This is a genomic window from Candidatus Allofournierella excrementavium, assembly GCF_048526665.1.
GTDB lineage: Bacteria > Bacillota > Clostridia > Oscillospirales > Ruminococcaceae > Allofournierella_A > Allofournierella_A excrementavium.
The window spans coordinates 1-111633 of the sequence record NZ_DBGFPE010000026.1; the positions used below are offsets into that span (position 1 = coordinate 1).

At 65.8% G+C, this 111633-nt stretch carries 103 protein-coding genes and 3 tRNA genes (1 of these 106 only partly in view); 55 read left to right on the forward strand and 51 right to left on the reverse strand.

Annotated features, from left to right (window positions below):
- Window positions 1-951 precede the first annotated feature (951 nt).
- From ACMI1Q_RS06955 to ACMI1Q_RS07005, 11 genes are all read right to left on the reverse strand, one after another.
- A complete protein-coding gene (locus tag ACMI1Q_RS06955; RefSeq protein ID WP_419503247.1) occupies window positions 952-1686 on the reverse strand; it encodes a biotin--[acetyl-CoA-carboxylase] ligase in 735 nt (244 codons plus the stop codon).
- Window positions 1679-2167 carry a YfcE family phosphodiesterase gene (locus ACMI1Q_RS06960; RefSeq protein ID WP_177521503.1) on the reverse strand — a complete coding sequence of 163 codons (489 nt, stop codon included), beginning with the start codon at window positions 2165-2167 and terminating at the stop codon, window positions 1679-1681. Before ACMI1Q_RS06960 ends, ACMI1Q_RS06955 begins: the two co-directional genes overlap by 8 nt.
- Window positions 2164-3012 (reverse strand): 16S rRNA (cytidine(1402)-2'-O)-methyltransferase, encoded by an 849-nt coding sequence (gene rsmI, locus ACMI1Q_RS06965; protein WP_419503248.1) that lies wholly within the window; start codon window positions 3010-3012, stop codon window positions 2164-2166. The genes ACMI1Q_RS06960 and rsmI overlap by 4 nt, the downstream gene beginning before the upstream one ends.
- A 5-nt stretch (window positions 3013-3017) precedes the next feature.
- The gene (locus ACMI1Q_RS06970; protein ID WP_419503249.1) at window positions 3018-3722 is read right to left on the reverse strand and encodes a tRNA1(Val) (adenine(37)-N6)-methyltransferase; all 705 of its coding nucleotides are present in this window, start codon (window positions 3720-3722) and stop codon (window positions 3018-3020) included.
- A 106-nt stretch (window positions 3723-3828) separates the two neighbouring features.
- On the reverse strand, window positions 3829-3999 hold the full coding sequence (locus ACMI1Q_RS06975; protein ID WP_177521505.1) for a DUF362 domain-containing protein: 171 nt from the start codon (window positions 3997-3999) through the stop codon (window positions 3829-3831).
- Window positions 4000-4151: 152 nt separating this feature from the next.
- Window positions 4152-5000 carry a PSP1 domain-containing protein gene (locus ACMI1Q_RS06980; RefSeq protein WP_418442382.1) on the reverse strand — a complete coding sequence of 283 codons (849 nt, stop codon included), beginning with the start codon at window positions 4998-5000 and terminating at the stop codon, window positions 4152-4154.
- Between the two features lie 185 nt (window positions 5001-5185).
- A complete protein-coding gene (locus ACMI1Q_RS06985) occupies window positions 5186-6094 on the reverse strand; it encodes a hypothetical protein (RefSeq protein WP_419503250.1) in 909 nt (302 codons plus the stop codon).
- Window positions 6094-6417: a cyclic-di-AMP receptor gene (locus ACMI1Q_RS06990; RefSeq protein ID WP_177522833.1), complete on the reverse strand. Its 324-nt coding sequence runs from the start codon at window positions 6415-6417 to the stop codon at window positions 6094-6096. Before ACMI1Q_RS06990 ends, ACMI1Q_RS06985 begins: the two co-directional genes overlap by 1 nt.
- 136 nt (window positions 6418-6553) lie before the next feature.
- On the reverse strand, window positions 6554-7219 hold the full coding sequence (locus ACMI1Q_RS06995) for a Rhomboid family protein (RefSeq protein WP_419503251.1): 666 nt from the start codon (window positions 7217-7219) through the stop codon (window positions 6554-6556).
- A gap of 286 nt (window positions 7220-7505) precedes the next feature.
- The gene (locus ACMI1Q_RS07000) at window positions 7506-8387 is read right to left on the reverse strand and encodes a YitT family protein (RefSeq protein ID WP_417025329.1); all 882 of its coding nucleotides are present in this window, start codon (window positions 8385-8387) and stop codon (window positions 7506-7508) included.
- Window positions 8388-8500: 113 nt separating this feature from the next.
- Window positions 8501-9511: a YeiH family protein gene (locus ACMI1Q_RS07005; protein WP_330058571.1), complete on the reverse strand. Its 1011-nt coding sequence runs from the start codon at window positions 9509-9511 to the stop codon at window positions 8501-8503.
- A 149-nt stretch (window positions 9512-9660) separates the two neighbouring features.
- Between ACMI1Q_RS07005 and ACMI1Q_RS07010 the strand changes: the two genes are divergently transcribed.
- The 3 genes from ACMI1Q_RS07010 (at window position 9661) to ACMI1Q_RS07020 (ending at window position 11655) form a co-directional block, all read left to right on the forward strand.
- Window positions 9661-10545 (forward strand): LysR family transcriptional regulator, encoded by an 885-nt coding sequence (locus ACMI1Q_RS07010; RefSeq protein ID WP_419503252.1) that lies wholly within the window; start codon window positions 9661-9663, stop codon window positions 10543-10545.
- Window positions 10546-10686: 141 nt separating this feature from the next.
- A complete protein-coding gene (locus tag ACMI1Q_RS07015) occupies window positions 10687-10932 on the forward strand; it encodes a helix-turn-helix transcriptional regulator (protein WP_419503253.1) in 246 nt (81 codons plus the stop codon).
- A 144-nt stretch (window positions 10933-11076) separates the two neighbouring features.
- Complete coding sequence (locus ACMI1Q_RS07020; protein WP_330058574.1) at window positions 11077-11655, forward strand: hypothetical protein; 579 nt, start codon at window positions 11077-11079, stop codon at window positions 11653-11655.
- Between the two features lie 153 nt (window positions 11656-11808).
- Here the strand turns inward: ACMI1Q_RS07020 and nifJ are convergent, their stop codons facing one another.
- Complete coding sequence (gene nifJ, locus ACMI1Q_RS07025) at window positions 11809-15351, reverse strand: pyruvate:ferredoxin (flavodoxin) oxidoreductase (protein WP_419503254.1); 3543 nt, start codon at window positions 15349-15351, stop codon at window positions 11809-11811.
- Window positions 15352-15692: 341 nt separating this feature from the next.
- Here nifJ and ACMI1Q_RS07030 point away from each other — a divergent pair, with 341 nt between their 5' ends.
- From ACMI1Q_RS07030 to ACMI1Q_RS07045, 4 genes are all read left to right on the forward strand, one after another.
- Window positions 15693-16691: a hemolysin family protein gene (locus tag ACMI1Q_RS07030; RefSeq protein WP_419503255.1), complete on the forward strand. Its 999-nt coding sequence runs from the start codon at window positions 15693-15695 to the stop codon at window positions 16689-16691.
- On the forward strand, window positions 16688-17239 hold the full coding sequence (locus ACMI1Q_RS07035) for an NUDIX hydrolase (RefSeq protein WP_419503256.1): 552 nt from the start codon (window positions 16688-16690) through the stop codon (window positions 17237-17239). Before ACMI1Q_RS07030 ends, ACMI1Q_RS07035 begins: the two co-directional genes overlap by 4 nt.
- A gap of 208 nt (window positions 17240-17447) precedes the next feature.
- Window positions 17448-17975, forward strand: coding sequence for a hypothetical protein (locus ACMI1Q_RS07040; RefSeq protein ID WP_330059047.1), 528 nt, complete (start codon window positions 17448-17450; stop codon window positions 17973-17975).
- A gap of 3 nt (window positions 17976-17978) precedes the next feature.
- Window positions 17979-18452 (forward strand): YbjN domain-containing protein, encoded by a 474-nt coding sequence (locus ACMI1Q_RS07045; RefSeq protein ID WP_330059046.1) that lies wholly within the window; start codon window positions 17979-17981, stop codon window positions 18450-18452.
- A 79-nt stretch (window positions 18453-18531) separates the two neighbouring features.
- On the opposite strand, the gene ACMI1Q_RS07050 is transcribed toward ACMI1Q_RS07045, so the two are convergent.
- The 7 genes from ACMI1Q_RS07050 to ACMI1Q_RS07080 form a co-directional block, all read right to left on the reverse strand.
- Entirely contained in the window at window positions 18532-19776 is a 1245-nt protein-coding gene (locus ACMI1Q_RS07050) for a hypothetical protein (RefSeq protein WP_419503257.1), read from the reverse strand.
- Between the two features lie 13 nt (window positions 19777-19789).
- Window positions 19790-20986, reverse strand: a complete 1197-nt coding sequence (locus tag ACMI1Q_RS07055) for a hypothetical protein (protein WP_419503258.1) — start codon at window positions 20984-20986, stop codon at window positions 19790-19792.
- A 133-nt stretch (window positions 20987-21119) separates the two neighbouring features.
- Window positions 21120-22781 (reverse strand): DUF4173 domain-containing protein, encoded by a 1662-nt coding sequence (locus ACMI1Q_RS07060; protein WP_419503259.1) that lies wholly within the window; start codon window positions 22779-22781, stop codon window positions 21120-21122.
- 50 nt (window positions 22782-22831) lie between these two features.
- Complete coding sequence (locus ACMI1Q_RS07065) at window positions 22832-23224, reverse strand: DUF5301 domain-containing protein (protein ID WP_419503260.1); 393 nt, start codon at window positions 23222-23224, stop codon at window positions 22832-22834.
- A 58-nt stretch (window positions 23225-23282) separates the two neighbouring features.
- Entirely contained in the window at window positions 23283-23783 is a 501-nt protein-coding gene (locus ACMI1Q_RS07070; protein WP_419503261.1) for a hypothetical protein, read from the reverse strand.
- A complete protein-coding gene (locus ACMI1Q_RS07075; RefSeq protein WP_330058012.1) occupies window positions 23780-24013 on the reverse strand; it encodes a helix-turn-helix domain-containing protein in 234 nt (77 codons plus the stop codon). Before ACMI1Q_RS07075 ends, ACMI1Q_RS07070 begins: the two co-directional genes overlap by 4 nt.
- A 13-nt stretch (window positions 24014-24026) precedes the next feature.
- Window positions 24027-24821, reverse strand: a complete 795-nt coding sequence (locus tag ACMI1Q_RS07080) for a DUF2975 domain-containing protein (protein ID WP_330058010.1) — start codon at window positions 24819-24821, stop codon at window positions 24027-24029.
- Between the two features lie 782 nt (window positions 24822-25603).
- Between ACMI1Q_RS07080 and mnmE the strand changes: the two genes are divergently transcribed.
- The 4 genes from mnmE to ACMI1Q_RS07100 all read left to right on the forward strand — a co-directional run bounded on the left by mnmE (window position 25604) and on the right by ACMI1Q_RS07100 (window position 30664).
- Window positions 25604-26971, forward strand: a complete 1368-nt coding sequence (gene mnmE / locus ACMI1Q_RS07085) for a tRNA uridine-5-carboxymethylaminomethyl(34) synthesis GTPase MnmE (RefSeq protein ID WP_419503262.1) — start codon at window positions 25604-25606, stop codon at window positions 26969-26971.
- Window positions 26972-26998: 27 nt separating this feature from the next.
- Window positions 26999-28918, forward strand: a complete 1920-nt coding sequence (mnmG, locus tag ACMI1Q_RS07090) for a tRNA uridine-5-carboxymethylaminomethyl(34) synthesis enzyme MnmG (RefSeq protein ID WP_419503263.1) — start codon at window positions 26999-27001, stop codon at window positions 28916-28918.
- Window positions 28915-29622 carry a 16S rRNA (guanine(527)-N(7))-methyltransferase RsmG gene (gene rsmG, locus ACMI1Q_RS07095; RefSeq protein WP_394980408.1) on the forward strand — a complete coding sequence of 236 codons (708 nt, stop codon included), beginning with the start codon at window positions 28915-28917 and terminating at the stop codon, window positions 29620-29622. Before mnmG ends, rsmG begins: the two co-directional genes overlap by 4 nt.
- A gap of 202 nt (window positions 29623-29824) precedes the next feature.
- On the forward strand, window positions 29825-30664 hold the full coding sequence (locus tag ACMI1Q_RS07100; protein WP_419503264.1) for a ParB/RepB/Spo0J family partition protein: 840 nt from the start codon (window positions 29825-29827) through the stop codon (window positions 30662-30664).
- Window positions 30665-31003: 339 nt separating this feature from the next.
- Here ACMI1Q_RS07100 and ACMI1Q_RS07105 read toward each other — a convergent pair whose 3' ends face one another.
- A complete protein-coding gene (locus ACMI1Q_RS07105; RefSeq protein ID WP_419503265.1) occupies window positions 31004-31429 on the reverse strand; it encodes a hypothetical protein in 426 nt (141 codons plus the stop codon).
- Window positions 31430-32255: 826 nt separating this feature from the next.
- Between ACMI1Q_RS07105 and ACMI1Q_RS07110 the strand changes: the two genes are divergently transcribed.
- From ACMI1Q_RS07110 to ACMI1Q_RS07140, 7 genes are all read left to right on the forward strand, one after another.
- Entirely contained in the window at window positions 32256-33017 is a 762-nt protein-coding gene (locus tag ACMI1Q_RS07110; RefSeq protein WP_177521172.1) for a ParA family protein, read from the forward strand.
- Window positions 33018-33032: 15 nt separating this feature from the next.
- A complete protein-coding gene (locus ACMI1Q_RS07115) occupies window positions 33033-33902 on the forward strand; it encodes a ParB/RepB/Spo0J family partition protein (protein WP_419067075.1) in 870 nt (289 codons plus the stop codon).
- A 15-nt stretch (window positions 33903-33917) separates the two neighbouring features.
- Window positions 33918-35225 (forward strand): serine--tRNA ligase, encoded by a 1308-nt coding sequence (serS, locus tag ACMI1Q_RS07120; RefSeq protein ID WP_419503266.1) that lies wholly within the window; start codon window positions 33918-33920, stop codon window positions 35223-35225.
- A gap of 131 nt (window positions 35226-35356) precedes the next feature.
- Window positions 35357-35433, forward strand: a tRNA-Met gene (locus tag ACMI1Q_RS07125).
- An 89-nt stretch (window positions 35434-35522) separates the two neighbouring features.
- A tRNA-Glu gene (locus ACMI1Q_RS07130) sits at window positions 35523-35597 on the forward strand.
- A gap of 525 nt (window positions 35598-36122) precedes the next feature.
- A complete protein-coding gene (gene abc-f, locus ACMI1Q_RS07135) occupies window positions 36123-37745 on the forward strand; it encodes a ribosomal protection-like ABC-F family protein (protein ID WP_419503267.1) in 1623 nt (540 codons plus the stop codon).
- Window positions 37746-37872: 127 nt separating this feature from the next.
- A complete protein-coding gene (locus ACMI1Q_RS07140; RefSeq protein ID WP_419503268.1) occupies window positions 37873-38514 on the forward strand; it encodes a helix-turn-helix domain-containing protein in 642 nt (213 codons plus the stop codon).
- Window positions 38515-38736: 222 nt separating this feature from the next.
- Here ACMI1Q_RS07140 and ACMI1Q_RS07145 read toward each other — a convergent pair whose 3' ends face one another.
- The 7 genes from ACMI1Q_RS07145 to ACMI1Q_RS07175 form a co-directional block, all read right to left on the reverse strand.
- The gene (locus tag ACMI1Q_RS07145; protein WP_419503269.1) at window positions 38737-39171 is read right to left on the reverse strand and encodes a hypothetical protein; all 435 of its coding nucleotides are present in this window, start codon (window positions 39169-39171) and stop codon (window positions 38737-38739) included.
- A gap of 184 nt (window positions 39172-39355) precedes the next feature.
- Window positions 39356-39733, reverse strand: coding sequence for a hypothetical protein (locus tag ACMI1Q_RS07150; RefSeq protein WP_419067590.1), 378 nt, complete (start codon window positions 39731-39733; stop codon window positions 39356-39358).
- 162 nt (window positions 39734-39895) lie between these two features.
- Window positions 39896-40450, reverse strand: coding sequence for a DNA-3-methyladenine glycosylase I (locus tag ACMI1Q_RS07155; RefSeq protein WP_419503270.1), 555 nt, complete (start codon window positions 40448-40450; stop codon window positions 39896-39898).
- 69 nt (window positions 40451-40519) lie between these two features.
- Window positions 40520-41020 carry a methylated-DNA--[protein]-cysteine S-methyltransferase gene (locus ACMI1Q_RS07160; RefSeq protein WP_419503271.1) on the reverse strand — a complete coding sequence of 167 codons (501 nt, stop codon included), beginning with the start codon at window positions 41018-41020 and terminating at the stop codon, window positions 40520-40522.
- Window positions 41017-41730 carry an HAD family hydrolase gene (locus ACMI1Q_RS07165; RefSeq protein ID WP_419503272.1) on the reverse strand — a complete coding sequence of 238 codons (714 nt, stop codon included), beginning with the start codon at window positions 41728-41730 and terminating at the stop codon, window positions 41017-41019. The genes ACMI1Q_RS07160 and ACMI1Q_RS07165 overlap by 4 nt, the downstream gene beginning before the upstream one ends.
- A gap of 21 nt (window positions 41731-41751) precedes the next feature.
- A complete protein-coding gene (locus tag ACMI1Q_RS07170) occupies window positions 41752-43152 on the reverse strand; it encodes a PH domain-containing protein (protein WP_419503273.1) in 1401 nt (466 codons plus the stop codon).
- A 1-nt stretch (window position 43153) separates the two neighbouring features.
- Window positions 43154-43561: a hypothetical protein gene (locus tag ACMI1Q_RS07175; protein ID WP_419503274.1), complete on the reverse strand. Its 408-nt coding sequence runs from the start codon at window positions 43559-43561 to the stop codon at window positions 43154-43156.
- Between the two features lie 307 nt (window positions 43562-43868).
- Between ACMI1Q_RS07175 and ACMI1Q_RS07180 the strand changes: the two genes are divergently transcribed.
- Window positions 43869-44690 carry an undecaprenyl-diphosphate phosphatase gene (locus tag ACMI1Q_RS07180; RefSeq protein ID WP_417025800.1) on the forward strand — a complete coding sequence of 274 codons (822 nt, stop codon included), beginning with the start codon at window positions 43869-43871 and terminating at the stop codon, window positions 44688-44690.
- Window positions 44691-44717: 27 nt separating this feature from the next.
- Window positions 44718-45842 (forward strand): DUF362 domain-containing protein, encoded by a 1125-nt coding sequence (locus tag ACMI1Q_RS07185; RefSeq protein ID WP_419503275.1) that lies wholly within the window; start codon window positions 44718-44720, stop codon window positions 45840-45842.
- Between the two features lie 75 nt (window positions 45843-45917).
- Here the strand turns inward: ACMI1Q_RS07185 and ACMI1Q_RS07190 are convergent, their stop codons facing one another.
- A complete protein-coding gene (locus ACMI1Q_RS07190; RefSeq protein WP_419503276.1) occupies window positions 45918-46511 on the reverse strand; it encodes a hypothetical protein in 594 nt (197 codons plus the stop codon).
- A 292-nt stretch (window positions 46512-46803) separates the two neighbouring features.
- On the opposite strand from ACMI1Q_RS07190, the gene ACMI1Q_RS07195 reads away from it, so the two are divergent.
- The 7 genes from ACMI1Q_RS07195 (at window position 46804) to ACMI1Q_RS07225 (ending at window position 54827) form a co-directional block, all read left to right on the forward strand.
- On the forward strand, window positions 46804-48096 hold the full coding sequence (locus tag ACMI1Q_RS07195; protein WP_419503277.1) for a M18 family aminopeptidase: 1293 nt from the start codon (window positions 46804-46806) through the stop codon (window positions 48094-48096).
- Complete coding sequence (gluQRS, locus tag ACMI1Q_RS07200; RefSeq protein WP_419503278.1) at window positions 48096-49043, forward strand: tRNA glutamyl-Q(34) synthetase GluQRS; 948 nt, start codon at window positions 48096-48098, stop codon at window positions 49041-49043. The genes ACMI1Q_RS07195 and gluQRS overlap by 1 nt, the downstream gene beginning before the upstream one ends.
- Window positions 49044-49057: 14 nt before the next feature.
- Complete coding sequence (locus ACMI1Q_RS07205) at window positions 49058-50392, forward strand: metallophosphoesterase (RefSeq protein WP_419503279.1); 1335 nt, start codon at window positions 49058-49060, stop codon at window positions 50390-50392.
- Between the two features lie 206 nt (window positions 50393-50598).
- The gene (locus tag ACMI1Q_RS07210) at window positions 50599-51399 is read left to right on the forward strand and encodes an ABC transporter permease subunit (RefSeq protein WP_177522270.1); all 801 of its coding nucleotides are present in this window, start codon (window positions 50599-50601) and stop codon (window positions 51397-51399) included.
- Window positions 51375-52166 carry an ABC transporter ATP-binding protein gene (locus ACMI1Q_RS07215; RefSeq protein ID WP_417025794.1) on the forward strand — a complete coding sequence of 264 codons (792 nt, stop codon included), beginning with the start codon at window positions 51375-51377 and terminating at the stop codon, window positions 52164-52166. Before ACMI1Q_RS07210 ends, ACMI1Q_RS07215 begins: the two co-directional genes overlap by 25 nt.
- A gap of 313 nt (window positions 52167-52479) precedes the next feature.
- Window positions 52480-53559 carry an ABC transporter substrate-binding protein gene (locus ACMI1Q_RS07220; RefSeq protein WP_394979889.1) on the forward strand — a complete coding sequence of 360 codons (1080 nt, stop codon included), beginning with the start codon at window positions 52480-52482 and terminating at the stop codon, window positions 53557-53559.
- A complete protein-coding gene (locus ACMI1Q_RS07225; RefSeq protein ID WP_419503280.1) occupies window positions 53559-54827 on the forward strand; it encodes an AGE family epimerase/isomerase in 1269 nt (422 codons plus the stop codon). The genes ACMI1Q_RS07220 and ACMI1Q_RS07225 overlap by 1 nt, the downstream gene beginning before the upstream one ends.
- Window positions 54828-54833: 6 nt before the next feature.
- Here the strand turns inward: ACMI1Q_RS07225 and ACMI1Q_RS07230 are convergent, their stop codons facing one another.
- Window positions 54834-55868, reverse strand: a complete 1035-nt coding sequence (locus tag ACMI1Q_RS07230) for a LacI family DNA-binding transcriptional regulator (RefSeq protein WP_419503281.1) — start codon at window positions 55866-55868, stop codon at window positions 54834-54836.
- Between the two features lie 335 nt (window positions 55869-56203).
- On the opposite strand from ACMI1Q_RS07230, the gene ACMI1Q_RS07235 reads away from it, so the two are divergent.
- The 13 genes from ACMI1Q_RS07235 (at window position 56204) to ACMI1Q_RS07295 (ending at window position 70631) form a co-directional block, all read left to right on the forward strand.
- On the forward strand, window positions 56204-57277 hold the full coding sequence (locus tag ACMI1Q_RS07235) for an ABC transporter substrate-binding protein (protein WP_419503282.1): 1074 nt from the start codon (window positions 56204-56206) through the stop codon (window positions 57275-57277).
- Window positions 57278-57422: 145 nt separating this feature from the next.
- Complete coding sequence (locus ACMI1Q_RS07240) at window positions 57423-58955, forward strand: sensor histidine kinase (RefSeq protein WP_419503283.1); 1533 nt, start codon at window positions 57423-57425, stop codon at window positions 58953-58955.
- Window positions 58952-59617: a response regulator gene (locus ACMI1Q_RS07245; RefSeq protein ID WP_419503284.1), complete on the forward strand. Its 666-nt coding sequence runs from the start codon at window positions 58952-58954 to the stop codon at window positions 59615-59617. Before ACMI1Q_RS07240 ends, ACMI1Q_RS07245 begins: the two co-directional genes overlap by 4 nt.
- A gap of 50 nt (window positions 59618-59667) precedes the next feature.
- Window positions 59668-60486 (forward strand): glucosamine-6-phosphate isomerase, encoded by an 819-nt coding sequence (locus ACMI1Q_RS07250; RefSeq protein ID WP_419503285.1) that lies wholly within the window; start codon window positions 59668-59670, stop codon window positions 60484-60486.
- A 27-nt stretch (window positions 60487-60513) separates the two neighbouring features.
- Window positions 60514-61668 carry an N-acetylglucosamine-6-phosphate deacetylase gene (gene nagA, locus ACMI1Q_RS07255; protein WP_419503286.1) on the forward strand — a complete coding sequence of 385 codons (1155 nt, stop codon included), beginning with the start codon at window positions 60514-60516 and terminating at the stop codon, window positions 61666-61668.
- Window positions 61665-62396, forward strand: a complete 732-nt coding sequence (locus tag ACMI1Q_RS07260; RefSeq protein WP_177522263.1) for a sulfite exporter TauE/SafE family protein — start codon at window positions 61665-61667, stop codon at window positions 62394-62396. Before nagA ends, ACMI1Q_RS07260 begins: the two co-directional genes overlap by 4 nt.
- 169 nt (window positions 62397-62565) lie before the next feature.
- A complete protein-coding gene (locus ACMI1Q_RS07265) occupies window positions 62566-63846 on the forward strand; it encodes a glucose-6-phosphate isomerase (RefSeq protein WP_419503287.1) in 1281 nt (426 codons plus the stop codon).
- Window positions 63843-64913, forward strand: coding sequence for a type I phosphomannose isomerase catalytic subunit (locus tag ACMI1Q_RS07270; RefSeq protein ID WP_419503288.1), 1071 nt, complete (start codon window positions 63843-63845; stop codon window positions 64911-64913). The genes ACMI1Q_RS07265 and ACMI1Q_RS07270 overlap by 4 nt, the downstream gene beginning before the upstream one ends.
- A 93-nt stretch (window positions 64914-65006) precedes the next feature.
- Window positions 65007-66161, forward strand: coding sequence for a class II fructose-bisphosphate aldolase (locus tag ACMI1Q_RS07275; protein WP_419067543.1), 1155 nt, complete (start codon window positions 65007-65009; stop codon window positions 66159-66161).
- Window positions 66162-66194: 33 nt separating this feature from the next.
- Window positions 66195-67031, forward strand: a complete 837-nt coding sequence (locus ACMI1Q_RS07280; RefSeq protein ID WP_419503289.1) for a triose-phosphate isomerase family protein — start codon at window positions 66195-66197, stop codon at window positions 67029-67031.
- Window positions 67032-67054: 23 nt separating this feature from the next.
- A complete protein-coding gene (locus ACMI1Q_RS07285; protein WP_419503290.1) occupies window positions 67055-68539 on the forward strand; it encodes a lactate racemase domain-containing protein in 1485 nt (494 codons plus the stop codon).
- A gap of 84 nt (window positions 68540-68623) precedes the next feature.
- Window positions 68624-69412 carry a sulfite exporter TauE/SafE family protein gene (locus ACMI1Q_RS07290; protein WP_394979874.1) on the forward strand — a complete coding sequence of 263 codons (789 nt, stop codon included), beginning with the start codon at window positions 68624-68626 and terminating at the stop codon, window positions 69410-69412.
- A 778-nt stretch (window positions 69413-70190) separates the two neighbouring features.
- The gene (locus ACMI1Q_RS07295) at window positions 70191-70631 is read left to right on the forward strand and encodes a PaaI family thioesterase (RefSeq protein WP_330058142.1); all 441 of its coding nucleotides are present in this window, start codon (window positions 70191-70193) and stop codon (window positions 70629-70631) included.
- A gap of 86 nt (window positions 70632-70717) precedes the next feature.
- Here ACMI1Q_RS07295 and ACMI1Q_RS07300 read toward each other — a convergent pair whose 3' ends face one another.
- From ACMI1Q_RS07300 to ACMI1Q_RS07315, 4 genes are read right to left on the reverse strand one after another with little or no spacing between them, the layout of a single operon-like run.
- On the reverse strand, window positions 70718-71059 hold the full coding sequence (locus ACMI1Q_RS07300; RefSeq protein ID WP_419503291.1) for a phenylpyruvate tautomerase MIF-related protein: 342 nt from the start codon (window positions 71057-71059) through the stop codon (window positions 70718-70720).
- Window positions 71060-71074: 15 nt separating this feature from the next.
- Window positions 71075-71992, reverse strand: coding sequence for an alpha/beta hydrolase (locus ACMI1Q_RS07305; RefSeq protein WP_419503292.1), 918 nt, complete (start codon window positions 71990-71992; stop codon window positions 71075-71077).
- Window positions 71979-72701, reverse strand: coding sequence for a hypothetical protein (locus ACMI1Q_RS07310; protein WP_419503293.1), 723 nt, complete (start codon window positions 72699-72701; stop codon window positions 71979-71981). The genes ACMI1Q_RS07305 and ACMI1Q_RS07310 overlap by 14 nt, the downstream gene beginning before the upstream one ends.
- Window positions 72698-74233 carry a DUF1538 domain-containing protein gene (locus tag ACMI1Q_RS07315; protein ID WP_419503294.1) on the reverse strand — a complete coding sequence of 512 codons (1536 nt, stop codon included), beginning with the start codon at window positions 74231-74233 and terminating at the stop codon, window positions 72698-72700. Before ACMI1Q_RS07315 ends, ACMI1Q_RS07310 begins: the two co-directional genes overlap by 4 nt.
- Before the next feature lie 307 nt (window positions 74234-74540).
- Between ACMI1Q_RS07315 and ACMI1Q_RS07320 the strand changes: the two genes are divergently transcribed.
- The 10 genes from ACMI1Q_RS07320 (at window position 74541) to ACMI1Q_RS07365 (ending at window position 87538) form a co-directional block, all read left to right on the forward strand.
- On the forward strand, window positions 74541-75680 hold the full coding sequence (locus ACMI1Q_RS07320; RefSeq protein ID WP_419503295.1) for a galactose ABC transporter substrate-binding protein: 1140 nt from the start codon (window positions 74541-74543) through the stop codon (window positions 75678-75680).
- 126 nt (window positions 75681-75806) lie between these two features.
- Window positions 75807-77306 (forward strand): sugar ABC transporter ATP-binding protein, encoded by a 1500-nt coding sequence (locus ACMI1Q_RS07325; protein WP_419503296.1) that lies wholly within the window; start codon window positions 75807-75809, stop codon window positions 77304-77306.
- Window positions 77307-77324: 18 nt separating this feature from the next.
- Window positions 77325-78389, forward strand: a complete 1065-nt coding sequence (locus tag ACMI1Q_RS07330) for an ABC transporter permease subunit (protein WP_177522653.1) — start codon at window positions 77325-77327, stop codon at window positions 78387-78389.
- A gap of 102 nt (window positions 78390-78491) precedes the next feature.
- Entirely contained in the window at window positions 78492-80096 is a 1605-nt protein-coding gene (locus ACMI1Q_RS07335) for a response regulator (RefSeq protein WP_419503297.1), read from the forward strand.
- A gap of 34 nt (window positions 80097-80130) precedes the next feature.
- On the forward strand, window positions 80131-81948 hold the full coding sequence (locus ACMI1Q_RS07340) for a histidine kinase (protein WP_419503298.1): 1818 nt from the start codon (window positions 80131-80133) through the stop codon (window positions 81946-81948).
- On the forward strand, window positions 81945-82865 hold the full coding sequence (locus ACMI1Q_RS07345) for a substrate-binding domain-containing protein (RefSeq protein WP_419503299.1): 921 nt from the start codon (window positions 81945-81947) through the stop codon (window positions 82863-82865). Before ACMI1Q_RS07340 ends, ACMI1Q_RS07345 begins: the two co-directional genes overlap by 4 nt.
- Complete coding sequence (locus ACMI1Q_RS07350) at window positions 82822-83868, forward strand: galactose ABC transporter substrate-binding protein (RefSeq protein ID WP_419503300.1); 1047 nt, start codon at window positions 82822-82824, stop codon at window positions 83866-83868. The genes ACMI1Q_RS07345 and ACMI1Q_RS07350 overlap by 44 nt, the downstream gene beginning before the upstream one ends.
- A gap of 156 nt (window positions 83869-84024) precedes the next feature.
- A complete protein-coding gene (locus ACMI1Q_RS07355) occupies window positions 84025-85356 on the forward strand; it encodes a TrkH family potassium uptake protein (protein ID WP_419503301.1) in 1332 nt (443 codons plus the stop codon).
- 15 nt (window positions 85357-85371) lie between these two features.
- Window positions 85372-86019, forward strand: a complete 648-nt coding sequence (locus tag ACMI1Q_RS07360) for a potassium channel family protein (RefSeq protein WP_419503302.1) — start codon at window positions 85372-85374, stop codon at window positions 86017-86019.
- Window positions 86020-86155: 136 nt separating this feature from the next.
- Window positions 86156-87538, forward strand: a complete 1383-nt coding sequence (locus ACMI1Q_RS07365; protein WP_419503303.1) for an alanine/glycine:cation symporter family protein — start codon at window positions 86156-86158, stop codon at window positions 87536-87538.
- 46 nt (window positions 87539-87584) lie between these two features.
- On the opposite strand, the gene ACMI1Q_RS07370 is transcribed toward ACMI1Q_RS07365, so the two are convergent.
- The 5 genes from ACMI1Q_RS07370 to ACMI1Q_RS07390 all read right to left on the reverse strand — a co-directional run bounded on the left by ACMI1Q_RS07370 (window position 87585) and on the right by ACMI1Q_RS07390 (window position 94126).
- Window positions 87585-89330: a glycoside hydrolase family 2 protein gene (locus tag ACMI1Q_RS07370; RefSeq protein ID WP_419503304.1), complete on the reverse strand. Its 1746-nt coding sequence runs from the start codon at window positions 89328-89330 to the stop codon at window positions 87585-87587.
- Window positions 89331-89342: 12 nt separating this feature from the next.
- The gene (locus tag ACMI1Q_RS07375) at window positions 89343-90332 is read right to left on the reverse strand and encodes a linear amide C-N hydrolase (RefSeq protein ID WP_419503305.1); all 990 of its coding nucleotides are present in this window, start codon (window positions 90330-90332) and stop codon (window positions 89343-89345) included.
- A 208-nt stretch (window positions 90333-90540) separates the two neighbouring features.
- Window positions 90541-91869, reverse strand: a complete 1329-nt coding sequence (locus tag ACMI1Q_RS07380; RefSeq protein WP_419503306.1) for a GntP family permease — start codon at window positions 91867-91869, stop codon at window positions 90541-90543.
- A gap of 24 nt (window positions 91870-91893) precedes the next feature.
- Complete coding sequence (locus ACMI1Q_RS07385; RefSeq protein ID WP_394979857.1) at window positions 91894-93108, reverse strand: MFS transporter; 1215 nt, start codon at window positions 93106-93108, stop codon at window positions 91894-91896.
- Window positions 93109-93133: 25 nt separating this feature from the next.
- Window positions 93134-94126 (reverse strand): aldo/keto reductase, encoded by a 993-nt coding sequence (locus tag ACMI1Q_RS07390; RefSeq protein WP_394979856.1) that lies wholly within the window; start codon window positions 94124-94126, stop codon window positions 93134-93136.
- 333 nt (window positions 94127-94459) lie between these two features.
- On the opposite strand from ACMI1Q_RS07390, the gene ACMI1Q_RS07395 reads away from it, so the two are divergent.
- Window positions 94460-95449, forward strand: coding sequence for a LacI family DNA-binding transcriptional regulator (locus ACMI1Q_RS07395; protein WP_394979855.1), 990 nt, complete (start codon window positions 94460-94462; stop codon window positions 95447-95449).
- A 53-nt stretch (window positions 95450-95502) separates the two neighbouring features.
- On the opposite strand, the gene ACMI1Q_RS07400 is transcribed toward ACMI1Q_RS07395, so the two are convergent.
- The 9 genes from ACMI1Q_RS07400 to ACMI1Q_RS07440 form a co-directional block, all read right to left on the reverse strand.
- Window positions 95503-96612 (reverse strand): endonuclease/exonuclease/phosphatase family protein, encoded by a 1110-nt coding sequence (locus ACMI1Q_RS07400; protein WP_419503307.1) that lies wholly within the window; start codon window positions 96610-96612, stop codon window positions 95503-95505.
- 385 nt (window positions 96613-96997) lie between these two features.
- Window positions 96998-97723: a histidine phosphatase family protein gene (locus ACMI1Q_RS07405; protein ID WP_419503308.1), complete on the reverse strand. Its 726-nt coding sequence runs from the start codon at window positions 97721-97723 to the stop codon at window positions 96998-97000.
- A gap of 13 nt (window positions 97724-97736) precedes the next feature.
- Window positions 97737-98156 carry a GtrA family protein gene (locus ACMI1Q_RS07410; RefSeq protein ID WP_417026324.1) on the reverse strand — a complete coding sequence of 140 codons (420 nt, stop codon included), beginning with the start codon at window positions 98154-98156 and terminating at the stop codon, window positions 97737-97739.
- Window positions 98157-98255: 99 nt separating this feature from the next.
- Window positions 98256-98642 carry a nuclear transport factor 2 family protein gene (locus ACMI1Q_RS07415; protein ID WP_419503309.1) on the reverse strand — a complete coding sequence of 129 codons (387 nt, stop codon included), beginning with the start codon at window positions 98640-98642 and terminating at the stop codon, window positions 98256-98258.
- 69 nt (window positions 98643-98711) lie between these two features.
- Window positions 98712-100073 carry an MATE family efflux transporter gene (locus ACMI1Q_RS07420; protein WP_419503310.1) on the reverse strand — a complete coding sequence of 454 codons (1362 nt, stop codon included), beginning with the start codon at window positions 100071-100073 and terminating at the stop codon, window positions 98712-98714.
- Between the two features lie 454 nt (window positions 100074-100527).
- A tRNA-Arg gene (locus ACMI1Q_RS07425) sits at window positions 100528-100604 on the reverse strand.
- Window positions 100605-100761: 157 nt separating this feature from the next.
- Window positions 100762-102840 (reverse strand): leucine-rich repeat domain-containing protein, encoded by a 2079-nt coding sequence (locus ACMI1Q_RS07430; protein ID WP_419503311.1) that lies wholly within the window; start codon window positions 102838-102840, stop codon window positions 100762-100764.
- Between the two features lie 39 nt (window positions 102841-102879).
- Complete coding sequence (locus ACMI1Q_RS07435; RefSeq protein WP_419503312.1) at window positions 102880-103752, reverse strand: putative ABC transporter permease; 873 nt, start codon at window positions 103750-103752, stop codon at window positions 102880-102882.
- A gap of 42 nt (window positions 103753-103794) precedes the next feature.
- On the reverse strand, window positions 103795-104355 hold the full coding sequence (locus ACMI1Q_RS07440; protein ID WP_330058406.1) for a DUF308 domain-containing protein: 561 nt from the start codon (window positions 104353-104355) through the stop codon (window positions 103795-103797).
- 190 nt (window positions 104356-104545) lie between these two features.
- Between ACMI1Q_RS07440 and ACMI1Q_RS07445 the strand changes: the two genes are divergently transcribed.
- Complete coding sequence (locus ACMI1Q_RS07445; RefSeq protein ID WP_419503313.1) at window positions 104546-105256, forward strand: Crp/Fnr family transcriptional regulator; 711 nt, start codon at window positions 104546-104548, stop codon at window positions 105254-105256.
- A 44-nt stretch (window positions 105257-105300) separates the two neighbouring features.
- On the opposite strand, the gene ACMI1Q_RS07450 is transcribed toward ACMI1Q_RS07445, so the two are convergent.
- Together ACMI1Q_RS07450 and ACMI1Q_RS07455 are read right to left on the reverse strand one after the other, a co-directional pair.
- Window positions 105301-105888 (reverse strand): HdeD family acid-resistance protein, encoded by a 588-nt coding sequence (locus tag ACMI1Q_RS07450; protein ID WP_419503314.1) that lies wholly within the window; start codon window positions 105886-105888, stop codon window positions 105301-105303.
- Window positions 105889-105907: 19 nt separating this feature from the next.
- Window positions 105908-107683, reverse strand: coding sequence for an oleate hydratase (locus tag ACMI1Q_RS07455; protein ID WP_419503315.1), 1776 nt, complete (start codon window positions 107681-107683; stop codon window positions 105908-105910).
- Window positions 107684-107968: 285 nt separating this feature from the next.
- On the opposite strand from ACMI1Q_RS07455, the gene ACMI1Q_RS07460 reads away from it, so the two are divergent.
- A complete protein-coding gene (locus ACMI1Q_RS07460; RefSeq protein ID WP_419503316.1) occupies window positions 107969-108346 on the forward strand; it encodes a PH domain-containing protein in 378 nt (125 codons plus the stop codon).
- Between the two features lie 66 nt (window positions 108347-108412).
- Here the strand turns inward: ACMI1Q_RS07460 and ACMI1Q_RS07465 are convergent, their stop codons facing one another.
- Complete coding sequence (locus ACMI1Q_RS07465) at window positions 108413-109390, reverse strand: alpha/beta hydrolase (RefSeq protein ID WP_419503317.1); 978 nt, start codon at window positions 109388-109390, stop codon at window positions 108413-108415.
- 143 nt (window positions 109391-109533) lie between these two features.
- Between ACMI1Q_RS07465 and ACMI1Q_RS07470 the strand changes: the two genes are divergently transcribed.
- Together ACMI1Q_RS07470 and ACMI1Q_RS07475 are read left to right on the forward strand one after the other, a co-directional pair.
- On the forward strand, window positions 109534-110811 hold the full coding sequence (locus ACMI1Q_RS07470) for a hypothetical protein (RefSeq protein ID WP_419503318.1): 1278 nt from the start codon (window positions 109534-109536) through the stop codon (window positions 110809-110811).
- A 6-nt stretch (window positions 110812-110817) separates the two neighbouring features.
- The gene (locus ACMI1Q_RS07475; RefSeq protein WP_419503319.1) at window positions 110818-111522 is read left to right on the forward strand and encodes a DUF6320 domain-containing protein; all 705 of its coding nucleotides are present in this window, start codon (window positions 110818-110820) and stop codon (window positions 111520-111522) included.
- A gap of 82 nt (window positions 111523-111604) precedes the next feature.
- Here ACMI1Q_RS07475 and ACMI1Q_RS07480 read toward each other — a convergent pair whose 3' ends face one another.
- Window positions 111605-111633: the 3' portion of a glycosyltransferase family 2 protein gene (locus ACMI1Q_RS07480; RefSeq protein WP_419503320.1), read on the reverse strand. It continues 1135 nt past the right edge of the window; the window shows 29 of its 1164 coding nt (coding positions 1136-1164); the start codon falls outside the window, past its right edge — the gene reads right to left on this strand; its stop codon occupies window positions 111605-111607.

Sequence of the window (111633 nt, forward strand, 5' to 3'; positions counted from 1 at the left end):
GGCCGGGCGGAGCACTTCAATCAAAGCCGCCCTTTCCTTTATTCGGGCGGCGCTGGGATATGGGCAGCTTTGCGCTGGGTGGCCGCGTCCCTGTCCGCCGCCGCACGCGGCGTTTCGGATACGCTGCACTCGCACTGTGCAGCGTGTTCGCTCCGAGGCGCACTACGCGGCGGCAGTGCCGCGTCTGGCTCGGCCGACATCGGGCGGCGGGCCGGGCAAAGCGGGGAAGAGCGCCGCCCTGTCCCGCCGGGCTGAGGCGAAGCCCGGTCCTCCCCACGCAGTGCGCATCAGAACGGACACTTTTCTTTGTCCTGAAAAGTGTCCGGGATGCCGCGTGCGGTGGGGATGGGCCGGGCGAAGCATTTTATTCAAAGCTGCCCTTTTCTTTGCCCGGGCGGCGCTGTGGCCCGGGCAGTTTGGGCGCGGGGTGGCCGCGTCGCCGTCCGCCGCCGCACGCGGCGTTTCGGACACGCTGCACTCGCACCGTGCAGCGTGTTCGCTCCGAGGCGCACTACGCGGCGGCAGTGCCGCGTCTGGCTCGGCCGGCATCGGGCGGCGGGCCGGGCAAAGCGGGCAAGAGCGCCGCCCTTCCCCGCCGGGCTGAGGCGAAGCCCGGTCCTCCCCACGTAGTGCGCATCAGAACGGACACTTTTCTTTGTCCTGAAAAGTGTCCGGGATGCCGCGTGCGGTGGGGATGGGCCGGGCGGAGCGTTTTTCTCAAAGCCGCCCTTTCCTTTATTCGGGCGCCGCCGTGGCAAAAAAAGTGCCTCCCCGTGTTTGCGGACCACGGGGAGGCGGTTAAGGGGTATCGCTTTGGTGTGAGGAGGAATCATGTACAGAACAACGGTTGCGGCTCCGTGTTCTGTGATTTTAGTATACCCATAACTTAAGGAAGAATTTTGAAGGCTCTGTTAACTTTTTGTGAATCCTCGATTTTGACTTTTTTCGCGCTCACACCCGGCCGTAGATGCCTTTCACGCTCACTTCGCCGCTGAGCACATGCCGCAGGCCGCCCTCGGCGGCCACCACAAGGCGGCCCTGCTCGTCCACCGTCTCGGCCACGCCCTCGCCGCCCTCGAACCAGACCTGACGGCCCAGGTTCACGCAGCGGGGCAGGTAGTCCGCCCGCAGGGGGGAAAAGCCTTCGCGGTAAAAAGCCTTCAGGTCCGCGTCCTGGATAAAATGGCGGCTGAGGCTTTCCGCCAGCCGCCGGGGCGCGTCGGGAGGCAGCGCGCGGCCCAGATGCCCCGCCACGCTCACCCCGTGGGGCAGGCCGGCGGCGGCGAAGAACTCTGCCGTCTGGGAAAGGTTCACCCCGATGCCGCTGACGAACGCGCCGCCAAAGCCCTCGCAGAGGATGCCCACCGCCTTTTTGCCGCCCAGCAGCAGGTCGTTGGGCCACTTGAGGGCGCATTCCACCCCGAAGCACTCCTCCAGCGCCCGGGCCGCCGCCAGCCCCGAGGCCAGCGACAGGCAGGCCGGGTCGGCCAGCGGCTCCTTGAAGAGGATGGTGTAGTACAGCGCCTCGCCCGGCGCGTTCTGCCACACATGGTCCCGCCGGCCCCGGCCCGCGGTCTGGCAGGTGGTCCACACCGCGTCAAAATGGCCCATCCCGGAGAGATGGGCCTTGCAGTAAAGATTGGTGCTGTCCGCCTGGAGCAGCGCTGTCATCTTCGGCTCACTCATAGTCCGGCATCTCCAGATGCTCGAACACCGGGGCCTTGCCCTCCTCCACCGTGATGCGGCCGTAGGTGGGCCGCCCGCTGCGGGGGATGGCCGCGCTGCCCGGGTTGAACAGGGTCACCTTGTCCAGCTGGACCAGGTCCGGGCAGTGGGTGTGGCCGAAGAGGGCCACGTCCGCGCCCCGGCAGATGGCATTGCGGGCCAGGTCGTCGTAGGAGTATTTCACGTTGTACTGGTGGCCGTGGACGTAGTAGAACAGCACGCCCTCGAAGGCCACAAGGCCCTCGCCCGGCTCCAGCGCGCCGAAATCGCAGTTGCCGTGCACCGGGTACACCGGCATGGGCAGGGCGTCCTGCACCTTTTCCAGGTCTTTGCAGCCGTCGCCCAGAAAGATCAGGGCGTCCGCTTTGGGGTTCTTGGCCGCCACACGGGTGAAGGCGCTGGCCGAGCCGTGGGTGTCGGAAAGTACAAGGATGGTCTTCATTCGTTTTCCTCCTGCCGCGTCAGCAGCCGGTAGATCTGGCTTTTGCTGAACGGGGTGTTCTGGGCCGCCTGCTTTGCCGCGGCGCTGGCGCTCATGCCGCCCTCCATCAGCTCCCGGGCCTTTTGGGCCGCCTCGTCCAGCGTGGGGGGCGCGGGCCGGGTCTCGGCGGGGGACGCGCCGGCCATCACCAGCACGTACTCGCCCCGGGGATTATTGGTCTCGTAATACTCCACCGCTTCGCCCAGGGTGGTCTTGACCACCTCTTCGTGGAGCTTGGTCAGCTCCCGGGCCAGGGTGATGCTGCGCTCCGGGCCAAAGGCTTCTTGCAGGTGGCCCAGGGTCATGCGCAGCTTGTGGGGCGCTTCGTAGAAGATGACGGTGCGCTCCTCGCCTTTCAGCTGCTCCAGCCGCTCGCGGCGCTGGCGCAGATTGGTGGGCAGAAAGCCCTCGAACACAAAGCGCCCGGTGGGCTGGCCGCTCACCGCCAGCGCGGTGACGCAGGCGCTGGCCGCCGGCACCGGCACCACCTTGATGCCCTCGGCCAGCGCGTCGGTGACGATGACCTCGCCGGGGTCGGAGATGGCGGGCATGCCCGCATCGGAGCACAGGGCGCAGTTTTCGCCCGCCTGGATGCGGTCCAGGATGTAGCGGCCCCGCTCCTTGAGGTTGTGCTCGTAATAGCTCACCAGCGGCTTTTTCAGCCCCAGGTGGTTCAGCAGTTTCAGGGTGACCCGGGTGTCCTCGGCGGCGATGAAGTCCACGCTGCCGAAGGTAGCGGCGGCCCGGGGGGTCATGTCCTCCAGGTTGCCGATGGGGGTCGCCACGATATAGAGTGTGCCGGCCATGGGCCTCACATCCCTTCCCGATAGATTTTTTGAAGCTGGGCCGAGGGGCGGCCGCCCTCGTCCTCCATGAACACGTCCGGCTCAAAGCGCAGGCCGGGGCGGCGGTTCTTTTGGGCCTCCACCAGCACCAGCCAGGGCGCGTCGCCCGCTTTCTGCTTTGCAAACGCCGCGCGTTTTGGCTCCAGGCCCGCCGCCGACAGCACCGCGCACACCCGGGCGAACTGGTCCGCCCGGTGGCAGAGGGCGAAGCGCCCGCCGTCCCGCAGAAGGGCCGCCGCCGCGGCGGCCACCTGCTCCAGGGTGCCGCCGCCCTCGTGGCGGGCGGCGGCACGGGCGGACTTGGGGCTGACGAAGCCCCCGGTGAAATAAGGGGGATTGGCCGCCACCAGATGGGCAAGGCCGTCGCCCCGCAATTCGTTCAGGTCGGCGCAGACCGGCGTGATGTGGCCCAGGGCCGCGTCTTCGGCCAGGGCCTGTTCCAGCAGGGAAGTGCCCTCCGGGTCCACCTCCACGGCGCGGCAGGGGCCGCGGTGGCCCAGGTCGTGCCAGCGCAGGGCCACGATGCCGCAGCCGCTGCACAGGTCCACCGCCGTTTCCGCCCGCCGGGGGCGGGCAAAGCCGGAGAGGAGCATCGCGTCGGTGCCGAAGCGGTGGGCCCGGCTGATGCAGACCTTTGTGCCGTGGGCCAGAGTTTCCACCGAGACTTCCACGCGCTTCGCCTCCCTTCGCGTATTTTTATACCATGACACGCAACCAAAAAAGCGGCGGGTACAAGGCCCGCCGCTCTTTTTTGTGCTTTGCCGGCGAAAAGGCTGATCAGCCCTCTTCGATGGCGCCAACGGGGCAAGCGCCGGCGCAGGTGCCGCAATCGATGCAGGCGTCCGCGTTGATCTCGTACTTGCCGTCGCCCTGGCTGATGGCGCCGACGGGGCACTCGCCCTCACAGGTGCCGCAGGAAACACAGGAATCGGTGATCTTGTAGGCCATGGTCATTCTCTCCTTTTTCTCCGCGCCATAGATGCCCGGGCAACGGGGCGGCCTGCGCGGCGAGCCGCATGCCCGGAGCAAAGGGGGCACGCCCCCTTTATGCAATTATTGTAGCATAAAATCAAAAAAGAACAAGGGGAAATCCTGAAAAATCAGGGCTGGTCCGGGTCGGGGGCCTTGGGAGCCCGCTTGCCGCCCCGCAGGTAGACGCACTCGCTGCGCTTGTAGTATTTGGGGGCCAGCGCCTCGCTGGCGAAGCGCACCTTCAGCATGCCGCTGACGGGGTTGGCCTCGATGACCACGCCCTCGCCGTCCGGCGTGCGCACCACGCTGCCGTTCATGGGGGTGATGCTGTTCAGATACTCATAGGCCTTGTGCTCGTAGGAAAGGCAGCACATCAGCCGCCCGCAGGCCCCGGAAATTTTGGCCGGGTTCAACGACAGGCCCTGCTCCTTGGCCATCTTGATGGACACCGGCTGGAAGTCCTTCAAAAAGCGGCTGCAGCAGAAGGGCTGGCCGCAGATGCCAAGGCCGCCCTTCATCTTGCTCTCGTCCCGCACGCCGATCTGGCGCAGCTCGATGCGGGTGTGCAGAGCGCCGGCCAGGTCCTTCACCAGCTCCCGGAAGTCCACCCGGCCGTCGGCGGTGAAGTAGAAAAGAATTTTGGAGCGGTCCAGGTTGTACTCCGCCTCCACCAGCTTCATCTCCAGCTTGTGGGCGGCGATGCGCTCGTTGCACAGCTCGAAGGCGGCCTTCTCGTCCGCCCGGTTCTTTTCCATCCGGCGCACGTCCACCGAGTCGGCCATCCGCTGGATGGGCTTGAGCTCCCGGCTCACCTGGCTGTCCGGCACGTCCCGGGGGCCGGCCACCACCTCGCCGCACTCGGTGCCGCGGGCGGTCTCCACCACAACGTAGTCCCCCTCCTTGACGTCAAAGCCGGTGGGGTCGAAATAATAGGCCTTTCCGCTGGCCTTGAAGCGCACTGAAATGACTTTTTTCATAAGGTCAACTCTCTTTGCCCGGCCGCCGGGCGTGGGTGTCAGGTCCCTTGCCCGCGGCTGGTTTTGGGCAAGAGCGAAAGAGGGAAGAAGAAGTTGGGGGACAGCTCGTCCGCCCGAAAGAAAAACACAAGCCGCGCCGGGAAAGGCCCGGGCGGAAAAAACGCACAGAAAGGCGGGGCCGGCGTTCAGCCGGCCGCATCGCAGAGTTTCGCCGCCAGCAGGGTGAACAGCAGCTTCTGGTTGAGGCTGCGGTCCATGCCGCGGCGGGCCTCGCCGCAGCCTTCGGCGCAGCGGGCGGCGGCGGACAGGGGCAGGCCCAGGCCCTCGGCCCCTTCCAGCACGGCGGCGGCCACGCAGGCCAGGTCCTCCAGCAGGCGGACGGCGGCGGGGCGGTCCTTTTCCACGGCGGCCAGCAGCCGCATGGTCTCGTAGCGGTCGGCTTTGCCCACGGCCTTCGCCAGCTCCAGGGCAGCGTCCAGGCTGCGGCGGGCGGCGGGGTCGGTGGCGGCGGCCTTTGCGGGGCCGATGCGCCCGGCGTAGACCCGGGCCAGCAGCGCCGCGTCGGGGCAGCCGGGGCAGGTTTCTTTGAGATAGGCCTCGCACTGGGCCGTGGTCACCGGGCACAGAAGGAACAGGCCGCAGCGGCTGCGGATGGTGGCCAGCACGGCGGCGGCGCTGGGCGCGGTGAGGATGAACAGCACCCCGGCAGGGGGCTCTTCCAGCACTTTCAGCAGGGCGTTGGCGGCGGAGGGGTTCATGTGGTGCGCGCCGTAGAAGATGACCACCCGCCCCGCGGCGGAGAGGGCCGTCTCATAGACGAGGCTGCGCACCTGGCGGGCCTGGCCCACCAGGATCTCGCCCCGCTGGCCCTGGCCCCGCACCTCGATGCACTCGCTGCTGCGCCCGGCCAGCACCGCCTCGGCGGCGTCGCCCCCTTCGGGGAAGAGGAAATCGGCCGCGAGGCACCGGGCGGCAAAGCCCGCGCCGCAGCCCTCCTCGGCGCACAAAAGCACACTATTGGAAAGCCGCCCTGCCTGCAGGGCGGCCTGAACGCTGTCTTTAAAGGCTTCGTTGCCCCGGATGCGGCCGAGCATCACAGCTTTTCGAAGCGCTCCACGTTGGTGACGAAGATGGTGGCGCCGCCCACGGTGACCTGCAGCGGATAAGCGGTGGCCACGCCGATGCCGTAGCTGGCGGTGCTGGGCACGACCTCGGTGCGCTGCTTGCAGTGCTGGGCGATGATCTGGATGCAGGGATCCACCTTCTCATCGTCGGTGCCGATCATCAGGGTCATGTTGCCGGCCATCAGAAAGCCGCCGGTGGTGGACAGACGGGTGACGGAGAAGCCCTCCTGGATGAGGTGGTTGCAGACCTGTTTCGCGTCCTCTTTGTTGACGATGGCAGTGATGAGTTTCATGGACTATACCCCCTTTTGGCCCCGCCACGGGGGGCGGCGCCTGTTTTTGTGCTTTCATTATACCACACTCCGCCGCGGATTTCCACAAAAAACGGCGCGCCCAAAGCGGGCGCGCCCCTTGCAAGGTGTTCTTGTCTCAGCGGCCCCGCCACTGGTTCTCCCACTCGCGGCGGCGACGGCGGGTCTCGGCGTCATTCTTCAGCCGGCGGAAGATGTCCGGCCCGAAGAAAATAAGGAAGTTCACAAGCCCCAGCACGGTGGCCAGCGCCTGGGTGAACTGGAAGGTGATGAGCAGAAACGCCACCTGCAGCACATAGAGGCCGCCGGCGATCCAGCCCAGCCACTTCACCTTCACCGGCAGCACGAAGAAGAGCATCAGCTGCATGTCGGGGAAGAGCCAGGCGAAGGCGAAGAAGAGGGAATAGAACAGCGCCTCGCTGCTGCCCCAGCCGGTGAGCAGGCAGGCCACCCAGGCCCCCGCCATGCCCAGCAGGAAGTAAACGTCGAAGGTGAAGGCTCCCCAGGCCCGCTCCAGCGAAGTGCCGATCCAGTAGACGAGGTAGACCTCCAGGGCGAAGAACAGCGGGTTCATGGTGAGGGACGGGCTGAACACGAAGCTCACCAGCCGCCACAGCTGCAGGTGCATAAGACCCGACCGGGTGAGCTGCAGCAGATAATACACATTGCTGTTCACCAGCATGATGACCAGCCAGGCGGCGATCTGCCCGCCGGCCACCACCAGCATCAGGTTCTTCGGCGCTTTGCGGCCGTAGCGGTATTGCATTTTTGCAAGCCAGTTCATGGCGTGTGTCCTCCTTTGGGGCGGCCGGGGGCCGCGTGTTGTTTTTTTGTTGTGTGAGGCTGCGGGGGCACTTTCACCCGCATTTTTGGCATTTTGGGGCTTTCCATTCAACAAAAAGTTAATGGACCTTGAATTTTCCGCCCTGAATGTTGAAAACTAATGGGTTGAGCAGGGGTTCTTAACACTTTCAACAGAGTTTTCAACATTTCTGTGGAAAGTCGGGGTTTATACACATTGTAAACGGAATGGGCCCTGTTTGCAAGAAAAATGGAGAATTGATGTGGTTTTAGCCGGTCTTTTCGCCCACTTCCGGGGCGCGGAAGCCCTCGCCGAACACCTCGCTGGCCTCGCAGATCATCACCAGCGCCCGGGGGTCCACCCGGTGGGCCGCCGTGCGCACCTTGAACACCTCGTTGTTGGAGCAGGCGCACATCACCATCCGCCGGGGCAGGCCGGAATAGCTGCCAGTCACGTCCACCAGGGTGCTGCCCCGCTCCACCGCCGCGTCGATGGCCCGGCTCACCGCCTGGCCCTCGTTGGTGATGACCAGCACCAGCTTGCCGCTGCCCGCGCCGTAGATGATTTTGTCCATCACGATGGTGAGGGCGAAGGCGCTGACCATGCCGTAGAGCGCGGCGTCGATGTCGCCGAAGGCGGGGATGCCCAGCAGGATGACCGACGCGTCGATGGCAAGGCTGAGGTTGCCGAAGCTGATGTGGGGGGCCTTGCGCTTGGCGGCGTGGATGAGGAAGTCCGACCCGCCGGTGGAGGAGCCTCTCATATAAATAAGGGAGAGCCCCGCGCCCATCAGCACGCCGCTGAAGCCCGCTGCCAGCAGGCGGCTGCCCTCGTAGACGGGGAAGAGGGGAAGCACGAAGTCGATGATGACGGTGCTGATGACCATGGTGCGCAGGCTTTTGAGGAAAAAGCCGCGGCCCAGCGTGCGCCAGGTGAGCAGCACCAGGGGCACGTTCAGCGCCAGGGTGACCATGCCCACCGGCAGGCCCCACAGATAGTTGATGATGAGGGCCATGCCCGACAGGCCCCCGGTGGCAAAGCCGCCCTTGAGGGCGAAGGTGTAGACCCCCACCCCCATGAGAAAGCTGCCCGCCAGGTCAAAGGCCAGGTCGGTGGCGTGTTCCTTCCAGCGGGACGTTCTGCGCTTCATGGTCAATGGGGACCCCTCCTTTTTTGCGGGATACAGTCCCATTATATCCTATGCCGGGGCAAATGAAAAGCGGCGCTCCCGGCAAGGGGAGCGCCGCGCACTTTATAAAGAACTCACAGGAGGAACAGCCGGATGAGGCCCAGGGCGAACAGCACCTGGCACACGCCCACCGACAGGCCGTAGCCCAAAGCCCGGGGGCCCTCCTTGACCAGGTCCCGGAACTTGACCCGCATGCCGATGGCCGCCAGGGCGATGATCTCGAACTGGCCGCTGACGAACTTGGCCGCCGCGCTCACCGGCGCGGGCACCACGCCCAGGGTGTTCAGCACCGCCATGATGAAGAAGCCGATGATGAACCAGGGCACACCGGCCTTGACGCCGCCCGCCGCCTTGCCGCCGGCGAAGAGGCTGCCCTCCTCCTCGGGGTTGAGGCGGGAGAAGGCCAGCGCCACGAACACGATGAACACGATGCGGATGATTTTGAAGATGGTGGCGTCGGGCACGAACTCGGGGCCCACCAGGCCGGCGGAGGCGATGACCTGGCCGATGGACTGCATCACGCCGCCGATCATGGCGGTGGTGGGCAGCATGGCGTGGTTATAGACAAGGCCGGTGATGACCGGCAGCAGCACCATCAGCACGGTGCCGGTGACGTTGACGATGGTGATGGAGATGCCCTTGTCCTTGCTGTCGGCCCCCACCACAGGGGAGACGGTGGCGATGGCGCTGGAGCCGCACACCGCGTTGCCCGCGCCCATCAGAAGGCAGAACCGCCGCCCGAAGCCGAAGCGCCGGCCGATGAGGTAGGCGGCGGTGATGGTGAGGGCCATCTGGCAGACGATGAAGCCCACGCCGGAAAGGCCCACGGCCACGATGTCGCTGAGCACCAGCGTCGCGCCGGTGAGGACGATGGAGTATTCCAGCAGGCTGCGCTCGGAGAACTTGGTGCCCGCGTCCATGCCGGGCTTGTTCAAAAAGGTGTTGCCGCACACCATGCCGATGCCGATGGCGAACAGCGCCGCACCCACCGAAGGCACGAACTTGGCGATGCCCTGGGCGATGAGCCCGATGACGAGACAGGCCAAAAAGCCCGGCGCTTTTTTCAAAACTTGTTCCTTCACCATTGCGTTTTTCCCCGTTCCTCTTGATTTTTTGCCCCCTTGCGGGGCTGGCACGCCTTGATTATACGACCCCTTTCGTATAAAATCAATTTAGAGATAGCCATTAACTTATCAACAATTCTTATAGTTTTCCACAAAAGGAGGAAGGGCCCGTGGTGGACCCGAAACTGACCACATTTCTCACGCTGGTGGAGGAAAAAACGACGGTGCGCTGCGCCGAGGCGCTGCACCTGAGCCAGCCGGCGGTGACCCAGCACATCCGGGCGCTGGAAGCGGAGTACGGGGTGAAGCTGTTCGCCAAGGAGGGCCGGCGGCTGACCCTCACCGAGGCGGGGGCGCGGTTTTACCGGCTGGCGCGGCGGCTGCCGGCGATGGAGGCCCAGCTGCGGGCGGCGCTGACCGAGGGGCAGGCCGCGCCGCTGCACTTCGGGGTGACCCGCAGCATCGGGGAGGGACTGATGCCCCGGCTGGCCCCGGCGCTGCTGGACGCGCTGCCCGCGCGCCGGCTGGAGATGCGGCTGCAGAACACCCGCACCCTTTTGGAAGAGCTGGACAAGGGAGAGATAGAGTTCGCCCTCATCGAGGGCAACGCCAGCCACCGGCGCTACTGCTGCCGGCCTTTTTACACCGCCCGCTTTTCGGCGCTGGGGGCGGCGGAGGGCCGCTGGGCGGGGTGCAAAACGCTGGCGGCGCTGTGCTCCGCGCCGCTGCTGGTGCGGGAGACAGGCAGCGGCAGCCGGGAGATACTGGAGAGCGCCCTGGCGGCCCGGGGCCTTGCGGCGGAGGACTTTGCCGCCTGCCACGTGTTCGAGAGCGTGCCGGTGCTGCTGGAGCTGGCGGCGGCGGACCGGGGGGTGACCTTTGCCTACGAGGTGGCCGCCGCGCCCCTTCTGGAGAGCGGGCGGCTGGCCCGGCTGGCGCAGGAGGATTTTTCCATCACCCGGCCCTTCACCTTCGTCACCCTGCCGGACAGCCCCCTCGCGCGCCAGGAGCAGTATCTCTTCGAGCACATCCGGGATCTGTGCGCCCGGCTGTGAGCGGGGCCGGGCCGGCGGGCGGCGAAAAAAAGGCCGGAGCGCGGACATTCTCACAAAACGCAACCTATCGTTGCGCGCCGGTTGATAGACAAGCGCGGAGCGTATCTCCTATAATCAAATCAGAAAAGCGAGGTGGACGGAATGACCATCGGCGAAACCATCCGGCGGCTGCGGAAGGAAAAGGGCCTTACCCAGGACGCCCTCGCAGACGCTCTGGAGATCAGCCGGCAGGCGGTGGCCAAGTGGGAGAGCGGGAAGAGTGCCCCCGCCACCGAAAACCTTTTGAAGCTGGCCGCTCTGCTTGAGGTGCCCCTGGAGGAACTGGCCGGCCCCAAGGAGCAGCCTTCATGCGCCTTGGAGGAATACGCCCGCATGCAGCTGGAATAGGAGCGAAAGAAGCAGGCGGCAAAGGCCGCCCTGCGCACAGAACTCCAGAGGGCCGCAGCCATCGCCGCCGGGTATCTGGCGGTCTATCTGGCCTGCCTGACGGCCTTTTATCTGGCGGGGGCAAAAAGCTGCATCTGGGGCTGGATGCAGTCCTGCCACATCCTGGCGGTGACCTGCCTGGTCCACCTGGCCTTCCGCCTGCTGGGCCGAAGGCGCGCCGGCGGGGCGCTGCTGGCCGGGACGCTGGCCGCCATCCCCCTGGCCAACGCCGCCGGGCTGGCGGTGATGGAGCGCACGCTCACCGGCCGCAACTACGGCTGGGTGTTCTATCTGGCGGTGCTGTTCGCCTTCTGCGGCCTGGGCTGCCTGTGGGAGCTTCGGGCCGCAAAGGGAAGGGCCGCCGCCCCTTCCCGCCGCCGCAGGGCGACGGGCATGGCCCTTGCGGCGGCCCTGTCTCTTCTCTTTCTCGCCTGCGTTTTTCTGGCGGTGCGGCAGGTGCGCTACGGTCTTGGCGCGGAAACCGGCTATCGGAACGGGTACGCCGCCGGTGAGGCGGACGCCGGCGCGGGAAAGCCCCGGGCCCCCGGCCTTGCCGCCGACCGATTCCCGGCGGACTATGCCTTCGGTTCCTCCGCCTACAAGGGCTACGCGGTCTACTGGTCATCGGGTTACAACGACGGCTACGACGCCCGGGCCGCCTCCCCGGAGTCCGCCGGCGGGTGAGCCCGGCGGCGGGCCATTTTAAGGACGCGGCGGGGGGACATGCCGGCCTGCCCGCCGCGGAAAGCCGGCGCCCCGCCCTTTTCTTCCCGGCACGCAAAAAAGGACCCCCGCGTTTCGCGGGGGTCCTTTTGTTATGCCGTTCGGGCGTTTCGATCACTCGTAGAGCTTGACCAGCTTCTCGAGGTACTCGTAGCGCTCCTTCGCCTTCTTGTCGGCCAGGTCGAACAGCGCCTCGGCGCGCTCGGGGAAGGCCAGCTTCAGGCGGCTGTAACGGGTCTCGCCGGAGATGAACTCCTTGTAGTCCGCGGTGGCGGGCTTGGAGTCCAGGCTGAAGGGATTGGCGCCCTCGGCCTTCTTGCGAGGATCGAAGCGGAACATGTTCCAGTAGCCGGCAGCCACGGCCTTCTTCATCTCGGCCTGGCAGTTGGTCATGCCGCCCTTCACACCGTGCATCTCGCAGGGAGCGTAGCCGATGATGAGGGAGGGACCATGGTAGCTCTCGGCCTCGGTGATGGCCTTCATGGTCTGGTTCATGTCAGCGCCCATGGCGATCTGGGCAACGTAGACGTAGCCGTAGCTCATGGCGATCTCGCTCAGGCTCTTCTTGCCGATGGCCTTGCCGGCGGCGGCGAACTGCGCCACCTGACCGATCTGGCTGGCCTTGGAAGCCTGTCCGCCGGTGTTGGAGTAGACCTCGGTATCGAACACGAAGACGTTCACGTCCTCGCCGGAAGCCAGAACATGGTCCAGGCCGCCGAAGCCGATGTCGTAGGCCCAGCCGTCGCCGCCGAAGATCCAGATGCTCTTCTTGGAGAGGTAGTTCTTCTTGGGCAGGATCTCTTTGCTGTACTTGCAGTCGGGATCGGCCTCCAGCTCAGCGATCAGCTTCTCGGTGGCGGGGGTGTTGGCCTTGCCGTCGTCGTAGGTGGCAAAGTACTCCTCGATGGCCGCCTTCTTGCTCTCGCTGGTGGTCACCTCGGCCAGCTCATGCAGCTTCGCAGCCAGCGACTCGCGGATGACCTTCTGGCCCAGATACATGCCCAGGCCGTGCTCGGCGTTGTCCTCAAACAGGCTGTTCGCCCAGGCGGGACCATGGCCGCTCACCTTGCTGGTGGTGTAGGGGGAGGTAGCGGCGGGGCCGCCCCAGATGGAAGAGCAGCCGGTGGCGTTGGAGATGTACATCCGCTCGCCGAACAGCTGGGTGACCAGGCGGGCATAGGCGGTCTCGGCGCAGCCGGCGCAGCTGCCGGAGAACTCCAGCAGGGGCTGGTTGAACTGGCTGCCCTTCACGCTGGTCTCGGGCATCATGCCGTCCTTCTTGCGGATGTTCTCGACGCAGTAGTCGAAGACCTCCTGCTGGGCGGCCTGGCTCTCCTGCGGCACCATCTTCAGGGTGCCCTTGGCGGCGGTGGGGCAGACGTTCACGCAGACGCCGCAGCCCATGCAGTCCAGGGGAGAGACGGTCATGGCAAAGACGTAGTTCTCGCAGCCCTTGCCGTTCATGGCCTTGCTCTTGAGGGCGGCGGGGGCCTTGGCGGCCTCGTCGGCGGTCAGGGCGAAGGGACGGATGGTGGCATGGGGGCAGACGAAGGCGCACTGATTGCACTGGATGCAGGTGTCGGGGTTCCACTCGGGAACATTCACCGCAACGCCGCGCTTCTCATAGGCGGAAGCGCCCTGCTCGAACTGGCCGTCCACATACTTTTCAAAGGCGGAAACAGGCAGGCTGTCGCCGTCCATGCGGGCAACGGGCTCCATGATGCTGCGCACCATGTCCACGGTGGCGGCGTTGCCGTGCAGAGCCTCGGGGGCCTTGTCGTCGGCGGCGTTGGCCCAGTCGGCGGGCACTTCCACCTTGTGGTAGGCGTCGAAGCCGGCGTCGATGGCCTTCCAGTTCATCTCAACGATGGCCTGGCCCTTCTTGGCGAAGGTCTTCTCGGCGGCCTGCTTCATGTACTTGATGGCGTCCTCCCGGGGCAGCACGCCGGCCAGGGCGAAGAACGCGGACTGGAGGATGGTGTTGGTGCGCTTGCCCAGGCCGATCTCGACCGCCTTGTCGATGGCGTTGATGGTGTACAGCTGGATGTTGTTCTGGGCGATGTAGCGCTTGGACTCGGCGGGCATATGGTGCGCCAGCTCTTCGTCAGACCACTGGCAGTTGATCATGAACACGCCGCCGGGCTTGACGTCCTGCACCATCTTGAAGCCCTTCACAACGTAGCTGGGGTTGTGGCAGGCCACGAAGTCGGCCTTGTTGATGTAGTAGGGGGCGCGGATGGGCTTGTCGCCGAAGCGCAGGTGGCTGATGGTCACGCCGCCGGTCTTCTTGGAGTCGTACTGGAAGTAGGCCTGGATGTATTTGTCGGTGTGGTCGCCGATGATCTTGGTGCTGTTCTTGTTGGCGCCCACGGTGCCGTCGCCGCCCAGGCCCCAGAACTTGCACTCCACGGTGCCCTCGGCAGCGGTGTTGGGGGCGGGCTTCTCCTCCAGGGACAGGCCGGTCACGTCGTCCACGATGCCGATGGTGAAGCGGGCCTTGGGCTCGGCCTTGGCCAGCTCCTCATACACGGCGAACACGCTGGAGGGCGGGGTGTCCTTGCTGCCCAGGCCGTAACGGCCGCCGATGACCTCGGCGTCGCGGCCGGCCTCGCGCAGGGCGGTGACCACGTCCAGGAACAGGGGCTCGCCCAGGCTGCCGGGCTCCTTGGTGCGGTCCAGCACGGCGATCTTCTTGGCGGTGGCGGGGATGGCCGCCAGCAGCTTCTCGCTCACGAAGGGGCGGTACAGCCGCACCTTCACCAGGCCCACCTTCTCGCCGTGGGCGTTGAGGTAGTCGATGACTTCCTCGGCCACGTCGCAGATGGAGCCCATGGCAACGATCACGCGGTCGGCGTCCGCCGCGCCGTAGTAGTTGAACAGCTGGTAGTCGGTGCCCAGCTTCTCATTGACCTTGGCCATGTACTTCTCGACCACGGCGGGCAGGGCCTCATAGTACTTGTTGCAGGCCTCGCGGTGCTGGAAGAAGATGTCGCCGTTCTCGTGGCTGCCGCGCATGGAGGGGTTCTCGGGGTTCAGGGAGTGGTCGCGGAACTTCTGGATGGCGTCCCAGTTGACCATCTCGGCCAGATCGGCGTAGTCCCACTTCTCGATCTTCTGGATCTCGTGGCTGGTGCGGAAGCCGTCGAAGAAGTTGATGAAGGGAACGCGGCCCTCGATGGAGGCCAGGTGGGCAACAGCGGCCAGGTCCATGACTTCCTGAGGATTGGTCTCAGCCAGCATGGCGAAACCGGTCTGGCGGCAGGCGTAAACGTCGCTGTGGTCGCCGAAGATGTTCAGCGCGTGGCTGGCCACGGTGCGGGCAGACACGTGGAACACGCTGGGCAGCAGCTCGCCGGCGATCTTGTACATGTTGGGGATCATCAGCAGCAGGCCCTGGCTGGCGGTGAAGGTGGTGGTCATGGCGCCGGCGGCCAGGCTGCCGTGCACAGCGCCCGCGGCGCCAGCCTCAGACTGCATCTCCATGACCTTGACCTGGGTGCCGAAGATGTTCTTCTGGCCGGCGGCGGACCACTGGTCGACATAGTCGGCCATGGGGCTCGACGGGGTGATGGGGTAGATGGCCGCAACTTCGGTGAACGCATAGGCTACATGCGCTGCCGCGGTGTTGCCATCCATGGACTGTTTCGCTCTAGGCATTTTTCTTCCTCCATAGCATGTGATTTAACGTTTCCTGCCATTGCTGGCAGGCCCGCGTTATCCTGCCCGCGCGCACGAAAAACCGGCAGCGCCGGTCCTCCGCGCATGCGGACAGCTTCTGCTGTGTATTATTCTATCAAAACAAATGTGTAAAGTAAACCATTTTCCAGGCGCTTTTTGCCCCCTGGATGCAAAAAAAGCGGCGCGAGGCGGCCCTTTTGGCGCAAAACCGCCCGCTTTTGGCCCTTTGGCGGTTTGACAAGGGTGGGCTTTGCCGCTATGATGTAGTATATATATGCATTTCAGCCCGGGCAGCCCCCGGGCAGAATGGGGAGGGACCCATGGATACGACTTTCATCGCGGCGGCAGCGCCGGCGGGCGCCGGCGTGTTCGCCGCGGGGGCGGCGGCGCTGGTGCTGGCGCTGCTGGCGGGCCTTGCCGCCGGCTGGGCCGCCGCAAAGCGGGGGGTGCAGCTGCCCGGGGCCTTGAGCCGCCTTCTGGACAAGGCGGGCCTTGGCAACGAGGAACAGGTGACCGAAGAGGACCTGTATGAGATGGTGGACGACGCCGACCAGCAGGACCTCATCGACGAGAACCAGAAGGAGATGATCACCAACATCTTCGATCTGGGCGAGGTGACCGCCGGCGACATCATGACCCACCGCATGGACATGGTGGCGGCGGAGGAGAACGCCGGCTGCCGCTCGGTCATCAAGGCGGCGGTGGAAAGCGGCAACAGCCGCCTGCCCATCTACCGCAAGACCACCGACGAGATCGTGGGCGTTCTGTATGTGAAGGACCTTTTGCGCCTGTTCGACGAGCCGGCGGCGCTGGAGGGCCCGGTGGGCCGCTTTGCCCGGCCGGTGATGTTCGTGCCCGAGAGCCGCCCGGCGGGCCAGCTGCTGCTGGACTTCCGCCGCGAGCGCACCATGATCGCCATCGTGGTGGACGAATACGGCGGCACGGCGGGCCTTGTGAGCATGGAGGACATCCTGGAAGAGATCGTCGGCGACATCCAGGACGAATACGACGACGAGGAGGCCGAGCTGGTGGCCCAGGGCGACGGCTACGCCGTGGACGGGGCCATCGACCTGGCGGACGTGTTCGAGGCCTTCGGCATGGAGTGCCCGGAGCCGAACGAGGACGAGGAGTTCGACACCCCCGGCGGCCTCATCATCGACAAGCTGGGCCGCATCCCCGAGGAAGGGGAGAAGGCGGCGGTGGAATGGTGCGGCCTGCGCTTTGAGGTGCTCAAGGCGGGCGAGCGGCGCATCCAGCGGGTGCTGTGCACCCGGCTGCCCGAGGCGGCCGCGCCCGGAAAGGAAAAGGAGAAAGCATGAGCCACAGCGAAACACAGCTGGAAAGCCGCACCGTGTTCGAGGGGCGGGTCATCACCGTGACCTTCGACAAGGTGCGCCTGGAGAACGGGGCCGAGGGCACCCGCGAGGTGGTGCACCACCACGGCGGCGCCTGCATCGCGGCGCTGACCGACCGGGACGAGATCTATCTGGTGCGCCAGTACCGCTACGCCCTGGGGCAGGAGCTCTGGGAGCTGCCCGCCGGCAAGCTGGAAAAGGGGGAGGACCCCTTCGAGGCGGCCAAGCGGGAGCTGGCGGAGGAGTGCGGCCTTGTGGCCGAGCACTACACCGACCTGGGGGAATTCTACCCCACGGTGGGCTACTGCTCGGAAATCATCTACACCTGGATGGCCACGGGCCTTTCCCCCTGCGCCATGCATCTGGACGAGGACGAGTTTCTCACCCCGGAAAAGCTGCCCTTTGCCGAGGCGGTGGCCATGGTGCTGGACGGCCGCATCAAGGACGGCAAGACCGTGGCGGCCATCCTCAAGATCGACGCGCTGCGCCGCCGGAAAGCGGCGGAGCAGTGAGCTCGGCTCAAAAACAAAACGACCCGCCGGAGGAAACTCCCCGGCGGGTTTTTTCATGCGCTTTCTGCGTCGGGAAAAACCCGGCGTTTTTTTCTGCCCTTTGCGCCCCGGTCCAAAAAAATTTTTCCGCCCTTGTCCCGGCGGGGCCGGTTTGGCCGAAGCATTTATATAAGAATACCGGCCTTTTGCGGGCCAGGGAGGGACAACGATGTTTTTTTCAAAAAAGGGACCGTCGCAGCCCGCGGCGGCAAGACCCACATCCTCCGGCGGGGCGGACCGGCGGCGCACCTACCACACGGTGGTGAACTACCTGCGCGGCAAGGATTACAAGTTCGATGAAAACGCCGACGAGTTCCACATCTTCTTCCCCACCGGGCTGGACACCGGCCACTACACCCTGCTGTGGAAGATCGAGGAGCGGTATGTCACGCTGGTCGCCATGAGCCCCTTCTCCATCACCGGCTGCTCGGTGGACGACGTGACCCTGCTGTGCGCGCTGGCCAACGCCAACCTGGTCAATGGCTCCTTCTACCCCACCACCGACGGCGAGCACATCATGGTGGAGGTGACCCAGCGGGTGTACTCCGACCGGGAGTTCGGCGAGAAGACCGCCGCCTATCTGCTGGGGGTCATGGGCGGCAACCTGGACAGCCGCTACATGAAGTCGATGGAATCCATCTGCAAGGGCTACACCACCCTGGCGGACGAACTGGAAAAACTGAGCGGGGAGGATTGACCAATGTCTCTTGCATACGACGCTTCCGGCGTGCTGGACCTGTGCGAGCGGGTGTTCAGAAACGACCTGGAGCTGGACTGTGAACGCAGCAACGAACGGAACACCGTGCGGGCGAAGGTGAGCATCGGCGGCACCCGCTACACCATCGTTTGTTCCGCCATGGAAAAGGCCCAGGTGCTGCACCTGTGGGCTTTTCTGCCCTTCGACGTGGAGAGCGAGGAGAAGGCCATGCAGATGGCCAACGCCTGCAAAGAGCTGAACAGCATCATGGTCACCGGCAAATACACCTACAACCTGGAAAAGGACGTGGCCCTGGAGCTGGCCCACTGCTACCGGGACGGCATGAGCGATGAGACCGCCCGCCACCTCATCATCGGCATCTTCTGCGCCTCGCTGAAGGCCGACGGCCAGCGGATCATCGACCTCTACAACGACAAGCTCTCCTTCGCCCGGTTCAAGGAACTCATCCGAAGCTGATTTTTTTGGAACCTCAAAAGCGCCCGCCGAAGTGTTCGGCGAGCGCTTTTTTATACAATTTGTATTTTATTAAAAATCATTACATGATCGCCTGTCCCTGCATGTACCACACGCCCATTTTCCAAAGGAAAAAAGCGCTCACCGCCGCCAGCAGCCAGCGGGCAGGGCGGGGCAGGGAGGCCCCGATGAGGTAGAGAGGCAGGCAGCCGAAGACATAGCGCCCGCCGCTGATGAGCCAGCCGGCGAGGTAGCTCATGCCCAGGTACCCGCCGCCCCAGATGAGCCAGTGGGTGGGGCATTTTTTCCAAAGGCCGAAAAACAGCAGGGCCATGGCGGCGAAATAGAGCGCCAGCTGGGCGTGGTAGATAAAGGGGGCGAGGCCGGGGTAGTCCAGCGCCATCTGCCAGTGCTGGGCCAGATTTTCGCCGATCCACCGGGTGGTCTGGTACCAGGGGGGCGAGGCCAGAAACTCAAAGAAGGCGAAGGGGCTGCCGAAGAGCCGCCAGTTGAGGGCAAGATACCCGCCCCAGCCCAGAAGGGGCAGGGCCAGCGCCAGAGAGGCGGGGCCCTGCTTTTTTTCTCTGCGGGCCCGCAGCCAGAGGTACAAAAGGGGCAAAAGCAGCACCAGGCCCTGGTTACGGCAGAGGACGGCCAGCGCCCCAAAAACGCCGGCGGCGAGCCAGTTCTTCCGGCGGGCAAAGAGCATGCAAAGCAGGCTCAGCAGCAAAAACAAACTCTCGGTATAAACGCCCAGGGCGAAAAAGCCAAAGGGGTAAAGGGCCATCAGGGCAACGGCGAAGGCCGCCTGCTCCCTTGGCAGGTCCTGCCCCGCCAGGGCCAGCATGGCCGCCCCCGCGCCGCTCCAGCACAGCCAGCTCACCGCCAGGGCCGCCGCCTCCCAACTGACCGAAAAGGGGGCGAGCAGGGCGTGCATCAGCCGCACCGCCAGGGGGTAAAGGGGATAAAAGACGATGTACTTCGCCGCGTCCCCCTCCGCCGCGTAGCCCTCGCGGGCCAAAAGCAGGTAGTGGGGGCTGTCGCCGGCGGTGGTGAACCGCTCAAAGAAATGCTGCCAGAAGGCGGCAAGGCCCCCCGTCTGGCCCAGGTCCCGCCAGCAGAGGAAGGCAAACAAAAACTGCGCCGCCAGAACGCCGAAGGCCGCCAGCGCCAGCGCGCCGGGGCCGGGGGCCCAGCGGGGGGCGAGGGGCCGGGCGGGGGCGGCGGGCCAGAGGACCAGCCCCAGGCGCTTTGCGCACCGCAGTGCCAGCAGCGCCACGAACAGCACCATCAGCGCGCCGCCCGAATGACCGATGAACGCACCCATAGGCTTCCTCCTTTCAGTGGCTCAGCATGTGGATCGCGCCGTAAAAATTGAAGAGCGCGCCCGCCCCGGCCAGCCACAGCGCTCCCGTGCCCAGCGGGCGGCGGGGCCGGGTCAGATACCACCAGAGGGCGAGGGGGATGAGGTCCACGGTGTAGCGGGCCCCGAACTGCCAGCCGCCCATGGTGCGGTGCAGGCACAGCGCCGCCAGGGTGATGAGGGCCAGCGCGGGGGCCAGCAGGTCCCGGGGCGCAAGGCGCTTTTTGGCCGCGGCGCGGACGATGTCGACGGCCCACAAAAGAAAGATGGGGCTGGCGACAAAAAGGCAGAAGCCGTTGAAGGTGGGAAAGGAGAGCTCCAGCGAGGAGGTGAGGGTGACGGGACGCAGCACGTTCCACAGGTTTTGCCAGAAGTTTTCCAGCGTGAACTGGCCGCCGTCCCGCACGAACTCCGGCAGGTAAGAGTGGCCGAACTCGAAGGGATTGCCGAAGCGGATGAAGTTGTACCACCCCAGGGCCAGCGCCACGGCGGCGGGGGGCGCGGTGAAGGCGGCGAGGCGGCCCCAGCGGCGCTCTTTCGCCGCGCCCAGGGCGGCCCCCAGCCAGAGCACAACGGCAAACAGGGCGGTGAAGGGGCGGCAGCCCACCGCCAGCGCCAGCAGGAAGAAGGCGGGGGCGTACTGCTTTTTCAGCCAGAAGAACAGGCCCCAGACGGTGAAGGCGAAGTTGAGCACCTGGGCCTGGAACCACACGCCGCCGCTGCACGCCAGCCAGAAAAAGTTGGCGGACAAGGTGGCGAAGAGGGCCCAGAAGGCGCAGGCCCGGGGGGCGTGGCCCGTCTGCCAGAAGCAGAGGTAGACCCCGGCCAGGGCGGCCAGGGCCCACAGCGCCTGCCACAGGTTGCCCAAAGAGAGGCCCAGCGCGGCGGGCAGCAGCGCCAGCACCGAGGGCACCGGCGGGAAGGAGAGGTAATAACGGCCCTCAAACACGGCCAGCTCCAGCCAGGGGCAGCTTTCGCCGCCCTCGATGTATGCCCGGCCCTCCAGCCAGTTTTGGGCCTGCAAAAGGTAGCTGTCGTAGACGTTGGGAGAAAGAAGGGTGCCCCCCGCCAGCGAGTGGTAGAGCACCAGCGCCAGGGCCAGCAGGGAAAGGGCCGCCGCCAGGGCCTGGGCGTGGGGGCGGTCAAAGGCGCGGGGCGAGAGGGCAGGGGACACGGGCGGGGCCTCCTTTCGGTGTTTTTTGTTGTGCCATGAAGCCGCCGCGCAAAAGGCGCGGGGCCGTTTTTCGGTTATTATACCACAAAAGCCGCCCCGGCAGAATGCGGGGCGGCGGGTTTTTACATTTTGGTCAATCCCATGCGGAACTCTTTTCCGGCATATACAGCAGCCAGTCGCCGACGTCCTCTCTCTCCACCACGCCGGCGGCGGCCAGCTGCCGGTTGGCGGCCCGCAGCCAGACGTCCGGCTGGGAGAGGCACAAAGCCAAAAACATGGCGCAGAACACCGCGGCGGCGGCGCGCACCACCGCAAAGGGGCGGAAGATGCTGACCAGCGCCAGCACCGTGAGCACCGCCAGCACCAGGATGAACCAGCCGGAGACGATGCGGTTGGGGGTGAAGCCGAAGCGGCGGATGTAAAGGAACATCTTGGACGCGCCCACCGCGGCGAACAGAAGGTTCGAAAGGCAGAGGGCGGCGGCCAGCCCTTTCAGCACCGGGCTTTGGCGCAGGGGGGTGCGGCTGGTCTTGGCGGCGGCGGTGAGCACCGAGAAGTTGAGCACCACCACGGCGCACAGCTCAAAGAAGCCCCGGCGGGCGTATTCGGCGGCGGTGAAGCCATCGGGCAGATGCCCAAAGAAGCCGCCGGTGAGGTAGTTCAGCTGGATGGAGAAGAACAGGACATAGAGCGCCAGCAGCAGCGCAAGGCAGAGGGCCAGCGCGCCGCCGGGGGCAAGGCGCAGTTTTTCCGCCTCGGCCCGCAGGGACGCGCCCCGGGCGGGGTCGGGGGCTTTTTTCAGCGCGCCCGCCGCCAGCCCGAAGAGGTAGGCCCCCACCGGCAGGCCCACCGCGAAATACATGAGCTCGGTGAACACCGCCTCGGGCAGAGTGAACCAGCGGAAAAAGTTTTCCAGCGCCGCGCCGAAGGCGTCGTCCGCGCTGGAGAGCAGCCCCGCGGCCAGCGCCAGCACCGGCGCCGCCACGCACAGGGTGACCACCCCGGCCCAGACGCTGCCCTTTTTGCGCCCGGCAAGGCCGCGCAGCCAGTCGATCAGCGCCCGCCCCAGCACCCGGATGCGCAGAAAGAAGTTGCCGAAGGGCACCGTGACCAGCGCCCGCAGCCCGTCCAGGGGCAGAAAGGGGCCGGTGCGGCCCTCGGTGAGGGACCCGGTGCGGGCCAGCACCCAGTAAGCGGCGGCCAGATGCAGGGCGAGGAACTCCCAGGTCTGCACTGCGTCGTAGTAGTAAAGGGCGGAAATTTTGAAGATGTAGTCCGCCGCCAGCAGGCCCCACAGCGCCAGCCACAGCCGGCTCTCTTTGGAGGCGGGGCGGGCCGCGGCCCGGCACATGCCCTCCACCCCGGCAAAGAACAAAAGGCAGAACAGGGCCATAAAGACCGCTCTGTATTCAAAGCCGAACAGCAGGCCCCGGGCGTAGGTCCAGCCCCAGGCCCAGCTGACCAGGGCCGCGGGGACCATCCATTTGGGCAGCGGTGGGCGGGAGGCGGCGGGGGAGACGGGCGGCGTTCCGGGCGCGGGGGCCGCCGGTGTTTCTTTTTGGGCGGGCGCGGACTGCGGGCCGCAGGCAGAGCCGGGCGCGGGGGCCGCCGCTGCCCCGGCCGGGAAGGGGGCGCTTGCCGCCGGTTTCGGCATGGGGGCGCTGCCCGTCTGCGGGCCGTAGGCCGGGGGCGTTTTTTCGCCGGTCACAGCCGGCGCGGCAGGCTCCATGGCCTGATTTTTGGGTGCAGGAAAGACAGGTGGGCAGGCGCTGCCCTCCTTTTTGCGGGGTTCCATCATCAAACCCTCCTTTGATTCATTTGTTCAATGGGGCCGGGCGGCCCCGCTCATTCACTCAGGTCGGTGACCATCACCCACAGGAGCTGGTCGGTCTCATACACTCCCTCGTAGGGGCGCTCGATGTACCATTTGTCCTTTTCGGGGTAGACGAACAGGGTCTGCTCGCTGCCGTCCTCCAGCACAAAGTGCACTGCGGCCATGTCCTCTTTGTCCGGCACGTCCTGCACGGTGGCCTTGCGGGTGGGCTGGGCGGCGGCCAGGTCCTCCAGCAGCATCCCGATCCAGCCGGGGCCGGCGCGGACAACGCTCTCGCCGCCGTATTCCAGCCGCACTTCAGTCACGTCGTCGGCGTCGGGCAGGGTGAGGGGCCCGGCCTTGAGGGCACAGGCGGAGAAGAGCAGCATCGCCGCCAGAAGAATGGTCCAAAGGGTGCGTTTCATAGGGGTCTCCTTTTTTAATCACAAAGTTGACGGCGGTGCGGCCGGGATGGGCCGCTTTTCAGGTGTCCAGCTCGCAGCAATAGAGGACGCGGGCCTCGGCGTCGTAAACGCCCACGGTGAAGTTGAAGGAGCCGCGGCTGAGGATGTCGCCCTGCTGGTCGCTGTGGCGGTCGATGAGGCGGTAACAGCCCTTCTCCACCGGCGGCACCAGAGGCTGGCCGTCGCTGTCGGTGAGGCAGGGGCCGATGCTGACGGTCCCGTCCTCCACGCCCCAGACCAGGGCCTGCACCGTTTCGTCCGCGGGCAGACTGTTCCAGTCCGGGTCGGCGGCCAGCTGCTGTTCCAGCTGGTCGTCCTCAAAGGTGAGGGCGATGCAGCTGACCCCGTCGCCCAAAAAGCCGCCGTGGCTGTCGTAGGAAGAGATATGGGTCACGGCGGGCAGTTTTTCCAGACCCAGGGCCTTGGCCACGGTCTTTTCCTCGCTGGCCGCGCCGCAGCCGGTGAGGCACGCCGCCGCCAAAGCCAGCGCCAGCGCCGCCGAAAGAAGCCGCTTTTTCATTGGCCGTCCTCCTTTTCGTCCTCCTCGCCGGGCACATACTCCAGCAGGTCGGCGGGCTGGCAGTCCAGCGCGCGGCACAACGCCGCCAGGGTGGAAAAGCGCACCGCCTTGGCCTTGTTGTTTTTCAGGATGGAGAGGTTGGCCGGGGTGATGCCCACCTTTTCGGCAAGCTCGCCCGCGCCGATCTTGCGGCGGGCCATGACCACGTCCAGATTGATGATGATGGGCATTGCTCCGCCCCCTTCAAATGGTCAGGTCCAGCTCGGCCTTCATGCCGATGGCCCGCTGGAACACGTTTTTGATGATGCGAACGATGAGGCCCATGAAGGCCGCGGCGGCGGCCACCATCACCATGGGCAGGTAGAACACCGCGCCGCCAAGGCACAGCAGCGCCACCGCCATGCAGCACCAGCTGGCCGCCCTCAGATGGTGGACATTGTCGGCCACGAACACCTGTTCGGCCTCGATGTTGGCCAAAAGGCGGTAGAGGTTCCACAGCAGCACATAGGCCGCGGCGCTGGCAACGTAGAGGGTGACGAGGCCCCACACCAGATGGGCGGTGTCGTTGATGCCCACATAACGGCTGGTGCGGATGAACCAGTTCACCAGCCACCAGCCGGCAACGTCGCACACGGCCACCGCGCCGGTGAACAGCAGCACCGCCAGCCGGGAGAGGGAAAGGCTGTTTTTTTCGCTCCACATGGGGGATTTCTCCTTTTTTGACGAGTTTCGTTTGCCCCAGACGAGGGCCGCGGCGGCGGCCGCCGCCAGCGACACCGGCCAGAGGGCGAGGCCGTAGACGGCGGCGATGCCGTGGTTCCGGTAGACCGGGTGGTAGCCGTAGACCCCCGCCCAGACAAGGTCGGTGAACACCTCCGCCGCCAAAAAGGCCAGCAGGATATTTCTGGCCCCGGCCTTTCTGCGCAGGGGCGGCACGCCCAGCATCAGGGCGAAATACAGCGCCGCCAGGGCCAGCCAGAAGACCAGCCACAATTGAGCGCCCCGCAGCTGGCTGAGAGAGAGGATGGCAGTGAGCATATCCGCTCCACCTTTCTTGCGGCGGGCCGAAGGCCGCCGTTTTTCGCTGCCGAAGGCGGCGGCCACAAAAAAGGCCCGCTCCGCCCCGGCTGTTTGCGGCGCGGCCCAAAGGCCGCCCCCGCTCTTTGAGGCCAGTATAGCATGGGCATTATCGAATTTCAAGTGTTTTTTATCGTTTTTCGATAAATTTTTGTTCCGCGCCGATAAGAGCACAAGATATTGCGGCGCCGGGGGACGGGGGGCACAAGGGGGGAGGGACAAGGGAGGGGGGAGGGGGAGGCGCGGCAAGGCAGGGCGGTGCTCTTTCCCGTTTTGACTTGCTCGCCGCCCAAAGCGGGCCGAGGCGGAGCCCGGTCCTCCCCACGTAGTGCGCATCAGAACGGACACTTTTCTTTGTCCTGAAAAGTGTCCGGGATGCCGCGTGCGGTGGGGATGGACCGGGCGGAGCACTTCAATCAAAGCTGTCCTTATCCTTTTTCCGGGCGGCGCTGTGGTGCGGGCAGTTTTGCGCGGGGTGGCCGCGTCCCTGTCCGCCGCCGCACGCGGCGTTTCGGACACGCTGCACTCGCGCCGTGCAGCGTGTTCGCTCCGAGGCGCACTACGCGGCGGCAGTGCCGCGACTGGCTCGGCCTGCATCGGGCGGAAAGCCGGGCAAAACAGGGGAGCGCGCCGCCCTGTTTCTGCTTTGCCCGCGCCGCCGCCCCCTTGCCCCCTCGGCGGCGCTGTGCTAAAATAAATCGGATATACCCAAAAATGCGGCTTTGCAGAAGGAGGCGTTTTTCATGGCCGAGACCATCGTGGCGCTGGCCACTCCCCCGGGGGAGGGCGGCATCGCCGTGGTGCGCCTGTCCGGCGAGGAGGCGCTGGCGGTGGCGGCAAAGGTGTTTTTTCCACACAACGCCGCCAAAAAAGTGGAAAACGCGAAGGGCTACACCGCTCTCTACGGCAACTTCATGGCCGACGGCCGCCAGCTGGACGACGGGGTGGCCTTGTTCTTCCGTGCGCCCCACAGCTACACCGGCGAGGACGTGGCGGAACTGAGCTGCCACGGCGGGCCGGTGGTGGCCCAGAGCCTCATCGACGCCTGCATCGCGGCGGGGGCCCGCCCCGCGGGGCCGGGGGAGTACACCCGGCGCGCCTTTTTGAACGGGCGCATCGACCTGACCCAGGCGGAGGCAGTGATGAGCCTCATCGGCGCGGCGGGGCGGCAGGGTGCGGCTCTGGCTCGCACGGCGCTGGACGGCGCGCTGGCAAAGCGCATCGACGGATTCAAACAGCAGCTGGTGGCCCTGGCGGGGCACATCGCCGCCTGGGTGGATTTCCCTGAGGAGGACGTGCCCGCCCTGGAGCCGGAGGCCCTTTCCGCAACTTTGGGCGAGGTGAAGGCCGGCCTTTCCGACCTCATCAAAAATTTCGGCGCGGGCGCTGTTCTGCGCCAGGGCGTGGACGCGGCCATCGTGGGCAGCCCCAACGTGGGCAAGAGCACTCTGCTCAACCTTCTGGCGGGTTTCGACCGGGCCATCGTCACCCCCATCGCCGGCACCACCCGGGACGTGGTAGAGCAGGCGGTGATGCTGGGCGGCGTGCGCGTCACCCTGCGGGACACCGCCGGCCTGCGGGACACCGGCGACGTGGTGGAGGCGGAGGGCATCCGCCGCAGCCGCCGCGCCATGGAGGAGGCGGGCCTCATCCTGGCCGTGTTCGACGGCTCGGCCCCCCTCACCGAGGAGGACAAACAGCTGGCGGCGGACTGCGCCGGGCGGCCGGCCATCGCCATCGTGAACAAGAGCGACCTGCCTCAGCAGTTCGACCCGGCGGCCATTGCGGCCAGCTTTGCGGAGGTGGTCACCCTGGCCGCGGGCCGGGGCGAGGGCGCCCAGGCTTTGGGCGAAGCGGTGCGCCGAGTGCTGGGGGTGGCGAATCTCGACCCCAGCGCCCCCTGCCTTGTGAGTCAGCGGCAGTACGCCGCCGCCTGCGAGGGCCGCGCCGCGCTGGAAGAGGCGGAGAACGCCCTGGCCGGCGGCTTCGGGCTGGACGCGGTGAGCGTCTGCGTGGACGACGCCCTCTCCGCCCTCTGCCGCCTCACCGGCGAGGACGCCTCCGAAGCGGTGGTGGAGGAAGTGTTCTCCACCTTCTGCGTAGGAAAATAACATTGTTATTCGAAAGGGGGGCCACTGATGGCTTCCGACACAAAAGGTCTCGTCCATCTGGGCGATTTTGACGTTATCGTGGTGGGCGCGGGCCACGCGGGCATCGAGGCCGCGGCGGCGGCCGCCCGGCTGGGTGTCTCCGCCGCCCTGTTCACCCTGGGGCTGGACGGCATCGGCAACATGCCCTGCAACCCCAGCATCGGCGGCACCGCCAAGGGCCACTTGGTGAGGGAGATAGACGCCCTGGGCGGCGTGATGGCCCTGGCCGCCGACGCAACCACCCTGCAAAGCCGGATGCTCAACCGGGGCAAGGGCCCTGCGGTGCACTCCCTGCGGGCGCAGATCGACCGGCAGGCCTACCACCGCTTCACAAAGGAATATCTGGAGCACATCTCCAGCCTTTCCATCAAGCAGGCCGAGGTGGTGGACATTCTTATTGAAAACGGCCGGGTGAAGGGCGTATGCACCCGCCTCCACGGCTTCTACGGGGCCAAGGCGGTGGTGCTCTGCACCGGCACCAATCTCGCCGGCAAGATTTTCGTGGGCGACGCTTCGGTGCCCAGCGGCCCCGACGGCCAGCACGCCGCCACCCTCCTGGCCGAGAGCCTGCGGGCGGCGGGCCTGCCCATGCGCCGCTTCAAGACCGGCACCCCCGCCCGGGTGCACCGCCGCAGCATCGACTTTTCGGTGCTGGAGCGCCAGCCGGGGGAGGAGCCCCCCGAGCCCTTCAGCTTTCTCACCCCGCCCGGCGGCGTGAAGAATCAGGTGGACTGCTTCATCGCCTGGACCAACCCCGAGACCCACAACGTCATCCGGGCCAACCTCCACCGCTCGCCCCTCTACGGCGGGGCCATCGAGGGCATCGGCCCCCGCTACTGCCCCAGCATCGAGGACAAGGTGGTGCGCTTTGCCGACAAGGACCGCCACCAGATCTTCGTGGAGCCCTGCGGCCCGGACACGGAGGAGATGTACCTCCAGGGTATGAGCAGCAGCCTGCCCGAGGACGTGCAGATCGCCATGTACCGCACCATCCGGGGCTTTGAGCATCTTGAAATCATGCGCCCGGCCTACGCCATCGAGTACGACTGCATCGACCCCCAGGCCCTGCGCCACACCCTGGAAAGCCGGGCGGTGGCGGGGCTGTACGGCGCGGGCCAGTTCAACGGCACCAGCGGCTACGAGGAGGCGGCGGCCCAAGGGCTGCTGGCGGGCGCGAACGCCGCTCTGGCGGTGCTGGGCAAAGAGCCCATGACCCTGCCCCGCTACACCTCCTACCTGGGCACCCTGGTGGACGACCTGGTCACCAAGGGCGTGATGGACCCCTACCGCATGATGACCAGCCGCAGCGAGTACCGCCTGACCCTGCGGCAGGACAACGCCGACGAGCGCCTCACCCCCATCGGCCGCAAGTTCGGGCTGGTGGACGATGAGCGCTGGGCCGCCTTTGAAAAGGCCATGGAGGTGAAGGCCGCCGAGGAAAAGCGGCTGGCCTCCACCACCGTGCGGGCCGCCGACCTGAACGCCGTCACCGAGAAAGAGGGCCTGCCCCCGGTGGAAAAGGGAGGCACGGCGGCCCAGCTGCTGCGCCGCCCGGAGCTGACCTACGACCACATCGCGGCGGTCATCGGCCCCGGCGAGGGCGTGGACAGCCGCATGGCCGGCCGCATCGTCACCGAGATAAAATACGAGGGCTACATCGCCCGGCAGCAGCGGGTCATCCGGGAGACAAAGCGGCTGGAGGGCCAGCCCATCCCGGCGGATTTTGACTATGCGCCGCTGGAGGGCCTGCGGCTGGAGGCCCGGGAAAAACTGCAGAAGCTGCGCCCGGCGGACATCGCCGCCGCGGGCCGCATCCCCGGCGTGTCGCCGGCGGACATCGCCGTGCTCTCGGTGGCCGTGGCCGCCGCCAACGCCAAAGCAAAAAGGGAAGGGGAGACCGACCAATGATCGACAAACAGCGCCTTGCGGCCAAGTGCGCCGCCGAAGGTGTGAGCCTCACCGGCGAAATGCTGGACAAGCTGGATAAATACGCCCAGTGCCTCGTGGACTACAACCAGAAAGTGAACCTCACCGCCATCACCGACCCGGAGGGCATCGAGGACAAGCACTTTGTGGACAGCCTGCTCTTTGCCGCCCGCCCCGAGGTGGCGGGCAGGCTGGTGGACGTGGGCACCGGCGCGGGCTTCCCCGGCGTGGTGGCCAAAATCTACAAGCCCGACCTGGAGCTCACCCTGATGGAGCCCACCGGCAAGCGGGTGGATTTTCTGCGCTGGGTCTGCGGCGAGCTGGGCCTTACCGGCGTGGAGTTCGCCAAGGAGCGGGCGGAGGAAGCGGCCCGCAAGCAGTGGCGGGAGGCCTTCGACGTGGCCTGCGCCCGCGCGGTGGCCGCCCTGCCGGTCCTCAGCGAATACTGCCTGCCCCTGGTGAAGGTGGGGGGCGTGTTCATCGCCCTCAAGGGCGCTTCCGGCGAGGAAGAGCTGGCCGCCGCCAGGAACGCCATCGCCAAGCTGGGCGGCGCCTGGAAGGAGACTGCCCGGCTGCACCTGCCCGGCGGCGACGAGCGGTGCCTGATTTTGTGCGAAAAGATTTCGCACACTTCGACCGTTTACCCCAGGGGCGGCGGAAAAATCGCAAAAGCCCCCTTGAAGTGACGGGCCAAAGCGCGGATGCCGTCGCTTGGTGTAAATGGAAAATACTGGAAAATATCGGATGCGCGTGGTATACTTCTTTTTGCAGAGAGGAAAGGGCGATGAGGCCCTCTTTCTCAAGGCAGGAGAGGAAAAATGCCGCGGGCGTCCGATTTTTTTGCAACAAAACCGGACAAGCCCCGCCGACGGGAAGGAGAAATGACCCATGCTGACCCCGAGACCGAAGGTGCAGGGAAAGGTGCTGCTGCTGCCGGTGGACAAGATCGTGCCCTCGGCCCATCAGGCCCGCACCCATTTTGACGAGCAGGAAATTGCCCGCCTTGCGCTGAGCATTGCCCAGAACGGCCTGCTGCAGCCGGTGAGCGTGCGCCCCGGCAAGGAAAAGGGCGAGTACGAGCTGGTGGCGGGGGAGCGGCGGCTGCGGGCCTGCAAGCTGGCGGGCCTTGCCGAGATACCGGCCATCCTGGCCCAGCGGGACGAGAGCCAGTCGGCGGCGCTGGGCCTTTTGGAAAACATCCAGCGCCAGGGCCTGGACCCCTTCGAGCAGGCTCGGGGCATCCGGGAGGTCATCGCCCTCTGGGGCTGCACCCAAGAGGAGGCGGCCAAGCGCCTGGGGCTGGCCCAGCCCACCCTGAACAACAAGCTGCGCCTGCTGGCGCTGAACGAGGAGCAGCAGGCCTACTGCATCGCCAACGGCCTCACCGAGCGCCACGCCCGGGCGGTGCTCCGCCTGCCGGAGAGCGAACAGCGCAGCCGCGCCCTGGCCCAGTTCGTGAAGAAGAAAATGAACGCCCGTCAAGCGGACGAGTATGTGGAGCAGTGCCTTCAGCAGAAAAAGCCGCCCCGCCGCCGCCCGGTGCCCATGGTGCGGGACGTGCGCATCTTCGTGAACACCATCAACAAGGCGGTGCGCCTGATGGTGGACGCGGGCGTGCCCGCCCACACCACCAAGCGGGAAGGGGAGGGCTTTGTGGAATACACGGTACATATCCCCACCGAGCCCTCCAAAAAGACCGCCGCCTCCGGCGCGGGCTGCTCGGCCTGAGAAAATCAGAGCGCGGTTTTGACTGGCGAAACAGTGCGTGGGTCCGCCCATTTCGTCCGTCTGCCGTCCGACGCCACCTAGACAGGCCGCGGCGCTGCCGCCGCGCAGCATGTCTCGGAACGGAGAAAAACACAGCTGCCCAAACGCAAAACCTTTGTCCCATCACCATGCCCTTAACATCCCGGAGCCCTTGTCCGCACACCGCGGCGGGGGCTCCGGGTTTTTTGTGCGGCCCAATGTTCCACGTGGAACATTTTCCGGCGGCCCCCCGCATTGTTCCACGTGGAACAATGAAAAAGCCCCGGAGGAAACTCCGGGGCAAACGTCACAGAAAAGCGGTCAGACCTTTTGCCGCCCAAAGGGGACGAACAGCAGCGGCGCGAACTGGGCGATGATGGTCGCAACGGGCAGAGGGAGGGAGCACTGCATCAAGAGGGAGGAAAGGCTGCCGCTCCAATTGTAAAACGGAGACAAGAAGACACTGACTTTCAATGGGAAGCTGGGGACCCAAAGCTGCGCCAGAACGATGGCCAGCATGGGCAGGATCAGCAGCGCCGCCGAACAAGCGATCTCCCGCCGCGTCATGGAGCGGAAGGCCCACAGCGCGCCCAGCAGGAGCACCAAAAGAAACAGCGCGATTTGAAGCAGCGTACTGCGCAGCGGGTCGACGGAGACTTCGATGGAGCCATCGACGTTCACTGCCCGACTTACATAAAACAGCGGGCCGGCAAAAACCGTCAGCCAATAAGAGAGCAAGCTTGCCAAAAGGCAGAACACAGGCACACGCCAAAGAGTGCGGACACGTATTTCAGAAGGCCTCCTTTTGCTGTGGATTTGACTCCAGTATAGCACCGCGAAGAAGAGAAGGAAAGGGAGACAGGTGCAATGAGGAAAGGCAGGGCGGGGAAGACGGCAGGATTTACCCGGCCTGTCCCCTGATGCGAACCGGGCCAGAAGAGTTGAGAGAAACCGACACCGTTCTGGCGGGGTAGGGAAGGTGGAAGAGAAGTAGGGTGGTGCACTGACCCATTTGTCTGGGATACCGTCAGCTGAAAGCCGAGCCAGCCGCGGCGCTGTCGCCGCGTAGTGCGCATCGGAGCGAACACGCTGCACGGTGGGGGTGCAGCGTGTCCGAAACGCCGCGTGCGGCGGCGAACGGTGACGCGGCCACCCAGCGCAAAACTGCCCGCACCCCCGCGCCGCCCGGTGAAAGGGAAGGGCAGCTTTGATTCAAATGCTTTGCCTGGCCCTATTCAACGCCCGGAGAAAGAACGCGACCCAAACAAAAACCTCCCCAGGGCAGGGAAGAGCACACCCCGAAATGTTCCACGTGGAACATTTCGCAGGCCCGCAATTCTGCAAAAACAATGTTCCACGTGGAACATTTTGAGAAAAATTCGCTCTGCGCCGCCGAGGAACAGCCACTATATATAGAAAATGGCCCCGCAAATAGGGGCTTTTTTGGGCGGACCACAAGATATTGCCCGTTTCAAAAGAGGCCGGGCTGTGCTATAATAACAAGCACAGTCCGTTTTTTCGGGGCCGGCGCGCCTGCCGGCACATCAGCACACAGAACAAGAGGAGAACAAACGTGGGCAAGATCATTGCGGTTGCGAACCAAAAGGGCGGCGTGGGCAAAAGCACCACGGCGGTCAATCTGGCGGCCTGTGTGGCCGCCCAGGACAAAAAAGTCCTCATTGTGGACCTGGATCCCCAGGGCAACACCACCAGCGGCTTCGGCGTCTCCAAGAAAAATGTGGAGGCCAGCGTTTATGAGCTGCTCATCGGGGAGGCCAAGGCCGCCGACGCCATTCTTCCCACCCAGTTCAAGGTGGACATCATCCCCTCCAACATCCAGCTGTCCGGCGCGGTGGTGGAGCTGGTGAATATGCCCAAGCGTGAGAGCCGCCTGCGGCAGGCGCTGGCACAGGTGGCCGGCAATTACGACTTCATCTTCATCGACTGCCCGCCCAGCCTGGACCTGCTCACCCTCAACGGCCTGTGCGCCTGCGACTCGGTGCTCATCCCCATCCAGTGCGAGTTCTACGCCCTGGAGGGCCTGTCCGAGCTGATGAGCACCCTCAAGACCGTGCGCAAGATGTACAACCACTACCTTGAGATCGAGGGCGTGGTGTTCACCATGTACGCCGGCCGCCTGAACCTCACCCTGCAGGTGGTGGAGCAGGTGAAAAAGTTCTTCGGGGACAAGGTCTACAAGACCACCGTGCCCCGGAACGTGCGGCTCTCCGAAGCGCCCAGCTTCGGCATGCCCATCAATTACTACGACCCGGTGAGCAAGGGAAACGAGGCCTACATGGAAATGGCCAGGGAGTTCCTTGCAAACAACCGGTAAAAAGGGGGAAAAAGGATGGCAGTGAAAAAAGGAGGCCTCGGCCGCGGGCTGGAAAGCCTCTTCGAGGACGCCGCCCGGGACGTGGGCGGCCCGGTGAGCACCCTGCCCCTGCGGGAAATTGAGCCGGACAAGGACCAGCCCCGCAAGGACTTCGACGAGCAGGCCCTCTCCGAACTGGCGGACAGCATCGCCCGCCACGGCCTGCTGCAGCCCATCGCGGTGCGTGCGGCGGCCGGCGGAGCCTACAAAATCATCGCCGGCGAGCGCCGCTGGCGGGCCGCGCGGCTGGCGGGCCTTTCCGAGGTGCCGGTGGTCATCAAGGACGTGACCGACGCCGAAGCCATGGAGCTGGCCCTCATCGAGAACCTCCAGCGGGAGGACCTGGACCCGGTGGAGGAGGCCATGGGCTATCGCCAGCTGATGGAGCGGTGCGAGCTGACCCAGGAGCAGACCGCCCAGAAAATCGGCAAGAGCCGCAGCGCGATCGCCAACAGCCTGCGCCTGTTGAACCTGCCCGACGACGTGCTGGCCTTTTTGAAGGAGGGCAAGCTCTCCACCGGCCACGCAAAGGTGCTGCTGGGCCTGCCGGACGCGGCGCTGCAAACAAAGGCCGCCGAGGCGGTGGTGGGCCAGAACCTGAACGTGCGCCAGACCGAAGCCCTGTGCAAAAAACTGGTAAAGCCGGAAAAACCGCCCAAGCCCCAGCCCCTGCGCCCCGCGCTGGCAGGCGAAGTGGAGTACGCTTTGCGGGAAGTGCTGGGCAGCGAGGTCAAGGTGGACTACAAAAACGGCCAGGGCAGCCTGACGGTGCATTTTTACTCGGACGAGCAGCTTTCCGCCTTCGCGAACCTGCTGGGCGGCTACAATAAGGAAGAAAACAAGTAAAAGGGGAGTATCGACATGCTGGACATTCGATTTGTGCGGGAAAATCCCGACGCAGTGAAGGAGAACATCAAGAAGAAATTCCAGGAGGCCAAGCTGCCTCTGGTGGACAAGGTCATCGAGCTGGACGCGAAGAACCGCGCGGTGATGACCGAGGCCAACGCCCTGCGCGCCGAGCGCAACACCCTCTCCAAGCAGGTGGGCATGCTGATGGGCCAGGCCAAGAAGGACCCCTCCAAGCTGGCGGAGGCCGAGGCCGCCAAGGCCAAGGTGACCGCCCAGGCCCAGCGTCTGGCCGAGCTGGAGGCCGAGGAGGAGAAGCTGGAGGGCGAGATCCGCGACATCATGCTGGTCATCCCCAACATGATCGACCCCTCCGTGCCCATCGGCCCGGACGACAGCTGCAACGTGGAAGTGCAGCGCTTCGGTGAGCCCGTGGTGCCGGAGTTTGACATCCCCTACCACACCGAGATCATGGAGAGCTTCGGCGGCATCGACCTGGACAGCGCCCGCCGCGTGGCCGGCAACGGCTTCTACTACCTGCTGGGCGACATCGCCCGCCTGCACGAGGCGGTGCTGGCCTACGCCCGCGACTTCATGATCGGCAAGGGCTTCACCTACGTCATCCCGCCCTTCATGATGCACGGCGCGGTGGTGCAGGGCGTGATGAGCTTCCCCGAGATGGACGCCATGATGTACAAGATCGAGGGCGAGGACCTCTACCTCATCGGCACCAGCGAGCACACCATGATCGGCCGCTTCGTGGACCAGATCATCCCCGAGGCGAAGCTCCCCCTGACCCTCACCAGCTACAGCCCCTGCTTCCGCAAGGAGAAGGGCGCCCACGGCCTGGAGGAGCGTGGCGTTTACCGCATCCACCAGTTTGAGAAGCAGGAGATGATCGTGCTCTGCAAGCCGGAGGAGAGCATGGACTGGTACGAGAAGATGTGGCATTACAGCGTGGAGCTGTTCCGCAGCCTGGACATCCCCGTGCGCCAGCTGGAGTGCTGCTCCGGCGATCTGGCCGACCTGAAGGTGAAGAGCTGCGACATCGAGGCCTGGAGCCCCCGCCAGAAGAAGTACTTCGAGGTGTGCAGCTGCTCCAACCTGGGCGAGGCCCAGAGCCGCCGGCTGAAAATTCGCGTGAAGGGCGAGGACGGCCGCAACTATCTGCCTCACACCCTGAACAACACCTGCGTGGCGCCTCCGCGGATGCTCATCGCCTTCCTGGAGAACAACCTCCAGGCGGACGGCACCGTGAAGATCCCCGAGGTCCTGCGCCCCTACATGGGCGGCAAGGAACTGCTGGTGCCCGAAGCAAAATAAAAAAAGCGCGCAGCACGGCGGCGGCGGGAAAATCCCGCCGCCGCCGTCTTTTTCCAACAAAAAAGTATTGACAAGCCCCCCATGATTCAGTATAATATAAAAGCGCCTTTCAGAAGGGCGTAGCTGAATATGGCGGTATAGCTCAGTTGGCTAGAGCATTCGGTTCATACCCGAAGTGTCACCGGTTCGAATCCAGTTACCGCTACCAGATACAAGGTTTAGCTACGATACATGGGGGTCGCCCGCAGTAGTGGACGATGTTTTTGCTTGCTGTCGTAGCTAAGCCTTGTATAATATGGCCCGTTGGTCAAGCGGTCAAGACATCGCCCTTTCACGGCGGTAACCCGGGTTCGATTCCCGGACGGGTCACCAGAAAGCCGGCAGACGCAAAAGCGTCTGCCGGCTTTCTCTTTGTTTCGGGGCAGGGAAAAGGAAAAATCCGGACTCTGGCGGGCGGCTCCGAATTTGTGCTTGGAAGATTTGGTCGAGCGCAAGTCTGCAAAACAGGAGCTTCAAAAGGCAAAACGGAAGTTCAGGCAGGGCAGTGCTCCCGGCGAATCGGACCGTTGGCCGGGCCGGCTTGCCGCCGGAAGAACACGCGCCGGCCCGCCCAGCGCAAAAGTGCTTGCCAAAAGCCGGCGGCTGTGTTATACTCGAAACGAAAAAAGAAGAAAGGGAAAGGTACGGCAGGAATGCGCATTCGCTGAAAACTTCACACAAACATGTTTTTTCGCAGTGGGGTTTAGCCCCTTTGTTTGTGCTGGGATCGGGCGGATGCTGCCGGGCCTTTCCATTTTTGGGAACAGCCTGGAACTATGCGGCAACGTGTATTTCCGGGCCTTTTTGCGCCCAGACGCGCCCATCCGGCACCTTCTGCAAGGGCAGGGAGGTGCTCTTATGTCGAAAATTTTGTTGTCTGCAAACCATATAGTTCATTCGTTTGGTGAACGGAAGATACTGGAGTTTGAAAAGCTGACCGTGTACGAAGGGGACCGCATCGGCATCGTCGGGACCAACGGGGCGGGCAAGACCACGCTTTTGAACATCTTGTCCGGGGAACTGGCCCCGGAGGAGGGGAGCGTGACCCGCAAGGCGCCGGTGAGCTATTTCAGGCAGTTCCGGCAACGGGCAGAGCGGGCGGACCCGCAAAAATGCAGTGAATTCGGGCTTTCGGGAAAGCTGTGCCGCGAGCGTTTGAGCGGCGGAGAGATGACCCGCCTGGGTCTGGCGGCCATGGGCAGCGATGCTGTTTTGATCTTTGCCGATGAACCCACCGCCAATCTGGATGCCGACGGGGTGGAGCTCTGCTGCCGGATGCTGGAACAGTGCCCGACCCTGCTGCTCGTCAGCCACGACCGGGCCGTTCTGGACCGCCTGTGCACCAGCATCATCGAGATAAAGGACGGGCGGCTCCATTTTTATTCGGGCGGCTTCACTGCCTTCCAAAAACAAAGAGAGCAGGCCGCCGGGCGGCAGGAATTTGAGTATCGGCAATACCAGGCGGAAAAAGCGCGATTGGAGAAGGCGGCCTGCCGCCGGAGCCAGGCCGGCAAAAGCGTCCGAAAAGCACCCCGGCGGATGGGGAATTCGGAGGCACGCCTTCACAAACGGGAGGCAGCCGAGCGGGCGGAGAAGCTGGAGAGCGCCCGAAAAACGATACTCACCCGCCTGGAGCAGCTGGAGGCAAAGGAGAAGCCGCAGGAAACGGCCCCGGTGCGGATAGATTTTTCGCTGACGGACCCGCCCGCCAACCGGCAGGTCGCTGTGGGAGAACACATCACGTTCGGCTATGGGAAGGACCTTATCTTTGAAGACGCCGCCTTCTCTCTGCCAAGAGGGAGCAAAACCGCCCTGGTGGGGCCAAACGGGGCAGGAAAAACCACCCTCATGGAACTGATCTGGTCCGGCGCGCCGGGCATCCGATTGGTCCCCAAGGCAAAGGTCGGGTTTTTCCGGCAGGGGCTGGAGACCCTGGACCTGAACAAAACGGTTCTGGAAAACGTCATGGAGACGTCGGTCCAGAGCGAAAACACCATGCGGGGCATACTGGCGCGGCTTTTGATCCGCCGGGAGGATGTGTTCAAAAAAGCGGGGGACCTGAGCGGCGGGGAACGGGTGAAACTGGCCTTTGCAAAGCTGTTCGGCTCGCCGGCGAATCTGCTCCTGCTGGACGAGCCGACAAACTTCCTGGACATGCCCGCCGTCGAGGCCCTGCAAAAAATGCTGGAGGACTATGAGGGAACGGTCCTGTTTGTTTCCCATGACCGCGCGTTTTCCGATGGATGCGCCACCCGGACCCTGCGCATCGCGGACAGAAAGCTCTTTTCCTTTGAAGGAAACCTCACCGCCTGGGAGAAAGAACAGAGAAAGCCCCGGCAGGAAAAGGAAACGGACAAAGCCCTTCTGGAACTGCGGTTGGCAGAGGTCATCGCGCGGCTGTCCGTCGCGGACCGCCGGACGGACAAAGAGGAACTGGAAAAAGAATTTGAACGGCTCATCGCCCGCAAGAAGATGCTGTGAAAAAGGAGCATGGGCGGCGGCCCGTCTTACCTTTTCCAAAGAAAAAAGCGCTGCCGCAACCGCCGGTTGACATGCAGTTGGTCGACTTCAAAGGGATTTTCCGCTACAATAAGACCACACGGAGGTGATGGCAGTGACTTTGGGCGAACGCGTCAAAGACAGGCGGGAGAAACTGAAACTGTCCCAGGGATATGTGGCGGATCAGATCGGCGTGAGCCGGCAGGCTGTGTCAAAATGGGAAACAGGCCAGTCGGAGCCGACCGCGGAAAACCTCGTCCGGTTGGCGGAGGTGTTTGAAACAAGTCTGGCGGAACTTGTGGGCGCGGGCAAAAACGGCGGGGGAGAGACGGGCACGCAAAACTCCCCGGCCCCCCAAAAGCCCAACCTCATCCTCCGGGCCAATCTGATAAAAATGGCCATCACCGCGCAGGTGGCGTTTCTGTTCAACAGCACCTCGGTGATGTGGCAGCTCCGGCAGCCCGGAGTGGAAAACGAAGCGCTCTACCGGGGAGAACTGGCGGTCTCCCTCGTGCTGCTTCTGTGCAGCTCGGTATGGATGGCTTCCAACCACCGCTGGGAAGCGGACATGGCCCGGCGCAGAAGAAACACGCGCATCGAGCTGAGCTATTGCTGCGCGCAGCTTTGCGCCGCCTTTTTGACCGTCCGTTTCGGGCTGGGTCTCGCGGGCGCTGTGCTGATGATCGCCGCCGCCTGCGTCTATGTGCTGTACGTCAATCCCAGGTTCATGGGCCGCAAGCTCACAAAGTGAGGCGGCCCGCAGGACTGTGACGAAGGAAAAGCTCCGGGTAAATACCCGGAGCTTTTTTCCTGTTCAGCGAAACACCACCCGCCCCACGCGGCCCTTCTTCCCGCAGACGAAGCACCGCAGGCAGGGCGGAATGCCTGCAAAAAGCGCGGAGCCCGCCTCCCGCCGGTTTCTCTCCGCCACGGGCTGTGCGCTTTTTTTCGGACGGGGCAGTTCCCAGGACGTTCAGCAGCCTTTGTACTTTTCCAAAAAGGCGACCACGTTCATTTCCCGGACGTCCTTCAAAATTTCGTCGTCGCCGAACCACCAGGAGTCGCCCAGATATTTTTTGCTTCCCATGTATGCCCAGCGGGCCTCTTCCGCATCCACCCACACGGGGCAGACGTCGCAGTGATAGAGATAGATGTTCTGGTCGATGACCAGCCCGCTCGTCTCACTGAGCTGATACATTCTGGCGAAGAGCGCGGAGGGCTGCCCCGCGGTGAAGCGGCGGAATTCCTCAAGTAGGGCGGCAAGGGGAACGGTCTCGTTCACCGCGTCCTTGAGCAGCGCGTCCGCCGTTTCGGGGCAGGAGATATGGATGGAGGACCCACAGCCCATGAGGGAAACGCGGGAATTCAAGGCGGGGACAGGGTCTTTTCGTATGACGATCTGCCGCATGGTGCGCTCCTTCCCGGTCTGCAAAACGTTTGAACCGTCTTCACTGTACCACACATCGTTCCCGGTATCAATAGGCCGGCTCTGTGACCGGACCGCGCCCGAAGGGGGAAGGCGGGGGAGACCGTCAGGCGGCAGGGCGGTGCGAGGAGTTCCGGGCTTTCGCCCGGAACTCTTTTTGACCGTCTCAGTGGAACACCACCCGCCGCACATGGCCGGGCAGGCCGGCCAGCACCGTGCGGGGGGAGAAGACCACCTGCTTGAGCCACACGCCGTCGCAGGAGAGCACCAGCAGCAGATGCAGCCGGTCTTTGGAGGGGAGGGCGGCGGCCCGGGCGGGCAAGCTCACTTCCATCTGGAAGGAACTGCCCCGCACCAGTTCCCGCCGGAAGGCGAAGCACAGGGCGGTGAGGGGATGATGGAGCACCCGGCAGCGGGCCAGCCACCGCCATGCGGCGTAGATGACCGTGTCGGAGGGCAGGTCCGGCCCGCCGGGGGCGACCGCGGTCTTTTCGGTGGTGTACACCGCGCAGGGAATGCCGTCGTATTCGATCATTCGGGTCATAAGCGTCTCCTTTCGCTGGACGAAAAATGAAAAAATGGCACACTGATCCTGTGGATCAATGTGCCATTTCCGATATTCTGATTTTTCGTCCCCGAACGGGGCCTACGCTTAATTATATCACACCAGGGCGGAGCGCGTCAATGAAAATTGGAGCGCGGCCCTTCACGGCGCGAGAAAACACCCCGGCTCGTGGGCGTTGATGACCCCCGCCGCCTGCAGGTAGGCATAGACCACCGTGGTGCCTACGAAGGACATGCCCCGGCGCTTGAGGTCCTGGGAAATCTCGTCCGAGAGGGGCGAGGAAGCGGGGCCGTACTCGATGAGGGGCTTGCCCTGCGTCCAGTGCCAGAGCCAGGCGTCGAAGCTGCCCCACTCCCTTTGAATGTCCAGGAACACCGCCGCGTTTTTCACCGCCGCCGAGATCTTGCGCCGGTTGCGGATGATGGCGGCGTTTTGGGCCAGCTCTTCCCGCTTTGCCTCGTCGAAGGCCGCCACCCGCCCGGGATAAAATCCCTCGAAGGCCTGACGGAAGGCGGGGCGCTTGTTCAGAACGCACTCCCAGGAAAGCCCCGCCTGGAAGGTCTCCAAAATCAGCAGCTCGAACAGCGCCCGGTCGTCGTGCAAAGGCACGCCCCACTCGCCGTCGTGGTAGGCGATGTAGGCCGGGTTCTTCGGGTTCGCCCATCGGCAGCGGGGCTTGCCGTCGGTCCATTCCATGGCGGTTCCTCCTTGTACGATGCTGTTTCCTGAAAGTATAGAAATAACAAAATATTCCCGACGTATAAATCAGGGGCGGAAGGGGATGCCCTCCAGCTTCAGCAGGTATATCTTGTTCTCCAGCCCGCCGCCGTAGCCGGTGAGGCGGCCGTCCGCGCCCAGCACCCGGTGGCAGGGCAGGAAGAGGGAGATGGGGTTGCGCCCCACCGCGCCGCCCACTGCCCGGGCGCTCATCTTCGGGATGCCCTTTTCCGCCGCGATGTCTGCGGCCAGCGCGCCGTAGCTGGTGGCCGTGCCCCAGGGCACCTGCGCCAGCCGCCGCCACACCTGGCGCTGAAAGGGGGTGCCCTCCGCCGCCAGGGGCGGGGTGGGGCCGGGGTCCCGGCCGGAAAAGTAGATTTCAAGCCAGGCCTTCGCCGCGGTCAGCACCGGGTCGACCGCTTCCCGGGGCGGCTGCGGGGGCAGCTCGGGGGGAAAGCGCCCGCTCACGAACCAGCACCCGGTGAGGGCGCCGCCCTGGGCCGTGAGCCAGAGGGGGCCCACCGGGCTTTCCAGCAAAAGGCCGCTCACCCTTCGCCGCCGCAGGCCGCGGCCCGCGCCTCCCGGTCCGGGGTATGTACGTCCGCCTCGCCCAGGATGTAGCGGGCGAGGTCGGCGGGGGTGGCGGCCAGGGCCTCGGCCCCCGCCGCCGTCAGCTCTTCTTCCGTCCGGAAGCCCCACAGCACCCCCGCGCCGGGCAGGCCCGCGTTGTGGGCGGTGTGGATGTCCACGTCGCTGTCCCCCACGAAGAGGGTGCGGCTTTCGTCCGCGCCCATCCGCGCCAGCAGATGGTGCAGGGCCGTGGGGTCGGGCTTGGTGGGCACGCCGGGCACCGCCCCCTGCACGAATTCAAACCGGCCGGGGAAGTAGTGCTCCATCACTCCCTGGGCCAGGGTGTGCTCCTTGTTGGTGAGCACCCCGTACCGCACCCCCGCCGCCGAGAGCGCCTCCAGCATCGCCCCGATGCCGGGGTAGGGGGCGGTGGTGTCCTCCTTGTGGGCGGCGTAGCGGGCGCTGAACTGGGCCAGCACCTCTTTCTGACTGGCCTCGTCCCGGGCCGTTTCGGGCGCGAACCGCTGGCACAGCTTCGGGATGCCGTTGCCCACAAAATAGCGGTATTCGTCCAGGGTGTGTTCCGGCCAGCCGTGGGCGCGGCAGACATAGTTGGCCGCGTCCGCCAGGTCCCGGATCGTGTTCAGCAGGGTGCCGTCCAGATCGAACACCACAGTATCGTAACGCATGGTTTTGACTTCCTTCTTTCTTCAGGGTACAAGTTTCAGCCGCACTGCCCGGGCGTATTTCACCGCCCGCGCCTTCACCCGTGCGCGGCAGGGCAGGCGGGCGATGAGGTCGCACCGGCCCACCGACTCCGAAAAGGGAGTCTGGCGGCAGGTGAGGGAAAGATCCGCCGTGAGCAGATAGACTGTGTGCCGGGTGTAGCCCCGGGTGTATTGAACGGCCAGCGTGCCGCCGGGGGTCTGCCAGACGCCCTCGGTGACCCAGGCCTCCAGCCCCGCCAGCAGCAGCCCCAGGCAGAGCAGCAGCGGCATCGCCAGCAGCGGCGTGAGCCGGGGCATCTTCCAGAGGCTCACCCCCATCAGCGCGCCGAAAAAGGCGAAGGCCGCGCCGCCCTTCCAGAGGAACAGCGGCAGGCTGCGCCCGGCCAGCACTTCCGGCGAGTAGGGCGGGGGCGCGAACTGGGGCACCAGCGCCTGCACCAGCGCCTCCGCCCCCGGCTTGTACACCAGCACCGGGATGTCGCCCCCCCGGTAGCTGCCGGCGCTCAGATACACCGCCCGGCGGCCCAGCAGCCGCCCCGCGGGGGACAGGCGCACGTCGCAGGCGCTGATGGCGGGCACGGCGATGCGCCGCTCGCTGTGGTTCACGTGGCCGCCCTTGGCCAGGATGACCCCGCCGCTGCGGCACACCTTGAACCCGGAGGTGGACAGCAGCGACCAGAACAGCGCCACCCCCCACAAGGCGAACACCAGCGTGACCAGCCAGGCCACGCCGGCGGGCAGCACCAGCTCCAGCAGTTTTTCCACCTGGGCCAGCTGCCCCAGGGCAAGGTCGTTCAGCTTCTGCTCCAGCCCCGCGCCCAGGATGCGCCGGGTCTGCCGCAGGCTCACCAGCACCAGGGCCGCCGTGGCGGCGATGTTGGCGCTGAGCATGGTCAGCCGCACCCGCTCGGCGCGGGTGGGGGCGAAGAGCACCGCCTCGGAGTTCACCGGCAGCAGCGTCTCCGCCAGGGCCGCCGCCTGCCGCCGGGGCAGGTAGAAGGTGGCCTTGTTCCGCCCGCGGCCCCGGGCCATGTACACCGTCACCCGGCTGCCCCCCGCAAGGCGCAGCCACAGAGGCCGGTCCTGCTCCAGCACCGCGATGTCCCGGCGGGCAAAGCTGGCCCGGCGGCGCACCAGGATGCCCATGTCCAGCACCAGCGCCTTGTCGGTGAGGGCAAAGCCCACCCGCCGCCACAGCACCGCCCCCAGCGCCGCCATGGCGATGAGGATGACCGCGTCCTGCCGCAGCGCCCGGTAGAGGCTCTCCAAGTCGAAGTTCAGCAGGGCCTGTATCATCGGCACCAGACACAAAATCAGACCGTAGCGTATAATTTTTAAGATATATACGATATGGAAATGCCCTTTCAGGCGAATATCCTCCATGTCAGCCTCCTTGCAGGTAGGAAAGCAGGCCGTCGGCGTCGGCGTCGGAGAGGCCGGGCAGAACCACCAGCGCGCCGCTGGTGGCCAGCACCAGCACGCAGCAGCGGCACAGGCGCAAAAGGGGAGTGGAGAACCGGGCCGAGGCGCTGACCCAGCGGGTGGGCAGGCGGCGGCTGGTCTTGAACAGAAGGCCGCTGCTCATGCGCACCTCGCCCAGAGTGACGCTGCCCTCAAAGCTCTCGCAGCGGGCGGGCAGCCAGCCGAGGCACAGCCCCAGCCAGAAGGCGGCGAACACGAGCCCCGCGCCGATGCTCTGCCAGAAGATGAAGGGGGCGGCGGCAGCGCCCGGGGCCAGGGCCCACAGGCAGACCACCGCAACGCCTTTTTTGTCCAGCCTGAAACGCACCATGGCCCATCGCCTCCTTTCAAAACAGCGGCAGAGGGAACTCTGCCCCGATCATACCTGATTATACTTGATTGCGCCCCGAAAAGAAAGGGGAAGGGGGAGTGGGTTCTGTTTTGGACAGAATTGTGGTATAATAGCCGCTAAACGGCTGTTATACATTTCATGCGCAGCGCCTCGCCGTTCCGGCTGACGCCGGCCCGGCAACCGGCTTTTGATGCGCAATGATACCATTTCGCCGGCGCTCCATGGTATAATACAAAAACAGACAAGGGCGGCCCTGCGGCCCCCGCAGTGAAAAAGGAGAGAACCGATGGAATACCTGAAGGTCATTTTATACGGCATCATCGAGGGCATCACCGAGTGGCTGCCCATCAGCAGCACCGGCCACCTCATTCTGGCGGAGAAGCTGCTGGCGCTGCCCTATTCGGAAGAATTCATGAGCATGTTCCGGGTGGTCATCCAGCTGGGGGCCATCCTGGCGGTGGTGGTGCTGTATTTCCCGCGGCTGTGGCCCTTCACCACCGATGCGCGCCACAAGTACCAGCGCCCGGAGGTGTGGCAGCTGTGGTTCAAGATTCTGGTGGCCACCCTGCCTGCCATGGTGCTGGGTCTTTTGCTGGACGACTGGCTGGACGCCCACCTTTATAATTATATCACCGTTGCAGCCATGCTCATTCTCTACGGCGTGTTCTTCATCCTCATCGAGAACCGTCACCGCCGGCCCACGGTGCGCCGCATGGACCAGCTGACCTACCGCCACGCCCTCATCATCGGCTGCTGGCAGGTGCTGGCCATGATCCCCGGCACCTCCCGCAGCGGCGCCACCATCGTGGGCGGCCTTCTGCTGGGGCTTGCCCGCCCGGTGGCGGCGGAGTTCACCTTCTTTCTGGCCATCCCGGTGATGGCCGGGGCCAGCGGCCTGAAGCTGGTGAAGTTCTTGGCCGACGGCGGCACCTTCACCGGCGGCGAGGTGGCGGCGCTGGCGCTGGGCTGCGCGGTGGCCTTTGTGGTGAGCGTGGCGGCCATCCGTTTTCTGGTCAGCTTTGTGCAAAAGCACAATTTCAAGGTGTTCGGCTGGTACCGCATCGCCCTGGGCGCGGTGGTGCTGGCGGCCGCCTTTCTGGGATTCTGATTTTTGGTGTAAGGAGTGTAAAACAAGATGGAAAAGGCAAAAGTTTATTACAGCGACCTGCGGGCCAAACCCGGCCTGAACCTGCTGCAGAAACTGCAGCGGCTGGTGCGCGCGGCGGGGCTGGACACCATCGACATGCAGGACAAATTCGTGGCCATCAAAATTCATTTCGGCGAGCCGGGCAACCTGTCCTACCTGCGGCCCAACTACGCCAAGGCCCTGGCGGACGTCGTCAAGGCCCAGGGCGGCCGGCCCTTTTTGACCGACTGCAACACCCTCTATGTGGGCCGCCGCAAGCACGCGCTGGAGCACATCGAGGCGGCCTATGAAAACGGGTTCACCCCCTTCTCCACCGGCTGCCAGGTCATCATCGCCGACGGCCTCAAGGGCACCGACGAGGCGCTGGTGCCGGTGGCGGGCGGCGAGTATGTGAAAGAGGCCAAGATCGGCCGGGCCATCATGGACGCGGACGTCATCATCAGCCTCAACCACTTCAAGGGCCACGAGGCCACCGGCTTCGGCGGCGCCATCAAGAACCTGGGCATGGGCAGCGGCAGCCGCGCGGGCAAGATGGAGCAGCACTCCTCCGGCAAGCCCCAGGTGGACCAGGAGCTGTGCCGCGGGTGCCACGCCTGCGAAAAGGACTGCGCCCAGGGGGCCATCTCCTTTGACGGGGCGAACAAGGCCTCCATCGACCAGGGCAGGTGCGTGGGCTGCGGGCGCTGCCTGGGCCGCTGCAACTTCGACGCCATCTCCTGCCCCTCCGACGCGGCCAGCAAGCTGCTGAACTACCGCATCGCCGAATACGCCAAGGCGGTGGTGGACGGCCGGCCCAGCTTCCACATCAACCTGGTGATGGATGTTTCCCCCAACTGCGACTGCCACTCCGAGAACGACGCGCCCATCATCCCCGATGTGGGCATGTTCGCCTCCTTCGACCCGGTGGCGCTGGACCAGGCCTGTGCCGACGCCTGCAACAACATGCCCGTTCTGGCCGACAGCCAGCTGGCGGACAATCTGGCCACCCCGGGCTTCTGCGCCTGCGGCGACCACTTCACCGACAGCGCCCCCGTCACCCACTGGCAGTCCGCCCTGGAGCACGGCGAGAAGATCGGCCTGGGCACCCGGGAGTATGAACTGGTGAAGGTGTGAACCTTGGTATAAAACCGAAATAAATTACAAACAGTATAAAAGGCCCCGGAAGGAGATTCCTTCCGGGGCCTTTGTTCAGTCCGCTTCCAGATATTTTTCCACCGCGCAGTGCAGGCGCTCGTAGCAGGCGGGGGTGTAGCGGTCATAGCGTTGGGGGTCGCCCGCGTCCGCCAGCAGGGGCAGCTGGCCGGGCAGGTCCCGCACCATCGCCCAGGCCTGTTCGTCCACCGCGGGCCAGTTGGCCCAGAACAGGGCCTGCCGCTCCGCGTCCTGCTCCGCCAGCCATGCGCTCAGATGGGCGGTCATGGCGTCGATGGAGCTGTCCCGGGCGCTGGCCTCGGCCCAGTTCAGCAGGTCGGCGGCGGCGATGGCCGTTTTCAGGCTCACCCCCGCCTCGCCCTCGCCAAAGGCCACGCAGCCTTCCAGCGCCGCCGTCAGGGCCTCGGGGTCCTGCACCGGCCGGGCCTCGGGCCGGCCCGCCGCCTCCTGCGCCTGGGACTCATCCCCGGAGGCCGCGGGCAGCTCACCGGCCCGGGCCGAGGCGGCGGGGGTGGGCAGCGGCGCGGCGGAAGGCCCGGGCGTCGCCCCCGCCGAGGGCGCGGCCCCCGGCACCGTGCAGGCGGCCAGCATCAGAAAGGCCGCGCAGACCATCAGCCAAATTTGTCTCATCTCACTGCCTCCTCCCGCGCAGTTCTTCCGCAGTTTAGTCTATCGTTAGTATATGGCGGATGAGCCGGAAAATACACACGCCCACCGCGGCAAATCCCACCGCGAGCCCAAGGGCCGCCCAGCCGGAATGCTTTTTCTTGTCCATTGCAAAAACCTCCCTGTTCCCGGTCCCGCCCCCCGCCGTTGACGGCGCCGCGGGCGGGCCGTATAATGAAAGAAAAAATCGGAGCGGCGCGGTGCCAAAAGACGAGAGCGCCGCCGCCCCCGCCAAAAAACGAGGTGCTTACACTCTATGAACGATTTGACCATGCTGTTTGACTTCATTCGCCGCAGCCCCAGCCCCTGGCACGCGGTGAAAACCGCCGCCGAAGCCCTGGAAAAGGCCGGCTACGCCCGCCTGGAAGAGCGGGAGAGCTGGACGCTGGTCCCCGGCGGGAAATACTACACCACCCGGGAGGGCTCCAGCCTCATCGCGTGGCGGCAGCCCGCCGCCCCCGCTGCCGGCTGGCGCATCGCCGCCGCCCACTCCGACAGCCCCGCCTACCGGGTGAAGGGCGCGGCGGTGAAGAGCGGCTGCACCATGCTGCTCACCGAGGGCTACGGCGGCATGATCCGCGCCTCCTGGCTGGACCGGCCCCTCGGCCTTGCGGGCCGGGTGCTGGTGCGCACCGCCGCCGGGGTGGAGGCCCGCCTCATCGCCCCCGACCGGGATCTTGCGGTGATGCCTCACCCGGCCATCCATCTGGACCGGGGCCTCAACGACGGCCACAAATACGACCCCAAGGCGGACATGCAGGCCCTCTTCGCCCCCGGCGACAAGACGGCGGACTACGAGGCGCTGCTGGCCGCCGAGGCGGGCTGCGCCGTAAAGGACATCCTGGGCGCGGACATCCTGCTCTACTGCCGCCAGGAGGGCACCACCGCCGGCGCGGAAGGCGAGCTCATCCTCTGCCCCCGGCTGGACGATCTGGCCTGCGCCTGGGCCACCCTCCAGGGCTTTTTGGAAGCGCCCGCCTCCGACGAGGGCGCGGTGTGGTGCCTGTTCGACAACGAAGAGGTGGGCAGCGGCACCCGGCAGGGTGCCCTGGGCACCTTTTTGCCCGACGTGCTGGCCGCCGCCGGCGAGGCCCTGGGCGAGACGGAGGATGAGCGCCGGCAGGGCATCGCGAAAAGCCTTGCCCTCAGCGCCGACAACGGCCACGCCATCCACCCGAACTTCGCTTCTTATGCCGACGGGGACTTCCCGGTGCGGCTGGGGGGCGGCGTGGTGCTGAAGTTCAACGCCAACCAGAAATACACCACCACCGGCCTCACCGCCGCCCTGTTCAAGGCGGTGTGCGAGGGCGCGGGCGTGCCGGTGCAGACCTACTATAACCGCCCGGACATGCCCGGCGGCAGCACCCTGGGCAACCTCCTGGGCACCCGGGTGCCCCTGCCCATGGCGGACATCGGCCTGCCCCAGCTGGCCATGCACTCCTGCGTGGAGACCGCGGCGGCCTCCGACGTGGCCGCCCTGCACAAGGCCTGCGCCGCCTGGTACGCGGCAAAGCTGACCCCGGCGGAAAACGGCTGGGCCATCGGCTGATGGCGGGCGTGACCGGGCGCTTCGCCCCCAGCCCCTCCGGCCGGATGCACCTGGGGAACCTCTTGTGCAGCCTGCTGGCGTGGCTTTCCGCCAAACACGAAGGCGGGCGGGTGGTGCTGCGCATCGAGGACCTGGACGCCGAGCGCTGCCCCCGCAAATTCGCGGACCTCTTGGAGGCCGACCTGCGCTGGCTGGGCCTTTTTTGGGACGAAGGAGGCAGCGAGGGCGGGCCCAACGGCCCCTACTACCAGAGCGAGCGCTCGGAGATTTACGAGACCTATTTTAAAAAGCTCACGGAGATGGGCCTTATCTATCCCTGCTTTTGCAGCCGCAGCCAGCTCCACGCGGCCAGCGCCCCCCACCGGTCGGACGGCACCCCCGTCTATTCCGGGGCCTGCCGGGGCCTCTCTGCGGAAGAGGTGCGCCGCCGCGCGGCCCGGCGCCCGCCGGCATGGCGGCTGCGGGTGGGGGAGGAGACCGTCTCCTTCACCGACGGCCATCTGGGCCGGTACGAGGAATACCTGCCCGCCGACTGCGGCGACTTTGTGGTGCGCCGGGGGGACGGGGTGTTCGCCTACCAGCTGGCGGTGGTGGTGGACGACGCGCTGATGGGGGTAACCCAGGTGGTGCGGGGGGCGGACCTTTTGCAGTCCACCCCGCGGCAGCTCTACCTTTATAAACTGCTGGGCCTGCCCGCCCCGGAATTTTATCACCTGCCCCTGCTGCTGGCCCCGGACGGGCGGCGGCTCTCCAAGCGGGACGGGGACGTGAGCCTGGAAACGCTGCAAAGCCGCTTTTCCCCCGAAGAGGTGGTGGGCCGGCTGGCCTTTGCGGCGGGGCTGCTGGAAAGGCCCGAACCCGTGGCGGCGGCAGCGCTCGTAAAAAGTTTTTCCTGGGAAAAGGTGCCCAAAGAGGACATCCTTCTGCCCCGGGGCCTGTTTGACTGAAAGGGGAGATACCCGTGAAAAAGACTCTCGCGGCGGCGCTGGCCGCGCTGCTTGCGGCGGCAGCCCTCTCCGGCTGCGGGCGCAAGGTGCCTCCCGCCGCCCCGGCGACCCTGGCGGTGGCCAGCGACCTGCACTATGTGGGCGAGGCCATCGAGGACGGGGGCGAACTGTTCACCCGCGTGGTGGAGGAGGGCGACGGCCGCCAGCTGGACTACATCCGCCCCATCACCGACGCCTTTCTGGCCGGGGTGGCGGAGGACAAACCCGATGCGTTGATCTTGACCGGCGATCTGACCTTCAACGGCGAGAAGGCCAGCCACCAGGAGCTGGCGGCAAAGCTGAATAAGGTGGTGGAGGCGGGGGTGCCGGTGTATGTGCTGCCCGGCAACCACGACGTGAACAACTACGCCGCCGCCACCTATCTGGGCAGCGAGCAGGCGGCGACCGACTTCGTCACGCCGGAGGAGTTTGAGGAGATCTATAAAAACTGCGGCTTTTCCGCCGCCGACAGCCGGGACAACGCCAGCCTCAGCTACATGGTCAAACTGAACGCCGGGGTCTGGCTCTTCATGCTGGACACCCAGCCCTACTACCTCCATGAGCCGGGCTTTCCCTATTGCGTCGGCGGGGTGGTGCAGGACGGCACCTGGACCTGGCTGGAAAAGCAGCTGAAAAAGTGCGCCGCCGCGGGGGCGGTGCCCCTGGTGGCGCTGCACCAGAATCTGGCGGTGCACAACGAGCGGTTCACCACCGGCTACCGCATCTACGACAACGACCGCCTGGGCGAACTTCTGGCACAGTACGGCGGGCAGCTGGTGTTCAGCGGCCACCTGCACCCCCAGCACATCGCCCTGTGGCAGGGCGAAGAGGGGCAGCAGGTGTGGGACGTGGCCTCCGAGAGCCTTGCGGTGTGGCCCTACCTCTCCGGGCGGGTCACCGTCCGTCCCGACGGGGCGGGCCGCGCCTCCTATGACTACGAGGCAAAGCCCACCGACGTGACCGCCTGGGCCGCCGCCACCGGCCAGACCGACCCGGTGTTCGCCGACTTCTCCGCCTTCGGGCGGGAGCAGTTCGCCCAGAACTCCACCAGCCGCGGCGCGGACAAGTTCGTGGAGGCCCTGGGCGAGGAGGACGCCGCCGCCTTCCGCCGGGTGATGGGCGAGGCGAACGTGCTCTACTTCTCCGGCGCCCTCACCCGCGAGGCCGCCGACGAACTGACGGCTTCGCCGGACTGGGCCGCCGTGACGCGGGCGGGGGAGCAGGGCGTGGACACCGCCCGCTATCTTTCCACCCTTGTGAACGAGGCGCAGGGCGACCACTGTCATCTGCACATCGACCCCGCCGCCTGACGGGGAATATCCTGAAAAAACGGCGCAAAGGTCGGCGGAGCAGGGAAGAGGCCCTGCCCCGCCGGCCTTTTTCCGCCCGCCGCGCCGCCCGGATTTGGTATGAGAATATTTCATACTTTGCACCGGGCGCATTTGATGGTAGCCTAAGAATAGAAAATGACGCGCCGCGCCGCGCTATCTTTGCAAAAGGAGGAAGAAAAACCGCTATGTTCAGTTCGAAAAAGAAAACCGGCTTTTCCAAGTTCGTAGCGTCCATTCCCAATGGGGTCTGGATCGTCATTTCGCTGGCTGCCGCGCTGCTTTTGTGGGTCGTCATCTCCCACACTGAAAAAGGCGGCGTCGTGTTCGCCACTCCCCCCGAGGTGGTGGAGAGCCTGATCAGCAAGATCCAGGACGGCACCCTGCTCACCCACATCGGCCACAGCCTGTTCCGCGTGATCGTGGGCTTCAGCCTGGGCTTTGTGGCTTCCATCCCCGTGGCCTTCCTGATGGGCTGGTACGCCCCCTTCCGCCATGTGGTGGAGCCCTGGATCCAGTTCGTGCGTAACATCCCGCCCCTTGCCTACATCCCTCTGGTCATCGTTGGCGCCGGCGTTGGCGAGCCCTCCAAGATCATCGTGATCTTCATCGCCTGCTTCCTGGTGCTGGTGGTCACCATCTACCAGGGCGTGTGCAACGTGGACGTCACCCTCATCAAGGCCGCCCGCATCCTGGGCGCCACCGACCGTGACATCTTCTTCCGGGTGGTCATTCCCGCTTCCACCCCCTTCATCCTCACCGGCGCCCGTCTGGGCCTGTCCGCCGCGCTGACCACCCTGGTGGCCGCCGAGCTGACCGGCGCTTCCGAGGGCCTGGGCATGATGATCCAGAAGGCCAGCGGCTACTACGACATGGGCACCGTGCTCATGGGCATCATCGTCATCGGCATCATCGGCATCTCCATGGAGAAGCTGGTTCGGTTCTTAGAGAGGAGGCTCACAGGATGGCAGGAAACAGTGCAGCAGTAAAGGTCAAGATCGACAACGTCGTCAAGAAGTTCAACGGCCGGGGCGGCGAGATGATCGCCCTGAACGGCGTCAATCTGGACATCCACGAGAACGAATTCATCACGGTGGTTGGCCCCTCCGGCTGCGGCAAGTCCACCATTCTGAACATCATCGCCGGCCTGCTGGAGCCCACCAGCGGCAACGTCTATGTGGACGGCAAGAAGGTGGAGGGCCCCGGCCCCGAGCGCGGCGTGGTGTTCCAGCAGTACGCCCTGTTCCCCTGGCTGACCGTGCGCAACAATGTCAAGTTCGCGCTGGACATGCGCGGCATCAAGGGCGCCGAGGCCGACGCCATTGTGGATAAGTACCTCAAGATGGTGGACCTGGAGAAGTTTGCCAACCACTATCCCAAGGAGCTGTCCGGCGGCATGAAGCAGCGCGTGGCCATCGCCCGCGCCTACGCCGCCGAGCCCCAGGTGCTGCTGATGGACGAACCCTTCGGCGCGCTGGACGCTCAGACCCGCACCCAGCTGCAGACCGAGCTGCTGAAGACCTGGGAGACCGAGCAGAAGACCTGCTTCTTCATCACCCACGACGTGGACGAGGCCATCATCCTGGGCCAGAAGGTGGTCATCATGAGCGCCCGCCCCGGCCGCATCAAGGAGATCGTGGACATCGACATCCCCTATCCCCGCGACCAGGAGACCAAGATGAGCCCCCGCTTCCTGGAACTCAAGAACTACATCTGGAGCCAGGTGTATCAGGAGTATCTGGAAGTGCGCAAATAAGCGCATCCCGTGCCAAGCACGCCCCCGGAGCGAAAGCTCCGGGGGATTTTTTGTGCAAAAAAGGGAGCCGGGAGTGTTACAAAATATTACAAGCGTCTTCTTCTTTTTCCATTCGACACATCTGTTTTGTACAATGAAAAAGGGTGAAATCCGGCGAAATGCCAAATTCCGAACAAAAAAGGAGGATAAAACTTCATACTTTTATTATGAAAATGTTTTCCTTATACTGAAAGCAAGAAAACATTTTCCAAGCCCGGCGGCGGGGCGTGCCCGCCGCCTTTGGAAAATCGAACGACAGAAAAGGAGAATCCGCATGAAAAAGACACTCAAAGCTGCCCTGTGCGCCGCCCTGGCCTGCGCGATGCTGGCCGGCTGCGGCTCCGCCCCCTCTTCCGCCGCGCCCGCTTCCGGCTCCGGCAGCACCGGCGGCTCCGCCTCCACGGCGTCCGACGCGCCCGAGTACGAGCGCGCCACCGTGCGGGTGGCCTACATGCCCAACATGGGCAGCGGCTCGTCCCTCATCACCGGCATCGAGATGGGCTACTTCGACGAAGTGGGCCTGGATGTGGAGCTGACCCAGTTCCAGGGCGGCCCCGCCGAGATCGCGGCCATGGCCTCCGGCGACATCGACATCGCCCAGATCGGCCACGGCGCTCACGCCCTGTGCATCGAGGGCCAGGCCAAAATTTTCGCGCTGGACCTGCTGGGCATCTCCGATGAGGTGCTGGCCAACACCGAGCGCGGCATCGAGACCGTGGCCGACCTGAAGGGCAAGACCATCGCCTCCACCGCCGGCACCTCCGCCGAGATCGTGCTGGATCTGGTGCTGGGCACCGCCGGCCTCACCACCGACGACGTGACCGTGGTGGAGATGGACGCCAACGGCTGCGTTTCCGCCATGATCAGCGGCCAGATCGACGCCTGCGCCACCTGGGCCCCCAGCACCACCACCATCAAGGAGCAGATGGGCGACAAGTGCGTCAGCCTTGGCAGCAACGGCGACTTTGTGGACACCGTCACCTTCCCCGGCAGCTTCGTTGCCACCGAGAAGTACGCCAGCGAGCATGAGGACATCCTGGTCCGCTTCACCCAGGCCCTGATGAAGGCGCAGGACTACCGCGCCGCCAACATCGAGCAGGTCTGCGAGTGGCTGGCCAAGGAGATCGAGGCCGACCCCGAGACCATCCTGGCCACCAAGGATTCCGGCGAGTGGCTCACCGGCGAGTTCCTGGTGGGCGCGCTGGCCGACGGCACCATCGAGCAGTACTACGACAGCCAGCAGCAGGTCTTTGTGGACAGCGGCCGCATCCCCGAGAAGGTGCCCGTGAGCGACTACGTTCTGTTTGACGTGATGCAGAAGGCCGCCGACGCCTACACCGCCGCCAAGAGCTGATGGAACGCACAAAAGAAGCGCTGCGCCGGTTCTACACCGACCACCTCACCGAAGTGGTGCTGCCCTACTGGCTGGCCCGCTCGGACGAGGAGCTGGGGGGCTTTTACACCTGCATCGACCCCACCGGCGCGACGCTGCTCAGCACCGACAAATACGTCTGGAGCCAGGGCCGCTGCGTGTGGATGTATTCCCGCCTCGCCGCCGACCCGCTGGTGCGGCTGAGCGACGAAACGAGGGAGCGCTGCCGCCTGCTGGCCCAGAAGGGCGCGGCCTTTCTGGAAGGGCACTGCCTCACCGAAGGCCCCCGGGCGGTGTTCCTGGTGGACCGGCAGGGCCGCCCCAAGGAGGCGTTCCCCGGGGCGGGGCTTTGCCCCAGCGCCTTTGCCGACTGCTTTGCCGCCATGGGCCTTGCGGCCTGGGCCGAGCTGTGCCGCTGGCCGGAGCCGATGGACGCGGCCTGGGGCCTGTTCCAAAACGCCGTGAAGCTGGCCGAGGAGGGGCGGTTCCCCACCGCCCCCGACCAGCTGCCCGACGGCTGGCGCAGCCAGGCAGTGTCGATGATCCTGGTCAACACCGCCGCCGAGGTGGCCCGGGTGCTGCGCGCGCTGGGCGAAACGGAAAAGGCGGCCTGGGCGCGCGATGCCGCGCGCCGGGCCGCCCGGCGGGTGCTGGATGATTTTCTTCAGCCCGAAGGGGTGCTGCTGGAGTGCCTGTCGGCCGACGGACAGCCCCTGGACACCCTCTATGGCCGCCACATCAACCCCGGCCATACCTGCGAGTGCATGTGGTTTTTGCTGGAAGAGGCGGACTGGCTGGGCCTTTCGGCCGAAGACCGCCGCCGCGCCATGGACGCCTGCCTTGCCACCACCGCCCTTGCCTGGGACGGCGAGTTCGGCGGCATGATGTACTATCTGGACCGGGAGGGCGGCGCGCCCAAGGGCCGCCGCTACGCCCCCGAACAGGAACTGGCGGACGCCGCCGTGCGGGACTGGAGCAACAAGCTCTGGTGGCCCCAGCTGGAGGCGCTCTACGCCCATCTGGTCTGTGTGCAGGCCGGCGGGGGAGAAGCGCACCGGGACTGGTTCCGAAAACTGCACGACTACACCTTCTCCACCTTCCCCAACCCCGACAAGCAGGTGGGGGAGTGGCTGCAGCTGCGGGACCGGGCCGGCCGGCCCCTTGCCGGGCCGGTGGGCGGCCGCCTGCCGGTGAAGGACCCCTATCACATCACCCGGGCGCTCTATCTTCTGGCCCGGCGGCTGGCGTGAGAAAGCTCACACCCGCCCCACCGAATCGCCCTGGGCGAAGCGGCAGGGGATGATGCGCCGCTGGGGCTCGCCGAAATTCTCCCCGTCCCGCGCCTGGGCCATGCGGTGCAAAATCAGCGCCACCAGCGCGTCGGCGTTGGCCAGCGGGTCGGAGAGGATGCAGGTGGTCTCGAAGGGGAACAGGGCGGTGTAGTCCTCGATGCCGAAGCCGGTGAGGGACAGCTGCCCCGGGATGCTCACCTTCTGGCGGCGGGCCTCCATCACCAGAAACTTCATCTGTTCCGGCGTGCTGGCGATGACCGCGGTGAACAGCCCCGGCTGGCGGCGCAGCGCCTCCAGCACCGGCGCGCAGTCGGTGCGGTCGCGGCAGTTCTCCCACACCAGGGCGTCTTCGGGCGCAAGGCCGGCCTCGGCCAGCGCGTCGCAGAAGCCCAGCCAGCGCTCCTCCGCCAGAGTGGAGTGGGCAAAGCCCTTGAGAAAGCTTATCTTTCGGTGGCCGTGCTCCAGCACCGTGCGGGTGATGAGCCGGGCGTTGGCCCGGTTGTCCTCCAGCACATAGTCCACCCCGCCCAGGTCGGGCTGGGGGCTCTCGAACAGCACCATGGGCAGGCCGTCCGCCGCCGCGCGGCGCAAAAGGTCGTTGTTCTGCCCCGCCGAGGAGATGAGCAGCCCGTCCACCCGCCGCTCCAGCATGCTGCGGATGCAGCGGTGTTCCTTCTCCACGTTGTTGCCGGTGCTGCCGATGATGAGGGCGTAGCCCGCCTGATAGAGCAGATGCTCCACCCGGCGGCACACCCGGGCCAGAAAGAAGTTGGAGATGTCCGGCACGATGATGGCCACGGTGCGGGTCTGGCGCAGCTTGATGCTGCGCACGTTGGCGTTGGGCAGATAGTCCAGCTTGCGGATGGCCCGCTCGATGGCCTCCGAGGCCGCCGGCCCCACCCGCTGGGTGCCGTTCATGTAGCGGGAGACGGTGGTGATGGACACCCCCGCCTCGGCGGCCACGTCCCAGATGGTGGCTTTTGAGTTGTGAGACGCCACGCCGAAAGCCTCCCTTCCTCGCTTTTTTTCTAAGCGTACCCGAAACCGCGCGGCTTGTCAATGCGGCGGCGCGGCGGCCGCGGGTGATTACAAAAAATGACATCCCCCATTGTTTTGGGCTGCCCGGCCCGGCGGTTTGGCCAAGGCCGGGCGGCCTTTTTTGGGCGTTTTGGCCAAAAACTATCCAGGCTTGGTATGAGAATATTTCATACTTTTCAATGCCCGGCCCGGCGCGTATACTTTGAGATGACGACAGCCGGAAAAGGCGTCTTCTTTTTCGGCACACCGAGGCGGGCCCCGGCCCGCCGGTCCAAAAACAATGGAGGAAGATACACATGAAAAAGCTTATCAGCCTCGCGCTGGCAGGCGTTATGGCCCTGAGCCTGGCCGCCTGCGGCAGCACCCCCAGCAGCACCCCTGCTTCCACCCCTGCTTCCGGCAGCACCTCTGCTTCCACCCCCGCTTCCGAGCCCGCCGAGGAGTTCGAGACCGTTGACCTGCGCGTTGCCTACATGCCCAACATGGGTTCCAACAGCCTGCTGGCCACCGCTCTGAACATGGGCTACTTTGAGCAGATGGGCCTGAACGTCACCCTGACCGAGTTCCAGGGCGGCCCCCAGGAGATCGCCGCCATGGCTTCCGGCGACATCGACATTTCCCAGATCGGCCACGGCGCCCATGCCCTGTGCATCGAGGGCCAGGCCAAGATCTTCCATCTGGACTGCACCAGCCTGGCTGACGCCGTTGTGGCCAACACCGACAAGGGCATCAGCAGCATCGCCGACCTGAAGGGCAAGACCATCGCCGTGTCCAGCGGCACCTCCGCCGAGATCATCCTGAACCTGGCCCTGGCTTCCGCCGGCCTGACCCAGGACGACGTTACCCTGGTGGAGATGGACGCCAACGGCATGGTGAGCGCCATGGTCAGCGGCGGCGTGGACGCCTGCGCCACCTGGAGCCCCAGCACCATGACCATCGCCAACGCTCTGGGCGACAAGGCCCTGACCCTGGCCACCAACAACGACTATGTTGACCAGGTCACCTTCCCCTCCAGCTTCATCACCACCGAGAAGTTCGCCAATGAGAACCACGACGTTCTGGTGCGCTTCAGCCGCGCTCTGCTGATGGCTCAGGACTACCGCGCCGACAACATCGAAGAGGTGGCCAAGTGGGTCGCCAAGCAGTGCAAGGCCGACGAGCAGACCATGCTGGACTGCGTGGGCGAGGGCAACTGGCTCACCGGTGAGTTCGTGGCTGCCGGCCTGGAAGACGGCACCGTGAAGAGCTACTACGAGAACCAGCAGAAGGTGTTCATCGACGCCGGCCGCATCACCGAGGAAGTTCCCGTTGAGAACTATGTGATGTTCGACGTCATGGAAGAGGCCGTGGCCGCCAACTACGGCGCCTGAGCCGCTTAAAACCGCATAGGACCTGCAAGGGGGCATAAAGGCATTCTTTATGCCCCCTTTTTTTCGTGTCAGCGCACAAAAGCCCCCCGGCAGCGGCCGTGTTGTGATATAATGTCAGTAACACGAGAAAGGGGAGGGTGCCGCGATGCTGGTGCTGGTTCTGGTGATGATGGCGGCGGCCACCGTGATGGTGGTGGCCAACCGGCGGGACGTGCTCTCCGCCTATCTGAGCGGGCTTTCCGCCGGCTTTGTTGTGATGATGTGCGGCGTGGTCACCTATGTGGCCAAGATGGGCGGCTACAACACCCCCCAGCGCCTGTTTTTGTTTTTGCTGCCGGACCTGCAGCTGTGGCTCCAGGGCCTGCCCATCCCCCTGGGCACCCTGGGCTATCTGGTGGCGCTGGGCCGCAGCCTGTTCCCGTATTTCCTTTTGTGCCTCGGCATCTACCACTCCAACCTGCACTGGGTGCGCCGCCACGAAAAGGCCATCCGCCGGGTGCACCTGCTGGGCACCGCGGCGCTGCTGGTCTACTACTGGCCGCCGGTGTTCCGCTGGGTGGTGGGCGGCCGGTTCTGGATGCTGGTGCTCATGCGGCAGGTGTGCCTTGGCTGGATCGTGGCCAGCGTGCTGGCTGCCCTGGCCCTGCTCTTGCAGGACTACTTCGCCACCACCTCCCCCTACTTCAAGCGCAGCATGCGCCTTGTGGTGCTGGCCCTGCTCAGCGTCACCGTGCTTTACAGCATGTACGCCATCCAGGACCCGGGGCAGATCTATAACTTCTACGTCTCGGAATACATCCGCCTGGGCTCGCTGAACTATCTGCGCACCGCGCTGTCCAGCGGGTGGAGCTGGCTGCCGCTGATGGCCTGCACCGTGTTCTTTGTGGGGCTTGGCTCCTTCAACATGATACACTACAGCCGCATCAGCCAGTCGGAGGCCCAGGAGGACACCACCCTCCAGCGCAAGTTCGACACCGCCTCCATGGGCGCGTCGGTGTTCGTGCACAGCATCAAGAATCAGCTGCTGGCCGCCCGGGTGGCCCACAAAAAGCTGCAGCAGGAACTGGAGGAGCCGGAGCCGGACCTGGAAAAGGTGCGGGCCTGGGCCACCTGCCTGCGGGAGATGAACGCCTCCATGCTGGAGCGGATGGAAGAGCTCTACCGCTCCATCAAGGTGAGCTACATCGAGCTGGTGCCGGTGGAGTCGGACGAGATCGTCCAGGCCTCGCTGGCGCGGCTGGCCCAGAAATACCCCGACGCGAAGGTGCAGGTGCACCAGAGCGTGCAGGCGCTGGTGCTGGCGGACCGCACCCACATGGCGGAGGCGCTCTACAACCTGCTCACCAACGCCTGGGAGGCGGCCAGCGCCGCCGGCGGCGAGCCGCGGGTGGAGCTGCTGGTGCAGCCGGAGCGGCTGTGGCTGGACTTCATCGTGCGGGACAACGGCCCCGGCATCTCCCGGGCCGAGCAGAAGAAGATATTCGACCCGTTCTACACCAGCCGCAACACCAACACCAACTGGGGCATGGGTCTTTATTATGTGCGCCAGATCGTGAAGAGCCATCTGGGCCACATGCAGATAAAAAGCGCCGAGGGCAAGGGCAGCACCTTCATCGTGATGCTGCCCCGGTATGTGCCCGGGCGGCAGAAAAACCAAGGGGGGCGGGACGAAACATGATCACCATTCTCATTGCCGACGACTTTGACCTGCTGCGGCAGGACCTGACCGAGCTGCTCAATGCCCAGCCGGACATGAAGGTGGTGGGTCAGGCGTCCACCGGCGCGGGCATCGTGGAGCTGGCGAAAAGCGTCAAGAGCGACATGATCTTGATGGACATCGAGATGGAGAGCACCTCCGCCGGCATCCAGGCCGCCGAGGCCATCCACGCCGCCGACCCCGACCGCCTCATCCTCTACCTCACCGCCCACGACACCGACCGCATGATCCTCACCGCCATGGCCACCGGCGCGGTGGACTACATCGTCAAGGGCGCCGAGGGCGAGGAGGTGCTGGCCCACATCCGGGCCGCCGCGGCGGGCCACCCCATGCTCAACGCCCGGGTGCAGTCCACCGTCATCCGGGAGTACGACCGGCTGCGCCGCTCGGAGCAGAGCCTGCTCTTCTTCATCAACAACGTCTCCCAGCTCACTTCCACCGAGCGGGAGCTGGTGCGCCTGCTCTTGCAGGACAAAAAGGTCAAGGAAATTGCCGCCATCCGCTGTGTGGAGGTGGTGACCGTCAAGACCCAGATCAAGGGCCTCTTACATAAGTTCGGCTGCACCCGCACCAAGGAGATCGTCGAGATGATACGCCAGCTGAACATTTCCCATCTGTTTTAACGCCGGGCGGCCTTCCGCCGCCCCCTCGTGATAAAGAAAGGAGAACCGTCATGTACGAATACTTCCACATCAGCGCCGCGGACCTGGGCAAGGACGCCAAGGTCCCCGTTCTCAAGCTGGGCGATTCCGGCGAGGTCTTTTACGAGATTGCCATGGAGATGGTGAACACCATCAAGGCCAACAACGCCGCCGGCAAGCATACCGTCTTCATCTGCCCCGTGGGCCCCGTGGGCCAGTACCCCATCTTCGTGCGGCTGGTCAACCGTGACCGCATCAGCCTGAAGAACTGCTGGTTCATCAACATGGACGAGTACCTCACCGACGAGGGCGAGTGGGTGGAAAAGAGCCACCCCCTGAGCTTCCGCGGCTTCATGGACCGCACCGTCTACACCAAAATTGACCCCGAGCTGCTGATGCCCGAGAGCCAGCGCATCTTCCCCGACCCCCACGACCCCGAGCACATCCAGCGGGTCATCGAGACCTTGGGCGGCGTGGACGTGGCCTTCGGCGGCATCGGCATCAACGGCCATCTGGCCTTCAACGAGCCCCAGGACGAGCTGACCGCCGACGAGTTCGCCCAGCTGCCCACCCGCGTGCTGACCATCAGCCGCGAGACCCGCACCACCAACGCCATCGGCGACTACAACGGCGCCATCGACGCCATGCCCCGCAAGTGCGTCACCATCGGCATGAAGCAGATCTTGAGCGCCAGGAAGATCCGCCTGGGCGTCTTCCGCGACTGGCACCGGGCCGTGGTGCGTCAGACCGCCTACGGCGAGGTGAGCGCCCACTTCCCGGCCACCCTCATCCAGCGCCATCCCGACGCGATGGTCATCGCCAACGCCAACGCTTCGCAGCAGCCGTTCTGAACAAACGGGCAGGGGAGGAAAAGCAAGATGGAACAGTTCGTCATCACAAATGCGCTGGTCTACACCGGCCACCGCTTTGTGCCCCGTGAAGTCTATGTGGAAGAGGGCCGGGTGGCCCAGCTGGCCGAGAAGGTGAACGCCCCGGCGGGCTGCCCCCGGCTGGACTTGGGCGGCAAGCGCCTTGTGCCCGGCTTCATCGACATCCACACCCACGGCGCGGCCGGGGTGGACGTGAACGCCGCCACCGCCGCCCAGCTCAACGGCACCATCGGCCGCTTCTTTGCCAGCCAGGGCACCACCGGCTGGCTGTGCAGCGTGCTCACCGACACGCCCGAGCAGACCCTCTGGTGCCTGGACCAGGCCAAAGCCGCCATGAAGGAAGAGGGCGACTGGGCGCAGCTTCTGGGCGTGCATCTGGAAGGTCCCTTCCTGGCCAGCCAGTACAAGGGCGCGATGCCCGAGCACCTGCTGCAAAAAGGTTCGGCCGAGCTCTTTGCCAAGTACGAGGCCGCCGGCGAGGGGGCCATCAGGTACATGACCGTCAGCCCCGAGGTGGAGGGCGTGCCCGCCATGGTGCGGGACATCGCCGCCCGGGTGAAGGTGGCCATCGGCCACTCCGGCGCGGAGTACGACACCGCCATGGAGTGCATCGCCAACGGCGCGGTGAGCGCCACCCACACCTTCAACGCCATGCGCCTGTTCCACCAGCATCAGCCGGCCATCATGGGCGCGGTGCTGGAGAGCGACGTGTACTGCGAGGCCATCTGCGACGGGCGGCACCTGCATCCCGCCAGCGTGCGGCTCCTGCTCAAGTGCAAGGGCTGGGACCGGGTGGTGGCCGTGACCGACAGCATCATGGCCGCCGGCCTGCCGGACGGCAACTACAAGCTGGGCGTGAACGACGTGGTGGTGGAGGACGGCGACGCAAAGCTGGCCTCCGACGGCACCCGCGCCGGCAGCACCCTCACCACCGGCCAGGCGCTGAAGAACCTGGTCAGGTTCACCGGCGAGGGCCCCGAAAAGGTGCTGCCCCTGCTCACCGAGAACCCGGCGGACCTGCTGGGCCTGCCCCGTAAGGGCCGCATCGCCCCGGGGTGTGACGCCGACTTCGTGGTGCTGGGCGAGGACCTCACCGTTCTGCGCACCATCGTGGGCGGGCGCACCGTCTACACCGCCGAATGACCGCCCCGCTGACCCTGGCGCTGGTGGGGCTCATCTCGGTGGCGGGCAGCTTTGTGCAGGCCTCCACCGGCTTCGGCTACGCCGTCACCGTGATGGCCCTGTGGCCGCTGTTCCTGCCCTACAAGACCGCTTTGGTGGTGGAGCTGCTGGCCGCCCTGGCCCTCTGCGTGGTCATTGCGGTGCGCTACCGCCGCTCCATCAACTGGCGGCAGCTCATCGCCCCCTGCGCCGCCTCCTTCTTCACCAACTGGCTGGGCCTGCAGATCATGTCCGGCAGCCCGGACACGGTGCTGCGCCGCCTTTTGGGCGCCGCGCTGATGGCGCTGGCGGTCTACTTCATCTTCTTTTCCGAAAAATTCCGGGTGCGGCCCACCCTGGCCGCCGGCCTCATCGCCGGCGGGGTGGCGGGCCTTTCCGCCGGCATGTTCAGCATCGGCGGGCCGCCCATCGTGGTCTACTATCTGGCCGCCTTCCAGGACAAGAAGGAATACACCGCCACCACCCAGATGTACTTCATCCTCACCAGCCTGTGGCTGGTGGCCCAGCACCTGTGGATGGGCAACGTGGACGCGCTGGCGCTGCAGTGCACCGGCGCGGCGCTGGCGGGCCTTGCGGTGGGCACCGCCGCGGGCCTCGCGGTGTTCCGCGCCCTGCCGCTGGAAAAGATAAAAAAGCTGGTCTACGCCTTCATGCTGGTGATGGGCTGCTACATCCTCATCACCGGCTGACCCCCTTTTGGGAAAAACCACTGACTCCCCGCCCTGCGGGGAGTCTTTTTTCTATTAGTATGAGGCTTTTTCATACTCGCAATTGCCGCCGCCGTGCCGTATAATGAAAACTGGAAGAGATTGTGACCGCGGCGCTGCGCCGCGGCGGAAAATAAGGGAGGGAAGTGCAATGAATCTGAATCTGGATGCTGACCTCGCCCGGCGCATGGCCGCGCCGGGAGACGTGGAGGCGGCGCTGGAGGCCGCGAAGGCGGAGTACCGCCGGCTGGCCGCCCTGGGCAGCGAGGACAAGGACTGGCCCGTCACCGGCTGGTTCCACTGCGCCGAGGCCGCCCAGCAGCTGGACCTCATCAAAGAGAAGGCCGCTGAAATTCGCTGGAACGCCGAGGTGTTCGTGCTGGTGGGCGTGGGCGGTTCCAACCAGGCCGCCCGTGCCCTCATCGAGGCGGTGAAAAAGCCCGGCGGCCCCGCCATTGTCTATGCGGGCAACACCCTGTCCGCCCACGGGGTGGCCGAGGTGCTGAAGGCCATCGAGGGCAAGAGCGTCTACATCGACGTCATCGCCAAGAACTTCGAGACCCTGGAGCCGGGCAGCCACTACCGTGTGCTGCGCGCCGCCATGGCAAAGCGCTATTCCAAAGAGGAGATGGCCAAACGGGTCATCCTCACCGGCACCGTGGGCTCCCGCCTGGAGGAGATCGCCAAAGAGAACGGCTGCACCTTCCTCCACTTCCCCCGCCGGGTGGGCGGGCGCTACTCCGCCTTCACCCCGGTGGCCCTGCTGCCCCTGGCGGTGGCGGGCCTGGACGTGGACGCTTATCTCGCCGGCGGCCTTGCCATGGAAGAAGAGCTGGCCAAGACCGAAGGCGGCCTTGCCGCCGAGTACGCCGCGGTGCGCTACGCGCTCTACCGCCGGGGCTTCCAGGTGGAGATGCTCACCGCCTTCGAGCCGCGCCTGTTCTGGGCCGAGCAGTGGTGGAAGCAGCTCTTCGGCGAGAGCGAGGGCAAGGAGAAAAAGGGCATGCTGCCCGCTTCCATGATAAACTCCGAGGACCTGCACAGCATGGGCCAGTACATGCAGGACGGCCTGCGCTTCATGACCGAGACCTTCCTGGCGGTGGACGACCCCGGCGCTTCGGTGGTCATCGAGCCGGACCCGGACTTCGGCGACGGCTTCGACTATCTGGACGGCATGGATTTTGCCAACATCAACCGCGCGGCGGAAAAGGCCACCATCCAGGCCCACGCCGCCGGCGGAGTGCCCTGCATGGTGCTGCGTCTGCCCCGCATCGACGAGCGCACCTTCGGCCTTGTCTACTACTTCTTCATGGTGGCCTGCGCCCTCAGCGGCCGGCTGCTGGGAGTGGACCCCTTCGACCAGGAGGGCGTGGAGGAATATAAGCGCAGCATGTTCGCGGCGCTGGGCAAGCCCGGCGTCAAGGGCAGATGAACGGCCTTTCGGCCCGGCCCTTCCGCCTTGCGCCCAACCGGGTGAACTACCTGCTGCCCGGCGGTGAGATGATAGATGAGTTCCTGGGCCTTGCCCGGGGCGCGGTGCCCGGGGCCAGCCAGATGTGGGTGGCCAGCACGGTGCAGTCCACCCTGCCCGGCGCGGCGGACAGCCGCTCCTACATCCTGCCCGAAGACGGCGGCGGCTGCCTTGCCGAAGAACTGCAAAAGGACCCGGCGGCCTTTCTGGGCAGCGCCCACGCGGCGGCCTTCGGGGCGGATGTGGGCTTTCTGCTAAAGCTGCTCCACTCCAGTCAGCGCCTGCTGGTGCAGGCCCACCCGGACAAGGCCAAAGCCGAAAAATACTTCCGCTGGCCCCACGGCAAGACCGAGGCGTGGTATGTGCTGGCCACCGAAGGCGAGGCGTACATTTGGGCGGGCTTCCGCACCGGCGTGACGCGGGAAGGCTTCGCGGCCCTCATCGAACAGCAGGACACGGCGGCCATCCTGGGCTGCCTGCATCAGTTCGCCATCGCCCCCGGCGACGTGGTCTTCATCCCGGCGGGCCTGCCCCACGCCATGGGCGCGAACAGCCTTGTGGCGGAGATACAGGAACCCACCGACATCACCCTGCGGGCGGAGTACATCCGCCCGGACGGCAGCCGCCTGCCCCCCGAGAGCCTGCACGGCGGCGCGGGGATGGAGGCGCTTTTGGACTGCTTCGACTTTTCCGCCGCCGCCCCCAAAGAGGCGGTGCGGGAGAAATACTTCCTTGCCCCGGCCCGGCGGCCCGTCCCCGGCGGGGAGGAGGCTGCCCTCATCGGCCCCGCCGCCACCGACTGCTTCGGCCTTGCGCGGGTGCGGGCCCTTGGCCCCTGCCCCCGGAAAAACCCCTCCTTCCGGGTGCTGCTGGTGGAAAAAGGCGAGGGCGAGCTTTCCGGCGGCGGCGTGACGCTGCCCCTCAAACAGGGCACGGAGGTGTTCGTGCCCGCCGGCGTGGGGGACTACACCCTCACCCCCAAGGGGGACGAGCTGGCGGTGCTGGAGTGCATCCCGCCCGCGCCCTGACAAACAACGCAAAGATGCGCCGCCCTTTGCCGCGGCGCTCACAAAACACCGCGGGCCCACCGCCCGCCCGATGAAAGAAATGAGGTAAAAACTATGCTGGTACCCCTTCGCGCGATCCTGGAAGCCACCGAGAAATATCACTACGCCCAGGGCGCCTTCAACGTGAACGCCGTGGCCCAGGCCAAGGCCGCCATCGAGGTGCATGAGATGTTCCGCTCCGCCGCCATCCTGCAGGGCGCGGACCTGGCCAACGGCTTCATGGGCGGCCGCACCGACTTCATGAACGCCACCCTGGAAGACAAGATCAAGGGCGCGGCCAACATCGGCGCGGCGGTGAAGAAGTACGGCGAGGGCAGCCCCATCCCCGTGGCCCTGCACCTGGACCACGGCCGCAACTTCGAAAGCTGCAAGGCGGCCATCGCCGGCGGCTACACCTCCGTCATGATCGACGGCTCCAGCCTGCCCTTTGAGGAGAACATCGAGATCACCCGCGAGGTGGTCAAGTACGCCCACGAGCGGGGCGTCACCGTCGAGGCCGAGCTGGGCGTGCTGGCGGGCGTGGAGGACCACGTGTTCAGCGCCGGCTCCACCTACACCAACCCTCTGGACGCGGTGGAGTTCATCAAGAAGACCAAGGTGGACGCTCTGGCCATCAGCTACGGCACCATGCACGGCGCCAACAAGGGCAAGGGCGCGAAGCTGCGCAAGGAAATTGCCATCGCCACCAAGGAGTGCCTGCTGCATGAGGGCATCTTCTGCGCCCTGGTGAGCCACGGCTCCTCCACCGTGCCCCAGTACATCGTCAAGGAGATCAACGACCTGGGCGGCGACATCCAGAACGCCTACGGCATCGAGCTGGCCCAGCTGAAAGAGGCCGCCCGCTGCGGCATCGCCAAGATCAATGTGGACACCGACATCCGTCTGGCCGTCACCCGCAACATGAAGGAGCTGTTCTACAATCGTCCCGAGCTGCGGGAAAGCCCCTCCATCGGCGGCATCTACAAGCTGCTGGAAGAGAAGAAGAGCGCCTTCGACCCCCGCGCCTTCCTGCCTCCCATCATGGACACCGTCATGTACGGCAACGTGCCCGACGCGGACGTGGCCGCCATCGTGGACTGCATCGAGAAGGGCGTGCGCGAGGTCATCGGCACCCTCATCGTGGAGTTCGGCAGCGTGGGCAAGGCTCCGCTGGTGGAGAAGGTCACCCTGGACGAGATGGCCGAGCGCTACCGCAAGGAAGGCATCTGAGCCACGGGATTTGAAAAGGAGCGACGCTGACTTATGAAATACATCTTTCTGAACCTCAAGCGCTTCGACGTGCCGGTGGAGCTGGGCGGCGTGAACCGTCTGGCCCCGGTGAACGAGTGGGCCAAGACCATCGTGGAGGGCACCCAGGAGGGCCTGAAAAAGTACGACCCCGCGAAAGTCGAGTTCGTGCAGTTCTTCCCCGAGGCCCACATCCTGAACGCCGTGGCGGCCCTGTGCGAAGCGAGCCCCGTCAAGGTGGGCTGCCAGAGCCTCTACCGGGCGGACACCGCCGTGGGCGGCAACTTCGGCGCCTTCACCTCCAACCGGCCCGCCTCCATCGCCAAGGCCATGGGCTGCGGCGGGGTGCTCATCGGCCACTGCGAGGAGCGGAACGACAAGGCCGGCGTGCTGGCCGAGGCCGGCGTGGTGGACACCGCCGCGGTGAACCGCCTGCTGAACCAGGAAATCAAAGCCGCCACCGCCCGTGGCCTCAAGGTGCTCTACTGCATCGGCGAAAAGAGCGAGGAGCAGGACCGCTGGCAGGAAGTGCTGGGCGAGCAGCTGGACATCGGCCTCGAGGGCGTGGACTCCAGCCAGGTGGTCATCGCCTACGAGCCCATCTGGTCCATCGGCCCCGGCAAGACCCCGGCCGACAAGCCCTACATTGAAAAGATCGCCCGCTTCGTCAAAGAGCGCACCGGCGGCATCCCCGTGGTCTACGGCGGCGGCCTGAAGAGCGACAACGCCGAGATGCTGGCCTCCATCCCCGAGATCGACGGCGGCCTCATCGCCCTGACCCGCTTCTCCGGTGAGATCGGCTTCTACCCCGACGAGTATCTGGAGATCATCCAAAAGTATCTGGGCGAATAAGGCCCGACAAGGAGGAAACGCGAATGAAACTGGATTTTGAATACGGCCACGGCCTGATGAGCGCCGAACTGCCCGACAACACCGATGTGTTCATCCCCGGCACCACCGTGGCGGACCCGCCCTGCATCCCCGAGGACAAGCTGGAGGAAGCCTATCTTGAGAGCCTGCACCATCCCATCGGCATGAAGCCCCTGAGCGAGCTGGCCTTCCCCGGCGCGAAGGTGGTCTTCATCGTGCCCGACCGGGTCAAGGGCGGCGAGCAGCCCACCAGCCACCGCAAGGTGAGCATCAAGCTCATCCTGAAGGAGCTGTATGCCGCGGGCGTGAAGAAGGAGGACATCAAGTTCATCATCTCCAACGGCCTGCATCCCCGCGCCAAGCCCGAGGACTACAAGGCCATCTTCGGTGAGGAGCTGTTTGGCGAGTTCTGGTCCACCCATCAGATGACCAGCCACGACTCCGAGGACCCGGACAACATGATCGACCTGGGCACCACCAAGCGGGGCGACCCGGTGTGGATGAACAAGACCGTCTTCGAGTGCGACCTGCCCATCCTCATCGGCCATGTGCAGGGCAACCCCTACGGCGGCTACTCCGGCGGCTACAAGCACTGCGCCACCGGCATCACCAACTGGCGCAGCATCGCCAGCCACCATGTGCCCGAGGTCATGCACCGGGACGACTTCACCCCCGTGAACGGCGGCAGCCTGATGCGCCACAAGTTCAACGAGATCGGCATGCTGATGGAGGAGAAGATGGGCCATCCCTTCTTCTGCTGCGACGCGGTTCTGGACACCAAGAGCCGCCAGATCGCCATCTACTCCGGCTACGCCGCCGAGATGATGCCCGAGAGCTGGAAGGTGGCCGACAAGCGCACCTACGTGCACTGGGCGGAGAAGAAGTACGACGTGCTGGTGTTCGGCATGCCCCAGAAGTTCCACTACGGCGACGGCATGGGCACCAACCCCATCATGATGATGCAGGCCCTGTCTGCGCAGGTGCTGCGCTTCAAGCGGGTGATGAGCGACCACTGCGTCATCATCTGCTCCTCCATCTGCAACGGCTTCTTCCACGACGAGCTGTGGCCCTACCTGCGCGCGGAGTGGACCGACTTCCAGCACGACTACATGAACATCCTGCCGGACATGGACCGCCTGGGCGAATACTACGCCACCAACGAGGAGTACATCCGCAGGTACCGGTTCACCAACGCGTTCCATCCCTTCCACGGCTTCTCGATGATGAGCTGCGGCCACATCGCTGAGATGAACACCAGCGCCATCTACATCGTGGGCGCCCAGGAGCCGGGCATCGCCCGCAGCATGGGTCTCAAGACCCGCGCCACCTTCGAGGAGGCGCTGGCGGACGCGAAGAAGAAGTACGTGGGCGAAGAGCCGAACATCCTGGCTCTGCCCCAGACCTTCAAGCTGGCGGCGGTGCATCTGTGCATGAAGGACCCCAGCCAGGACTGCATGGACGAGTACGGCAACCATCCCTGCTGCGGCTGAATCCCATTGAACTGACGGGCGGGCCCTGCTGAAAACGGCGGGGCCCGCGCCTTCCTGCAAAACCAAAGAAAGGGGGCGGCGCCCATGCAGGTGCTTGCCTATTTTATCATCAGTCTGCTGGCCAGCGTGGCGGGCGCCATCTGCGGCATCGGCGGCGGCGTCATCATCAAGCCCACCCTGGACCTGTTCCATCTGGACAGCGTGGCCACGGTGAGCTTTTTGTCCGGCTGCACGGTGCTGGCCATGAGCTGCTATTCCGTCACCAAATCCCTGCGCGCGGGCGACAGCAAGGTGGACCTGAAGCTGGGCACTCCGCTGGCCATCGGCGCGGCGGTGGGCGGCGTGGCCGGCAAGCAGATGTTCGCGGTCATCAGCGCGGCGTTTGCCGAAACGGCGGGCGCGGTGCAGGCGGCCTGCCTCTTCCTCATCACCCTGGCCACCATGCTCTACACCATCAACAAGAGCCGCATCCGAACCCACAAAATTTTCAAGGTGTGGGTGTGCGTGGCCATCGGCCTTGCGCTGGGCATCATGTCCAGCTTTCTGGGCATTGGCGGCGGCCCCATCAACCTGGTGGTGTTCTACTTCTTCTTCTCCATGGACACCAAGACCGCTGCCCAGAACAGCCTCTACGTCATTCTCATCAGCCAGATCACCAGCCTTGCGGCGACCCTCGTCACCGGCAGCGTGCCGCCCTTCGGCTGGCTGAGCCTTGTGCTGATGGTGGCGGGCGGCATCGGCGGCGGCATGCTGGGCCGCATCGCCAACAAGCGGATGGACAACAAGGCGGTGGAGAAACTGTTCATCGGCCTGATGGGCATCATCATGGCCATCAGCCTCTACAACGTCTGGCAGTACACCTTCGCGGTCTGAAAAAAACAGCAAGCGGAGCGGCCCCGGTCGGGATTTGACCGGGGCCGCTTTTTTGCGCGGGGGAGGGGAGAGGACGGGAAAACCGCCCGGCCGCACTGGGCTGAGGGGAAGACCGGTTTTCCCCACGTAGTGCGCATCAGAACGGACACTTTTCTTTGTCCTGAAAAGTGTCCGGGATGCCGCGTGCGGTGGGGTTGGGCCGGGCGGAGCGTTTTTCTCAAAGCTGCCCTTTCCTTTGCCCGGGCGGCGCTGAGGAGCGGGGAAGTCTTGCGCGGGGTGGCCGCGTCCCTGTCCGCCGCCGCACGCGGCGTTTCGGACACTTTGCCCTCAAACCGGGCAAAGTGTTCGCTCCGAGGCGCACTACGCGGCGGCAGTGCCGCGTCTGGTTCGGCCTGCATCGGGCGGCGGGCCGGGCAAAATGGGGGAGAGCGCCGCCCTGCCGCACTGGGCTGAGGCGAAGCACCTTCCACAAAACCAACCTTCTCTTGGCCCGGGCGGCGCCGGGAGCGGGGAAGTCTTGCGCGGGGCGGCCGCGCCCCTGTCCGCCGCCGCACGCGGCGTTTCGGACACGCTGCACTCGCGCCGTGCAGCGTGTTCGCTCCGAGGCGCACTACGCGGCGGCAGTGCCGCGTCTGGTTCGGCCTGCATCGGGCGGCGGGCCGGGCAAAACAGGGGAGAGCGCCGCCCTGCCGCGCCGGGGCGGCCGCTTGCATTTTTCGGCAGGGGGTGTACAATACCATACCGTGAGACATGTTTTTTGAAAGAACGGAGAACGCAAATGGAACAACAGGAAAAAGGCCTTGACCTCTCGCTGCTGAACGAGGAGCTGCGCCGGGCCATCGCCGCCCACACCAAGCCCATGGTCTGCTTTGAGGGCCTGGAGGTGACCGCCATCCGGGAAGGCTATGTGGAGGCGAAAGCCCCCGTCACCGAGAACAGCCTGAACCCCTACGGCAACGCCCACGGCGGCTGGCTGTTCGCCCTGTGCGACACCTGCTCCGGCCTCGCGGCCAGCACCTGGGGCCGCCCCAACGTGACCCTGCAGGCCTCGGTGAACTACATCCGGGGCGCTAAACCCGGCGACACCGTCACCGTCAAGGCCACCAGCCGCCACAGCGGCGGGCGCACCGCCGTGAATCAGGTGGAGCTTTTCGACGGCCAGGGCCGTCTGCTGCTCACCAGCAGCTTCACCATGTACTACATGGACGGCAAAAAATGAAAAAAGGCAGGGCCCGCCGGGCTCTGCCTTTTGTTTTGCACATCCGGGCGGCCGCCGTGTTGAAAACACGGGCCGCTCATCGCCGGTCAGAAGTTGGAGCCGTTCCAGCCCCAGTGCTCGGTTTCGGCGTACTTCACATACACCCGGTCGGCGGGGATGTCCAGCACGCAGTCCAGAATGTCGCACACCCGGCCGGTCAGCTGGCGGTAGTCCTCGCCGTCCGCGCCGCCGTAGACGCTCACCTCCGCGATGGCGGCGGGCGCGTCGCTGCCCGCCATCCACAGGGCCTTTTCGCCCTCCACTTCCACCATCAGCCAGGCCTCGCTCTTGCCCGGGATGACCTCGATGGCCTGCCCCAGCATGGTCTTGATCCGCTCGGCCTGGCTCTCGTTCACCGCCACATTGGCGCTCACCCGAATAAACGGCATGTTCCTTCCTCCTTTTTATTCCGCCGCGGGCAGATGCGCCCGCAGAAACTGCAAAACGTCCTCGTACACCTCGGCCTTGCCCGCCTCGTTGAGAATTTCGTGGCGCATGCCGGGATAGAGCTTCAGCCGCACGTCCAGCCCCGCGTCCTTCAGCCACTGATACACCTGGGTGGGGCCTTTGCCGTTCGCGCCCACCGGGTCCTTGTCGCCGGCGATGACGAACACCGGCAGGCTTTTGGGCACCCGCGCCGCCCAGCTCGGGCCGGTCACGGCGGCAAGCCCGCCGAACATGTCCCGGTAGGTGGCCGCCGTGAAGGTGAAGCCGCAGTCCGGGTCGGCGTCAAAGGCCTCCTGCACGGACTTGTCCGCCGCCAGCCAGGCCGAGGGGCCCTCGCCGGGGAACTGCTTGTGGTAGCCGCCGGTGGAGAGGGACTCGATGAGTTTGCCGGGGCTTTTGGGGCCCTTCACTGCCGCCTGCAGGCTGGCCAGCGCCCGGGCAAAGCCCAGCAGGGGATTGGCCCCCATGGTGCCGCAGACCACCGCGGCGGCAAGCCCGCCGCCCCAGCGGGCGATGTACTCCCGGGTCAAAAAAGAGCCCATGCTGTGGCCGAAGATGAACACCGGCAGGCCGGGGTATTTGGCCCGGGCGTCCGCCTCCAGCCGGTGCAGGTCGGCCAGCACATGCTCCCAGCCGTCGCGGTCGGCAAAGTGGCCCTGAACCACCGCCGAGCGCCCGTGGCCCGCGTGGTCGTTCATGAACACCGCAAAGCCGTGCTGGGCCAGGAAGCTGGCAAAATCTTCATAGCGGGCGCTGTGCTCCGCCATGCCGTGCACCAGCAGCAGCACCGCCTTCGGCTCTTCGCGGGCCCACAGGCGGGAAAAGATCTCGCCCTCGCCGCTGTGGGCGGGGCTGGTCCACTCACTGCTTTTCATCTTCGCCCTCCTTCTGCTCCGCCGCGCCGAAGGGCGCCAGCGACAGGCCAGTCACGTCGCTCACCGGCAGCGAAAAGGCCAGGGCGTGGCCGATGCCCGCGCCCTCGGCGCAGATGGCCTTCATCACCGGCTGCCGCCCCGCGGCGGGCACCAGGATGAGCACCACGTCCTTTTCCGGCTGGATGGTGATGTGCAGGAATTTCTGGGCTTCCTCGGCGGCAAGGCTCCGGCCGTGCACCACTGTGCCGCCCCGGGCCCCCGCCCCGCGGGCGGTGTCCATCACATCGGCGGCAAAGCCGTGCTCGGTGATGACCACGATGAGTTCATGCTGGCTGCGCATGGGTCGCTCCTCCTTTTGGGATGGTGTTTCGGCCGCCGCTGCCGCGGCGATGCGCTGGTGGGCCAGCGCGCTGATGCTGCACAGGTCGATGGTGAAGGCGATGCCCCGCCCCGGGCGGTAGAGCTCCAGCCGCTCGGTCAGCGCCGCCAGCACTTCGCCGGCGTCCCCCGGCAAAAGCGCCAGCACCACGTCCTTTTCCGGCTCGTCCAGGCCCAGCAGGTCCATCACTTCCGCACTGGCGGTGCCATGGCCCAGCAGCACGAGCTGGGTCAGGATGCGGCGGCGGCGCAGCTCGGCGGACACCGCCTCGCCCTTGCCCCGGTCCACCACGGCAAACAGGCAGCATATGGATGAAGGCGCTTGGTTCATTGCACATCCTCCTCGGGGCCCGCGTCCAGTTCCAGCACGTCGTCCGTCTCCTGCGCCGGGGCGCTTTCGCCGGCGTGCCGGGTCTTGAACTGATACACCAGCCCGATGATCTGAATGGTGATGAGGGGTATCATGGCCACCATGGCCACCACCCCGAAGGCGTCGGTGAGAATGTCGCCCCCCACCGCCTCGCAGGCCCCCATGGCAAAGGGAAGAAGGAAGGTGGCGGTCATGGGGCCGGAGGCCACCCCGCCGGAGTCAAAGGCCACCGCGGTGAAGATGCGGGGCACGAAAAAGCTCAAAGCCAGCGCCAGGGCGTAGCCCGGCAGCAAAAAACACAAAAGGGGCGCGCCGGTGAGCACCCGCACCATCGACAGCCCCACCGAGGCCGCCATGCCGATGGACAGGCCCGCCATCATCACCTTCTGGGAAATGGCGCCGCCGGTGATCTCCTCCACCTGCTTGTTCAGAACCAGCACGGCGGGCTCGGCCTTGACCAGGAAGTAGCCGATGAGCATGCCCACCGGCACGATGAGCCAGCGCAGGGGCAGCTGTGCCAGCCGGCGGCCCAGCTCGTTGCCCGCGGGCATGAAGCCCACGTTCACCCCGGTGAGGAAGAGGGTGAGGCCCAGGAAGGTGTAGAGGATGCCCACCAGGATTTTGGCCAGCGCCCGGCGGCGCAGCCGGAAGAAGAGCACCTGAAACACCAGGAAGAACGCCAGGATGGGCCCCAGGGCCAGGGCCACCTCTTTGGCGTATTCCGGCGCCGCCGCTCCGAAGGCCGCCAGCAGGGCCCGGGTGTCCTCGATCGCAGACACCGACAGGGGGGTGTAGCTCGCGTCGCCCGAGCGGTAGATCATGCCCAGGATGAGCACCGACAGCACCGGCCCGATGCTGCACAGCGCAACAAGGCCGAAGCTGTCGCCCTCGGCGTTTTTGTCGCTTCGCACGGCGGTGAGGCCCAGGCCCAGCGCCATGATGAAGGGCACCGTGATGGGCCCGGTGGTCACCCCGCCGGAGTCGAAGGCCACGGCCAGAAAAGCCGACGGCACGAAGCGGGTGAGGATGAACACCAGAAGATAAAAGACGATGAGCATCACCGGCAGGCTCCAGCCCAGCAGAATGCGCAGGAAGCTCAGCACCAGGAACAGCCCCACCCCGGCGGCCACCGTCAAGATCAGCACCCGGTCGGGAACGGCGGGGGTCTGTCTGGCCAGCACCGCCAGGTCCGGCTCCGCCACCGTCACCAGCACGCCGATGAGAAAACAGCCCGCCAGGATGAGCCACAGTTTGCGGGTGCGGGTGAGGTGGGTGCCCACCAGCTCGCCGATGGGCATCATGGCCATGTCCGCCCCCAGGGTAAAAAAACCCATGCCCAGGATGAGCAGGGCCGCCCCTGCCAGGAACAGGCACAGGGTGGAAAGGTCCACCGGCACCACAAAGGCGCACAGCGCCAGCACGATGAGGCTGACGGGCAGCACGGCGGCCAGGGATTCGTGGATCTTCAGCTTGAGTTGTTTGTTCAAGGGCATCGCCTCCTTTGACGCGGGTGGACGCGCCGCGCCGGCAAAGGGGTGCGTCAAACCGGCGGCGGCGGGAGGGCCGGGCCCGAAGGCGCCCTCGCGGGATATACAAGACATATCCATTATATAACGCGGGGGCCGGCCTGCGCAAGCATGGATCAATTTTTGCACAGGCCATAGTTTTTTAATACAAGTGCGTAGTTTTTTCTATCGTTTTTTCCCTTTCCGGCAGGTAAAATGGTCTTGTCACCGGGCGAAACGGCCTTTCGGCGCGAAGGCGCAAAGGCCACGCCCAAAAAATCAAGGAGGACAAACCATGAAAAAGCTTCTTGCACTTGCACTGAGCGCTGTGCTGGCCCTGAGCCTGGCGGCTTGCGGCGGCACCCCCGCTTCCACCCCTGCTTCCACCCCCGCTTCCGGGGCTGCCTCTGAGGGCGGCGCTGCCGCCACCTCCGACATGCGCGTGGACGTGTTCTACTACGACTTCTCCGACGTGTACATCTCCACCGTGCGCGCCGCCATGGACGAGCAGCTGAAGGCCATGGGCATCGAGCCCAACAACTGGGATGCCGCCGGCAGCCAGCCCACCCAGACCGACCAGGTCAACACCGCCATCACCGCCGGTTCCGACCTGCTGATCGTCAACATCGTTGAGACCGCCACCAGCGCCCCCGCGCAGGACATCGTGAATGCCGCCCAGACCGCCGGCATCCCCGTGATCTTCTTCAACCGCGAAGTGGCCGACAACGAAGTCATCAACAGCTATGACAAGTGCGCCTTCGTGGGCACCAACGCCCCCGACGCCGGCCATATGCAGGGCGAGATGATCGGCAACTACCTGCTGGCCAACTACGACACCGTTGACCTGAACGGCGACGGCCAGATCTCCTACGTCATGTTCAAGGGCCAGGAGGGCAACGCCGAGGCCGAGGCCCGCACCCAGTACGCCGTTGAGGACGCCAACAAGCTGCTCACCGAGGCCGGCAAGCCCGAGCTGAGCTACTACGACGCCAGCGCTTCCACCAAGTACCTGGTGGACACCGAGGGCAAGTGGTCCGCCAAGGCCGCCAACGACTACATGGTCGCTCTGCTGGGCTCCTACAACGAGGACAACGGCAACATGGTCGAGCTGATCATCTGCAACAACGACGGCATGGCCGAGGGCGCTATCTCCGCTCTGCAGAACGTCGGCTACAACAACGGCGAAGGCACCACCATCATCCCCGTGTTCGGCGTTGACGCCACCGACAGCGCCAAGGCGCTGATCAAGGCCGGCAACATGGCCGGTTCCATCAAGCAGGACGCCGTGGGCATGGCTTCCACCATCAACACCCTGGTCAAGAATGTCCAGGACGGCGCTGAGCTGATGGCCAACACCGATCAGTTCGTCGTGGACGAGGGCGTGGCCAAGATCCGCGTTCCCTACGCGATGTACGACGCCACCAGCGAGGACTGATCAACTCCATCCGCTGAATTGACCCATGGCCGGGCGGGGCTGCACTGGCAGCCCCGCCCGGCCTGACGTGGGATAACCGCCCCTTTTGCGAAGGGCGGGCCTTCCCGCGAAGAGAGGAGGAAGAATATGGAGCAGCCGGCACTGCTGGAGATGCGCGGCATCTGCAAAGAGTTCCCCGGCGTGAAGGCGCTGGACAACGTCAACCTCACCGTGCGGCCGGGCACCGTGCACGCCCTGATGGGCGAGAACGGCGCGGGCAAGTCCACCCTGATGAAGTGCCTGTTCGGCATCTACCACAAGGACGCGGGCACCATCAAGCTGGACGGCAGGGAGGTCAACTTCCGCAGCTCCAAGGAAGCGCTGGAAAACGGCGTGGCCATGGTGCATCAGGAGCTGAACCAGGCCCTGACCCGCAGCGTGCAGGACAACCTCTGGCTTGGCCGCTACCCCAAGGTGGCGGGCATCATGGTGAGCGAGAGCCTGATGGCCAAGCGCACCAAGGAGATTTTCGACACGCTGGAAGTGAACGTGAACCCCAAGGCCATCATGTCCACCCTGCCCGTGAGCCAGCGGCAGATGGTGGAGATCGCCAAGGCGGTCTCTTACGATTCCAAGATCATCGTCTTCGACGAGCCCACCTCGTCCCTCACCGAGACCGAGGTGGAACACCTGTTCCGCATCATCAACATGCTGCGGGACAAGGGCTGCGGCATCATCTACATAAGCCACAAGATGGAGGAGATCCTGCGCATCAGCGACGAGGTGACCATCATGCGCGACGGCACCTGGGTGGCCACCCGCCCGGCCAAAGAGCTGACGATGGACGAGATCATCCGCCTGATGGTGGGCCGCGAGCTCACCAACCGCTTCCCGCCCAAGGAGAACACCCCCGGCGAGGTCATCCTGGACGTGCAGCACATCGCGGGCAAATACACCCGCCTGAAGGACGCCACCTTCCAGCTGCGCAAGGGTGAAATTCTGGGCATCGCGGGCCTGGACGGCTCCGGCCGCACCGAGGTGCTGGAGAACCTCTTCGGCGCCATGACCCGCCAGGGGGGCACCATCACCCTCCACGGCAAGGAGATCCGCAACCGCACCCCGGGCGAGAGCATCAAGAACGGCTTCGCCCTGCTCACCGAGGAGCGCCGTGCCACCGGCATCTTCGGCATCCGCGACATCAAGGAGAACACCGTTATCTCCAGCCTGAAGGACTATCTGCTGGGCGGCATCTGCCTGAGCGACAAGAAGATGCGCGACGACACCGACTGGTCCATCCAGGCCATGCACATCAAGACCCCCAGCCAGCGCACCCAGATCCGCTCGCTCTCCGGCGGCAACCAGCAGAAGGTCATCATCGGCCGCTGGCTGCTCACCAAGCCGGAGATCCTCCTGCTGGACGAGCCCACCCGCGGCATCGACGTGGGCGCGAAGTACGAAATTTACCAGCTCATCATCGACCTTGCCAAAGAGGGCAAGGGCGTCATCATGGTCTCCTCCGAGATGCCCGAGCTGCTGGGCGTGTGTGACCGCATCCTGGTCATGTCCGGCGGCCAGGTGGCCGGCGAGGTGGACGCGGCAAACACCAGCCAGGAGGAGATCCTCACGCTGGCGGCAAAGTATGTGTAAACGAGGAGGAATCGACTGATGAACAACAATTCCACCGCCCTCGCCGAAAAGGTGAAGGGTCTGGACGCGAAAAAGATCGGCAACGCGCTGCTGAACAACGCCCTCATCATCATCATGCTGGCGGTGGCGGTGTATGTGGCGGTGACCGAACCGTCCTTCCTGGCCCCCCGCTCTCTGGTCAACCTGCTGAGCCTGACCGCCGCCTACCTGCCGGTGGCCCTGGGCATCGCCGGCTGCATCGTGCTCACCGGCACCGACCTGTCCGCCGGCCGCGCCGTGGGCATCACCGCCTGCGTGGCCGCCAGCCTCCTGCAGGCGGCGGACGCCCCCAACAAGATGTGGCCCGCCATCGGCACCCTGCCCGTGCCCCTGGTCATCCTCATCGTGGTGGCCATCGGCGCTGCCATCGGCGCCTTCAACGGCTTCTTCGTGGCCAAGTTCAAGCTGCATCCCTTCATCGTGACCCTGGCCACCCAGCTCATCCTCTACACCATGCTGCTGCTCTACGTCAAGATGGGCAACAACAACGGTATGGCCATCTCCGGCCTGGACGAGGGCTACCGCAACTTCGTGGTGGGCAACCCGCCCCTTCTGAACTTTGCCGGCGGCGCCATCCAGATCCCCAACTACGTCATCTACGCCATCCTGCTGAGCGTTCTGATGTGGTTCATCTGGAACAAGACCACCTTCGGCAAGAACATGTTCGCCCTGGGCGCCAACGAAGAGGCCGCCCGCGTTTCCGGCGTCAACGTGTTCATGACCACCATCATGGTGTTCGCCCTGGCGGGCGCGATGTACGGCTGGGCCGGCTTTGTTGAGTCCGCCCGCGTGGCCTCCAACACTGCCAACACCGGCGTGAACTACGAGCTGGACGCCATCGCCGCCTGCGTCATCGGCGGCGTGTCCTTCGTGGGCGGCATCGGCAAGGTCAGCGGCATCATCATCGGCGTCATCATGCTGCGCCTCATCTTCGTGGCCCTGCCCCTGGTGGGCATGGACCAGAACCTCCAGTATGCCATCAAGGGCGGCATCATCCTGTTCGCCTGCGCGCTGGATATGCGCAAGTATCTGGTCAAGAAATAAGCCTTTTCCAAAACGCCGAGGGCGCCCTGCAAAGGGCGCCCTTTTTGCGGTTTTCAAGGCACGGCGGGTATGGTATACTGAGAGCGAAAGGGAGGGCGCAGGATGGAACAGTATCGGGTCCTTTTGGCAGACGACGAGGCGGAGATCCGCCAGGGCATCAGCCGCAAGATCGACTGGGCGGCGCAGGGGTTCGTTCTGGCGGGCGAGGCGGAAAACGGCGCCGAGGCGCTGGAACTGGCGGAGCAGATACGCCCGGACGTGGTGCTCACCGACATCAAGATGCCCTTCATGGACGGGCTGGAGCTCTGCCGCCGGCTGCGGCGGGAGCTGCCCGCGGCCAAACTCGTGGTGTTTTCCGGCTTTGACGACTTTGAATACGCCCGCCAGGCGGTGAGCATGGGCGTTTCGGAATACATCATGAAGCCGGTGAACGCCCGGGAACTGGAGGAAGTGCTGGCGGGCCTGCGCACCCAGCTGGAGGCCCAGCGCCAGCAGCGGCGGGACATGGAGGCGCTGCGCCGCCGCTACGAGGAGAGCCTGCCGGTGCTGCGGGAGCTGTTCTTCGCCCGCCTGCTGGACGGGCGCATCCCCCCGGACCAGCTGAGCGAGCGGGCCGCCCGCTACGAACTGGAACTGCCCGCCGGCCCCTGGGCCGCGGCGATGGTGCAGATGGACCTGCCCGCCGCGGGCGAGGGCGCCGAGCGGGACGAACTGCTGCTTTTGTCGGTGCGCTCCTTTGTGGAGGAGCACTTCGAGCTGCCCGGCTGCTGGCTGCGCACCCTGCTCTACAACGACGCGGTGGCCCTGCTGGCGGGGCTTGAAAACGCGGACCAGCTCTATCCGCTGATGGCGGAGCTGGAGCGGCTGTGCGCTTTGGCCCCCAGCTGCCTGGGGCTTGGCCTCACAGTGGGCCTGGGCCAGCTGTGCGCCACGGCGGGGCAGGTGCGCCAGTCCATGGAAGGGGCCATCGCGGCCCTGGACTACCGCCTGCTGATGGGCGGGGGCCGGGTGCTCTACATCGGGGACCTGGAGCCGGACGCAAGCCTGCGCCTTTTGCTGGACGACGAGGACCAGCGGGCCCTGGCCACGGCGGTGAAGCTGGGCACCGAAGAGCAGCTGGACGCCACCCTCCACGGCCTTCTGGACCGGGTGCGGGCCAGCCGCCTGCCGCCCGCCCAGTGCCAGCTGTATGTGCTGGAGATCGTCACCTGCCTGGTGCGCCTTGCCCGGTCGGGCGGCGTGGAGGTGGAGGACGTGTTCGGGCCGGGCTTCGCGGGCGCGGTGCCCGCGGCGCAGTTCGCCAGCCTGGACCGGCTGGGGGAGTGGCTCACCGAGCGCTGCCGCCGCCTGCGGGAGCTGCTGGGGCGCCGCCGCACCGACAGCGCCGGCCGCACGGTGGACGAGGCCAAGGCCTACATCGCCGCCCACTTTGCCGACAGCGGCCTGGGGGTGGAGGCGGTGTGCGAGCACCTGCACCTTTCGCCCACCTATTTTTCCACCCTGTTCAAGCGGGAGACCGGCCAGAGCTTCACCGCCTGCGTCACCGAGCAGCGGATGAACGAAGCCGCGCGCCTGCTGCGCGACACCGAGGAAAAGACCTACCTCATCGCCCAGCGCACCGGCTACGCCGACCCCAACTATTTCAGCTATGTGTTCAAGCGCCACTTCGGCGTGACCCCCTCCAAGTACCGGGCGGGCCAGACCTGAAGGCGGCAGTTTTCGGCAAGGGAGGGAGCATCGCGTGAAAAAACTCTTCGCCCGGGCGGCGGCGTCCCTCTCGGGGCGCTACCGCACCATGAGCATCCAGATGGTCATCTCCCTGTCCTTCACCGTGGCCGCGGTGGCGGGCATGGTGCTCATGGGGCTGAGCCTTGTCTGGCGCTACTCCGCGGGCACCGAGCAGCTGGTGCGGGAGAACACCGAGCGGGTGCTGGGCCAGGTGAACATGAACATGGACAGCTACCTGCGCCGGATGATGCGGGTGAGCGACACCATGTATTACCGCATCATCAAAAATGCCGACCTTGCCACCCAGAGCCTGGACGAGGGGATGGAGCTGCTGTACGAGGAGAACCGGGACGAGCTGGTCTCCATCGCCGTGTTCGACAGCAAGGGCGCGCTGGTGGCGGGCACCCCCCTCACCGCCCTGAAGGAAGGGGCGGACCCCGCCTCCTCCGACTGGTATCAGGCGGCGCTGGACAAGATGGAGAACCTGCATTTTTCCACCCCCCACATCCAGCGCCTGTTCGCCGACCCGGACGAGAACTTCCGCTGGGTGGTGTCCCTGAGCCGGTATGTGCAGCTCACAAGAGAGGGCAGCACCTACAGCGGCGTTTTGCTGGTGGACATGGGCTTTTCCGGCATCGAGCAGGTCTGCCGGGACGTGGAGCTGGCGGGCGGCGGCTACATCTACCTCACCGACGCTTCCGGCGAACTCATCTACCACCCCCGCCAGCAGCTCATCTACGCGGGGCTGGACACCGAGAACAATCTGGCCGCCGCGTCCCTGGCCGACGGCACCCACACCGAGACCTTCGAGGGGGAAAGAAGGCTGGTCACCGTCAAGACGGTGGGCTACACCGGCTGGAAGCTGGTGGGCGTGGTGCCCCGCGCCGGCGCGGGGGACGACGGGGGCTACATCTTCCTGTTCGGCCTGTCCATGCTGCTGTTCTCGGCCTTTTTGATGGCCTTTCTGAACTTCCGCATCTCGGCGCGCATCTCCGACCCCATCCGCCGGCTGGAGCAGTCGGTGAAGGAGCTGGAGGCCGGGGCCCGGGAGGTGGCCATCAAAGAGGACGGCTGCTACGAAGTGCGGCGGCTGGCCCACTCCATCGCGTCGATGGTGTCCACCATGCGCCATTTGATGGACGACATCATTTTGCAGGAAAAGCGCAAGCGCCGCAGCGAGCTGGAAGTGCTGCAAAGCCAGATCAACCCCCATTTCCTCTATAACACCCTGGACTCGGTGATCTGGATGACCGAGGCCGGCCGCTACGACGAGGCCATCCAGATGGTCACCTCGCTGGCGCGGCTGTTCCGCATCGCCCTGAGCCGCGGGCGCAGCTTCATCCCCCTGGCGGACGAACTGGAGCACGCCCGCCACTACATGACCATCCAGCAGATCCGCTATCAGGACAAGTTCACCGCCTCGGTGCGCGCCGAAGAAGGCACCGAGGGCCTTTACACCCTCAAGCTCATCGTGCAGCCCCTGCTGGAGAACGCCATCTACCACGGCATGGCCGGCTGCGAGGAGGACGGGCGCATCACCGTCACCGCAAAGCGGGACGGCGGCGATCTGGTCATCGACGTGAGCGACAACGGCGTGGGCATGCCCCCCGAGGTGGTGGAGCGCCTTCTGGACGAGAGCCGGCCCCAGACCCGGTCCAGCGGGTCGGGCATCGGGGTGCGCAACGTCCACCGGCGCATCCGGCTGACCTTCGGCGAAGGCTACGGCCTTGAGGTGTTCAGCGAGCCGGACGAGGGCACCACCGTGCGCATCCGGCTGCCCGCCCTCACCGCCGAGGAGGCCGCGCAGCTGCAACGGGAGGAAGAGCCATGAAAAAACAAAGGAGCAACGCGCTGTGGCAGCTGCTGGTGCTGGTGGCGCTGGCGGCGGCGGTGGCGCTGACGCTGGCCTGGCCCCAGCTGCCCTTTGCCCGGCGGGAGGGCGAGCCGGTGGAGGTGTCGGTCATCCTGCGCAGCACCGACGGCTCCGACTGGGCCAACGCCCGCCTCGGCATGGAGCAGGCGGCGGGCGAACTGCGGGCGGAGGTGCGCATCGTGACCCTCTCGGCGGAGAACGATGCCGCCGAGCAGGCCCGCCTGATGGGCTACGAGGCCCAGCGGGGGGCGGACGTGCTGGTGGTCATCCCGGCGGGCGAGCTGCCCGCCGGGCCCGGCGCGCCGGTCATCACGCTGGAATCCGCCGGCGGGGCGGCCTCCGTCTGCCCGGACAACGAGGCCCTGGGCCGGGCGCTGGCCGCCGCGGCCCTGGTGGACGCGCCGGCGGGGCCGGTGCTGCTGGTGAACAGCGTCCCCGGCTCGGCGGGGGTGAGCGCGCGCCTTGCCGCCGCCAAGGCGGCGCTGGAAGAGGCGGGCGCTCAGGTCATCGAGACCGCCCCGGAAGGGGAGGGCGCGCTGGAAGCGGCGCTGGCCGGAACGGACGCGGCGGCGGTGCTGCTGTTCGAGCCGTCGGCCACCGAGGCGGCGGCTGCCGCCAAGGAAAAACTGGGCCTTGCCCCCGCCCTCTACGGCGTGGGCTCCACCGGGCCCATCGCCGCGGCGCTGGAGCGGGGCAGCCTTGCCGCCAGCGCGGTGTGGAGCGATTTTGCCGCGGGGTATCTGGCGGTGGAAGGGGCGGTGCGCACCGCCCGGGGCGAAGACTGGCAGCCCCAGCCGCTGGCCTTTTCCATCCTGCGGGGGGAGGACATCTATGAACCGGACAATCAAAAGCTGCTGTTCCCGGTGGCTTCGTAAGGCGGCCGCGGCCCTTGCCTGCGCGGCGCTGGCCGCCGGCTGCGGCACGGCGGAAACGGAGCCCCCGGTGCTGCGGGTGGGGGTGGCCCTCTACACCCAGGACGACACCTTCATCGCCACCATCGCCGCCGAGCTGGAGCGGATGGCCCGGGAGGAAGAGCAGGCCCGGGACCTGCGCATCAACCTGTCGGTGGTGGACGGGCGCTCGAACCAGACCACCCAGCTGGACCAGATCGACAGCCTCATCGGCCGCGGGTGCGACGCGCTGTGCGTCAACATCGTGGACCGCACCGCCGCCGCCGTGCTCATCGACAAGGCCCAGAAGGCGGGCGTGCCCCTCATCTTCTTCAACCGCCAGCCGGTGGCGGAGGACATGCTGCGCTGGGAGCACGCCTATTATGTGGGCGCAAAGGCGGAGGAGGGCGGCGTTCTGCAGGGGCGGCTGGTGCTGGAGGCATGGCAGACCGACCCCGCCCTGGACCGCAACGGCGACGGGGTGCTGCAGTATGTGATGCTGGAGGGCGAGCCCGGCCACCAGGACGCGATGCTGCGCACCGAGTACGCCGTCAAGACCCTCACCGACGCGGGGGTGGCGGTGGAAAAGCTGGCCAGCGACACCGCCAACTGGAAGCGGGGCCAGGCCATGGCCAAGGCCCGGCAGTGGCTGGAGGAAGGGATGGGGGAGGCCATCGAGGTGGTGTTCGCCAACAACGACGACATGGCCCTCGGGGCCATCGACGCCGTCAAGCAGGCGGAGGAGGACCTGCCGCTGGTGGTGGGGGTGGACGCCACCGCCCCCGCCCTGGAGGCCGTGGCGGCGGGGGAGCTTTACGGCACCGTGCGCAACGACGGCGCGGGCATCGCCCGGGCCATGCTGGACCTGGTGCTGGCGCTGGCCGACGGCTCCGACCCCGCCGGGGCGGTGGAGCTGGAGGACGGCCACTATGTCTGGCTGCCCTACCGGGCCGTCACCGCCCGCGACCTGGAGGAAAAAACCCCCTGAAACCGGGGCGGCGCGCCGCGCCGCCCCGCCCTTTTGCCCGCGGGAAAAATTTTACGAAAAATGCTCTTCACAACCGGCATCGAATGGGGTATACTGTGGGATAAAGACCCAAAGCCGGGGCCCCTCAGGCCCGGCAAAAAAACGGAGGCTTTTAAAATGGACATTGCGCCGTTGCGGCGTCTGACGAGTTTTCAGATCATCATCCTTCTGTTCGCTGCGGTCATTCTGGCGGGGGCGCTGCTGCTGATGCTGCCCTTTGCTTCCCAGAGTGGCCGCGTCACTCCCTTTGACGAGACGCTCTTCACCGCCACCTCGGCGGTCTGCGTCACCGGCCTCGTGGTGCAGGACACCGCCACCTATTGGTCGTATTTCGGGCAGGCGGTCATCCTGCTGCTCATCCAGATCGGCGGCCTGGGGGTGGTCACGGTGGCCTCGGCCATCGCCCTGCTGGCAGGGCGGCGCATCTCGCTGATGCAGCGGGGCACCATGCAGGAGGCCATCTCCGCCCCCAAGGTGGGCGGCATCGTGCGGCTCACCGGCTTCATTTTGCGGGCGGTGTTCCTCATCGAGGGCATCGGCGCGGCCTGCCTTGCGCCGGTGTTCGTGCGGGATTTCGGCCTCAGAGGCGTCTGGATGGCGGTGTTCCATTCCATCTCCGCCTTCTGCAACGCGGGCTTCGACCTGATGGGCGCGCCGGGCGCGGAATACGCCTCCCTCACCGCCTACCGGGCCGACCCGGTGGTGAACCTGGTCATCATGGGCCTCATCGTGGTGGGCGGCATCGGCTTCCTCACCTGGGACGACATCCGCACCAACGGATTCCGCCTGCACCACTACCGCATGCAGAGCAAGGTCATCCTGGTCACCACGGCGGTGCTCATCGTGGCGCCGGCGGCGTGGTTCTTCTTCGACGAGTTCTCCGCCCTGCCCCTGGGCGAGCGGGTGTGGATGAGCCTGTTCCAGTCCGTCACCCCCCGCACCGCCGGCTTCAACACCGCCGACCTCACCTCTCTGAGCGGCCTTGCCGTGGCGGTGACCATCGTGCTCATGCTCATCGGCGGCTCGCCGGGGTCCACCGCCGGCGGCATGAAGACCACCACCGTGGCGGTGCTCTTCGCCAACGCCATCGCCGTGTTCCGGCGGCGGGAGGAAGGCCGCTTTTTCGGCCGGCGCATCAGCGTCAAGGCCTCCTGCGACGCGGCGGCCATCCTGCTGCTCTATGTCACCCTGTTTTTCTTCGGCGGCTTCATCATCAGCTCGGTGGAGGGGCTGCCTTTGGCCGACTGTCTGTTTGAGACCGCCTCGGCGGTGGGCACGGTGGGCCTCTCCCTGGGGCTGACCCCCAGCCTCGGCCTTGTTTCCCGGGGGGTGCTCATCTTCCTGATGTACATGGGCCGCGTGGGCGGCCTCACCCTCATCTACGCCGCGCTGGCGGGCGCTGCCAAGACTGGCAGCAAGCTCCCGCAGGAGCGCATCACCATCGGTTAAAGGAGGAGTTTTTCCATGAAATCCTTTTTGCTCATCGGCCTGGGCCGCTTCGGCCGCCATCTGGCCATGCAGCTGAACGCCCAGGGCCATCAGGTCATGGCGGTGGACGACGACGAGGAAAAGGTGAACGCCGTGCTCAACGTGGTCACCAACGCCCAGATCGGCGACAGCACCAACGGCGAATTTTTGCAGGAGCTGGGCGTGAGCAACTATGATGTCTGCATCGTGGCCATCAGCGACAATTTCCAAAGCTCGCTGGAAACGACCTCGCTGCTCAAGGAGCTGGGGGCAAAGAAGGTGGTGTCCCGGGCCGAGCGGGACGTGCAGGCCAAGTTCCTTCTGCGCAACGGCGCGGACGAGGTGCTCTACCCCGAAAAGCAGCTGGCTAAGTGGGCGGCGGTGCGCTATGGCTCCGACCATCTTCTGGACTACATCGAGCTGGACGCCGACAACGCTATCGTGGAGGTGGAAGTGCCCGCCGAGTGGGCGGGCAAGACCGTCGGCGAGATCGACGTGCGCCGCATCCACAACATCAACCTGCTGGCGGTCAAGCGGGAGGGCGCCATCGACGCCCAGATCACCCCGTACACCGTGCTTCCCAAGGACGGCACCCTGCTGGCCCTGGGCGAATACCGGGCGCTGAAAAAGTGCTTCCGGACATAAGAAAAGACGCAAGGCCCTTCCCCGGCGGGGAAGGGCCCTTTTTTGCCCCAAAGGCTTGCAAAGGCGGCAGGGGCCGCGTATACTGATAAAATGCACGACAAGCGGCCCTTTGGCCGTATCTGAAAGGAATTTTTCCATGGCCCTTCTGACCGCGATCTATAATTTTTTGTGGGGCGATCTGTTCCGCATCCCGCTGCCCGGCGGCAGCAGCCTGGGCGTTTCTCTGCTGGTGCTCATCCTGCTGCCGGCGGGGGTGTATTTCACCCTGCGCACCCGCTTTCTGCCCTTCCGGCTGTTCCCGGAGATGGTGCGCATCACCATGGCAAACAACAAAAAGCCGGGGGCGGAGGGGCTGTCCGGCGTGCAGGCCCTCATCGTCTCCACCGCCTGCCGGGTGGGCATGGGCAATCTGGTGGGCGTGGTGGCAGCCATCAGCGCCGGCGGCGCGGGCGCGGTGTTCTGGATGTGGCTCATCGCCCTGCTGGGCTCCTCCACCGCCTTCATCGAGGCCACCCTGGCCCAGCTCTACAAGGAAAAAGACCCCCTCTACGGCGGCTGGCGGGGCGGCCCGGCCTACTATCTCCACGCCCTTTTCGCAAAAGGCAAGCGCCGCTCGGTGCTGGCGGTGCTGTTCGCCGTTTCCGGCCTTGTGTGCTGGTGCGGCATCAGCCAGGTCATCGGCAACTCCATCTCCTCCTCCTTCGAGAACGCCTTCAACATCCCGCCCATCTGGTCCACCGTGGCGCTGGTGGCGGTGGCGGCGGTGATCGTGCTGCGGCGCAACGCCACCGTCAAGGTGCTGGACGTGGTGGTGCCGCTGATGGCCGCCTGCTACTTCTTCATCACCCTGGTCATCATCCTGCTCAACGTTCAGCAGCTGCCGGCGGTGTTCGGCCGCATCTTCTCCGAGGCCTTCGGCCTGCGGCAGGCGGTGAGCGGCGGCCTTGGCGCGGTCATCATGAACGGCGCGAAGCGCGGCCTTTTCTCCAATGAGGCGGGCTCCGGCTCCGCCCCCTGCGCGGCGGCCGCCGCCCATGTGAGCCACCCGGCCAAGGCGGGCCTGATGCAGGCGCTGGGCGTGTTCATCGACACCCTGCTCATCTGCAGCTGCACCGCCATGGTCATGCTGCTCACCCCCGCCTCCCTCACCCAGGGGCTGGAGGGCATGGACCTGCTGCAGGCGGCCATGGGCCACCATCTGGGGGCGTTCGGCGTGGTGTTCATCGCGGTGGTGCTGTGGCTGTTCAGCTTCTCCACCTTTTTGGGCATCCTCTTCTACGCCCGCTCCAACGTGGCCTACCTCTTCGGCGACAGCTGGCGCAGCCAGACGGCCTACAAGCTGCTGGCTCTGGTCATGCTCTTTGTGGGCGGCCTTGCGGCCTACCAGTTCGTGTGGGACCTGGGGGACGTGGGCATCGGCCTCATGACCATCTTCAACATGATCGCCCTGCTGCCCCTGGCGCCCAAGGCGCTGGCCTCCCTGCGGGACTACGAGCAGAACGAGATGAAAAAGAAATAAAAAAGCGCGGCCTGTCTTTTGACAGGCCGCGTTTTTTTCGGCGGTTTTACCGGGCAGGGGCGGACGGCTCCCGGCAGGAGGCGTTTGCCGCTTCCGCCAGCCGCTCTGCCAGCGCCCGCATGGGGTCCGCTTTCAGCTTGCACACCTTCCGGTCGGCGGTGAGCAGGCCGTTCACCTCCTCCTCCACGTCACTGAGCTGGGTGTAGATGGCGGCGCACAGGCCCTGTTCCACCAGCGGCAGCACCCGCTTTTCGTAGAGGGCCAGCACCCGCCGCTCCAGTTCTTCGGCGCTCTTGCAGGCCCCGTAGCCGTAGCTGCGGCCCGGGCATTGCAGGCGCCCTTCCACCGGCAGGGTCAGCCCGCCGAACTCGGTGAGCACCAGCGGCTTTTCACCCGCCTTCAAATTCCACGGCCCGAAGTAGACGTGGCGGCTGTCCACGTCGGTCTCGCCGCAGCGGAACCACCCGGAGGTGGAGTCGATGAAGCGGCTGGCATCCAGCGAGCGCAGCTTTCGATAAGCGGCTGTGGAGCAGAACTGCCCCCACCCCTCGTTGAAGATGGTCCAGTAGACCACGCAGGGGTGGCTTTTCAGCGCCGCCACCGTCGTCTCCATCCCCGCCAGAAAGGCCGCCCGGGTTTCCGGGTCGGGGTGCATTTTCTCGTCGCCGCGGCGGGTCTGAAAGCCCAGGTTCGGCAGCACTGTGTCCCGCCGGTAATTGTAGTCCCCGTTGTTCACCATGTCCTGGAACACCGCCATGCCCAGGCGGTCGCAGGCGTAGTAGAAGAGGGGCGGCTCCACCTTGATGTGCTTGCGCAGGGTGTTGAAGCCCAGGGCCTTCATGGCCAGGATGTCCTCGTCATAAGCCGCAGGGCTGGCAGGCGTAAAAATGCCGTCGCTCCAGTAGCCCTGGTCCAGCACCCCGTGGAAAAAACAGGGCGCGCCGTTGAGGCAGAGGCGGGCATGGCCGCCCGCCGTCTTCACTTCCAGGGTGCGCAGGGCAAAGTAGCTCTCCACTCTGTCGGCTCCCGCCTGGATGACGACGGGGTAGAGGAAGGGCGCTTCCGGGCTCCAGCGGCGGGGCTTTTCCGGCCGCAGCACCGCCCGGCCCTTTTCCAGCGGGGCGGTGAAGGCCCCGTCCGGGTCGGCCACCGTCACGGTGCCAAAAAGGCGCTCGTCCCCCACGTCCAGCACCGCCTCGTCCAGGGTGCAGGCAAAGTCCGCCCGCCGTATGTAGGTTTGCGGCACGCTCTCCAGCCAGACGGTCTGCCACAGGCCGCTGACCGGGGTGTACCACATGCCGCCGGGCCGCTCCACCTGCTTGCCGTAGGGCTGTACATGGCTCCGCAGGTCGTCGGTGATGCGCAGCACCAGTTCGTTCTCGCCGGGCAAAAGCGCGCCGGTCAGCTCGAATTCGGCGGCCTCATACCCGCCGGTGTGGCTGCCCAGCCGCCGCCCGTTCAAAAAGCAGTCGAGGGTCTGGTCCGCCCCGTCCGCGTGCAGCAGCACCCGCCCGGCATTGAAGCCGTCGGGCAGGGAGAAGACGCGGCGATAAAAGAGAAAACTGCCCTCGGCAAAGTGCTCGCCGATGCCCGAGAGGCTGCTCTCGGGGCAGAAGGGGACCAGGATGTCCCGGTCATAGGCCGCGGGGGCCTCGCCGCTTTGGTTTACCGCGAACTGCCAGCGGCCGTTCAGGTTCAGGAAGCTCTCCCGCCGCAGCCGGGGCCGGGGATAGTCCGGCCAGGGCAGGGCGGGCAGCGCCTCGCCGGCGGCGGTGAAGAGGGGCTCTTTCATGGAGAACTCCTTTCAGGCCAGCGGCTGGGGCTCGGTGAAGGCGAAGGCGGGGGTGTCCTCGGGGGTCACCGCCAGCAGCTTGCCGCCCCGGCAGGCCTCCCCGGTCATGCGCACCGCGCTGATGCGGCTGGCCCCGGCGGTGCGCCAGTAGTAGACGTGCTCCACGCCGTCGATGCAGCTGGAATAGAGGGTCTCGTCCAGCGCGCCCTCCGGCGTGACGACGCTGCCCCGCACCATGGCCACGCCCTCGAGAACGTGGAAGAACTCCATCACCTGACCGGGCCGGTCGGCGGGGAAGCCGGCGTTCTCCTTGAAGAACACCGCCCGCACATAGCGGGAGGCGGGGGAGGCGTCCCCCGGCAGGCCGATGGCCCCCATGCCCTGGCCGAAGCAGGCCAGGGGCAGGCCCGGCGCGAATTGGTTCTCCGGCTGGCGGGGGGAGAGGTTCATGTAGTTGGCCAGATTGGTCTGGTGGAAGGGGAAGGGCGGGTTGTTGGTGAGCACTCCGGCCTTGTCCTCGTAGAGGTGCAGGCCGTCGGCGGTGGACTCCGCCACCAGCGCGCCGGTGGCGTCCGCCACATGCCAGTGCAGCGGGGCCAGAGGCAGCCCCGGCGCGAAGGGGATGGCGCACACGGTCACCTCTTCCAGCAGGGCTTTGGCCTCGGCCAGGGACGCGCAGCTGCCCAGCACCAGCCACAACAGCTCGTGGGGCGCAAGGTGATTGGGTTCGGCCCCCTCGTCGGCAAAGTAGTGGGCGTTGCCCGGGAAATTCAGCCCGGCCATGTAAAGGCCCTTCTCGTTCATGCCTTCGGCAAAAAGAGGCAGGCCGCCGGCCACGCTGGCCATGCCCACGATGGCGTAGTGCTCCGTCAGGGCGGGGCGGTGGGCGAAGGGAAAGGCGAGGGAACGGGGCGCGATGACCACCCGCTGCCCGAAGGATACCTCCAGGTCCAGGTTGCGTCCGAAAAGTTTCTGCTCAAAAAAAGCGATGCTGGTGCACATGGCGACTACCTCCTTTTTGGTGTCTTGTCTTCAGTATACACCCCTTTTGGCCCCGGTCAAACGAAAGGGGCAAAAAAAGCGCAGCGGCGGAGCAAAACGCTCCGCCGCCGCACCTGGATGGTATATCTCCGCCCGGGCCCTTCGGGCGTGCAAACACCCAAAGCCCGCCCCAAAAGCCCGGCAAGAGCAGAAAAGGAAGACCCCGGCCTCACGCCAGCGCGGGGAACAGCCACAGAAGGGCCGTCACCGTCGCGGAGGCAAAGGCGGTGGCCAGGGTGGTGGAGACGAAGATGGCCGGATAGGCGTCCTTCATCCGCACCCCGGAGAGATGAACGGTCATCAGGATGGTGCCGCTGTAGGGCAGGGAGTCCAGCGTGGTGGCGGAGAAGGCCGCCACCCGGTGGATGACCGCGGGGGCCATGCCCCGGCTTTCCAGCAGCGGCGCCACGATGGGCAGCGCGATGGACTGGCCGGTGGTGGACCCGCCGGTGAGGGCGCACAGCAGCGCCACCGACACCATGCACAGAAGATAGGGGTCGATGGACCAGTGGACGATGGCGTCCACCAGCCGCTCGAACACCGGCACGCTCTGCACGCAGGCGGCAAAGCCGCACACCGCGCCGATGCTGCCCACCGGCGCCAGCGAGGAGGCGAGCCCCTCGTTGATGCAGCGGCGCAGCGCCCGGTATCCGTCCAGCCAGGGGTAAAAGAGAGCCGCCGCGCAGACGGCGCCCGCCAGGGTGCACAGCAGAATGTCCAGCCCGGCCAGATTGAACAGCAGGAACAGCACCGCCAGCGGCGCCAGTGCCAGCGCCGCGGGAGGGCGGCGCACCTGGGCGGAGGCGGCCGCGTCCGGCTGGGCGGCGGGCTCAAAGGTCTCGCCCCGGCGCACCGCGCGCTCGATCATCCAGTCCAGCACCAGCAGGCAGACCACCACCTCCACCGCCATGCCCGTAAGGCCGGGCACAAGGCCCGCCGCAGGGCTGGTGCCCAGCAGGGAGGCGGGGATGAGGTTGGTGGGCTGGGGCGAGCCCGGCCCGCTCAGCGCAAAGGTGACGCAGCCGCCCAGCAGCACCCCCGGCACGAAGCGGCGGGGGATGCCGCAGCTCTCGAACACCGACAGGGCGATGGGGTAGACGGTGATGATGACCACCGCCGCGTTCACGCCGCCGTAGCAGATGAGCGCCGAGGCGAAGATCACCACCAGCAGGCTCATCCGCCGCCGGCCCCTGGGCCCCAGCGGCCCCCGCAGGAACAGCCGCTGCATCGCCCGGGACAGCGACACCGCGGCGCCGCTGTCGGCGTAGAGCTGGGCCATCACCGAGCTGAACAGAAACATGCCCAGCAGGCTGGTCACGATGGAGCCGATGCCGCCGATGTATTTCTGCGTCAGCGTTTCGGCCAGGGGCAGCCCCGCGCACAGCACCACCACCGCCGCCCCGGCAAAGCTGGCCAGATACACCGACCAGCCCCGGTAGGTCAGCAGCATCAGCAGGGCAAAGCCGGCGGCGATGCCCAGAATGCCCAGAAAGTCCATGGTTCGCTCCTTTCGGGCCGGCGCTTACCAGCCCTTGACCTTGGCGATGCCGGTGAAGCCCAGCACCGCGCACAGCAGCATGGCGGGGATCATGGCGATGAAGGCGCCGCTGTAGGAGCCGGTGAGGTCATACACCGCGTTCAGGATGGGGCTGCCGATGAAGGCGCCTACGCAGATCATGGCCTGGATCCAGCCGGTGAAGGTGGCGGAGTCCTTCGGGCCGAAGGCACTGTTCACCATGGCGCAGGAGAGCACCTTGGGGAACAGATAGGCCACGCCCATCAGCACGCACACCAGATACATCAGCGCCGGGCCGGGGGTGGTGAAGGCCATCACCGCAACGCAGCCCACGAACACGCAGATCAGGGCGATCATGGTCACCCGGCAGCCCAGCCAGTCGGCCACCGCGCCGCCGGGGATCATGGTGATGGCGTTCACCAGGAAGATCATGCCGAAGATGGAGCCCACCAGCGAGGGGTCGAAGCCCAGGTCGGACATGTAGACCGACAGGTTGGTGTAGGTGGCGTAAAAGCACATGCCGAACAGCAGGAACACACCCAGGATGGCGTAGAAGTTGTAGGTCTTCATGGCCTGTTTCAGGGTCACGCCGGGCAGCTCCTTTTCCTGGGCCTTCACGCCGGCGGCGGCCGCCTTGGGGGCGGGCTCGCGCTGCAAAAGCAGGCGGATGACCACCGTCACCGCCACCATGCCGATGGCCAGCCCCCGCAAAGTGGCGGCATAGCCCACCGAGCCGATGAGGCCGCCCACCACCCGGCTGCCCACGGTGCCGCCCAGCGCACCCAGCGTCATGGAGACGGAGAGCAGGGTGGCCTGGCCCTTGTCGAACCAGCGGTTCAGCAGGGTGATGGTGATGGCGGAGGAGAAGAAGGCCGCGCAAAGGCCCACCAGCAGCGCGCCGAAATAGAACAGGTAGATGTTGGATGCGGTGGCGTAGATGAAGAAGCCCACCGCCAGCCCCAGGCCGCCCAGCACCGGCACGTTCTTGCTTTTCAGCAGCTGGTTGACCTTGCCGAACTGGGTCAGATACAGCGCGCTGGAGAGCGAGTGGATGGAGAACACCAGCGAGAACTGGGTGCGGCTGATCTCGGGGTGGGTCTCCAGGATGGGCGCCATGAACTGGCTCACCACGCTGTAAGAGCAGGCGTAGTAGACGTTCATCAGGATGGTGGCCAGCAGCACCACATAGCCATAGTGGAATTTAAAGGTTTGTTTGTTCATCGTTTTTCCCCCTCCCGGCGGGCCGTCAGTCGGCCCAGGTGTCCCGCTCAAGGCGCAGATAGGCCAGTTCCGCCTCGGTGAGGCGCAGGTCCAGCGTCTTGATGCAGTCGTCCAGCTCCCACAGGTTCTGGGGCCCGATCTGGGCCGCCAGCGGCAGGTCCTGGCTGAGCACATAGGCCAGGGCGATGTTCACGCCGCTGCATCCGTGCACCTTGGCCAGCTCCAGCGCGCGCTCCCGGCGCTTGAAGTTCTCCTCGGTGAGGAAGGACTCCTTGGTCACCATGGGGGCCTTCTCCGGGTCGTAGGCGGGCAGCAGCGGGTCCACAAAGAAGCCCGCGCCCTGGGCCGCCCAGGCAAACAGGGCGATGTCGTGCTCCTTGTGCCAGCGGGCAAACTCGTCGTCGGCGTACCAGGTGCCGGGCCAGCGGTTGTATTTGGCGTGCACCAGGCTGTAGGACGGGCTGGACACCGACGGCCCGCGGTAGTTCATCCGCTTGCAGTAGTCGATGGCCTCCTGCACCCGGCTGGGCTGCCAGCTGCTGATGCCGTAGGCTTTGAAGTAGCCCGCGATGCGCAGCTCTTCCAGCTTGTCCATCAGGTCGGGCACCGGCACATGGGGGTCGTCCCGGTGGATCATGTAAAGGTCAAAGTAGTCCACGCCCACCCGGTCCAGGCTGTACATCAGGTCCTCCTGGATGAAGGTGGGGCTCACCCGCACGAACTCCTCGTGCAGCACGCCCTTGCGGTCGATCAGGCAGTTGCAGCACTTGTCGCTGATCATGATGTCCTCCCGCTTCACGCCGGAGGAGCGCAGCCAGCGGTCCAGGATCTCTTCGCTCTTGGCGATGCCGTTGCCCTTGCCGTAGTAGCGGCCGGTGTCGATCATGGTGCCGCCCCGCTCCACATACAGGTCCATCATCTTGTGGGCTTCGGCCTCCGCGTCCAGGCTGAACCAGGCGGTGCCGAAAATAAGCCGGGGCACGGGCTTGTCCAGCCCGCGGACGTTGATATATTCCATCGCTGCATGTCTCCTTTGCTTGTTTGATGTATGCTGCCGCGGGCTGCGCGCACCGCCCCGGTCCGTTCGTTTTGGATTTTAGCATCGGAGATTGACAAAAACAAGACGATTTCAAATGTTTCAGAGCGAGGGCAAAAGTTTGTTGAATATATAACAATGTACGCCGAAGAAATTGGCTCAAAACCACAAAAAGCGCCGCAGATTTGGAATTTCTGAAATAAAGGCCGGAGAAAAGGGCCAAAATCCTGAAATCATCTGAAATTTCTGATTGAAATATTGACACAGATGAAACTGAAATGCTATTGTAAAGAAACAGAACAGGAGGGAAACGCCATGGCAGTGACCCAAAAAGAGATCGCCCGGCGGGCAGGGGTGTCCTGCGCGACGGTGTCGCGGGTGATACGGGACCCGTCGCTGGTGCGCCGCCAGCTGGCCCAGCAGGTGTGGACGGCCATGCGGGAGCTGGGGGTGGAACCCCGGGACGGCGAGCTTGCCGAGCACAAGCGCAACGACCTGCTGGTGGTGGTCAACGACTTCACCTACTCCCTCTACGGCGGGTTCATCGCGGGCATCGCCCGCACCGCCGCCGAAAAGGGGCTGAATCTCGTGCTGTGCAACAGCGGGGGCGATCTGTCGGTGGAGCGGGCCTCGGTGAACAACGCCTGCCGCAGCGGCTATGCGGGGGTGATCTTCGTCACCGCCGAGGACACCACCGAATATCGGGAGATGGTGGCGGGCATCACCATCCCGGTGGTGTTTTTGAACCGCAAGATTGAAGGGCTGGACTACGACTCGGTGCTGCTGGCCCATTTTGAAACGGCGCGGGTGGCGGTGCGCCACCTGCTGGAACAGGGCCACCGGCGCATCGCCATGCTCTCCACCGACACCGACTCCACCAACACCCGGGCGGAGCAGGCGGGCTTTGTGGACGCGCTGCTGCAGGGAGGCGTGCCCTATCCCCAGGCCCAGGCCAGCATCTTCTATTACCCCAACACCTACCGGGGCGGCTACGACTTCGTGCGCCGCTTCGAGCAGGAAAAGCTGGACTACACCGCCCTCTACGTCATCAGCAGCGAGCAGACGGTGGGCCTGGTGCTGGGGCAGATGCAGCGGCCGGACAGCGCCTTTTCCCGGGTGAAGATCCTGGCGCTGAACCGCAGCCCGGTGCTGGTGCGCCCGCTGCCCGGCCTCACCACCATGGAGCAGCCGGTGCAGGAGATGGGCCGCAAGGCGGTGGAGGTGCTGCTGGAGCGTGCCGCCGCCCCCCAGCGGGAGCGGATGAACGTGCAGTACAACGCCCTCCTCGACCCCGGTGTGTTTTAAAGCAAAAAGCGGACCGTGCCTTCTGGGCACGGTCCGCTTTTTGCTGTTTTCGCTCACGCCGCCAGGCGGAAGGTGAGGGCCACCGGGTTGTGGTCGCTGAAGGCGAAGTCCGCGTCGATGTTCTCGGCGCTGGCGGCCACATTGTCCGACACGATGAAGCCGTCCACAACGGTGGTGTAGTTCACCCCCGGCTCGTAGGGGATGTCCGCCCCGCGGCAGGTGGCCACCTCGAAGCCGTTGTCCGCCGCCACGAAGGAGAAGTGCTCCGGCAGGTCCGCGTCGGAGAGGGTCTGCACCCAGCCGGGGAACTGCTGCTGGCTTTCGAAGGCGTGCTCGGTGCCGTAGAGGGCGTGGTTGAAGTCGCCCCCCACGATGACGTAGTTGCCCTTTTCGTACTCCTCTTCCATCACGCTGCACAGCAGCTCCAGCTGCCGCGAGCGCACGGTGCCGCCCTCGTCGTAGGCGGACATGTGGCTGTGGATGAGGGCCAGCTGGCCCTCCGCGCCCTCCACCGGCAGGTAGAGCACGGTGAAGCAGCGGTCCAGGTCGGTGAATTTGATGAAGAAGCTCTCGTCCACCGGGTAGCTGCGGCGCACGCCGCCCTCGGCGGCGCAGCGGGTGAGGGTGAGCAGCCCGGCGTTCACCACGCCGTGGTGGTCGGTGAGGGGATAGGCAAGATAGCCGCTGTGGAAGTTCTGGCCCCAGATCCAGCCGTAATCGGAGAAGGCGTCCAGCGCCATCTGCCGCTGGTCCACAAAATAACTGCGGTGGGAGTCGTAGTCCACCTCCTGCAACAGCAGCAGATCGGCGTCCAGCTCTTCCAGCGCGTCCAGCGCGGCGGTGGTGTTGGCCAGCACGTCCTCCTCGCTGCGGGCCTTGCCGTAAAGGCCCTGGGTGGGCGTGCCGTCCTCCATCACGCCGGTGTCCATGAAGAAGGAGTAATCCGGCCCGTAGGCCCCGAAGCCCAGGTTGCAGGTGACGGCGGTGTACTCTTCGCCCGCCGCCAGCGTCTCGGCGGGGGCGCTGGCCACCTCCAGGGCGAGGTTATCCTCGATGCGGTAATACTGGAGCTGCAGATAGCCCACATACCCGGCAAAGAGCAGCACCAGCGCGCCCAAAACAACAGCCAGCGCCAGGGCGGCGCGGCGAAGGACCTTTTTCATTTTGACCTCTTTCCCGACGAAAAAAGAGCAGCACAAAACAGGGCCTGTTTCGTGCTGCTCTCCGTCGCTTGAACACTGTTTTCTAATCATACACGAAAACAGCGGCGGGGGCTATCCGCAAAAGCGATGAAGTTTTTGGCCCGGCCATGGGCGGGGTGCACAAGGGCGGGCAACTTTTGCACAAAATCCCCCTTGCGTTTTGTGGCAAAAGGACGATGCTGTTAAAAACAAGCATGTTTATAATAAAAAGGCTCATCAAAAATACCGCTGGTGGGGCTGCTCACCCGGCGGTTCCAAAAGCCGGTGGAGGCGCTGCGCCGCCGCTGTCTTGCGTGAACAAAAAAGGAGCGTTCCCCGCAAAGGGAACGCTCCTTTTTCGGTTTTGTCAGTGCCGCTGGTCGGTGAGGGAGTACATCTCGCAGAACCGGGCGGAAAAGCTGGGCTCGCGCCCGCCGGCGTAAAGGTGGGAGGTGTCGCCGAAGGCCCCCAGCCGGAAGTACGCCTCGCCCTCCCGGCGCTCTTCGGTGACGAGGGTGGTCACCGAGGAGGGCGCGGCGCAAAAGCCGTGCCACAGCACCATGGGCGAGAGGTTGAGCATCCGGCTCAGCAGCACGCACTCCACCCCGAAGTGGCAGAACAGCACCACCGTGTCGGTATTGGGGCGCTCGGCCCGGTAGATTTCCCCCTCCCGGCGGTAGCCGTGGGCCGCCAGCAGCTCGTCCAGGGAGCGCGTCACCCAATGATACTGCTCCGCCACGCCCGCCTCTGCCATGGGCCCGGCCTCCAGCCAGGCGGCGCGGTCAAAAAAGCGGGGCTCGGCGGTCCAGTCGGCGGGCAGCCAGTCCCAGGGGATGGACGGCCCTTCCGCGCCGGGCTTGTGGATGGGGGCGTCGAACTCCCGCAGCCAGGGGCACTCGGTGGCGGTGCGGCCCATCGCCTTCAGGGTGAGGCTGGCGGTGTCCTTCGCGCGGCCCAGGGGCGAGACGTAGAACGCCGCCACCTCCAGCTTACTCAGCCGCCGGGCCAGCAGGGCGGCCTCCTCCCAGCCGGTGGGGGTGAGGGAGTCGATGGAGTAGTCCGGGTCGGCGTGGCGCACGATGAGCAGTTTCATAAGGTCCCTCCGTTCAGTAGACAAAGGCTTTTTGCAGCAGATAGTTGACGAAAAAGAGCAGCACGTCCGCGCCCATTTTTGCGCCCAGCCGGGGCAGGGCGGGCACAAGGGCCGCGGCGGCGGCCACCAGCAGGGCGCTGCACAGCGTCTTGCCCACGGTGATGAGGGCGTAGAGGCCGGTGGCCCGCCCGCGGGCGGCGTGACTGTGGAACACCAGGACGTAGTTGATGACGTGGTTCACCAGGGCGGAGGCCGCCCGGGCGATGCAGGTGGCGGCAACGATGGCCGCGGCCTCGCCCGCCGCGTCCTCCAGCAGGCGGCAGAGCAGTTCGAAGGCGGCCAGGTCCACCCCGGCGGAAAACAGCGACGAGAGCGCGAACCGGGCGAAACGCCCGCCCGCGGGCAGCCTTTGGGCGGCTGCGGAGATGTGCATCAAAAGGACTCCTTTCCAAACACAGGAAGGCCGGCCCGCAAAGGGAACGGCCTTCTTTCACTATACCACTTTGAAAACGAAAAATGCAAGGCGCGGCCCTCAGCGGATGGGCCGCCCGATGCCCAGCGCCTGCCGCCAGGCCGGCGGCGGGCCGTCGTCGCCCCAGTATTCCTCCAGCGCGGCGATGCGCCCGTCCTCCACCCGGAAAAAGGAGGTCACATGGAAGGAGGCGGTGCGCCCGGCGTCGAACACCCGCACCAGCGTGATGAGCAGCGGCCCCATGGCCTCCACCCGCTCCACTTCGCCCTCCCACGCGCCGGGGTACTCGCAGTTGGCGCGGATGAACTCTTCGGCGGTGAAGCGCTCGTTGGTGTTGGGCCAGAGCACCTGGGCTCCCGGCGCGAAGAACGCCGCCATCTCGCCGGCCCGCTGGGCCAGCGCCGCCGCCCAGTAGGCGGAAATATCCAGTTCTCTGCCGTCTTTCATAAAAGCCTCCTCGGACGAATGGATCCTGCCTTTATCATAAGGCGGGCAGGGGAAAAAATCCAGAGCGGTTCAGTCCGCGGCCCCGGCGGCGCCGTCCCGCCGGCGCAGCAGCAGGAGGTAGCCGGTGCACAGCACCAGACTGACCAGGGCCGTGGCGGGGATGGCCATGCTGATGGTGAGCATGCCCGCGCCCGGCAGGCGGCTGAGAAGGTAGGACAGGGGGATGCGCACCAGAAAGGCGGTGAACAGGCCCTGGGCCATCACGAAGGTGGTGCGCTCGCGGCCGTTGAAGTAGCCCAGCATGCAGTAGATGAAGGCGTTGAGCAGGTGTTCCGCCGCGCTGCCCCGCATATAGAGGGCGGCGGCTTCGATGACCGCCGCGTCGCGGCTGAACAGGGCGGCCAGCAGCCCGCCGCCCCAGAAGGTGAGGGTGAAGATGACCGCCCCGAAGCACAGGGAGACCTTCTGGGCGGCAAACAGGGCCTTGCGGGCGCGCAGGGGCTGGCCCGCGCCCATGTTCTGGGCCACGAAGGTGGACAGCGCCGACATGAAGGACATGGGCACGATGGACAAAAAGACGTACAGTTTTTCCGAGATGCCCACCCCGGCGGAGGCCACCAGACCCAGGGAGTTGACGATGCTGGTGATGATGAGGAAGGAGATGGTGGTCAAAAAGTCCTGCAGGGCGATGGGGGTGCCCAGCCGCAGGATGCGGCCCACCGCCCGGGGCACGTCTCTGTGGCGGCCCCGCACCGAGAAGGGCAGGGGGTGCCGGCGCATGTAGCCCAGGGAGAACAGCACGCTGGAGGCTTGGGCGATGACGGTGGCCAGCGCCGCGCCGGAGGCGTTCATCCCGAAGCCGCCCACCAGCACCAGGTCCAGCGCCACGTTCACCAGGCAGGCGATGAGCACGAACAGAAAGGGCGAGCGGGAGTTGCCCAGGCCCCGGAACACGCCGCTGATGCCGTTGTAGGCGGCGATGAACAGGATGCCCCCCGAGCAGATGCGCACATAGCGCAGCGTCTCGGGCACCGCCTCGGCGGGCACGTTCATCCACTGCACGATGGCGGGGGCGAAGGCCAGCATCCCGGCGGTGAGCGCCGCCGCCAGCAGGGCGAACAGGCGCAGCTGGCCCGCCACAACCCGGCCCGCCGCGTCGGGGTCGCCCGCGCCCACCGCCTTGCCCACCAGCACGGTCACGCCCATGGTCAGGCCGGTGATCAGCACGGTGAGGGCCTGCATGATCTGGCTGCCGGTGGCCACGGCGGAGACGCTGGCGGTGGAGGAATACTGCCCCACCACCATCAGGTCCACGCCGCCGTAGAAGGCCTGCAGCAGCTGGGAGAGCATCAGCGGAAAGGCGAACTGAAGCAGCGGCGGCAGGATGGGCCCCGCCAGAAACCGGTTTTTGGTCAAGTCGTTGTTTGTCATCGTTTCCTCCTGCGTTGCAACGAAAAACGCCAACAAGCATACACTTGTTGGCGATAATGTATCAAACGAAGCCCCTATTGGAGCGGGACTATTATAACATCTTTTCCCGCGGCGCACAAGAGCCAAAAAAACAGGCGCGGCGGTTTTGCGCAAAAGGTCCGAAAGCGATACAGGGCTTGCTTTTGCGGGGAAGCGACTGCGCCCGCAGGCGCATTTCGAGGCCAACCGCCGCGCAAGCGGCGGCACTTGGGCCGAGATGGAGCAGCAGAATGAGCGCGCGATGATTTTTTGCAAAAAAATCGCCGCAAGCGATATGTCGCTTGCGAAATGCCGGGGCCCCCGGGAAAGCCCGCGAAGCAGGGTTTTCCGGGGAAGAGGAGGAATGACGGAGCGGCATAAGAAAAGCCCAGCCTTTTGGCTGGGCTTTTTGAATGGAGCAAAGTCCATTCCGGCGTGGTGCGCCCGACTGGATTCGAACCAGCGGCCTTCCGGGTCGGAGCCGAACGCTCTATCCAACTGAGCTACGGACGCAGATCTGCGGAAAGCCATCTCTGAGGGGTGGTTTCCGACTTGTTGACCGCACCCTTTTGGTGCATCGCTTATTCTACCACATTTTTTTGCCTTGGTAAAGCCCTTTTTCAAAAATCGCGCCGAAAACCCCTTTTGCGGGGCCTTCGGCGCGGCTTCGTCAGCGGCGCGCCCTCAGCAGAGTGAAGAGCAGCATCGCCAGAAGAAGGCACTGGAAGAACAGATACGTCAGCAGCGTCCCCGCCCAGGAGGGCCGAGCGCCTTCGTCAACAGGGGCGGAGGGCGCGGGCGAGGGGGTCGGCGCGGGGGAAGGAGTGGGCTTGGGAGAAGGCGAGGGGCTGGGCCGGCCGTCCTCCTGGCCCTCGCCGGGGGCGGGGGTGGCCTGGGGCGCGGGGGTCTTTGCGGGGGACGGAGCGGGAGCAGGGGCCGCGGTCTGCCCGGGGGCCGGGGCCGGCGCGGCGGGCGTGGGGGTTGGACGCACGGGCGAGACCGTCTGCCCCTCCGTCTCGTAGCCCCGCAGCACCGTGCCGGTGTAGTTGCCCTGAAAGCGCAGGGTGATGTCCACCCGGGTGCCGTTTTGGCGGGTCTCCACCGTGTAGTCGGCGCCCTCTTTCAGAACGGCGCCGCCGTCCCGCACGGTGAGCGCTTTCGCATCCTGGGCGTTTTCCACCGGCGAGACCCACAGCAGCGCCGCGTCCTTGGGCAGCACCTGCACCGGGATCTTCACATGCTCCACCGTCTCATAGTTTTCGGCGTCGGCGGGGGTGTAGCGGGCCTCAAAGACCTGCGGCCCGGCGCTGCCCACCTTTTGGTCCGGGGCCTCCCAGGCAAAGCCCGGGCCGGGGTCCACCTGGCCCAGCGTGCTGCCGTACACCGCCGTCAGCCCGGCGGGCACGGTGTATTGAGGCTGCGCCTTCAGGATGTGGAATTCCTTCACCGCCACAAGGCCGGCGTGGCCGTCCTGGGGCGGCACCACCGCCCGCACGTACCAGGTGCCCGCCTCGGTGGGCGGCCGGGAGGTGAAAACGCCGCTTTCGCTGTCGCTGTATTCATACACCGGCTCGCCGTACTGGGCGTCGGCATGGGGCAGATGGGCGGCCTCGCCGTAGGTCCAGTCTTCCATGGTCAGCGGCTCCAGCCAGGCGTTGCTCACCCGGAACTGCAGCGACGCGGTGAAGGAGAGGGAGCCGTCGGTGTAGCGGTAGGTCACCAGACTGCCGTCGGCAAGGCCGGTGAGCAGGCTGCCCTCCAGCTGCGCGCCGGTCACGTCGGTGATGCGCGCCGGGTCGATGGGCAGCCCCAGCTGCCCCAGGTCGAAGGTGGTCTGGCCCTCAGCCAGCTGCACCTCCACCGGGCGCTGGCCGTCCAGAACGGCGGTGGGGGCCGCCTGCCCCGCGCGGACGCCCAGCAGCTGGTTGTCGCCGGCCATCAGGTCGGTGAGAAGGGGGTTGCCGCTCAGGTCCAGAAAGACCAGGTCGCTGCGCTCGATGCCCAGCAGTTCCAGGTTCGGCGCGTGGCTCAGGTCCAGCTCGGTGACCAGGGTGTAGGCGCACCAGAGGTCCAGCAGGGCCTCGTTGTCCCCCAGGGTGAGGGTCTTGAGGGGCCCGCCCATGTAGATGAGGTATTGAAGCGCTCCGTTGCGGGATACGTCCAGCGTTTCGAAGGGGTTGTCGCCGCAGGCCAGCTCCCGCAGGAGCGGGGCCGCCGAGGGGTCCAGGGCGGCGATGCGGTTGTCGTGGCAGTGCAGCACCTCCAGCCGGGGCACCTGGGAAAGGTCCAGTTCGGTGAGCTGGTTTTCGTTGCACAGCAGGTTGGTCAGATCGGGGGTCTGGTCCAGGGGCAGCTGGGTGAGGGCGTTGCCGATGCAGTTCAGCCGGGTGAGGGCAGGGAAAAAGCCGACGCCCTCCAGCGAGCGGATGCCCTTGGCGCGCACATCCAGGCTGGTCACCGACGCCCGCTCGCTCTCCGAGAGGGCGCCGTCGCCGTCGGTGTCGAAGGCGCGCACGCAGTCCAGAAAGGCCGGGTCGGGGAAGTTCGTTTCGTCCAGCGCCACCGTCCCTTCGGCAGCGGGGGCGGGCGTTTCGGCGGGGGCTGCGGCGGCGCTGTCCGCGGGGGCGGAGGCCGCCGTGCTCCGAGAGGCCGCCTCCTCGGCGGCGGCGGGCAGGGGAGCGGCCGCCGCGCCCAGCACAAGGGCCAGCACGACGGCCGCCCGCAAAAGGAATTTCTTGTTGTCGGTCATGGTCTCACACACATCCTTTCTCTCAAAGGGTTTTGTTCGTCAGGGCTGCAGCAGGGGTTCCATGTCCCGCAGGCCCCCGGCGCAGCGGCGGCTCACGGCCCCGGGGTTGCGCCGCAGGTGGCGCAGCGCCCGGCGGTACATGGAGTCGGTGCGGCCCTCCATGGCGGAGAGCTCCTCCCGCACCAGCCGGGCCGCGTCCACGTCGCCGCTGGCCTCGACGCTCAGGGTGCAGAGCAGCTGGCGGCGCTGCTGGCGAAGGGCCTGCAGGCGGCTCTGGGCGGTCTCGATGCCGCGGACAAGGCCGCCGGGGGCGAAGGCGGCCTCCACCTCGTACCGCTTTTGCAGCCGGGCGATGTGGCGGCTGCTGGCGCTGAGGCTCTGCAGCAGGCTGCGCATGTCCACGGCCTGGCGCAGGGAGACCAGCAGGTCGACGGCGAAGAAGGCGGAAAGGGCCAGCGCGGCGGTCAGCGCCGCGGCGGGGGCGAGCATCGCCACCCAGCCGCTCACCACCGGGTGGATGAGCCGCAGCATCACCAGGGAGAATGCGCCCCAGCACAGGGAGGCCGGCAGGCAGATGTAGCCGTTCAGGTTGAAGCGGTACATGCTGTAATCCCAGTAGCGCACGTGGAACAGGCGTTCCATGGTCCAGCCGGTGACGTATTCCAGCAGCGTTGCGCCGGTCATGCCCATCAGAAAGACGAGAAGCGGGTTTGCGGCCACCGGCAGGGTGAACAGCAGGATGGCCACCGCGCCGAAGCCGTAGATGGGAAGCAGCGGGCCGTTGAGGAAGCCCCGGTTCACCCAGCGCCCCTGCCGCAGGGAGACATAGCAGGACTCCCAGACCCAGCCGAGGAAGGAGTACAAAAAGAAGAACAGTGCCCACTGGGCGGGGGCGTAGCCAAACCAGGTCATAGGATTCCCTTTCTTTTCACGGTGTGGGGGCGGGGCCCGGCCTCAGAGGGCCGGGCCGCCGGGAGCCGCGGATGCGGCCCGCTTTTCCAGGATGACGGTGGCCAGGTCGCTGACGCCGTCGGCCACCAGTGCGGCTCCGAACACCATCACCGCGATGCGCACCGCCGCGAAGGGGTTGATGACGATGAGCGCGCCCAGCACGATGGGAACGACGGAGGAGAGGGCCAGGGGGATCATGCCGGGGAACTGTTCCCGCAGGCCGGTGATGGCCAGGGGCAGTTTGCCGATGCCGTCCACCAGGAGCAGGGAGCCCAGCACCAGCGGCAGGACCGACAGGATGGCCTGGGGCCAGATGAGGGCGAAGACGGAAAATGCGGCGGGCAGCACGGTGAGGAACAGATCGCCCGGATTGGCTGCGCCGGCCTTGCGGCCCTGCAGATAGCGGACCAGATGGCTCACGCCGTAGGCGGCAGCGCCGCCGGCCAGCGCCCAGACGAAGAACGTGCCGGTGGCGGCGGGGAAGGCGAAGAGCAGAACGCCCATCGCGATATACAGCGCGGCCACCCAGACGGATGCGGCGCGGGTCCAGAAGAATTGGAACATGAGAATACCTCCTTGACAAAACAGTCATGATTTCAGTTTTTTTGCAAAATTTCTTTTGCTGTTCTCATCCTACCATGGGCGGGCGGCGGAGTATGTTTGCCAGACAACGGGCCGCCGCTTCTTGCCAGAAAAAGGAAGGAGTTTTATAATAATAGAAAGAAAACTGCCTGCGAGGAGGCGCAAAAAGCAGATGGAACAGAAGCTGGACCTGGCGGTGCTGCGGGCGAATATGCTGTTCCGCAACCTGACCGACGAAGAGGTGCTGAGCGTCATCGACACCATGTCGCCCCACACCATGAAGTATGAAAAGCGCACCGTGGTGGCGCGGGACGGCGACGGGTTCTCCGAGATCGGGGTCATCCTGTCCGGCAGCGTGCACCTGTTCCACATCGACAGCAACGGCAACAGCAACCTGATGGACGTGCTGGGCGCCGGCGACACCCTGGGCGAGCTGTCCGCCGTGGGGCGCTACCGCCTGCATGTGACGATCACCGCCACCGCCCAGACGGAGATCCTCTTCCTCAGCGTGGACCGGCTGCTGCGCAAGAACGTGCTCACCGCCCCCACCCAGATCCGCTTTTTGCAGAACCTGACCCTGGCGGTGGCCAAAAAGGGCCAGTACCTCACCCGCAAGCTGGAGGACAGCATCCGCCGCTCCACCCGGGAGCGCTTGCAGGACTACCTTTCCGCCCAGTACCACAAGGCGGGCAGCCGCACCTTCGTCATCCCCCTGAACCGGCAGGACCTGGCGGACTTCCTCTTTGTGGACCGCAGCGCCATGTCCAACGAGCTGTGCAAGATGCGGGACGAGGGCCTTTTGAAGTTCGACAAGAGCCGCTTCGAGCTGCTGGTGGAGATGCCCATCACCGACGACGAGCCGGACCCCAACGACAAGGAATAAAAAAGCAGCCGCACCCGGAAAGGTGCGGCTGCTTTTTTGCGGTTTCAGGAGCGGCTGGCGGCAAGGGTGCCGGCGGCCAGCGCCACGCCGGAGGCTGCGAGGTAAACGCCCCACACGGTGCTGAGGGCGAACCAGCTCATCAGGGGATTGGCCAGGATGACCATGGCCAGCAGGCCGTTCATCAGCCCGGCGGCCAGCATCCAGCCCGCGCCCTGCGCGCCCTCGCGGCGCATCTGGGAAAAGGCGAGGAACTGGTCGATGCCCCGCAGCAGGGTGAGGAAGGCGGCGGCCACCGAGAGCCCTTCGATCAGCCCGGCCAGGCCGAAGCTGGTCTGGAAGGAGGCCCAGAGGGCGAACAGGCTGGAGCCCGCCAGCAGGATGCCGTTCACCAGAAGGTCCGCGCCGCGGGCCTCGGGGGGCGTTCTGACCCAGGCGGCGATCTGCGCCGCCCCGAGAACGCCCAGCCCCGCGGTGATGAGGCAGGCCAGCATCACCCCCGTGGCCAGCGGGGAGAAGAGAGCCAGCAGGCCCAGCACGGTGAGGGCGGCCCCGGCGGCCAGCCCCGGAACGGGGCTGACGCGGGCGGCGGGCTGCTGCGGGGGAAGGGAGACGGCGGGGGTGTTGTTGTTCATTGCGGTTCTCCTTTGTGTTTCAGATCAGCTGATAGCGGGCCAGAAGCTCTTCCAGGGTGGTGCCCCGGACCTTTTCCAGGCCTGCCAGCAGCGCCATTTTGTAGGGCAGCGGCAGTTTCATGGCGGTGAGCTTGCGCCCGTCCAGCAGGTAGTGGGCGGCGTTGAGCAGGCAGCGCACGTCGTAGGCGGAGCCGAACACTTCCGGCACGCCCCGCTCCACGTCCAGCAGGGTGTAGACGGCTTCCATCGCCGTGCGCACCGAGTATTCGGTGGTGAAGATGGTGTCCCGGGGGGTCTGGGCGAACTGGCCCAGGAAGGCGAAGTTCACGCAGCCCTCGGGCACCACGTCGGGGCGGTCGCCCGCCTCGCGGGGCATGAAGAAGGCGGTGACGTAGGGCATCATGCAGGGGACGGTGGAGGCGGACTCGGCGGCGAGGCGCTCGATCTCGCTCTCCGGCACGCCCAGGTGATACAGCCACTCCATGCAGATCTCGGCGCCGGTGCATTCCGACATGAGCTTGCCCACATAGTCGCCGGGCTCGTCCGGGTAGAGGCCGTAGATCCAGCCCACCAGCTGGCCCTCCGGCTGGGCCTTGAAGTGGGGCTGGCGGTTGAAGGTCCAGCTCATCAGCCAGGCGGAGTCCTTCACGGTGACGATGCCGCCGGTGACCACCTTGCCCGCGTAGGGGTCGCGGCCGCAGATACGCTCCACATAGGGGGTGATGCGGTCGTCCAGAAGGGTGACGGTGGCGGACTCCCACTTGGTGGCCTCAATGTGGTCGCAGAATTTCTCCGGCCGGCCGAAGGACGCGTCCTGCACGGCGATGTTCTTCCACAGCTGCCAGCTGGCGCCGTCGCCGGGGGCGATGTCCAGCACCGGGGCCCTGTCGTTTGCGCCCAGGGCGCTCTCTTCGGTGCAGGAGCCGTTGGTCACGAACACCAGGTCGTTCTCGGTCAGCTCCATGGTCTCCTCTTTGCCGTCCTTCACCAACACCAGCTGGTGGGCCACCTTCTTGCCCGGCAAGAAGTGGAACAGCACGTTCTCCACCCGCACGCCGTAGCGGAAATCCACGCCCTTTTCCTCCAGGTATTTCACCAGCGGCAGGATGAGGGATTCGTACTGGTTGTATTTGGTGAACTTGAGGGCCGAAAGGTCCGGCAGGCCGCCGATGTGGTGGATGAACCGCTGGAGATAGAGCTTCATTTCCAGCGCCGAGTGCCAGGTCTCAAAGGCGAACATGGTCTGCCAGTAGAGCCAGAAGTTGGAGTCGTAGAAATCGCCGCCCAGCACCTCCTCGATGCTCTTGTTGTAGAGCTCCTCGTCCGGCGTGAAGAACAGTTTCATCAGCGCCAGCGCGGCCTCGTCGCTCAGCTCAAAGCGGTTTTTGGTGTCGGCGCTCTCGCCCCGGTCCAGGATGGCCCGGTTCATGGAGAAGTTGGGGTCGTCGTGGTTCAGCCAGTAGAACTCGTCCAGCACGCTGGCGTCGGGCACTTCCAGCGAGGGGATGGAGCGGAACAGGTCCCACAGGCATTCGTAGTGGTTTTCCATCTCCCGTCCGCCCCGGATGACGAACCCCACGTCCGGCCGCAGCAGCCCGTCGCAGGCGCCGCCGGGCAGGTCGGCCCCCTCCAGAATGTGGATGCGGCTGCCCTCCATGCCGCCGTCCCGGATGAGAAAGGCCGCGGCGGCAAGGCTCGCGAGGCCTCCGCCCACCAGCCAGGCCTGTTTGTCCTCCGCGCCCTTGGGTTTGCGGGGGCGGGCGAACGCTTCATAATTTCCGTTGGTGTAATACATTGTGTACCTCCTGTGCGCCGGGCACTGCCCGGGCGCTGTTGATGGTTTGTTTGAGTGCAGAGGCCCGGCGGGCTTGCCCGTCTGGGCCGGCAGCGGGCCGGCTTTGACTTGTTCCAAGCATACCGCACCCCGGGCGCAAAAACGGTGGGCCAAACAACGAAACAAAAAATTTTTCGCGCCCCTTCGTTGGAAATACAACCGCCCCCGCGCCCCGGAAAAGGTATGCTGATAACAGGCGGACAACGCTGCTCTCAAACATCCACCCATCTGTAAGGAGAAATCGATATGACCGACCTTGAAAACATGCTCTTCCTCAAACTGCGGCCCGCCTCGGACCACCGCCTCGCCGACCTGACCGAGCCCATCCTGGCGGAGGGCGAGCGGGTGCTGCAGCCCTTCCAGGGCATCCGCGACGGCGTGGTCTTCACCGACCGGCGGGTCATCGCCGTGAACACCCAGGGCTTCACCGGCAAGAAAAAGACCTTCGTCAGCCTGCCCTACAACCGCATCCAGGCCTATTCGGTGGAATCCGCCGGCATGATGGACCTGGACAGCGAGATGCAGCTCTGGTTCGCCGGGCTGGGGGTGGTGACCTTCGAGTTCATCTCCGGGGCCGACCTGGCAAGCATGGCCCGGCTCATCGGCGAGGCGGTGCTCGCCTGAGCACGGCGCACACAAAAAGAGGACCGGCAGCCCGAAGGGGCTGCCGGTCCTTTTTGCTTTGGGGGTTCAGAACAGTTCCAGAAGGAACTGCGCCACATGGTCCACCGCGCGGTCGGCCTGCTTGAGGGGGAACATCTGGAACACGTGCCACATGTCCTCCCAGCACTCCATCCGGCAGGGCACGCCCTGCTCCAGCAGCCGCTGGTGCAGCCGGGCCGAGTCGTCGAAGAGGATCTCGTTGGAGCCCGCCTGGATCATCACCGGCGGGAAGCCGGAAAAGTCTCCGAAGAGGGGCGAGAGCAGCGGGTCGGCCCAGTCGGCGCCGGGGGCGTAGGCGTCCCGGGTGGCCAGCATGTAGTCGGCGGTGAGGGAGGGGTCGTCCCCGGCCCGCTGGGTGAAGGACTCGCCGCTGAAGGTCATGTCCGTCCAGGGCGAAAACAGCACCAGGCGGCGGGGCAGCTGGCGGCGGGCGTCCCGCAGCATCAGGGTCAGCACCAGGGCCAGATTGCCCCCGGCGGAGTCGCCCATCACCACCACGTCCCGGGCGCCGTAGCCCAGCAGCATCAGATAGTCCCAGGCTTTCAGCGCGTCCTGCCGTGCGGCGGGGCTGGGGTGCTCCGGCGCGAGGCGGTACTCAAAGCAGAGCACTTCGTAGCCGGTGCGGTTGGCAATTTTGGAGGCGAGGGGGCGGGAGTAGTCCAGGCTGCCGCTGGTGTAGCCGCCGCCGTGGCAGTAGAGCACCACCTTGCGGGGGTCGTGGCCGCGCTCCGGCCGCACCCAGGCGGCGGGCATGCCGTTCAGTTCAAAGGGCTCCCAGCTCAGGCCCAGCAGCGGGGCGGCCAGCCGCCCCAGCACCTTCTGGCCTTTGCGCTGGCGGTCCAGTTCTTCCTGGCCGGCGGCAGCGGGGGAGGAGGCCGAGCGGATGGTGCGCATCGCCTTCATCATGGCGGTGGTCACCGCCTGGTCGGCGGGGCTCGTGTCGGAATAGCGGGGCATGGGGATGTGCAGGCCGCCCCGGGCGTTTGTGTTGTTGGTGTTTTCCATAAGATTTTCTCTCTTTCGGCGGGCCCGCGGCAAGCGGGCAGTGGCTGCTGCTTTCAGTATAGCATAAAAACGGCGGGAAGGCGTTGCCCGCGGGGGGCGGCGGTGCTACAATACAAGGTGGAGACAGAAGGAGGCGACGCAGAATGGCACACGCCGCGCAGAACTGGTACCGGCTGGACAACGCGGGCATGGTCTATTCCGCCATCCAGCGGGACGATTACTCGGCGGTCTACCGCTTTTCGGCGGTGATGGACGCCCCGGTGGACCCCCAGCGCCTGCGTCAGGCCGCCCGGCGGGTGATGCCCCGCTTTCCCGGCCTGCAGGTGCGGCTGCGGCGGGGGGCGTTCTGGTATTATTTTGATTCCGACCCCTCCTTTGTGCCCGACGTGGAGCCGGACATCGCCAACCCCTGCCAGCCCATCCGTTTTTCTTCCAAGGACCGGCTGCTGCGGGTGTTCTATTACGGGCCGCGCATCTCCATCGAGCTGTTCCACGCATTGGCGGACGGCGCGGGTGCGCTGGTGTTTCTGAAAACGCTGGTGGCGGAGTATCTGCGGCTGGGCGGGGTGGAGGTGCCCTGCACCGAGGGTGTTCTGGACCCGGCGGAGCCCCCGGACCCGGAGGAATGGGAGGACGCCTATCCCCGCTACGCCACCTCCCGGGCCCGGCGCAGCCTCAAGGCCGGCCCGGCCTACAGCTACACCGGCACGCCGGAGCCCTTCTACACCCTGAATGTCATCATGGGCCTCATCCCGGTGGACAAGGTCCACGCCGCCGCCAGGCGCTATGGCGTTTCCATCACCGAGTTCCTGGCCGCCGGGCTCATCCAGGCGCTGATGGTGCGCCAGCGCAGCGAGGGCAGGCGGCGGGAAAAGCCGGTGGCCCTGGTGGTGCCGGTGAACCTGCGGCCCTATTTCCCCAGCCGCACCCTGCGCAACTTCATCCTCACCGCCCGGCCCTTCATCGACCCGGAACTGGGGGACTACACCTTCGCGGAGATCGCCTCTCAGGTGCACCACTACATGCGGCTGCACGTCACAAGGCAGGAGATGGCCGCCTACATCACCCGGAACGTCAGCCTGCAGCGCTCGCCGCTGCTGCGGCTCATCCCCAGCCCGCTGAAGAATCTGGGCATGGCGGTGGGCTTCCGGACGCTGGGCGAAAAGCCCTATTCCACCACCTTCACCAACCCCGGCGTGTTCCGGGCGCCGCCGGAGATGGAAGCCCACATCCGGCGGGTGGAGATGGTGCTGGGCCAGTCCTATTCCGGGCGCACCAACTGCGCGGCCATCAGCATGGGCAACACCCTGGCGCTGAGTTTTTCCGGCACCATGCGGGAGAGAGACCTGGAACGGGACTTCTTCCGCTGGCTGGTGCGGGAGGGCGTGCCGGTCAAAATCATCTCCAACAGAAAGGGCTGAGGGATCATGTCTTATTGCGTGAACTGCGGCGTGGAGCTGGACGTTTCCGCCCATGCCTGTCCGCTGTGCGGCACGCCGGTGGTCAATCCCCGCTGCCCGGTGGACGAGACCGCCCAGCCGCCCTTCCCGCTGGCGCGGCGGGAGGTGGAGCCGGTGGACCGGCGCAGCCTGGGGCTGCTGCTCACCGGCATGCTGGCTTCGGTGGCGGTGTGCTGCTGCGCCATCAACTGGCTGGCCTTCTTCCCGGCGGTGCCCTGGTCGCTCTATGTGGCGGGGGCTGCGGCGGTGCTCTGGGTGTGGGCGGCGCTGCCGCTTTTGGCCCGGGGCTGGCCGGTGCCGGTCTATCTGCTGGCGGACACGGCCGCGGCGGCAGGCATGCTGGCGCTGGTGGCCGCCCTCACCAACGGCTGGGGCTGGTTTGCCCGGCTGGCGCTGCCCATTCTGGGCATCACCGTCCTGTTGGGCGCGGTGGTGGGCGGCATGGCCGCCCGGCGGTGCTCCGGCCTTTCCACGGCGGGGGTGTTCTTTTTGCTGCTCATCCTCTGGCTGCTGGCGCTGGAAGCGCTCATCGACCTTTATGCCTTTGGCCGGTATCAGCCGGGCTGGTCGGTCATCGCCGCGGCGGCGGGGCTGGTGGCAGCGGTGTTTCTGCTCATCGTGCGCCTGCGCCCCCGCTTGCGGGAGGAGCTGGGCCGGCGCTTCCACACCTGAATCTCCCTGTTATCAGTATAGCCCTTCGGGCCCGGCAGGTCTGTGTGTCAAACAACAGGCCGCCGGGCCTTTTCCGCGCCCGTCAGGAAAGGCGCTTGCGGGCAACGGAGC

Coding starts and splice junctions, on each gene's coding strand:
- ACMI1Q_RS06955 (WP_419503247.1), bottom strand. CDS start 1,686: ATGAGTGAGCCGAAGATGACAGCGCTGCTCCAGGCGGACAGCACCAAT.
- ACMI1Q_RS06960 (WP_177521503.1), bottom strand. CDS start 2,167: ATGAAGACCATCCTTGTACTTTCCGACACCCACGGCTCGGCCAGCGCC.
- rsmI (WP_419503248.1), bottom strand. CDS start 3,012: ATGGCCGGCACACTCTATATCGTGGCGACCCCCATCGGCAACCTGGAG.
- ACMI1Q_RS06975 (WP_177521505.1), bottom strand. CDS start 3,999: ATGGCCTACAAGATCACCGATTCCTGTGTTTCCTGCGGCACCTGTGAG.
- ACMI1Q_RS06980 (WP_418442382.1), bottom strand. CDS start 5,000: ATGAAAAAAGTCATTTCAGTGCGCTTCAAGGCCAGCGGAAAGGCCTAT.
- ACMI1Q_RS06985 (WP_419503250.1), bottom strand. CDS start 6,094: ATGCTCGGCCGCATCCGGGGCAACGAAGCCTTTAAAGACAGCGTTCAG.
- ACMI1Q_RS06990 (WP_177522833.1), bottom strand. CDS start 6,417: ATGAAACTCATCACTGCCATCGTCAACAAAGAGGACGCGAAACAGGTC.
- ACMI1Q_RS06995 (WP_419503251.1), bottom strand. CDS start 7,219: ATGAACTGGCTTGCAAAAATGCAATACCGCTACGGCCGCAAAGCGCCG.
- ACMI1Q_RS07000 (WP_417025329.1), bottom strand. CDS start 8,387: ATGAAGCGCAGAACGTCCCGCTGGAAGGAACACGCCACCGACCTGGCC.
- ACMI1Q_RS07005 (WP_330058571.1), bottom strand. CDS start 9,511: ATGGTGAAGGAACAAGTTTTGAAAAAAGCGCCGGGCTTTTTGGCCTGT.
- ACMI1Q_RS07015 (WP_419503253.1), top strand. CDS start 10,687: ATGACCATCGGCGAAACCATCCGGCGGCTGCGGAAGGAAAAGGGCCTT.
- ACMI1Q_RS07020 (WP_330058574.1), top strand. CDS start 11,077: ATGCAGTCCTGCCACATCCTGGCGGTGACCTGCCTGGTCCACCTGGCC.
- nifJ (WP_419503254.1), bottom strand. CDS start 15,351: ATGCCTAGAGCGAAACAGTCCATGGATGGCAACACCGCGGCAGCGCAT.
- ACMI1Q_RS07030 (WP_419503255.1), top strand. CDS start 15,693: ATGGATACGACTTTCATCGCGGCGGCAGCGCCGGCGGGCGCCGGCGTG.
- ACMI1Q_RS07035 (WP_419503256.1), top strand. CDS start 16,688: ATGAGCCACAGCGAAACACAGCTGGAAAGCCGCACCGTGTTCGAGGGG.
- ACMI1Q_RS07040 (WP_330059047.1), top strand. CDS start 17,448: ATGTTTTTTTCAAAAAAGGGACCGTCGCAGCCCGCGGCGGCAAGACCC.
- ACMI1Q_RS07045 (WP_330059046.1), top strand. CDS start 17,979: ATGTCTCTTGCATACGACGCTTCCGGCGTGCTGGACCTGTGCGAGCGG.
- ACMI1Q_RS07050 (WP_419503257.1), bottom strand. CDS start 19,776: ATGGGTGCGTTCATCGGTCATTCGGGCGGCGCGCTGATGGTGCTGTTC.
- ACMI1Q_RS07060 (WP_419503259.1), bottom strand. CDS start 22,781: ATGGAACCCCGCAAAAAGGAGGGCAGCGCCTGCCCACCTGTCTTTCCT.
- ACMI1Q_RS07065 (WP_419503260.1), bottom strand. CDS start 23,224: ATGAAACGCACCCTTTGGACCATTCTTCTGGCGGCGATGCTGCTCTTC.
- ACMI1Q_RS07070 (WP_419503261.1), bottom strand. CDS start 23,783: ATGAAAAAGCGGCTTCTTTCGGCGGCGCTGGCGCTGGCTTTGGCGGCG.
- ACMI1Q_RS07075 (WP_330058012.1), bottom strand. CDS start 24,013: ATGCCCATCATCATCAATCTGGACGTGGTCATGGCCCGCCGCAAGATC.
- ACMI1Q_RS07080 (WP_330058010.1), bottom strand. CDS start 24,821: ATGCTCACTGCCATCCTCTCTCTCAGCCAGCTGCGGGGCGCTCAATTG.
- mnmE (WP_419503262.1), top strand. CDS start 25,604: ATGGCCGAGACCATCGTGGCGCTGGCCACTCCCCCGGGGGAGGGCGGC.
- mnmG (WP_419503263.1), top strand. CDS start 26,999: ATGGCTTCCGACACAAAAGGTCTCGTCCATCTGGGCGATTTTGACGTT.
- rsmG (WP_394980408.1), top strand. CDS start 28,915: ATGATCGACAAACAGCGCCTTGCGGCCAAGTGCGCCGCCGAAGGTGTG.
- ACMI1Q_RS07100 (WP_419503264.1), top strand. CDS start 29,825: ATGCTGACCCCGAGACCGAAGGTGCAGGGAAAGGTGCTGCTGCTGCCG.
- ACMI1Q_RS07115 (WP_419067075.1), top strand. CDS start 33,033: ATGGCAGTGAAAAAAGGAGGCCTCGGCCGCGGGCTGGAAAGCCTCTTC.
- serS (WP_419503266.1), top strand. CDS start 33,918: ATGCTGGACATTCGATTTGTGCGGGAAAATCCCGACGCAGTGAAGGAG.
- abc-f (WP_419503267.1), top strand. CDS start 36,123: ATGTCGAAAATTTTGTTGTCTGCAAACCATATAGTTCATTCGTTTGGT.
- ACMI1Q_RS07140 (WP_419503268.1), top strand. CDS start 37,873: ATGGCAGTGACTTTGGGCGAACGCGTCAAAGACAGGCGGGAGAAACTG.
- ACMI1Q_RS07145 (WP_419503269.1), bottom strand. CDS start 39,171: ATGCGGCAGATCGTCATACGAAAAGACCCTGTCCCCGCCTTGAATTCC.
- ACMI1Q_RS07150 (WP_419067590.1), bottom strand. CDS start 39,733: ATGACCCGAATGATCGAATACGACGGCATTCCCTGCGCGGTGTACACC.
- ACMI1Q_RS07155 (WP_419503270.1), bottom strand. CDS start 40,450: ATGGAATGGACCGACGGCAAGCCCCGCTGCCGATGGGCGAACCCGAAG.
- ACMI1Q_RS07165 (WP_419503272.1), bottom strand. CDS start 41,730: ATGCGTTACGATACTGTGGTGTTCGATCTGGACGGCACCCTGCTGAAC.
- ACMI1Q_RS07170 (WP_419503273.1), bottom strand. CDS start 43,152: ATGGAGGATATTCGCCTGAAAGGGCATTTCCATATCGTATATATCTTA.
- ACMI1Q_RS07175 (WP_419503274.1), bottom strand. CDS start 43,561: ATGGTGCGTTTCAGGCTGGACAAAAAAGGCGTTGCGGTGGTCTGCCTG.
- ACMI1Q_RS07180 (WP_417025800.1), top strand. CDS start 43,869: ATGGAATACCTGAAGGTCATTTTATACGGCATCATCGAGGGCATCACC.
- ACMI1Q_RS07185 (WP_419503275.1), top strand. CDS start 44,718: ATGGAAAAGGCAAAAGTTTATTACAGCGACCTGCGGGCCAAACCCGGC.
- ACMI1Q_RS07190 (WP_419503276.1), bottom strand. CDS start 46,511: ATGAGACAAATTTGGCTGATGGTCTGCGCGGCCTTTCTGATGCTGGCC.
- ACMI1Q_RS07195 (WP_419503277.1), top strand. CDS start 46,804: ATGAACGATTTGACCATGCTGTTTGACTTCATTCGCCGCAGCCCCAGC.
- gluQRS (WP_419503278.1), top strand. CDS start 48,096: ATGGCGGGCGTGACCGGGCGCTTCGCCCCCAGCCCCTCCGGCCGGATG.
- ACMI1Q_RS07210 (WP_177522270.1), top strand. CDS start 50,599: ATGTTCAGTTCGAAAAAGAAAACCGGCTTTTCCAAGTTCGTAGCGTCC.
- ACMI1Q_RS07215 (WP_417025794.1), top strand. CDS start 51,375: ATGGCAGGAAACAGTGCAGCAGTAAAGGTCAAGATCGACAACGTCGTC.
- ACMI1Q_RS07220 (WP_394979889.1), top strand. CDS start 52,480: ATGAAAAAGACACTCAAAGCTGCCCTGTGCGCCGCCCTGGCCTGCGCG.
- ACMI1Q_RS07225 (WP_419503280.1), top strand. CDS start 53,559: ATGGAACGCACAAAAGAAGCGCTGCGCCGGTTCTACACCGACCACCTC.
- ACMI1Q_RS07235 (WP_419503282.1), top strand. CDS start 56,204: ATGAAAAAGCTTATCAGCCTCGCGCTGGCAGGCGTTATGGCCCTGAGC.
- ACMI1Q_RS07240 (WP_419503283.1), top strand. CDS start 57,423: ATGCTGGTGCTGGTTCTGGTGATGATGGCGGCGGCCACCGTGATGGTG.
- ACMI1Q_RS07245 (WP_419503284.1), top strand. CDS start 58,952: ATGATCACCATTCTCATTGCCGACGACTTTGACCTGCTGCGGCAGGAC.
- ACMI1Q_RS07250 (WP_419503285.1), top strand. CDS start 59,668: ATGTACGAATACTTCCACATCAGCGCCGCGGACCTGGGCAAGGACGCC.
- nagA (WP_419503286.1), top strand. CDS start 60,514: ATGGAACAGTTCGTCATCACAAATGCGCTGGTCTACACCGGCCACCGC.
- ACMI1Q_RS07260 (WP_177522263.1), top strand. CDS start 61,665: ATGACCGCCCCGCTGACCCTGGCGCTGGTGGGGCTCATCTCGGTGGCG.
- ACMI1Q_RS07265 (WP_419503287.1), top strand. CDS start 62,566: ATGAATCTGAATCTGGATGCTGACCTCGCCCGGCGCATGGCCGCGCCG.
- ACMI1Q_RS07270 (WP_419503288.1), top strand. CDS start 63,843: ATGAACGGCCTTTCGGCCCGGCCCTTCCGCCTTGCGCCCAACCGGGTG.
- ACMI1Q_RS07275 (WP_419067543.1), top strand. CDS start 65,007: ATGCTGGTACCCCTTCGCGCGATCCTGGAAGCCACCGAGAAATATCAC.
- ACMI1Q_RS07280 (WP_419503289.1), top strand. CDS start 66,195: ATGAAATACATCTTTCTGAACCTCAAGCGCTTCGACGTGCCGGTGGAG.
- ACMI1Q_RS07285 (WP_419503290.1), top strand. CDS start 67,055: ATGAAACTGGATTTTGAATACGGCCACGGCCTGATGAGCGCCGAACTG.
- ACMI1Q_RS07290 (WP_394979874.1), top strand. CDS start 68,624: ATGCAGGTGCTTGCCTATTTTATCATCAGTCTGCTGGCCAGCGTGGCG.
- ACMI1Q_RS07295 (WP_330058142.1), top strand. CDS start 70,191: ATGGAACAACAGGAAAAAGGCCTTGACCTCTCGCTGCTGAACGAGGAG.
- ACMI1Q_RS07300 (WP_419503291.1), bottom strand. CDS start 71,059: ATGCCGTTTATTCGGGTGAGCGCCAATGTGGCGGTGAACGAGAGCCAG.
- ACMI1Q_RS07305 (WP_419503292.1), bottom strand. CDS start 71,992: ATGAAAAGCAGTGAGTGGACCAGCCCCGCCCACAGCGGCGAGGGCGAG.
- ACMI1Q_RS07310 (WP_419503293.1), bottom strand. CDS start 72,701: ATGAACCAAGCGCCTTCATCCATATGCTGCCTGTTTGCCGTGGTGGAC.
- ACMI1Q_RS07315 (WP_419503294.1), bottom strand. CDS start 74,233: ATGCCCTTGAACAAACAACTCAAGCTGAAGATCCACGAATCCCTGGCC.
- ACMI1Q_RS07320 (WP_419503295.1), top strand. CDS start 74,541: ATGAAAAAGCTTCTTGCACTTGCACTGAGCGCTGTGCTGGCCCTGAGC.
- ACMI1Q_RS07325 (WP_419503296.1), top strand. CDS start 75,807: ATGGAGCAGCCGGCACTGCTGGAGATGCGCGGCATCTGCAAAGAGTTC.
- ACMI1Q_RS07330 (WP_177522653.1), top strand. CDS start 77,325: ATGAACAACAATTCCACCGCCCTCGCCGAAAAGGTGAAGGGTCTGGAC.
- ACMI1Q_RS07335 (WP_419503297.1), top strand. CDS start 78,492: ATGGAACAGTATCGGGTCCTTTTGGCAGACGACGAGGCGGAGATCCGC.
- ACMI1Q_RS07345 (WP_419503299.1), top strand. CDS start 81,945: ATGAAAAAACAAAGGAGCAACGCGCTGTGGCAGCTGCTGGTGCTGGTG.
- ACMI1Q_RS07350 (WP_419503300.1), top strand. CDS start 82,822: ATGAACCGGACAATCAAAAGCTGCTGTTCCCGGTGGCTTCGTAAGGCG.
- ACMI1Q_RS07355 (WP_419503301.1), top strand. CDS start 84,025: ATGGACATTGCGCCGTTGCGGCGTCTGACGAGTTTTCAGATCATCATC.
- ACMI1Q_RS07360 (WP_419503302.1), top strand. CDS start 85,372: ATGAAATCCTTTTTGCTCATCGGCCTGGGCCGCTTCGGCCGCCATCTG.
- ACMI1Q_RS07365 (WP_419503303.1), top strand. CDS start 86,156: ATGGCCCTTCTGACCGCGATCTATAATTTTTTGTGGGGCGATCTGTTC.
- ACMI1Q_RS07370 (WP_419503304.1), bottom strand. CDS start 89,330: ATGAAAGAGCCCCTCTTCACCGCCGCCGGCGAGGCGCTGCCCGCCCTG.
- ACMI1Q_RS07375 (WP_419503305.1), bottom strand. CDS start 90,332: ATGTGCACCAGCATCGCTTTTTTTGAGCAGAAACTTTTCGGACGCAAC.
- ACMI1Q_RS07380 (WP_419503306.1), bottom strand. CDS start 91,869: ATGGACTTTCTGGGCATTCTGGGCATCGCCGCCGGCTTTGCCCTGCTG.
- ACMI1Q_RS07385 (WP_394979857.1), bottom strand. CDS start 93,108: ATGAACAAACAAACCTTTAAATTCCACTATGGCTATGTGGTGCTGCTG.
- ACMI1Q_RS07390 (WP_394979856.1), bottom strand. CDS start 94,126: ATGGAATATATCAACGTCCGCGGGCTGGACAAGCCCGTGCCCCGGCTT.
- ACMI1Q_RS07395 (WP_394979855.1), top strand. CDS start 94,460: ATGGCAGTGACCCAAAAAGAGATCGCCCGGCGGGCAGGGGTGTCCTGC.
- ACMI1Q_RS07400 (WP_419503307.1), bottom strand. CDS start 96,612: ATGAAAAAGGTCCTTCGCCGCGCCGCCCTGGCGCTGGCTGTTGTTTTG.
- ACMI1Q_RS07405 (WP_419503308.1), bottom strand. CDS start 97,723: ATGAAACTGCTCATCGTGCGCCACGCCGACCCGGACTACTCCATCGAC.
- ACMI1Q_RS07410 (WP_417026324.1), bottom strand. CDS start 98,156: ATGCACATCTCCGCAGCCGCCCAAAGGCTGCCCGCGGGCGGGCGTTTC.
- ACMI1Q_RS07415 (WP_419503309.1), bottom strand. CDS start 98,642: ATGAAAGACGGCAGAGAACTGGATATTTCCGCCTACTGGGCGGCGGCG.
- ACMI1Q_RS07420 (WP_419503310.1), bottom strand. CDS start 100,073: ATGACAAACAACGACTTGACCAAAAACCGGTTTCTGGCGGGGCCCATC.
- ACMI1Q_RS07430 (WP_419503311.1), bottom strand. CDS start 102,840: ATGACCGACAACAAGAAATTCCTTTTGCGGGCGGCCGTCGTGCTGGCC.
- ACMI1Q_RS07435 (WP_419503312.1), bottom strand. CDS start 103,752: ATGACCTGGTTTGGCTACGCCCCCGCCCAGTGGGCACTGTTCTTCTTT.
- ACMI1Q_RS07440 (WP_330058406.1), bottom strand. CDS start 104,355: ATGTTCCAATTCTTCTGGACCCGCGCCGCATCCGTCTGGGTGGCCGCG.
- ACMI1Q_RS07445 (WP_419503313.1), top strand. CDS start 104,546: ATGGAACAGAAGCTGGACCTGGCGGTGCTGCGGGCGAATATGCTGTTC.
- ACMI1Q_RS07450 (WP_419503314.1), bottom strand. CDS start 105,888: ATGAACAACAACACCCCCGCCGTCTCCCTTCCCCCGCAGCAGCCCGCC.
- ACMI1Q_RS07455 (WP_419503315.1), bottom strand. CDS start 107,683: ATGTATTACACCAACGGAAATTATGAAGCGTTCGCCCGCCCCCGCAAA.
- ACMI1Q_RS07460 (WP_419503316.1), top strand. CDS start 107,969: ATGACCGACCTTGAAAACATGCTCTTCCTCAAACTGCGGCCCGCCTCG.
- ACMI1Q_RS07465 (WP_419503317.1), bottom strand. CDS start 109,390: ATGGAAAACACCAACAACACAAACGCCCGGGGCGGCCTGCACATCCCC.
- ACMI1Q_RS07470 (WP_419503318.1), top strand. CDS start 109,534: ATGGCACACGCCGCGCAGAACTGGTACCGGCTGGACAACGCGGGCATG.
- ACMI1Q_RS07475 (WP_419503319.1), top strand. CDS start 110,818: ATGTCTTATTGCGTGAACTGCGGCGTGGAGCTGGACGTTTCCGCCCAT.